General features: G+C 67.8%; 107 protein-coding genes and 1 rRNA gene (1 of these 108 running past the window's edge). 28 read left to right on the top strand and 80 right to left on the bottom strand.

Annotated features, from left to right (window positions below; all coding sequences use genetic code 11):
• From AC1DDO_RS11680 to AC1DDO_RS11695, 4 genes are all read right to left on the bottom strand, one after another.
• A 16S ribosomal RNA gene (locus AC1DDO_RS11680) occupies window positions 1–138 on the bottom strand; the annotation flags it as partial.
• A 499-nt stretch (window positions 139–637) separates the two neighbouring features.
• Window positions 638–1,951: a tyrosine--tRNA ligase gene (tyrS, locus tag AC1DDO_RS11685; RefSeq protein WP_476869279.1), complete on the bottom strand. Its 1,314-nt coding sequence runs from the start codon at window positions 1,949–1,951 to the stop codon at window positions 638–640.
• 75 nt (window positions 1,952–2,026) lie between these two features.
• The gene (locus tag AC1DDO_RS11690) at window positions 2,027–4,255 is read right to left on the bottom strand and encodes a HelD family protein (RefSeq protein WP_476971851.1); all 2,229 of its coding nucleotides are present in this window, start codon (window positions 4,253–4,255) and stop codon (window positions 2,027–2,029) included.
• 149 nt (window positions 4,256–4,404) lie between these two features.
• On the bottom strand, window positions 4,405–4,962 hold the full coding sequence (locus AC1DDO_RS11695; protein WP_476869281.1) for an adenine phosphoribosyltransferase: 558 nt from the start codon (window positions 4,960–4,962) through the stop codon (window positions 4,405–4,407).
• A 135-nt stretch (window positions 4,963–5,097) separates the two neighbouring features.
• Here AC1DDO_RS11695 and AC1DDO_RS11700 point away from each other — a divergent pair, with 135 nt between their 5' ends.
• A complete protein-coding gene (locus tag AC1DDO_RS11700) occupies window positions 5,098–5,715 on the top strand; it encodes a GNAT family N-acetyltransferase (protein WP_476869282.1) in 618 nt (205 codons plus the stop codon).
• Between the two features lie 6 nt (window positions 5,716–5,721).
• Here AC1DDO_RS11700 and AC1DDO_RS11705 read toward each other — a convergent pair whose 3' ends face one another.
• Both AC1DDO_RS11705 and AC1DDO_RS11710 read right to left on the bottom strand, forming a co-directional pair.
• Complete coding sequence (locus AC1DDO_RS11705) at window positions 5,722–6,318, bottom strand: hypothetical protein (protein WP_476869283.1); 597 nt, start codon at window positions 6,316–6,318, stop codon at window positions 5,722–5,724.
• Window positions 6,319–6,370: 52 nt separating this feature from the next.
• The gene (locus tag AC1DDO_RS11710) at window positions 6,371–7,072 is read right to left on the bottom strand and encodes a DNA-3-methyladenine glycosylase (protein WP_476869284.1); all 702 of its coding nucleotides are present in this window, start codon (window positions 7,070–7,072) and stop codon (window positions 6,371–6,373) included.
• 90 nt (window positions 7,073–7,162) lie between these two features.
• On the opposite strand from AC1DDO_RS11710, the gene AC1DDO_RS11715 reads away from it, so the two are divergent.
• Together AC1DDO_RS11715 and AC1DDO_RS11720 are read left to right on the top strand one after the other, a co-directional pair.
• A complete protein-coding gene (locus AC1DDO_RS11715) occupies window positions 7,163–8,737 on the top strand; it encodes an AlkA N-terminal domain-containing protein (protein ID WP_476869285.1) in 1,575 nt (524 codons plus the stop codon).
• Window positions 8,734–9,252 carry a methylated-DNA--[protein]-cysteine S-methyltransferase gene (locus AC1DDO_RS11720; RefSeq protein ID WP_476971852.1) on the top strand — a complete coding sequence of 173 codons (519 nt, stop codon included), beginning with the start codon at window positions 8,734–8,736 and terminating at the stop codon, window positions 9,250–9,252. Before AC1DDO_RS11715 ends, AC1DDO_RS11720 begins: the two co-directional genes overlap by 4 nt.
• Before the next feature lie 55 nt (window positions 9,253–9,307).
• Here AC1DDO_RS11720 and AC1DDO_RS11725 read toward each other — a convergent pair whose 3' ends face one another.
• From AC1DDO_RS11725 to argC, 10 genes are all read right to left on the bottom strand, one after another.
• The gene (locus AC1DDO_RS11725; RefSeq protein WP_476869287.1) at window positions 9,308–10,045 is read right to left on the bottom strand and encodes a maleylpyruvate isomerase family mycothiol-dependent enzyme; all 738 of its coding nucleotides are present in this window, start codon (window positions 10,043–10,045) and stop codon (window positions 9,308–9,310) included.
• Between the two features lie 37 nt (window positions 10,046–10,082).
• Window positions 10,083–10,628 (bottom strand): pyridoxine/pyridoxamine 5'-phosphate oxidase, encoded by a 546-nt coding sequence (locus tag AC1DDO_RS11730; protein WP_476869288.1) that lies wholly within the window; start codon window positions 10,626–10,628, stop codon window positions 10,083–10,085.
• A 103-nt stretch (window positions 10,629–10,731) separates the two neighbouring features.
• The gene (argH, locus tag AC1DDO_RS11735) at window positions 10,732–12,156 is read right to left on the bottom strand and encodes an argininosuccinate lyase (RefSeq protein ID WP_476971853.1); all 1,425 of its coding nucleotides are present in this window, start codon (window positions 12,154–12,156) and stop codon (window positions 10,732–10,734) included.
• 5 nt (window positions 12,157–12,161) lie between these two features.
• A complete protein-coding gene (locus AC1DDO_RS11740) occupies window positions 12,162–13,367 on the bottom strand; it encodes an argininosuccinate synthase (RefSeq protein ID WP_091557836.1) in 1,206 nt (401 codons plus the stop codon).
• 94 nt (window positions 13,368–13,461) lie between these two features.
• Window positions 13,462–13,992: an arginine repressor gene (locus tag AC1DDO_RS11745; RefSeq protein WP_079551248.1), complete on the bottom strand. Its 531-nt coding sequence runs from the start codon at window positions 13,990–13,992 to the stop codon at window positions 13,462–13,464.
• Window positions 13,992–15,047 carry an ornithine carbamoyltransferase gene (gene argF, locus AC1DDO_RS11750; protein WP_476971854.1) on the bottom strand — a complete coding sequence of 352 codons (1,056 nt, stop codon included), beginning with the start codon at window positions 15,045–15,047 and terminating at the stop codon, window positions 13,992–13,994. The genes AC1DDO_RS11745 and argF overlap by 1 nt, the downstream gene beginning before the upstream one ends.
• Window positions 15,044–16,333 carry an acetylornithine transaminase gene (locus AC1DDO_RS11755; protein WP_476869291.1) on the bottom strand — a complete coding sequence of 430 codons (1,290 nt, stop codon included), beginning with the start codon at window positions 16,331–16,333 and terminating at the stop codon, window positions 15,044–15,046. Before AC1DDO_RS11755 ends, argF begins: the two co-directional genes overlap by 4 nt.
• Window positions 16,330–17,259, bottom strand: coding sequence for an acetylglutamate kinase (argB, locus tag AC1DDO_RS11760; protein ID WP_476971855.1), 930 nt, complete (start codon window positions 17,257–17,259; stop codon window positions 16,330–16,332). Before argB ends, AC1DDO_RS11755 begins: the two co-directional genes overlap by 4 nt.
• 47 nt (window positions 17,260–17,306) lie before the next feature.
• A complete protein-coding gene (argJ, locus tag AC1DDO_RS11765; protein ID WP_476869293.1) occupies window positions 17,307–18,473 on the bottom strand; it encodes a bifunctional glutamate N-acetyltransferase/amino-acid acetyltransferase ArgJ in 1,167 nt (388 codons plus the stop codon).
• Entirely contained in the window at window positions 18,470–19,513 is a 1,044-nt protein-coding gene (argC, locus tag AC1DDO_RS11770; protein WP_476869294.1) for an N-acetyl-gamma-glutamyl-phosphate reductase, read from the bottom strand. Before argC ends, argJ begins: the two co-directional genes overlap by 4 nt.
• Window positions 19,514–19,757: 244 nt before the next feature.
• Here argC and AC1DDO_RS11775 point away from each other — a divergent pair, with 244 nt between their 5' ends.
• The 4 genes from AC1DDO_RS11775 to AC1DDO_RS11790 all read left to right on the top strand — a co-directional run bounded on the left by AC1DDO_RS11775 (window position 19,758) and on the right by AC1DDO_RS11790 (window position 27,512).
• The gene (locus tag AC1DDO_RS11775; protein WP_441409480.1) at window positions 19,758–20,861 is read left to right on the top strand and encodes a fatty acid desaturase family protein; all 1,104 of its coding nucleotides are present in this window, start codon (window positions 19,758–19,760) and stop codon (window positions 20,859–20,861) included.
• Window positions 20,862–21,027: 166 nt separating this feature from the next.
• Complete coding sequence (locus AC1DDO_RS11780) at window positions 21,028–21,993, top strand: quinone oxidoreductase family protein (protein ID WP_476869295.1); 966 nt, start codon at window positions 21,028–21,030, stop codon at window positions 21,991–21,993.
• A 116-nt stretch (window positions 21,994–22,109) separates the two neighbouring features.
• On the top strand, window positions 22,110–26,042 hold the full coding sequence (locus AC1DDO_RS11785) for a Pls/PosA family non-ribosomal peptide synthetase (RefSeq protein ID WP_476869330.1): 3,933 nt from the start codon (window positions 22,110–22,112) through the stop codon (window positions 26,040–26,042).
• Between the two features lie 48 nt (window positions 26,043–26,090).
• Window positions 26,091–27,512 carry a M1 family metallopeptidase gene (locus AC1DDO_RS11790; protein WP_476971856.1) on the top strand — a complete coding sequence of 474 codons (1,422 nt, stop codon included), beginning with the start codon at window positions 26,091–26,093 and terminating at the stop codon, window positions 27,510–27,512.
• 105 nt (window positions 27,513–27,617) lie between these two features.
• On the opposite strand, the gene AC1DDO_RS11795 is transcribed toward AC1DDO_RS11790, so the two are convergent.
• The 3 genes from AC1DDO_RS11795 to pheS are packed head-to-tail and all read right to left on the bottom strand — an operon-like array spanning window position 27,618 to window position 32,013.
• Entirely contained in the window at window positions 27,618–28,361 is a 744-nt protein-coding gene (locus AC1DDO_RS11795; protein WP_476971857.1) for a 4'-phosphopantetheinyl transferase family protein, read from the bottom strand.
• Between the two features lie 44 nt (window positions 28,362–28,405).
• Entirely contained in the window at window positions 28,406–30,949 is a 2,544-nt protein-coding gene (pheT, locus tag AC1DDO_RS11800) for a phenylalanine--tRNA ligase subunit beta (protein WP_476971858.1), read from the bottom strand.
• A 2-nt stretch (window positions 30,950–30,951) separates the two neighbouring features.
• The gene (pheS, locus tag AC1DDO_RS11805) at window positions 30,952–32,013 is read right to left on the bottom strand and encodes a phenylalanine--tRNA ligase subunit alpha (RefSeq protein ID WP_441409475.1); all 1,062 of its coding nucleotides are present in this window, start codon (window positions 32,011–32,013) and stop codon (window positions 30,952–30,954) included.
• 279 nt (window positions 32,014–32,292) lie between these two features.
• Here pheS and AC1DDO_RS11810 point away from each other — a divergent pair, with 279 nt between their 5' ends.
• On the top strand, window positions 32,293–32,763 hold the full coding sequence (locus AC1DDO_RS11810; RefSeq protein WP_476971859.1) for an eCIS core domain-containing protein: 471 nt from the start codon (window positions 32,293–32,295) through the stop codon (window positions 32,761–32,763).
• A gap of 1 nt (window position 32,764) precedes the next feature.
• Window positions 32,765–33,403 carry an SIMPL domain-containing protein gene (locus tag AC1DDO_RS11815; protein WP_476971860.1) on the top strand — a complete coding sequence of 213 codons (639 nt, stop codon included), beginning with the start codon at window positions 32,765–32,767 and terminating at the stop codon, window positions 33,401–33,403.
• Between the two features lie 70 nt (window positions 33,404–33,473).
• On the opposite strand, the gene pcp is transcribed toward AC1DDO_RS11815, so the two are convergent.
• Window positions 33,474–34,115: a pyroglutamyl-peptidase I gene (pcp, locus tag AC1DDO_RS11820; RefSeq protein WP_476971861.1), complete on the bottom strand. Its 642-nt coding sequence runs from the start codon at window positions 34,113–34,115 to the stop codon at window positions 33,474–33,476.
• Window positions 34,116–34,251: 136 nt separating this feature from the next.
• Between pcp and AC1DDO_RS11825 the strand changes: the two genes are divergently transcribed.
• Entirely contained in the window at window positions 34,252–35,418 is a 1,167-nt protein-coding gene (locus tag AC1DDO_RS11825) for an Rv2578c family radical SAM protein (RefSeq protein ID WP_476971862.1), read from the top strand.
• 70 nt (window positions 35,419–35,488) lie between these two features.
• Here AC1DDO_RS11825 and AC1DDO_RS11830 read toward each other — a convergent pair whose 3' ends face one another.
• From AC1DDO_RS11830 to AC1DDO_RS11845, 4 genes are all read right to left on the bottom strand, one after another.
• A complete protein-coding gene (locus tag AC1DDO_RS11830) occupies window positions 35,489–36,862 on the bottom strand; it encodes an NAD(P)(+) transhydrogenase (Re/Si-specific) subunit beta (RefSeq protein ID WP_476971863.1) in 1,374 nt (457 codons plus the stop codon).
• Window positions 36,859–37,335 (bottom strand): NAD(P) transhydrogenase subunit alpha part 2, encoded by a 477-nt coding sequence (locus AC1DDO_RS11835; protein WP_476971864.1) that lies wholly within the window; start codon window positions 37,333–37,335, stop codon window positions 36,859–36,861. The genes AC1DDO_RS11830 and AC1DDO_RS11835 overlap by 4 nt, the downstream gene beginning before the upstream one ends.
• Window positions 37,332–38,486, bottom strand: coding sequence for a Re/Si-specific NAD(P)(+) transhydrogenase subunit alpha (locus AC1DDO_RS11840; RefSeq protein ID WP_476971865.1), 1,155 nt, complete (start codon window positions 38,484–38,486; stop codon window positions 37,332–37,334). The genes AC1DDO_RS11835 and AC1DDO_RS11840 overlap by 4 nt, the downstream gene beginning before the upstream one ends.
• Window positions 38,487–38,575: 89 nt before the next feature.
• The gene (locus AC1DDO_RS11845) at window positions 38,576–39,040 is read right to left on the bottom strand and encodes a (deoxy)nucleoside triphosphate pyrophosphohydrolase (protein WP_476971866.1); all 465 of its coding nucleotides are present in this window, start codon (window positions 39,038–39,040) and stop codon (window positions 38,576–38,578) included.
• A gap of 263 nt (window positions 39,041–39,303) precedes the next feature.
• Here AC1DDO_RS11845 and AC1DDO_RS11850 point away from each other — a divergent pair, with 263 nt between their 5' ends.
• Window positions 39,304–40,512 carry an MFS transporter gene (locus AC1DDO_RS11850; RefSeq protein WP_476971867.1) on the top strand — a complete coding sequence of 403 codons (1,209 nt, stop codon included), beginning with the start codon at window positions 39,304–39,306 and terminating at the stop codon, window positions 40,510–40,512.
• A 96-nt stretch (window positions 40,513–40,608) separates the two neighbouring features.
• On the opposite strand, the gene AC1DDO_RS11855 is transcribed toward AC1DDO_RS11850, so the two are convergent.
• The gene (locus AC1DDO_RS11855; protein WP_441409465.1) at window positions 40,609–41,529 is read right to left on the bottom strand and encodes a cation diffusion facilitator family transporter; all 921 of its coding nucleotides are present in this window, start codon (window positions 41,527–41,529) and stop codon (window positions 40,609–40,611) included.
• Window positions 41,530–41,759: 230 nt separating this feature from the next.
• On the opposite strand from AC1DDO_RS11855, the gene AC1DDO_RS11860 reads away from it, so the two are divergent.
• Complete coding sequence (locus tag AC1DDO_RS11860; RefSeq protein WP_090956472.1) at window positions 41,760–42,026, top strand: GlsB/YeaQ/YmgE family stress response membrane protein; 267 nt, start codon at window positions 41,760–41,762, stop codon at window positions 42,024–42,026.
• A 168-nt stretch (window positions 42,027–42,194) separates the two neighbouring features.
• Here the strand turns inward: AC1DDO_RS11860 and AC1DDO_RS11865 are convergent, their stop codons facing one another.
• From AC1DDO_RS11865 to infC, 4 genes are all read right to left on the bottom strand, one after another.
• Window positions 42,195–43,091, bottom strand: coding sequence for a TrmH family RNA methyltransferase (locus AC1DDO_RS11865; protein ID WP_476971868.1), 897 nt, complete (start codon window positions 43,089–43,091; stop codon window positions 42,195–42,197).
• A gap of 65 nt (window positions 43,092–43,156) precedes the next feature.
• Window positions 43,157–43,624, bottom strand: coding sequence for a 50S ribosomal protein L20 (gene rplT, locus AC1DDO_RS11870; protein ID WP_476869310.1), 468 nt, complete (start codon window positions 43,622–43,624; stop codon window positions 43,157–43,159).
• Window positions 43,625–43,745: 121 nt separating this feature from the next.
• The gene (gene rpmI, locus AC1DDO_RS11875) at window positions 43,746–43,940 is read right to left on the bottom strand and encodes a 50S ribosomal protein L35 (protein WP_009358635.1); all 195 of its coding nucleotides are present in this window, start codon (window positions 43,938–43,940) and stop codon (window positions 43,746–43,748) included.
• A gap of 115 nt (window positions 43,941–44,055) precedes the next feature.
• Window positions 44,056–45,186 carry a translation initiation factor IF-3 gene (gene infC, locus AC1DDO_RS11880; RefSeq protein WP_476971869.1) on the bottom strand — a complete coding sequence of 377 codons (1,131 nt, stop codon included), beginning with the start codon at window positions 45,184–45,186 and terminating at the stop codon, window positions 44,056–44,058.
• A gap of 434 nt (window positions 45,187–45,620) precedes the next feature.
• Between infC and AC1DDO_RS11885 the strand changes: the two genes are divergently transcribed.
• Complete coding sequence (locus tag AC1DDO_RS11885) at window positions 45,621–46,007, top strand: DUF1844 domain-containing protein (RefSeq protein WP_441409461.1); 387 nt, start codon at window positions 45,621–45,623, stop codon at window positions 46,005–46,007.
• 105 nt (window positions 46,008–46,112) lie between these two features.
• Here AC1DDO_RS11885 and AC1DDO_RS11890 read toward each other — a convergent pair whose 3' ends face one another.
• The 8 genes from AC1DDO_RS11890 to AC1DDO_RS11925 form a co-directional block, all read right to left on the bottom strand.
• Window positions 46,113–47,426, bottom strand: a complete 1,314-nt coding sequence (locus tag AC1DDO_RS11890; RefSeq protein ID WP_476971870.1) for an MFS transporter — start codon at window positions 47,424–47,426, stop codon at window positions 46,113–46,115.
• 62 nt (window positions 47,427–47,488) lie between these two features.
• Window positions 47,489–48,442: an SseB family protein gene (locus AC1DDO_RS11895; RefSeq protein ID WP_476971871.1), complete on the bottom strand. Its 954-nt coding sequence runs from the start codon at window positions 48,440–48,442 to the stop codon at window positions 47,489–47,491.
• A gap of 13 nt (window positions 48,443–48,455) precedes the next feature.
• Window positions 48,456–49,202, bottom strand: coding sequence for a bifunctional 1-(5-phosphoribosyl)-5-((5-phosphoribosylamino)methylideneamino)imidazole-4-carboxamide isomerase/phosphoribosylanthranilate isomerase PriA (priA, locus tag AC1DDO_RS11900; RefSeq protein WP_441409458.1), 747 nt, complete (start codon window positions 49,200–49,202; stop codon window positions 48,456–48,458).
• A 49-nt stretch (window positions 49,203–49,251) separates the two neighbouring features.
• Window positions 49,252–49,410 carry a hypothetical protein gene (locus AC1DDO_RS11905; protein ID WP_476869314.1) on the bottom strand — a complete coding sequence of 53 codons (159 nt, stop codon included), beginning with the start codon at window positions 49,408–49,410 and terminating at the stop codon, window positions 49,252–49,254.
• Entirely contained in the window at window positions 49,411–50,160 is a 750-nt protein-coding gene (gene hisH, locus AC1DDO_RS11910) for an imidazole glycerol phosphate synthase subunit HisH (protein WP_476971872.1), read from the bottom strand.
• The gene (hisB, locus tag AC1DDO_RS11915; RefSeq protein WP_476869316.1) at window positions 50,157–50,783 is read right to left on the bottom strand and encodes an imidazoleglycerol-phosphate dehydratase HisB; all 627 of its coding nucleotides are present in this window, start codon (window positions 50,781–50,783) and stop codon (window positions 50,157–50,159) included. Before hisB ends, hisH begins: the two co-directional genes overlap by 4 nt.
• Window positions 50,784–50,854: 71 nt before the next feature.
• Window positions 50,855–51,973 carry a histidinol-phosphate transaminase gene (locus AC1DDO_RS11920; protein WP_476971873.1) on the bottom strand — a complete coding sequence of 373 codons (1,119 nt, stop codon included), beginning with the start codon at window positions 51,971–51,973 and terminating at the stop codon, window positions 50,855–50,857.
• A 78-nt stretch (window positions 51,974–52,051) separates the two neighbouring features.
• The gene (locus tag AC1DDO_RS11925) at window positions 52,052–52,585 is read right to left on the bottom strand and encodes a LysM peptidoglycan-binding domain-containing protein (RefSeq protein ID WP_476971874.1); all 534 of its coding nucleotides are present in this window, start codon (window positions 52,583–52,585) and stop codon (window positions 52,052–52,054) included.
• A 401-nt stretch (window positions 52,586–52,986) separates the two neighbouring features.
• Between AC1DDO_RS11925 and lexA the strand changes: the two genes are divergently transcribed.
• The gene (gene lexA, locus AC1DDO_RS11930) at window positions 52,987–53,736 is read left to right on the top strand and encodes a transcriptional repressor LexA (protein WP_441409453.1); all 750 of its coding nucleotides are present in this window, start codon (window positions 52,987–52,989) and stop codon (window positions 53,734–53,736) included.
• Window positions 53,737–53,860: 124 nt separating this feature from the next.
• On the opposite strand, the gene AC1DDO_RS11935 is transcribed toward lexA, so the two are convergent.
• Both AC1DDO_RS11935 and hflX read right to left on the bottom strand, forming a co-directional pair.
• Window positions 53,861–55,993, bottom strand: a complete 2,133-nt coding sequence (locus AC1DDO_RS11935) for an ATP-dependent DNA helicase (protein WP_476971875.1) — start codon at window positions 55,991–55,993, stop codon at window positions 53,861–53,863.
• Window positions 55,986–57,593 carry a GTPase HflX gene (gene hflX, locus AC1DDO_RS11940; protein WP_476869318.1) on the bottom strand — a complete coding sequence of 536 codons (1,608 nt, stop codon included), beginning with the start codon at window positions 57,591–57,593 and terminating at the stop codon, window positions 55,986–55,988. Before hflX ends, AC1DDO_RS11935 begins: the two co-directional genes overlap by 8 nt.
• A 549-nt stretch (window positions 57,594–58,142) precedes the next feature.
• On the opposite strand from hflX, the gene AC1DDO_RS11945 reads away from it, so the two are divergent.
• Complete coding sequence (locus AC1DDO_RS11945; protein WP_476971876.1) at window positions 58,143–58,757, top strand: class I SAM-dependent methyltransferase; 615 nt, start codon at window positions 58,143–58,145, stop codon at window positions 58,755–58,757.
• Here AC1DDO_RS11945 and dapF read toward each other — a convergent pair.
• The 6 genes from dapF to AC1DDO_RS11975 all read right to left on the bottom strand — a co-directional run bounded on the left by dapF (window position 58,738) and on the right by AC1DDO_RS11975 (window position 64,656).
• On the bottom strand, window positions 58,738–59,691 hold the full coding sequence (gene dapF, locus AC1DDO_RS11950; RefSeq protein WP_476971877.1) for a diaminopimelate epimerase: 954 nt from the start codon (window positions 59,689–59,691) through the stop codon (window positions 58,738–58,740). The genes AC1DDO_RS11945 and dapF overlap by 20 nt on opposite strands.
• Window positions 59,692–59,887: 196 nt before the next feature.
• Window positions 59,888–60,766, bottom strand: a complete 879-nt coding sequence (miaA, locus tag AC1DDO_RS11955; RefSeq protein WP_476972062.1) for a tRNA (adenosine(37)-N6)-dimethylallyltransferase MiaA — start codon at window positions 60,764–60,766, stop codon at window positions 59,888–59,890.
• A gap of 91 nt (window positions 60,767–60,857) precedes the next feature.
• On the bottom strand, window positions 60,858–62,444 hold the full coding sequence (gene miaB, locus AC1DDO_RS11960) for a tRNA (N6-isopentenyl adenosine(37)-C2)-methylthiotransferase MiaB (protein ID WP_476971878.1): 1,587 nt from the start codon (window positions 62,442–62,444) through the stop codon (window positions 60,858–60,860).
• A 64-nt stretch (window positions 62,445–62,508) separates the two neighbouring features.
• Complete coding sequence (locus AC1DDO_RS11965) at window positions 62,509–63,006, bottom strand: regulatory protein RecX (protein WP_476971879.1); 498 nt, start codon at window positions 63,004–63,006, stop codon at window positions 62,509–62,511.
• Between the two features lie 136 nt (window positions 63,007–63,142).
• On the bottom strand, window positions 63,143–64,195 hold the full coding sequence (gene recA, locus AC1DDO_RS11970) for a recombinase RecA (RefSeq protein ID WP_091249847.1): 1,053 nt from the start codon (window positions 64,193–64,195) through the stop codon (window positions 63,143–63,145).
• A 224-nt stretch (window positions 64,196–64,419) separates the two neighbouring features.
• Complete coding sequence (locus AC1DDO_RS11975) at window positions 64,420–64,656, bottom strand: DUF3046 domain-containing protein (protein ID WP_441409444.1); 237 nt, start codon at window positions 64,654–64,656, stop codon at window positions 64,420–64,422.
• Between the two features lie 41 nt (window positions 64,657–64,697).
• Here AC1DDO_RS11975 and AC1DDO_RS11980 point away from each other — a divergent pair, with 41 nt between their 5' ends.
• Window positions 64,698–65,207 (top strand): MarR family winged helix-turn-helix transcriptional regulator, encoded by a 510-nt coding sequence (locus AC1DDO_RS11980; protein ID WP_476971880.1) that lies wholly within the window; start codon window positions 64,698–64,700, stop codon window positions 65,205–65,207.
• Window positions 65,208–65,303: 96 nt separating this feature from the next.
• On the opposite strand, the gene AC1DDO_RS11985 is transcribed toward AC1DDO_RS11980, so the two are convergent.
• From AC1DDO_RS11985 to AC1DDO_RS12020, 8 genes are all read right to left on the bottom strand, one after another.
• The gene (locus AC1DDO_RS11985) at window positions 65,304–65,756 is read right to left on the bottom strand and encodes a helix-turn-helix domain-containing protein (protein ID WP_441409442.1); all 453 of its coding nucleotides are present in this window, start codon (window positions 65,754–65,756) and stop codon (window positions 65,304–65,306) included.
• Between the two features lie 139 nt (window positions 65,757–65,895).
• Window positions 65,896–66,426 (bottom strand): CinA family protein, encoded by a 531-nt coding sequence (locus AC1DDO_RS11990; RefSeq protein WP_476971881.1) that lies wholly within the window; start codon window positions 66,424–66,426, stop codon window positions 65,896–65,898.
• Window positions 66,423–67,061 (bottom strand): CDP-diacylglycerol--glycerol-3-phosphate 3-phosphatidyltransferase, encoded by a 639-nt coding sequence (gene pgsA / locus AC1DDO_RS11995; protein ID WP_476971882.1) that lies wholly within the window; start codon window positions 67,059–67,061, stop codon window positions 66,423–66,425. Before pgsA ends, AC1DDO_RS11990 begins: the two co-directional genes overlap by 4 nt.
• Before the next feature lie 25 nt (window positions 67,062–67,086).
• The gene (locus AC1DDO_RS12000; protein ID WP_476971883.1) at window positions 67,087–70,041 is read right to left on the bottom strand and encodes an FtsK/SpoIIIE family DNA translocase; all 2,955 of its coding nucleotides are present in this window, start codon (window positions 70,039–70,041) and stop codon (window positions 67,087–67,089) included.
• A 271-nt stretch (window positions 70,042–70,312) separates the two neighbouring features.
• The gene (locus AC1DDO_RS12005; RefSeq protein WP_441409438.1) at window positions 70,313–72,004 is read right to left on the bottom strand and encodes a ribonuclease J; all 1,692 of its coding nucleotides are present in this window, start codon (window positions 72,002–72,004) and stop codon (window positions 70,313–70,315) included.
• A gap of 60 nt (window positions 72,005–72,064) precedes the next feature.
• The gene (gene dapA / locus AC1DDO_RS12010) at window positions 72,065–72,973 is read right to left on the bottom strand and encodes a 4-hydroxy-tetrahydrodipicolinate synthase (protein ID WP_441409437.1); all 909 of its coding nucleotides are present in this window, start codon (window positions 72,971–72,973) and stop codon (window positions 72,065–72,067) included.
• Between the two features lie 104 nt (window positions 72,974–73,077).
• Window positions 73,078–73,842, bottom strand: coding sequence for a carbon-nitrogen hydrolase family protein (locus AC1DDO_RS12015; RefSeq protein ID WP_476971884.1), 765 nt, complete (start codon window positions 73,840–73,842; stop codon window positions 73,078–73,080).
• A 127-nt stretch (window positions 73,843–73,969) separates the two neighbouring features.
• Complete coding sequence (locus AC1DDO_RS12020) at window positions 73,970–74,263, bottom strand: hypothetical protein (protein ID WP_441409435.1); 294 nt, start codon at window positions 74,261–74,263, stop codon at window positions 73,970–73,972.
• A 384-nt stretch (window positions 74,264–74,647) separates the two neighbouring features.
• On the opposite strand from AC1DDO_RS12020, the gene AC1DDO_RS12025 reads away from it, so the two are divergent.
• Complete coding sequence (locus AC1DDO_RS12025) at window positions 74,648–75,901, top strand: heparan-alpha-glucosaminide N-acetyltransferase domain-containing protein (protein WP_476971885.1); 1,254 nt, start codon at window positions 74,648–74,650, stop codon at window positions 75,899–75,901.
• 136 nt (window positions 75,902–76,037) lie between these two features.
• On the opposite strand, the gene AC1DDO_RS12030 is transcribed toward AC1DDO_RS12025, so the two are convergent.
• Together AC1DDO_RS12030 and dapB are read right to left on the bottom strand one after the other, a co-directional pair.
• On the bottom strand, window positions 76,038–76,520 hold the full coding sequence (locus AC1DDO_RS12030; RefSeq protein WP_476971886.1) for a hypothetical protein: 483 nt from the start codon (window positions 76,518–76,520) through the stop codon (window positions 76,038–76,040).
• A gap of 5 nt (window positions 76,521–76,525) precedes the next feature.
• Window positions 76,526–77,284, bottom strand: coding sequence for a 4-hydroxy-tetrahydrodipicolinate reductase (gene dapB / locus AC1DDO_RS12035; RefSeq protein WP_476971887.1), 759 nt, complete (start codon window positions 77,282–77,284; stop codon window positions 76,526–76,528).
• 145 nt (window positions 77,285–77,429) lie between these two features.
• Here dapB and AC1DDO_RS12040 point away from each other — a divergent pair, with 145 nt between their 5' ends.
• Together AC1DDO_RS12040 and AC1DDO_RS12045 are read left to right on the top strand one after the other, a co-directional pair.
• The gene (locus AC1DDO_RS12040; RefSeq protein ID WP_441409431.1) at window positions 77,430–77,633 is read left to right on the top strand and encodes a helix-turn-helix domain-containing protein; all 204 of its coding nucleotides are present in this window, start codon (window positions 77,430–77,432) and stop codon (window positions 77,631–77,633) included.
• Between the two features lie 8 nt (window positions 77,634–77,641).
• Entirely contained in the window at window positions 77,642–78,100 is a 459-nt protein-coding gene (locus tag AC1DDO_RS12045) for a Clp protease N-terminal domain-containing protein (protein ID WP_476971888.1), read from the top strand.
• Window positions 78,101–78,156: 56 nt separating this feature from the next.
• Here the strand turns inward: AC1DDO_RS12045 and AC1DDO_RS12050 are convergent, their stop codons facing one another.
• Genes AC1DDO_RS12050 through AC1DDO_RS12080 form a run of 7 tightly spaced genes read right to left on the bottom strand, consistent with a single transcriptional unit; the run spans window position 78,157 to window position 84,907 of the window.
• Window positions 78,157–78,666: a molybdenum cofactor biosynthesis protein MoaE gene (locus AC1DDO_RS12050; protein WP_476971889.1), complete on the bottom strand. Its 510-nt coding sequence runs from the start codon at window positions 78,664–78,666 to the stop codon at window positions 78,157–78,159.
• On the bottom strand, window positions 78,656–79,168 hold the full coding sequence (locus tag AC1DDO_RS12055; RefSeq protein WP_476971890.1) for a MogA/MoaB family molybdenum cofactor biosynthesis protein: 513 nt from the start codon (window positions 79,166–79,168) through the stop codon (window positions 78,656–78,658). The genes AC1DDO_RS12050 and AC1DDO_RS12055 overlap by 11 nt, the downstream gene beginning before the upstream one ends.
• Window positions 79,165–79,686, bottom strand: a complete 522-nt coding sequence (gene moaC / locus AC1DDO_RS12060; RefSeq protein ID WP_476971891.1) for a cyclic pyranopterin monophosphate synthase MoaC — start codon at window positions 79,684–79,686, stop codon at window positions 79,165–79,167. The genes AC1DDO_RS12055 and moaC overlap by 4 nt, the downstream gene beginning before the upstream one ends.
• Window positions 79,674–80,897, bottom strand: coding sequence for a molybdopterin molybdotransferase MoeA (locus tag AC1DDO_RS12065; protein WP_476971892.1), 1,224 nt, complete (start codon window positions 80,895–80,897; stop codon window positions 79,674–79,676). The genes moaC and AC1DDO_RS12065 overlap by 13 nt, the downstream gene beginning before the upstream one ends.
• A 26-nt stretch (window positions 80,898–80,923) precedes the next feature.
• On the bottom strand, window positions 80,924–82,645 hold the full coding sequence (locus AC1DDO_RS12070; RefSeq protein ID WP_476971893.1) for a molybdopterin-dependent oxidoreductase: 1,722 nt from the start codon (window positions 82,643–82,645) through the stop codon (window positions 80,924–80,926).
• A 35-nt stretch (window positions 82,646–82,680) separates the two neighbouring features.
• A complete protein-coding gene (locus tag AC1DDO_RS12075) occupies window positions 82,681–84,159 on the bottom strand; it encodes a sensor histidine kinase (protein WP_476971894.1) in 1,479 nt (492 codons plus the stop codon).
• Window positions 84,146–84,907, bottom strand: a complete 762-nt coding sequence (locus AC1DDO_RS12080; RefSeq protein WP_476971895.1) for a response regulator transcription factor — start codon at window positions 84,905–84,907, stop codon at window positions 84,146–84,148. Before AC1DDO_RS12080 ends, AC1DDO_RS12075 begins: the two co-directional genes overlap by 14 nt.
• A gap of 132 nt (window positions 84,908–85,039) precedes the next feature.
• Here AC1DDO_RS12080 and moaA point away from each other — a divergent pair, with 132 nt between their 5' ends.
• From moaA to AC1DDO_RS12095, 3 genes are all read left to right on the top strand, one after another.
• Window positions 85,040–86,179 carry a GTP 3',8-cyclase MoaA gene (gene moaA / locus AC1DDO_RS12085; protein ID WP_476971896.1) on the top strand — a complete coding sequence of 380 codons (1,140 nt, stop codon included), beginning with the start codon at window positions 85,040–85,042 and terminating at the stop codon, window positions 86,177–86,179.
• Between the two features lie 7 nt (window positions 86,180–86,186).
• Window positions 86,187–86,453: a MoaD/ThiS family protein gene (locus AC1DDO_RS12090; RefSeq protein ID WP_476971897.1), complete on the top strand. Its 267-nt coding sequence runs from the start codon at window positions 86,187–86,189 to the stop codon at window positions 86,451–86,453.
• Between the two features lie 123 nt (window positions 86,454–86,576).
• Window positions 86,577–86,858 carry a hypothetical protein gene (locus AC1DDO_RS12095; RefSeq protein WP_441409422.1) on the top strand — a complete coding sequence of 94 codons (282 nt, stop codon included), beginning with the start codon at window positions 86,577–86,579 and terminating at the stop codon, window positions 86,856–86,858.
• A 45-nt stretch (window positions 86,859–86,903) separates the two neighbouring features.
• On the opposite strand, the gene AC1DDO_RS12100 is transcribed toward AC1DDO_RS12095, so the two are convergent.
• The 9 genes from AC1DDO_RS12100 to AC1DDO_RS12140 form a co-directional block, all read right to left on the bottom strand.
• Window positions 86,904–87,389: a DUF1579 domain-containing protein gene (locus tag AC1DDO_RS12100; RefSeq protein WP_441409421.1), complete on the bottom strand. Its 486-nt coding sequence runs from the start codon at window positions 87,387–87,389 to the stop codon at window positions 86,904–86,906.
• Window positions 87,390–87,571: 182 nt separating this feature from the next.
• Window positions 87,572–88,915: a M16 family metallopeptidase gene (locus tag AC1DDO_RS12105; RefSeq protein ID WP_441409420.1), complete on the bottom strand. Its 1,344-nt coding sequence runs from the start codon at window positions 88,913–88,915 to the stop codon at window positions 87,572–87,574.
• Between the two features lie 182 nt (window positions 88,916–89,097).
• Complete coding sequence (locus AC1DDO_RS12110; protein ID WP_476971898.1) at window positions 89,098–91,359, bottom strand: polyribonucleotide nucleotidyltransferase; 2,262 nt, start codon at window positions 91,357–91,359, stop codon at window positions 89,098–89,100.
• Between the two features lie 247 nt (window positions 91,360–91,606).
• A complete protein-coding gene (gene rpsO / locus AC1DDO_RS12115; RefSeq protein ID WP_120953920.1) occupies window positions 91,607–91,876 on the bottom strand; it encodes a 30S ribosomal protein S15 in 270 nt (89 codons plus the stop codon).
• A 192-nt stretch (window positions 91,877–92,068) separates the two neighbouring features.
• The gene (gene kynU / locus AC1DDO_RS12120; protein ID WP_476971899.1) at window positions 92,069–93,334 is read right to left on the bottom strand and encodes a kynureninase; all 1,266 of its coding nucleotides are present in this window, start codon (window positions 93,332–93,334) and stop codon (window positions 92,069–92,071) included.
• A complete protein-coding gene (gene kynA, locus AC1DDO_RS12125; protein WP_476971900.1) occupies window positions 93,331–94,185 on the bottom strand; it encodes a tryptophan 2,3-dioxygenase in 855 nt (284 codons plus the stop codon). The genes kynU and kynA overlap by 4 nt, the downstream gene beginning before the upstream one ends.
• 99 nt (window positions 94,186–94,284) lie before the next feature.
• Entirely contained in the window at window positions 94,285–95,268 is a 984-nt protein-coding gene (locus AC1DDO_RS12130) for a bifunctional riboflavin kinase/FAD synthetase (RefSeq protein ID WP_476971901.1), read from the bottom strand.
• A gap of 215 nt (window positions 95,269–95,483) precedes the next feature.
• On the bottom strand, window positions 95,484–95,867 hold the full coding sequence (locus AC1DDO_RS12135; protein WP_476869781.1) for a hypothetical protein: 384 nt from the start codon (window positions 95,865–95,867) through the stop codon (window positions 95,484–95,486).
• A 207-nt stretch (window positions 95,868–96,074) separates the two neighbouring features.
• Window positions 96,075–97,928, bottom strand: a complete 1,854-nt coding sequence (locus tag AC1DDO_RS12140; RefSeq protein WP_476971902.1) for an HNH endonuclease signature motif containing protein — start codon at window positions 97,926–97,928, stop codon at window positions 96,075–96,077.
• A gap of 280 nt (window positions 97,929–98,208) precedes the next feature.
• On the opposite strand from AC1DDO_RS12140, the gene AC1DDO_RS12145 reads away from it, so the two are divergent.
• The gene (locus tag AC1DDO_RS12145; protein ID WP_476971903.1) at window positions 98,209–98,763 is read left to right on the top strand and encodes an NUDIX domain-containing protein; all 555 of its coding nucleotides are present in this window, start codon (window positions 98,209–98,211) and stop codon (window positions 98,761–98,763) included.
• 58 nt (window positions 98,764–98,821) lie between these two features.
• On the opposite strand, the gene AC1DDO_RS12150 is transcribed toward AC1DDO_RS12145, so the two are convergent.
• From AC1DDO_RS12150 to truB, 3 genes are read right to left on the bottom strand one after another with little or no spacing between them, the layout of a single operon-like run.
• Window positions 98,822–99,352, bottom strand: a complete 531-nt coding sequence (locus AC1DDO_RS12150) for a hypothetical protein (RefSeq protein WP_476971904.1) — start codon at window positions 99,350–99,352, stop codon at window positions 98,822–98,824.
• A 1-nt stretch (window position 99,353) separates the two neighbouring features.
• Window positions 99,354–99,707, bottom strand: a complete 354-nt coding sequence (locus AC1DDO_RS12155; protein ID WP_476869862.1) for a hypothetical protein — start codon at window positions 99,705–99,707, stop codon at window positions 99,354–99,356.
• Window positions 99,707–100,672 (bottom strand): tRNA pseudouridine(55) synthase TruB, encoded by a 966-nt coding sequence (truB, locus tag AC1DDO_RS12160; RefSeq protein ID WP_476971905.1) that lies wholly within the window; start codon window positions 100,670–100,672, stop codon window positions 99,707–99,709. Before truB ends, AC1DDO_RS12155 begins: the two co-directional genes overlap by 1 nt.
• Before the next feature lie 97 nt (window positions 100,673–100,769).
• On the opposite strand from truB, the gene AC1DDO_RS12165 reads away from it, so the two are divergent.
• Entirely contained in the window at window positions 100,770–101,984 is a 1,215-nt protein-coding gene (locus AC1DDO_RS12165; RefSeq protein WP_476971906.1) for a pyridoxal phosphate-dependent aminotransferase, read from the top strand.
• Window positions 101,985–102,076: 92 nt separating this feature from the next.
• A complete protein-coding gene (locus AC1DDO_RS12170; protein WP_441409407.1) occupies window positions 102,077–102,280 on the top strand; it encodes a hypothetical protein in 204 nt (67 codons plus the stop codon).
• 100 nt (window positions 102,281–102,380) lie between these two features.
• Here AC1DDO_RS12170 and trxA read toward each other — a convergent pair whose 3' ends face one another.
• From trxA to AC1DDO_RS12200, 6 genes are all read right to left on the bottom strand, one after another.
• Window positions 102,381–102,818: a thioredoxin gene (trxA, locus tag AC1DDO_RS12175; protein WP_476971907.1), complete on the bottom strand. Its 438-nt coding sequence runs from the start codon at window positions 102,816–102,818 to the stop codon at window positions 102,381–102,383.
• A 159-nt stretch (window positions 102,819–102,977) separates the two neighbouring features.
• A complete protein-coding gene (rbfA, locus tag AC1DDO_RS12180) occupies window positions 102,978–103,487 on the bottom strand; it encodes a 30S ribosome-binding factor RbfA (protein ID WP_476971908.1) in 510 nt (169 codons plus the stop codon).
• A gap of 248 nt (window positions 103,488–103,735) precedes the next feature.
• A complete protein-coding gene (infB, locus tag AC1DDO_RS12185; RefSeq protein WP_441409404.1) occupies window positions 103,736–106,654 on the bottom strand; it encodes a translation initiation factor IF-2 in 2,919 nt (972 codons plus the stop codon).
• Between the two features lie 152 nt (window positions 106,655–106,806).
• A complete protein-coding gene (locus tag AC1DDO_RS12190) occupies window positions 106,807–107,235 on the bottom strand; it encodes a YlxR family protein (RefSeq protein ID WP_476971909.1) in 429 nt (142 codons plus the stop codon).
• 172 nt (window positions 107,236–107,407) lie between these two features.
• Complete coding sequence (nusA, locus tag AC1DDO_RS12195; RefSeq protein WP_390204455.1) at window positions 107,408–108,388, bottom strand: transcription termination factor NusA; 981 nt, start codon at window positions 108,386–108,388, stop codon at window positions 107,408–107,410.
• Window positions 108,388–109,002, bottom strand: coding sequence for a ribosome maturation factor RimP (locus AC1DDO_RS12200; protein ID WP_441409403.1), 615 nt, complete (start codon window positions 109,000–109,002; stop codon window positions 108,388–108,390). Before AC1DDO_RS12200 ends, nusA begins: the two co-directional genes overlap by 1 nt.
• A 106-nt stretch (window positions 109,003–109,108) precedes the next feature.
• Between AC1DDO_RS12200 and AC1DDO_RS12205 the strand changes: the two genes are divergently transcribed.
• The 3 genes from AC1DDO_RS12205 to AC1DDO_RS12215 all read left to right on the top strand — a co-directional run.
• Window positions 109,109–110,338 carry a ferritin-like domain-containing protein gene (locus AC1DDO_RS12205; protein ID WP_476971910.1) on the top strand — a complete coding sequence of 410 codons (1,230 nt, stop codon included), beginning with the start codon at window positions 109,109–109,111 and terminating at the stop codon, window positions 110,336–110,338.
• A gap of 130 nt (window positions 110,339–110,468) precedes the next feature.
• Entirely contained in the window at window positions 110,469–111,197 is a 729-nt protein-coding gene (locus tag AC1DDO_RS12210) for a VIT1/CCC1 transporter family protein (RefSeq protein ID WP_476971911.1), read from the top strand.
• 69 nt (window positions 111,198–111,266) lie between these two features.
• Window positions 111,267–111,920, top strand: partial view of an aminoglycoside phosphotransferase family protein gene (locus AC1DDO_RS12215; protein WP_476971912.1) — the 5' portion only. 456 nt of this gene lie beyond the right edge of the window; only the first 654 of its 1,110 coding nucleotides appear in the window; the start codon lies at window positions 111,267–111,269; its stop codon lies beyond the right edge, outside the window.

The raw sequence follows: 111,920 nt of genomic DNA on the forward strand, positions 1-111,920 counted from the left end.
AAGGAAGGGCAGGTTACTCACGTGTTACTCACCCGTTCGCCACTAATCCCCGGYGCAAGCACCGGATCATCGTTCGACTTGCATGTGTTAAGCACGCCGCCAGCGTTCATCCTGAGCCAGGATCAAACTCTCCGTTGAAGTAAAACAGACACAGCACGCACCCCCGGGAAAACGGGAGAAACACGCTGCACAAAATTTGAAACCAGCTGTAAAAACCAGACCACACCACGGGGTGGCATGATCCAGTCAATTCAACCAATCCATTACAATAAATTGGTATCAACAAACTTGGCACACTATTGAGTTCTCAAACAACAGACACATTCGAATATTTACCGAAACAATTCATTTTCATGAATTCTTATTTCGTTTTTCTTCGCTGCGATGTTTATAGCTTATTTCATTCATTTCCACTTTGCAAACTCGCGATTTTCATCGGAATTTCACTTTGTGGAGCGAATCCGCCCAGCAGAATTGAAGCAATTTCCATTATGTGCGCCTAGCGCATGGAGAATTGCTTCTCATTTGTGGGGGTTTGTCACCACTCAACGGCGGCGACTCAGAAAACAATACACGCTCCCCCTCGGCCGTGCAAATCGGCCGGGGAGGAGCGTGCAGGCTGCGTAATGAACGTTGATCAGGACGCGGCGACTTCCACCGTGGCCAGGTTCTTCTTGCCCCGCCGCAGGAGCAGGTAACGCCCGTGGAGCAACTCGCTGGCGGCAATAACGGCGTCGGGATCGGACACCTTCGCATTGTTGACGTAGGCCCCGCCCTCCCCCACTGTGCGGCGTGCGGCGGATTTGCTCTCCGAAAGACCGGAAGCGACCAGCAGCTCGATGATGCCCAGGGCGCCGGCGTCGACCGTGGCGGAGGGCAACTCGGAAGTTGCCGCTTTCAACGTCGCCTCGTCCAGTGCGGAGAGATCGCCGTTGCCGAACACTGCGGCCGAGGCTGCGATGACCTTTTCCGTGGCGTCCACACCGTGGACGAGCGAGGTTACCTCATAGGCCAGTTTCCGCTGGCCTTCGCGGGCGAACGGCCGCTCGGCGACCGCGAGCTCCAGCGCCTCGATCTCGGCGCGGCTCAGGAAGGTGAACACCTTGAGGCGGTCCGCTACATCCGCGTCCGCCGTATTGAGCCAGAACTGGTAGAAGGCGTACGGGCTGCACATGGCCGGATCCAGCCAGATGGCATTGCCCTCACTCTTGCCGAACTTGGTGCCGTCAGAGTTGGTGATGAGCGGCGTTCCCAGGGCGTGGACGTGCTTGCCCTCGACCTTGCGGATCAGCTCGGTACCGCTGGTGAGGTTGCCCCACTGATCCGAGCCGCCGGTCTGCAGCATGCAACCGTGGTCGCGGAACAGCTGCAGGTAGTCCATGCCCTGCAGGATCTGGTAGCTGAACTCCGTGTAGCTGATGCCTTCCTCGGAACCGAGGCGGGATGCCACGGCGTCCTTGCGGAGCATGGTGCCGACGCGGTAGTGCTTGCCGATCTCGCGGAGGAAGTCGATGGCGCTCAGGGGCGCCGTCCAATCCAGGTTGTTGACCATCCGGGCGGCGTTGTCGCCCTCGAAGCTGAGGAAGCGCCGGACCTGGGCCTGCAGGTAGCCCACCCATTCGGACACGGTGTCCTTGGTGTTCAGGGTGCGTTCCGCCGTCGGACGCGGATCACCGATAAGGCCTGTGGACCCGCCCACCAGCCCGAGGGGCTTGTGGCCGGCCAGCTGGAGCCGGCGCATGACCAACAGCTGGACAAGGTTACCCAGGTGCAGGCTCGGCGCGGTCGGGTCGAAGCCGCAGTAATACGTCACGGGATCGCCGGCGAGGAGCTTTTCGAGCTCTGCCTCATCCGTGGAGACGTGGACAAGGCCGCGCCATTTCAACTCCTGCCAGATATTGGCAAAGCTGGGGTCGTTCTGCTGGGCATCGAGAATATTTAGCTGGGACACGGAATCTAAGTTAGCAGGATCGACGGACCGGCATCGCAGGTGACTCCCGGCCCGGGACGGGCAAGCCGGACCGCGCTACTCCTCGATGCCGGCCGGGACGCCGGAGGCGGCGATGAGCCTCAGGCGCTGCGTGGGCCGGGTCATGGCCACGTACAGGTCCCCCACCCGGCCGTGCTCGTGGTTGAGCATGTCCGTCGGTTCCAGGACCACGACGCCGTCGAACTCCAGTCCCTTGGCCTCGCGGGGACTGATCACCACGATGTCCTGCGCGTAACTTCCCGCTCCGGTCCCGACACGGTGGCCGTACACGGCCCGCAGTGCCGCGCTGGCTTCGGGGAGGAGCTCGCCGTCGGCGATGACGGCCAGCAGGCCGCCCTCGATAGCGGCCAGTTCCTCCGGGAGCACCTCAACGAGCTTCTTGACGATCTGGCCGGCGCCGACACGGTCGATGACCGGGGACCAGTGTCCTTCCCTGACGGCCTTGGGCGCGGAAACCACCAGGCCGGCCGCGGTAGCCATGCGGGCCGCGGCCTCGGCGATCTGGGACGGGGTGCGGTAGTTGACGGTCAGTTCCTCGAGCTGCCAGCGGTCGCCAAACATAGGGCCCAGTGCGCTGTGCCAGGAGTTGGCGCCGGCGACGGAACTGGTCTGGGCGATGTCGCCCACGATCGTGAACGACTTCAGCGGGCAGCGCCGGACCAGGAGCCGCCACTGCATGGGCGACAACTCCTGGGCCTCGTCCACGACGATGTGCCCGAAGGCCCAGCTGCGGTCCGTGGTGGCACGCTCTGCAGCGGTCAGCCGCGTCTCGCGCTCCTGGTTCTGGTCCACAAGGTCTTCGGCCGTGACGAGGACGTCCACTCCGGCGGTTTCCATGTTGACCAGGGTCTGCTTGGCGTTGGCGAGGTCGCGGGCACGGTCCTGTTCCTGCTGCGCCAGTCCGCGTCCGGCGGCGGCATCGAGCTCGCCGAGCAATTCGGCGGCCTCGTCGAGCAGCGGAACGTCGGACTCGGTCCACGGCGAATCCGCGGGGCGGAGCAGCAACGCCCGCTCCTCCGGGCTGAGGTTCGGGGTGCATGCCTCGAGGATGGCCGGCTTGCTCAGCAGCTCCCCCACGAGCTTCTCCGGGGTCATCGGCATCCAGCACAGGTTCAGGGCGATCCGGACATCCCGGGCGGAGCGGACGTCCTCGGCCAGGTAGGAGCGGTCGGCGTTGTTGCCGATGTTGCCGGCCTCCACCAGCTCCGTCATCTGCTCGGTCAGCTCGCGGAGCAGGATCTTGACGAAGGAGACGCGGGCCTCGTTGTGCGGTTTACCCGTGGCGCGCGCCCGTTCCTTGGCGCGTCGGACCTGCCGCGGGGTGAGGACCAGCTTGCGGCCATCGACCTCGAGGATTCTGTTTCCGGCCGGAATGCGCTGCCGGTTGGCCACGGCGTTGGCGACCACCTCGGCCATGTCCAGCCGGCCCTTGATGGCCGCCACGGCGGAGTCCTGCTCGGCGACGGCGGTGATGCCCGGCATGAGCCGGCCCAGGCTCGCCATGACGACGCCGGTCTCGCCGAGCGAGGGCAGCACGCGCTCGATGTACTTCATGAAGGACGACGTCGGTCCCACCAGCAGGACGCCGGCGCTCTTGAGTCTGTCCCGGTGGGTGTAGAGCAGGTACGCGGCGCGGTGCAGCGCGACGGCGGTCTTGCCGGTGCCGGGACCGCCCTGGACCACGAGGGCACCGGAGATGGAGGAACGGATGATCCGGTCCTGCTCGGACTGGATGGTGCCGACGATGTCTGACATCCGGCCGGTCCGCTTGGAGTTCAGGGCAGCCAGCAGGGCGCCTTCGCCCTGGAGCGAATCGTTGTCGGCGAGCATGTCGGCGTCGAGGACGTCATCCTCGATCGCCTTGACCTCGCGGCCCTGCAGGATCAGGTGACGGCGACGGCGAACGCCTTGGCGGTCGAACGCCGTGGCCTGATAGAAGTGGCCGGCCTCGGGCGCCCGCCAGTCCACCATGAGCCGTTGCAGGTCCTCGGTGGTCAGGCCGATGCGGCCGATGTACTGGGCCTCGCCGGAATCCAGGTCCAGGCGGCCGAATACCAGCCGGTCGTCGACGGCATCCAGCTGGGCTAGGCGGTCCTCGTAGAGGGCCGCGAAGGCATCGCGTTCGGAAACGTTCTGCATGGTGCCCACGGCACCGGCACGGCGCACCTGGGCCAGCTGGGTGCGCTTCTCTGCCCGCAACTCATCGAGCCGGGCGTAAAGTCCGGCCACATAGTCGCGTTCATGGGCCAAATCAGCGTCGTGCATCGAACGTTCCCCTATCGAAAAAGACGGACCCACCATTCTACAGCCATTTCGACGGACATAGCGGTTGTATGTCCCCGAACAGTGCCGAGGCAGTCTTCGTCAGGGAATTCTACCGATACGCCACGGATGGTCCAGCCACCGCGCGCCCGTTAGATCCTCAGCAGGGAGCGGACGTTGTGGCCGGTCAGGGCCGAGCGCCCGGCCAGTTCGTCGAGTTCCATGACCACGCCGACGCCGGCCACGTGGATCCCGCACCGCTCGAACAGCCGCGCCGCGGCGCCGAGCGTACCGCCGGTGGCGAGCACGTCGTCGAGGATCAGCACCCGGCTCCCCGGCGCCAGATCCGTGGTGTGCAGCTCGAGGGTGGCGGTGCCGTACTCCAGGGCGTAGTCCTCGGAGAACACTTCGCGCGGCAGCTTGCCGGCCTTGCGGACGGTGATGACTCCGGTCCCGGTGGCGTAAGCTGCGGCCGCCGCGAGCAGGAAGCCGCGGGCTTCCACTCCGGCGACGGCGTCGAACTGGCCCTGGAAAGGGCCCACCAGGGCATCGACGACGGCTCCGAAGGCGTTGCCGTCGGCGAACACCGGGGTGAGGTCCTTGAAGCTGATTCCGGGTTTGGGATAGTCCGGGATGGTGGCGCACAGGCTCTCGATCAGCTCATCCACGGGCAGTGCTGTCTTGGTCTGGTTCAGCTGGCTTTGATTCACCCATCTACCTTACTGGCTGGTAGCAAACCAGCCCGGCGGCCCTCCTCCGCGGGCAACCTCGCGGCCACCCAATGTTCATTTCGGCGGCGCCTGATTCGACGGTCCCGTCCACCCGGCCGGTGATTGAATGCTCCAATGCGACACGACATCGTCCTTTCCGGCCATGGGGTCCGCCTGGTTCCGTTGGCCCCGCACCACGCGGCAGGCCTCTTTGATTTCGTGGATTCCGGCATGTGGGCAGGCATGGCGGCCCCGATGCCGGGGACGACCGGCGAACTGGCTGGCCTCTTCGAGTCACGGCTGGAGGATCCCGCCACGATTCCGTTTGCCGTGACGGACGGGCGCACCGGCGCCCTGCTGGGCACCACGTCCCTCCGCGACTACGTGCCGGCCCAGCAGCGCCTGGAAATCGGCGGAACCTTCTATGGAAGGCAGTTCTGGGGCAGCCACGTCAACCCGGCGAGCAAGCACATGCTCCTTGCCTACGCCTATGAAGTACTGGCAGTCCACCGGGTGGCGTTCCGCTGCGACGCCCGCAACACCCGGAGCGCGACGGCGATCGAACGGCTCGGCGCCCATTTTGAGGGGATCCTCCGCGGCCACCGCGCGGCACCCGGCGGGGGCAGGGCAGATACCGCTGTGTACTCGATCCTCGCCCAGGAGTGGCCCCAAGTGCGCGAGGACCTTCGGCGGCGTCTCTCCCCGTTCGCCGTCGGCGCCGACTACGGGCTCAGCAGCCTCGCCGCGTCCTAGGAATTCCTACGTTCCGGCGGCTGGCGGCACGGGTTCGTCCGGTTCGGGCGGGCGCAGGAGGTCATTCGCAAGCCCGTAGGCGACGACGTCCAGCGCTATTCGCAGGGCCCGCTCGGCGTCGAACCGCCCGGCTGCCACGCTGCTCAGCCGGGCGTAGTCTTCGGCCCACCCGGACCGGCGAAACCTGTCGGCGTCGCCATGGAGGAGCCGGCCATAGAGGACGTCCTCGAACAAGTCGTGGTCGTTCGCGGCGATTTCGGCCATCCGTGCCTCGCGGTCCCGGATCATCTCGTTCGTGAACAACCTGCCTGCTTCTGCCGTCCCCTCGGTAATGCGGGAGTCCGCAGAGTAGTTGCACATGCGCAGGGCCCGCACCACGAGCTTGAGCGAGACGTGCTCATCCGGGACGACGAACTTTCGCAGCAAGGCTGCACGGAAGAGCTCAAGCCAGTGTCGGCGCTCTGCCTCGGCCGAGTCGGCCGCGGCCGGCGCCAGATCGGGTGTGAACAGCTCAACCATGCCGAAGTACTCGGTGGCCAGCTGCGCGAAGATCTGGAGCCGTTCCAGCTCGCTGCCCGGTTTTCCGCGTTTGCCCTCGCCCATAGTGCTCCATCCTCCCTGAGCGCCGACGCTGCGCATCAAGGTACGTGCCCGGCTACCCGCCCCGGGCGTTTGGGGCCTTTACTGTTCTTGCCGGCTTTGCCGGCTTGTAGCGGGAGACGGTGGGGTCGCCGGTGAGCCAGAACCGCCAGGGGTAGTCATGGCTGCCGCCGGCGCCGGAGACGCCAACCCGGGGGCCGGAGCTGATGCCGGCGACCCCGTCCGGCCGATTCACGGGCGGTTCCAGCCTGAACGGCGGCGCCAGGGCATCCCGCCCGCTGTCCGCCGTCGTGACGCCCAGCGCTGTGGCTAGCCGGGCGGGCCCGCTGGCGAGGTCGTTGTCCGATTTCGACGTCGGACGCCTGGCCCTGGCCAGTTCATGTCCCGCAACCACTTCGCCGGCCCGCAGCAGCAGCGCCGACGCCACCCCTTCAGGCCCGCAGACGATATTGGCGCAATGGTGCATCCCGTAGGTGAAATACACGTAGAGGTGGCCCGCCGGGCCAAACATCGGCGCGTTGCGGGCCGTCTGGCCGCGGAAGGTGTGGGACCCGGGATCAGGGTGGCGCGAATCATGCGGTCCCAGGTACGCCTCCACCTCGGTGATCCGCACAGAGACGGAGCCTTCCCGCCCGTCGTGCGTCAATATGGCGCCGAGCAGGAGCGGCGCAACGTGCCGGGCGTCGGCCGAGAGCATCGCCCGGAGCGAAGCGTGCGTGCCGGGCTCTGTGCCGGGCCGCGTGCCGGGCTCTGTCATGTTCAGACTTTAACAAATGCCGCCGCAAGCCCCCACGGCCGTGTCCGAATTCCGCTAGCAGGCGATCCGGGAAGCTGGCAGGATGGGGTCATGGACTTTTGGCAACGCTACCGGGCAATCGACGCCCGGGACACCCGATTCGACGGGCAGTTCTACACAGCCGTCCGGACCACCGGGATCTACTGCCGGCCCTCGTGTCCTGCCCGGACACCCAAAGCGGACAACGTCACGTTCTATGAGACGTCAGCCGCCGCGCACGAGGCCGGCTACCGGGCGTGTAAGCGTTGCCTGCCGGAGGCTGTGCCCGGCACCCCGGCCTGGAACGTGCGCTCGGATATCGCCGGGCGCGCCATGCGGCTCATCAATGATGGCGTGATCAACCGCGACGGCGTCGAAGGGCTGGCGGCCCGGCTCGGCTATTCCTCGCGCCAGCTCAACCGGATCCTCAGCCACGAACTCGGCGCCGGACCCCTGTCCCTGGCGCGGGCAAGCCGGGCCCAGACCGCCCGCACCCTGCTGGTCTCCACCGCCATGAAAGTCTCGGACATCGCCTTCGCCGCGGGATTCAGCAGCGTGCGCCAGTTCAACGAGACCATCGGCGAGGTCTTCGCCATGACGCCCTCTGCGCTGCGGGCCACGGCCCGGCACCACCGCGCCCCCGCAGCCACCACGGCGCTCACGCTCAATCTTCCGTACCGGGAACCGTTCGATCCCGGTGTCTTCGACTTCCTCGCCGTCCGCGCTATCCCCGGGATCGAGGAAGGCACCTCCCACTCCTACGCCCGGACCCTGCGGCTGACCCACGGCGATGCCCGTTTCCGGGTGGATTACGACGCCGGCGCTCCCGGGCGCCCGCTCGTGCTGACCATCGGCGCCGTCGACCTCCGGGACCTTGCCGCCCTGTTGAGCAGGGTCCGCCGCCTGCTGGACCTCGACGCCGATCCCGTCGCCATAGATGCCGCCCTCGCCGCCGATCCCCGCCTAGCCGCCACGGTGGCGGTCACGCCGGGGATGCGGATGCCCGGCGCCGTTGATCCGCAGGAACTGCTGATCCGGGCCATGATCGGCCAGCAGATCACGGTGGCTGCTGCGCGGACCGCCCTGGTCCAGCTTTCGGCGGCCGGGAGCGAGAGCCTGGTGCCCGCCGACGGCCTGCACCGGCTGTTCCCGACGGCCGCCCAGATTGCCGAGTCCGGCTTCGAACTGCTCCGCGGCCCGCAGCGGCGGATCGACTCCGTTCGCGGCGCGGCGGCAGCCATGGCCTCCGGGGACCTTGATTTCGGCTACGGCGATGATGTGCACGGGCTCGAGGCCAAGCTCCTGCCGCTTTCCGGCGTCGGGCCGTGGACCGTCGGATACGTCGCGATGCGCGTCATCGGAGCACCGGATGTGTTCCTTGCCAACGACGCGGCCGTCCGGAACGGCATCCGGTCCCTCGCCCCGGCCCCCGGCGCCGCGCTGAGCCCTGATTTCCGCGAGGTCAGCCCGTGGCGCTCCTACGCCACCATGCACCTGTGGCGCGCGGCAGCGGCCGCCCAGGCCGCGGCACGCAAGCCGCCACGGGCGACACAACAAGCACCAACATCGGCGACACAGCAGACACCGCAGACACCGCAGACACCGACACAAACTTCCGCGCAGACTCCGAAGAAAGCGAAACCATGAAAGCCCAGCTGTTGACCATGTCCACCCCGGACGGCCCATTCACCATCATTGCCCGTGACGGCGTCGTCCTGTCATCGGGCTGGACCGCCATCCCCGGCGAACTGACCGGGCAGATCCACGCCGACCTGCTGCCCGGCGAATTCGAGACCGTCACCGGGATGGGCGCCATCTCCGAGGCCGTCGAGTCGTTCTACGCAGGGAATCCGGAGCCCGCCATGGCCGTGCCGGTGCTGCAGAAGTCCGGACCCTTCCGCAGCCACGCCTGGGACGTGCTGCGGACGGTCGCTCCGGGGCACCCCGTGACCTACTCGGAGTACGCGGAATTGTCCGGCAACCCCAAGGCCGTCCGCGCGGCAGCCAGTGCCTGCGCCTTCAACGCGGCGGCCTTGTTCGTTCCTTGCCACCGTGTGGTCCGCACCGACGGGACCCTGGGCGGCTTCCGCTGGGGACTCGCCGTCAAGGGCAGCCTGCTGGACCGGGAACGCGAACTCGCCCTCGCCACGGCACGGCCATAGGACGAAGGATAAGACCTGCGCGGTTTGGCCTGGCAGTCCGCCACGGCTGGGATCCTCAGTTGTTGATGGGCACGCCGGATGGCCAGGGCAGCAGCTCCGGAAGGTCGACGCCGTCGGCCGCGGCGGTGGCGCGCAGGCTGCCAAGGGTAGGCGTGCGGCCGGCGAGCCACGCGGCAATATCCGTCAGCATTCCGTTGATCACCGTCGAATGTCCACCGCTGCCAATGGCCACCGCCGGCAGGCCGAGCGGCTGCAGGACAAAGCGCTGCCCCTCGGGCACCCGGGCGGAGAGGAACTCGAAGAGGTGCCCGCAGAACGGCCGGCTCCAGGTTTCCGGGCCGTGGCCGGTGCCGAGATCCGCCGCGTGGATGACGAGTTCGCGCCAGAGGGCCAAGCCGCCGTCGAACACGACTCCCCCGCGGTAGGTGATGGACTCGCGCCAGCCGGCCGCGTCGAGGGCGTCGAAGGCGCCCAGGGCCCTGCCCAGCGCGGAGTCGAGGTCGGCGCGGTGCTCGGCGAGGCTGTGGCCGGCCGCCATGTCGATGGCGCGGTTCCGCCCCTCGAAGCCGCCGTCGTAGAGTTCCACGGCTTCACCGCGGGCCGCGTATTCGAGCTGGCGGGCCATTGCGTTGGCGATTCCGCAGATGTGGGCCAGCACGTGCCCGCGGCTCCAGCCGGGCAGTTCGGACGGCGCCTTGATGTCCTGTTCGGTCAGTTTCGCGGTGATTCCGGCCACGACGTCGGCGGCGCGGTGCAGTTCTGCCCGAAGGTTCTCTGGTGTGATGGAGGTCATGCCGCCCATCCTAACGGAGCCACCCAATTAACCCGGACTAACTGAACGGAACGTGGTCAGCGGGCGCGTAGCGGTGCCGGATGTGCCTGCGGTCGTGCCGTGCCTGCCAGAATTCGATCTCCCGGGGGCGGAGGGCGTAGAGCTGCCAGTCTGTGTTTTCATTGTCGCTGCCGTCCGCGCCGGGCCGTGCCTGCCAGTCCGCGGCCGAGGCCTCGGCGGAGAGCTCCACGACGTCCCCGGCCACCCGCACTTGGCGGCCCTGCTGCTGCCAGAAGAAGTTCAGGGCCGCGTGTGGGTTGGCCGCGAGTTCCTTGCCCTTGCGGGATTCCCGGGAGGTGGCGAAGTGCCAGCCGTCGGCGTCGATGTCCTTGAGGATCAGCATCCGCGACGACGGCCGGCCCTGCCCATCCGCCGTGGCCAGGCTGCACGCGTTCGGCTGCGGCACCCCGGCAGCCAGGGCTTCGCCGAGCCACAGCCGGAACAGCTCGGCAGGGTCCGCGGGCGCGCCCGCCGGATCGAAGTCCGGGAGCACCTCCGGGAAATCTGGCAGGGCCCGCAGCATTTTCCGGAAAGATTCGCTCATGCACCCACCTTAAACGCCGCGAGTTGGCATTTCACGGCAGTGTCATTAGACAACATTGCCGCGAAATGCCAACTCGCGTGGGGTGTAGGCGCCTCGGTGCGAACTAGCCCGCGTACTCCCGCACGCCGGCGAGTTCGCCCTCGAGGGCCAGCAGCTGGCGTTCGACGGCGGCCGGCGCGGTACCGCCCTGGGAGTTCCGGCTGTTGAGCGACCCCTCGGTGGACAGGACCGTGCGGACCTCCGGCGTCAGGTGCCCGGAGATGGCCGCGTATTCCTGGTCTGTGAGGTCCCAGAGCTCGACGCCGCGGCTTTCGGCCTGCTTCACCGCGGCACCGGAGAGCTCGTGCGCCTCGCGGAAGGGAACGCCTTGCCGGACCAGCCATTCGGCGATGTCCGTGGCCAGCGCGAAGCCCTGGGGTGCCAGGGATTCCATCCGTTCGGTGTTGAACGTCAGCGTCGCGATCATGCCGGAGACTGCCGGGAGCAGGACCTCCAGGGTGTCGGCGGCGTCGAAGACCGGTTCCTTGTCCTCCTGCAGGTCGCGGTTGTACGCGAGCGGCAGGCCCTTCAGGGTGGCCAGAAGCCCGGTCAAGTTGCCGATCAGCCGGCCGGCCTTGCCACGCGCGAGCTCGGCCACGTCCGGGTTCTTCTTCTGCGGCATGATCGATGAGCCGGTGGAGTAGGAATCGTGCAGGGTGACGAAGGAGAATTCCTTCGTGGCCCACAGGATCACTTCCTCCGAGACCCGGGACAGGTCCACGCCGATCATGGCCGTGATCCAGGCGAACTCGGCGAAGACGTCGCGGGAGGCGGTGCCGTCGATCGAGTTGTGCGTCGCCGAGAAGAAGCCCAGGTCCGCCGCGACGGCCTCCGGGTCCAGGCCCAGCGAGGAACCCGCCAGGGCACCCGAGCCGTAGGGCGAAACGCCGGCGCGCTTGTCCCAGTCCTGAAGCCGCTGCACGTCGCGCAGCAGGGCCCAGGCGTGGGCCAGCAGGTGGTGGCTGAGCAGGACCGGCTGGGCGTGCTGGAGGTGCGTGCGGCCCGGCATGGCCACGCCCTGGTGGGCCTTGGCCTGGTCCACCAGCGCGTCGATCGTGGCGAGCACGCCGCGGGCGATGATCCGGGCGTGGTCACGCAGGAACATCCGGCCCAGCGTGGCCACCTGGTCGTTGCGGGAACGGCCGGCGCGGAGCTTACCGCCCAGCTGGGTGCCGGCGCGCTCGATCAGGCCGCGCTCCAGGGAACCGTGCACATCCTCATCCGACTCCGCCGGCAGGTAGGCGCCGGAGGCGACGTCCTGATCCAGCCGGCTCAGGGCGTCCAGCATGCCCTCGAGTTCGGCGTCATCCAGCAGCCCGGCCTTGTGCAGCACGCGGGCGTGCGCCTTGGACCCGGCGATGTCATAGCGGGCCAGCCGCCAATCAAAGTGCGTGGACTTGCTCAGCGCCGCGAGGGCGTCCGCGGGGCCGCCGGCGAACCGGCCACCCCACAGCGCGCCTTCATTGGTGGCGGACCTCTGCTCAGCCACGGGGGCTACTTTCCTGCGACGCGGATGTCGCGGCCGGAGGCAACCTTGGCGGACATGCCCCACAGCTCGATGAAGCCGCGCGCCATGGACTGGTCGAAGGTGTCGCCCGTGTCGTACGTGGCGAGGTCGAAGTCGTACAGCGAGGTTTCGGAGCGGCGTCCGTTGACGATCGCCTGGCCGCCGTGCAGCACCATGCGGATGTCGCCGGTGACGTAGCGCTGGGTGTCCTCAATGAAGGCGTCGAGGGAGCGCTTGAGCGGGGAGAACCACTGGCCGTCGTAGACCAGCTCGGCCCAGCGCTGGCCGACGGTCGCTTTGAAGCGGGCCTGCTCGCGCTCGATGGTGATGTCCTCGAGGTGCTTGTGGGCCGTGATGAGCGCCATGGCGCCGGGGGCTTCGTAGATTTCGCGGGACTTGATGCCTACGAGGCGGTCCTCGACGACGTCGATGCGGCCGACGCCCTGGGCGCCGGCGCGGCGGTTGAGTTCCTTGATGGCCTGCAGCGGGGTGACCTTGACGCCGTCGATCGCGACCGGCACGCCGGCCTCGAAGGAGATGGTGACCTCATCCGGTGCCGGCGGGAATTCCGGGGTGGCGGTGTAGTCGTAGATGTCCTTGGTGGGGGCGTTCCAGATGTCCTCGAGGTAGCCGGTTTCGACGGCGCGGCCCCAGACGTTCTGGTCGATCGAGTACGGGTTCTTCTTGGTGGTCTCGATCGGCAGACCCTTTTCCTCGGCGAAGGCGATGGCCTTGTCGCGGGTCAGGGCAAGGTCGCGGACCGGTGCGATGCACTTCAGGTCCGGGCCGAGGGTCTGGATGCCGACTTCGAAGCGGACCTGGTCGTTGCCCTTGCCGGTGCAGCCGTGGGCGACGGTGGTGGCGCCGAACTCGCGGGCTGCCTTGACCAGGTGCTTGACGATCACCGGGCGGGAGATGGCCGAGACCAGCGGGTAGTGGCCCTGGTAGAGGGCGTTAGCCTTCAGCGTGGGCACGCAGTACTCGTTGGCGAACTCGTCGGACGCGTCGGCCACGTAGGCTTCGACGGCGCCGCAGCCCAGCGCGCGCTGGCGGATGGTCTCCAGCGATTCGCCGCCCTGTCCGACGTCGACCGCCACGGCGATGACCTCGGCGCCGGTGGCTTCACCGATCCAGCCGATGGCTACGGAAGTATCCAGGCCACCGGAGTAGGCCAGAACAATACGCTCAGTCACGGAAATGCTCCTTAGTTGTTTAGTTTATTGGTGTCTGTTGCAAGCCTGTCACAAGCCGGGTGTGCCCGGTCCTGTGAACGGCCCATGGTGTGGCTTATTGGCCGGCTTCCTCGGCGAACTGCAGGAAGCGTGCGGCGATGTCCGCGCCGCCCAGGGGGTCCCGGGTGACGAGCAGGACGGTGTCGTCCCCCGCGATGGTGCCCAGGATCGAGGGCATCACGGAGTGGTCGATGGCGAGGGCCAGGAAGTTCGCGGCGCCCGGCGGGGTCCGCAGCACCACGAGGTTGGCGGAGGCCTCGGCGGTGACAAGCAGTTCCCCGCACAACCGGGTCAGCCGGGCGTCGAGGATTTCCTGTGTCACGCCGCTTTTGGCCGCCCGTTCGCCGCCCTCCCCCGGAACGGCGTAGACCAGCACGCCGTCCTTGCCGCGGACCCGGACGGCGCCGAGTTCCACCAGGTCGCGCGAGAGCGTGGCCTGGGTGACCTGGACGCCGTCGTCCGCGAGCAGCGCCGCGAGCTCGGCCTGGGAACGGACCGATTCGCCGGTCAGGATCGCCGTGATCCGCGCCTGCCGGGCTGTTTTGGTGGCCGGGCTGGCCCCCGGCGAGGCGGGCTGGACGGACATCAGGCCAAGCCGTCCACCGGTGCGGGCACGTCGACCGGCGCGAGCCCATTGACCGGCGCGAGCCCGTCAACAACAGCCAGGCCGGAGCGGTGCATGAGCCAGGCCATGAGCGCTTTCTGGGCGTGGAGCCGGTTTTCGGCCTCGTCCCAGACGATGGACTGCGGGCCGTCAATGACGTCCGCGGCGATCTCGTAGCCCCGGTAGGCCGGCAGGCAGTGGAGCACGACGGCGTCCGGCGCCGCGAGTTCCATCGCCGCGGCATCCACGGAATACGCGCGGAACAGCTTCATCCGCGCTTCCTTCTCCGCCTCCTGGCCCATGGACACCCAGGTGTCAGTGGCGACGACGTCGGCGCCCAGGAGGGCCTCGGCGGCGTCGACCGTGACGAGCACCGATCCCCCGGTTTCCGCGGCGCGGTCCTCGGCGGCGGCAACGATCTCCGCGGACGGCAGGTAGCCTTCGGGTCCGGCGATGCGGACGTTCATGCCTGCCGTGACGCCGGCCAGCAGGTAGGAGTTGGCCATGTTGTTGGCGGAGTCGCCCAGGTACGCCATGGTCAGGCCCTTGAGGCCTCCCTTGTGTTCCTTGACGGTCAGGAGATCGGCGAGCAGCTGGCACGGGTGGTAGTCGTCGCACAGGGCGTTGATGACCGGGACGCGCGAGTTCGCGGCCATGGCGACGAGCCCGGCGTGCGCGCCGGTGCGCCACACGATGGTGGAGACCATGCGTTCGAGCACCTTGGCGGTGTCCTCGACCGATTCCTTGTGCCCGATCTGTGCCTCGCCGGGGTTGATGATGAGCGCGTTGCCGCCCATGTCCGCGATGCCCGTGGCGAAGGAGACGCGGGTCCTGGTGGAGGTCTTGTCGAAGATGACGGCCACGGTCTGTCGGCCGTTGCCTTCCGCGGCGAAGGGCTGCACGCTGTAGGGCGCGGCCTTCATCCGGACGGCGAGCTCGAGCACCTCGGCCTGCTCGGCCGGGCTGAGGTCGGTGTCCTTGAGGAAGTGGCGGACGGGTCTTGTCGAAGTTTCAGGTGCGGTCACGGCGGCGGTCACTGGGCGTCCTTTGCGGTCTGGAGGAGGGCCGGCAGGGCGGCGAGGAAGCGGTCGGCCTGCTCGGTGGTCAGGATCAGCGGGGGCGCGAGCCGGATGGTGCGCGGGCCGGGGCTGTTGACGATGAACCCGGCGTCGAGGCCGGCGGTGACGACGGCGGGGGCGACGTCGGCGTCGAGGTCGAAACCGATCAGCAGTCCTTCGCCGCGGACCTCGGTCACACCGTCGATCCCGGCGAGGCCGGCGCGCAGGTGCTCCCCCACGCTCCGGACGTGTGCCAGGACGTCCTGGTTTTCGAGGACGTGCAGGGTGGCGAGGGCGGCCGCGGTGGCCACGGGGTTGCCGCCGAAGGTGGTGCCGTGCTGGCCTGCGGTCAGGAGCGCGGACGTTTCCGGGCCGAACGTCACGAGGGCTCCCACCGGGAAGCCGCCGCCCAGGCCTTTGGCGAGGGTCACGGCGTCGGGCACGATCCCGGCGTCCTCGCTGGCCAGCCACTTGCCGGTGCGGCCGATGCCGGTCTGGACCTCGTCGAGGATCAGCAGGGCGCCGGCCTCCGTGGTGGCCTCGCGGGCGGCCTGCAAGTAGCCTGCGGGCAGCGGCCGGACGCCGGCCTCGCCTTGGATGGGTTCGAGGAAGACGGCGGCGGTGGTGTCGTCCACGGCGGCGCGGAGGGCCTCGATGTCACCGAAGGGAACATGCACGACGCCGCCGGGCAGCGGCGCGAACGGGGCCCGGTAGGCTTCCTTCGCGGTGAGCGCGAGGGCGCCCATGGTGCGCCCGTGGAAGGCGCCCTCGAGCGCGATGATCTTGGTGCGCGGCTTCCCTGTGTCCTCCGCATCCGCGGCACCTGTGTTCCGGCGGGCCAGCTTGAACGCGGCCTCGACGGCCTCGGTGCCGGAGTTGGCGAAGAACACTTTGGAGCCGGCCGGCGCCTTGGACAGTTCCAGCAGCTTCTCGGCGAGGGCGATCTGGGTGGGGCTCGTGAAGAAGTTGGAGACGTGGCCCAGGGTGGCCAGCTGGCTGGAGATCACCGAGGTGACGAACGGGTGGGCGTGGCCGAGGGCGTTCACCGCGATCCCGCCGAGCAGGTCCAGGTACTCCTTGCCGTCGGCGTCCCACACGAGGCAGCCGGCGCCGCGGACCAAAACCCGCTGCGGGGTGCCGAAGACGCCGAGCAGGGAGGATGAGTAGCGGGAGAGCCACTGTGCGCCGGTGGCGCGCGAGTGAACCAGTTCCCCTACCGGGGAGTGCTCAAGGTCCGTGGAAGGTGCTGTTTCGATCTGGTTCATTTGCTTTCCTCGTCCGGGACCACCTGGGTGCCGATGCCGGCGGTCGTGAAGGTTTCCAGGAGCATCGAGTGCGGCAGGCGGCCGTCCACGATGTGGGCGCGCTCGACGCCGTCGTCAATCGCTTTCAGGCAGGCAGCCATCTTCGGGATCATGCCGGACTCAAGGCGCGGCAGCATCTCACGCAGCTCCGAGGCCGTCAGCGACGAGATCAGCGATGACCTGTCCGGCCAGTTGGCGTAGAGGCCTTCGACGTCGGTCAGGATGACCAGCTTGGAGGCGCCCAGGGCCGACGCGACCGCCGCCGCGGCCGTGTCCGCGTTGACATTGAGTACCTGCCCGGTGGTGGATCCGTCGGCGGCGATCTCCGGGGCAACGGTGGAGACCACCGGGATCCGGCCGGCCGCGAGGATGTCCACGATGCCTTCCGGGTTGACGCCCACCACTTCACCGACCAGGCCCAGGTCCACCTCTTCGCCGTCCACCACGGTGCCGGTGCGGACGGCGCGGAGCAGTCCGCCGTCCTCACCGGACATGCCGACGGCGTAGGGGCCGTGGGAGTTGATCAGGCCGACGAGTTCGCGCCCCACCTGGCCGGTGAGGACCATCCGGACCACGTCCATGGCCTCGGGCGTGGTGACGCGCAGCCCGCCCTTGAACTCGGATTCGATCCCGAGCCGGCCGAGCATGGAGTTGATCTGAGGGCCGCCGCCGTGCACCACCACGGGGTGGATCCCGACATGGTGCAGGAACACGACGTCCTCGGCGAAGGCGCGGCGGAGCTCGTCGTTGACCATCGCGTTGCCGCCGTACTTGATCACCATGGTGCTGCCGGCAAAGCGCTGGATCCAGGGCAGTGCCTCGATCAGCGTGGCGGCCTTGTCCCGGGCGTCGGACTGCGAGGTGGTCTCGCGGGTCTGGGTGTTCATGGGGTTCGTCCTTACCTGTTCGTCCGTACTGTTCCTTCCCCGGGGGGTTAGCTGGAGTAGGCGCTGTTTTCGTGGACGTAGTCGTGGGTGAGGTCGTTGGTGAGGATGGTGGCCTCGGCCCCCCCGGCCTGCAGGTCGATTTCGACGAGGACCTCGCGCGGTTCGAGGTCCACGAGGTTCCGGTCATCGCCGATGCTGCCGTTGCGGCAGATCTGCACGCCGTTCATGGACACGTTCAGCTGGTCCGGATCGAAGGCCGCGTCGGTGGTGCCGACGGCGGACAGCACGCGGCCCCAGTTGGGGTCCTTGCCGAAGATCGCGGTCTTGAACAGGTTGGAGCGGGCGACGGCGCGGCTGACGATTTCGGCGTCCCGCTCGCTCGCGGCGTTGAACGTCCGGATCGCGATGTCGTGGCTGGCGCCCTCGGCGTCGCCGATCAGCTTGCGGGCCAGCTCGGCGCAGACCTGGGTCAGGCCGGCACCGAAGTCGGCGGCGGACGGCGCGGCGCCGGAGGCCCCGGAGGCCAGCAGCACGACGGTGTCGTTGGTGGACATGCAGCCGTCGGAGTCCGCCCGGTCGAAGGTGACGCGGGTGGCGATGCGGAGTTCGGCGTCGAGCGTGTCCGGCCGGACGTCGGCGTCCGTGGTGAGGACCACCAGCATGGTGGCCAGGCCCGGGGCCAGCATGCCGGCGCCCTTGGCCATGCCGCCGATGGTGAACTGCGTGCCGTTGGAGTCCGTGCCGGTGAAGACGGCCTGCTTGGACACCGAGTCCGTGGTCATGATCGCGGTGGCTGCCGCGGACCCGCCGTCGGCTGCCAGGTCCGCGGTGGCGGAACCGATGCCGGCCAGGATCTTGTCCATGGGCAGCTGCTCGCCGATCAGGCCGGTGGAGCAGACCACGACGTCGGTGGCGGAGACGCCGAGGGCCTCGGCGGTCTTCTCGGCCGTGGTGTGCGTGTTCTGGAAGCCCTGGGGTCCGGTGCAGGCGTTGGCGCCGCCGGAGTTGAGGATCACAGCGTCCACCCGGCCGTCCCTGAGGACCTCTCGGGACCAGTGCACGGGGGCCGCGGCGACGCGGTTGGACGTGAAGACCGCCGCCGCGGCCTTGGACGGGCCGTCGTTGACCACGAGGGCCACGTCCGGCTTGCCGGAGGCCTTGAGGCCGGCCGTCACGCCGGCGGCGCGGAATCCCTGCGGTGCGGTGATGCTCACGGTGCGACTCCCTGGAGGTTGAGGCCGGCGGATTCCGCCAGGCCGAGGGCAATGTTCATGGACTGCACGGCGCCGCCGGCGGTCCCCTTGGTGAGGTTGTCGATGGCGCAGCAGACGATCACGCGGCCGGTGTGCTCATCGAAGGCGAGCTGCATAACCGTGTGGTTCGATCCCTGGACCGACTTGGTGGAGGGCCACTGGCCCTCGGGGAGCAGGTGTACGAAGGGCTCGTCGTCGTAGGCCTCGGCCCAGGCGCGGCGGAGCTCCTCGGCAGTGACGCTGCGTCCTGGCTGCTGCCGAATCCTGGCTGTCGCCGTCGTCAGGATGCCGCGGCTCATGGGCGCCAGGGTGGGCGTGAAGGAGACCGTGACCGGTGACCCCAGCGCCTTGGAGAGTCCTTGTTCGATCTCCGGGGTGTGCCGGTGTCCCCCGCCCACGCCGTAGGGGCTCATGGAGCCCATGACCTCCGCGCCGATCAGGTTGACCTTGGCGGCCTTGCCGGCGCCCGAGGTGCCGGACGCGGAGACGATCACGACGTCCTCGCCCTCCAGCAAGTGGTTGCTGAAGCCGGGCGTGAGGGCCAGGAGGGCCGACGTCGGGTAGCAGCCGGGGACGGCGATCCGGGTGGCGCCGCGGAGGGCGTCGCGCTGGCCGGGCAGTTCCGGCAGGCCGTAGGGCCAGGTTCCGGCGTGCGCGGAACCGTAGAACTTCTCCCAGGCTTCCGGGTCCTCGAGCCGATGGTCCGCGCCGGCGTCGATCACCAGGGTCCCGGCCGGCAGCTGCGCCGCGATCTCCGCGGACGCCCCGTGCGGGAGCGCCAGGAACACGACGTCGTGGCCGGCCAGGTTATCCACCGTGGTGTCCTCGAGGATCCGGTCCGCCAGGCCATGGAGATGCGGCTGCAATTCCCCTAGTCTGGAACCGGCGTTGCTGTGGGCCGTGATGGCGCCGATGGTGACGTCGGGATGACCGGCAAGGAGCCTCAGGACCTCGCCGCCGGCATAACCGCTCGCCCCGGAAACGGCAACAGAAATAGTCATAAACACGACTATACAGCAAGAGTATGCATAGATGCCGATATTTATGCATCGATAGGTCTGTGTCCAATTGAGTGTCTGTGCCTAATTGAGCCCGCCCCGGCGGGTTCCGCCGGCAGAGGATTCGCCGCCGGATCGGCGGCCCGCAGAAACCCGGGGGCGTATGCTTGGTAAAGGGTGATCCAGACCGTGCAGCTGCGAATGTCAGCTGCAGCGTTGCCCGTAACCGTGACGAGGCCAGCGCTCCATGACCGCCACTTCCACACTTCCCACCCAAACGCCGGCGCGTCCGCAATCGCGCGTCCGGCAACCCAACGCCGTGGTCCTGAGCTATTCGGAACTCCTGAAAAGCGTCAAGGCGGCCGGTCTCCTCGAACGGCGCGTCGGTTTCTACATCACCCTTTTCGCCAGCCTCGTGCTGCTGATGGCCGCCACCTGGTTCGGCTTCGCGCTGATCGGTGACAGCTGGTTCCAGCTCCTCATCGCCGCCGCGCTGGGCATCCTGTGCACGCAGCTGAGTTTCCTGGCCCACGAGGCCGGGCACCGCCAGATCTTCGCCTCCCGCCGCGCCAACGACTGGGCCGCACGGCTTCTCGCCACCTCCGTGGCCGGTATCAGCTACTCCTGGTGGGAGCAGAAGCACGGCGCGCACCACAACCACCCGAACGTTATTTCCAAGGACCCGGACATCGCGCCCGGCCCCATCGCCTTCCACGCTGAAGCCGTGGCCGACCGGCAGGGGCGCTTCGCGTTCCTGACCCGCAAACAGGGCTGGTTCTTCTTCCCGCTGCTGTTCCTGGTGGGCCTGGGCCTGCAGATCGATTCGGTGAAATTCATCTTCCGCCGGGCCAAGGTCACGCACCGCTGGGTTGAAATCCCGATCCTCGCGGTCCGGCTCAGCCTGTTGCCGGTCCTCGCCTTCACCTTCCTGCCCCTGGGCATGGCGTTCGCCTTCATCGGCGTCCAGCTGGCCGTCTTCGGCTTCTACATGGGCGCGTCCTTCGCACCGAACCACAAGGGCATGCCGGTCCTCCCCGCGGACAGCCGTGTGGACTTCTTCAGCCGCCAGGTCCTGACCTCCCGGAACATCTCCGGCGGCCGTTTCATGGACATCCTCCTCGGCGGCCTCAACCGGCAGGCCGAGCACCACCTCTTCCCCGACATGGCACGGCCGCAGCTGGACAAGGCCGCCAAGATCGTCCGCGAGTACTGCGCCAAACACCAGGTTCCCTACACGGAAACCACGCTGCTGCAGTCGTACGCGATCATTGTCCGCTACCTCAACGACGTCGGACTCGCCGCGGGCCGTCACTTCGAGTGCCCGATGGCGACGGTCACGCGCCGCTACTAACGGACGCATCACCCCGCCGTCCTTGCCGGACCCGGCACGCCCAGGCGGCGTCACGAACAGCATCACGTGACGGCTGGTTACGAACGGCCCCTTCATGGTTACCGCCGGTGTCCCTAGGATGGACCCAAGGACCGGGACAGAGATTCCCTCCCGGAAAAGGAGCCATATGATGCACGCAATCGTCGCCCGCCAGGCCGGGGGGCCCGGGGTCCTGGAGCTCGACGAAACAGCCCGCCCCGTTCCCGGGCCCGGCCAGTTGCTGGTCAAGGTCGCCGCGGCGGGCGTGAACTTCATCGACACCTACAAGCGCGGCGGCGTCTACACGGTCAGCTATCCCTTCACGCCCGGGTCCGAGGCCTCGGGCACCGTGGAGGAAGTCGGGGACGCCGTCACCGGGTTCGCTCCCGGCGACAGGGTGGCCACGGCCGAGGGCATCAACTGCTACGCCGGCTACGCCCTCATCGATGAGGACAAAGCCCTGCCGGTTCCGGATGGCCTGGATGATTTCACCGCCGCGGCCCTGCCGCTGCAGGGCGTGACGGCCCACTACCTGATCAACTCCACCTTCAAGGTCGAGTCCGGCCACACGGTCTTGCTCCATGCCGGCGCCGGCGGTGTCGGGCTCCTCACGATCCAGCTGCTCAAGGCCAAGGGCGCCCACGTCATCACCACCGTTTCCACGGACGAGAAAGAGAAGCTGGCCCGCGAAGCCGGAGCCGACCACGTGCTGCGCTACGACGGCTTCGCGGAGCGGGTCCGGGACCTGACCAGCGGTATTGGCGCGGACGTTGTGTACGACGGCGTCGGAAAAGACACGTTCGACGCTTCCCTGGAATCGCTGCGCATCCGGGGCACGCTGGTGCTCTTCGGCGCAGCGTCCGGCCCGGTCCCGCCGTTCGACCCGCAGCGGCTCAACGCCGGCGGTTCGCTGTACCTCACCCGGCCCACCATGGCCCACTATCTTCGCGACGCCCGGGAACGCCGCTGGCGCTCCGACGAAGTCTTCGCCGCGGCCGCCAATGGCAGCCTCAAGGTCAGGATCGGCGCCCGCTACCCGCTCGCCGAGGCAGCCCGCGCCCACGAAGACCTCGAACAACGCCGCACCACCGGGAAAGTCATCCTGGTCCCCTAAAAGGCCGCACGGTCACTTAGGCCGCGCGGCAACACCATCCGTTCATCTCATGCAGGGATAATGCGCCAGTGACCGAGCAACGACTGACCCCGAGTGAAGCCCCCGACGCCGGCACGGTGCAGAGTCTTCCCGCGCCCCGTGACACCGTTTGCGAGCCCCAGCTGCCGGGCGCACTCGCCGCCCCGCCGGAGCGGACGCTCATAGATATCCTGCGCGATACCGCCGCCCGTTTCCCGGATGCTTCCGCGCTGGACGACGGTCACCGCTCGCTCAGTTACGCCCAGCTCATGGACGAAGTCCGGGCAACCGCCAGGAAGCTGCACCTGGCCGGGCTGGGTGCCGGCGACAAGGTCGGCGTGCGGATCCCCTCCGGCACCAACGAGCTGTACGTCTCGATCCTGGCGGTGCTGCTGGTCGGTGCGGCCTACGTCCCGGTGGACGCCGACGATCCGGATGAGCGGGCCAAACTGGTCTTCGGCGAGGCCCGGGTGGCCGCCATCCTTCGCGCCGGCGGCAAGATCGTCACGGACAGCAACCACCCCCGGCCGTTCCCCGACGCGAGGCCGCCAGGGCCCGACGACGACGCCTGGGTCATCTTCACTTCGGGCTCCACCGGCACACCCAAGGGTGTTGCGGTCCAGCACCGCTCGGCCGCCGCGTTCGTGGACGCCGAGGCCCGCATCTTCCTGAAGGATGATCCGGTGGGCCCGCAGGACCGGGTGCTGGCCGGCCTTTCCGTGGCATTCGATGCCTCCTGCGAGGAGATGTGGCTCGCGTGGCGTCACGGCGCCTGCCTGGTTCCGGCACCCCGGGCGCTGGTCCGGACCGGGATGGACCTGGGCCCGTGGCTGATCAGCCACGGCATCACGGTGGTCTCGACAGTCCCCACGCTCGCCGCGCTCTGGCCGGTGGAGTCGCTGGAAAGCGTCCGGCTGCTCATCTTCGGCGGAGAGGCGTGCCCGCCGGACCTTGCCGAGCGGCTCGCCGTCGAGGGACGGGAAGTGTGGAACACCTACGGGCCCACTGAGGCCACCGTGGTCGCGTGCGCGGCGCGGCTGGGCGGGGCCGGCCCCGTCCGGATCGGCCTGCCGCTTGACGGCTGGGACCTCGCCGTCGTCGACTCCGAATCGCTGCCCGTCGCCGAAGGGTCCGTGGGCGAACTGATCATCGGCGGCGTCGGGCTGGCCCGGTACCTCGACCCGGCCAAGGACGCGGAAAAGTACGCCCCCATGCCGTCCCTGGGCTGGCCGCGCGCCTACCGTTCCGGCGACCTCGTCAAATTCGAGGCGGAGGGCCTGATCTTCCAGGGCCGCGCCGATGAACAAGTCAAGCTCGGCGGCCGCCGGATCGAGCTCGGAGAGATCGACGCCGCACTGCAGTCGCTGCCGGATGTCGCCGGCGCCGCCGCCGCGGTCCAGACCACCGCGGCCGGCAACCAGATCCTGGTCGGCTACCTTGCCGCCGTGTCCGGCGTGGACATCGACCTCGCGGCGGCGCGCGAACTGCTCGGCGAGAGCCTGCCGGCGCCGCTCATCCCACTCTTGACGCTCGTCGACTCCCTGCCCACCAAGACCAGCGGCAAAGTGGACCGCCATGCCCTGCCCTGGCCGCTCAGCGGGACCGGAGCCGCCGAGGCCGAGGGTGCGCCCCTGAACCTGCCCGATGACGCGCAGTGGATCGTGGAGCAATGGAGTGCCGTGCTGGGAAGCCTAGTGACGAGCCTGGACGCCGATTTCTTCGCCTACGGCGGCGGCTCACTGGCCGCCGCGCAGCTCGTGTCCGCCCTGCGCGTGCGCTATCCGACCATCACGGTGGCCGATATCTACGCGACACCCCGGGTGGGCGCCTTGGTGGACGAGGCCCGCCAGTCGCTCCCGGAGGGCGGGGCAGTCGCCGCCCAGGAGCGTTCCGTCACGCCCACGTCGAGGAAGTCCCAGGCCTTCCAGACCCTCCTGGGCATTCCCCTGCAAGTCCTCGTCGGCATGCGCTGGCTGACCTACTTGATGGCCGCCAACAATCTCCTGGCCGCCTTCGCCGGTTTCAGCGCCGCGCCGACCCTCTCCTGGTGGTGGGTCGGTGCGTCGTGGCTGGTCTTCGTCAGCCCGGCGGGGCGGATGCTGATCTCCATCGCCGCGGCCCGCCTGCTGCTGCGCAACGTGGTGCCCGGGACGTATCCCCGGTCCGGGCGTGTGCACCTCCGGCTTTGGCTCGCCGAACAGATCCAGGATCTCGCCGGCGCCATCAGCCTGGCCAGCGCGCCCTGGGTGCCGTACTACGCGAAGGCGCTCGGCGCGAAGATCGGCGAGAACGTCCAACTGCATTCGCTGCCGCCGGTCACCGGGCTGCTGTCCCTTGGGACCGGGTCCAATATCGAGCCTGAGGTCGATCTGTCCGGCTGGTGGATCGACGGCGACCGTGTCCACATCGGCGCCATCCGGATTGGCCCAGGCGCCAGTGTCGGGGCCCGCAGCACTCTCATGCCCGGAGCCACTGTGGGCGCCGGAGCGCAGGTGGAACCGGGCTCCGCGGTGATCGGCAAGGTCAAGGCAGGCCAGCTGGTGGCAGGCTCACCGGCCGAGCGGCGCGGCAAGGCCAAGCACTCGTGGCCCGACTCCCCGCCCGAACACCGGCTGATCGGCCGGCTGTGGTTCGCCGGCTTCGCCGCGGCATCCGCCGGGCTGGCGCTCATCCCCTATATCTCCGCCGCCGCCGCGGCCTTCGTGGTCTTTGGGTTCATCCGGGGCAGCTCCTCGCTGTCCGCGGCACTGCCCGGCATTGCGCTCTCCATCCCCCTGGCCGCGCTGGCCTGGTTCGCGACCAACCTGCTGCTGATCCTGGCCACCACGAGGCTGCTGAGCGTCGGACTCGCCGAGGGCTACTACCGGGTCCGGAGCCGGATTGGCTGGCAGGTGTGGGCGACCGAGCGAGTGCTGGACCTCGCCCGGGATCTGCTGTTCCCCATCTACGCGAGCCTCTTTACCCCGGTCTGGCTGCGGCTTCTCGGCGCCAAGGTGGGCCGCAACGTGGAAGCCTCGACAGTGCTGCTGATCCCGAGTATGACCACCGTGGGCGAGGGCGCCTTCCTGGCCGATGACACCATGGTGGCCTCCTACGAACTCGATGGCGGCTGGATGCACATTGCGCCGGCCAAGATCGGAAAGCGGTCCTTCCTGGGCAACTCCGGCATGACGGCGGCCGGCCGCAACGTGCCCAAGAACTCCCTCGTCGCGGTCCTCTCGGCCACGCCGGCCAAGGCCAAATCCGGGACATCATGGCTCGGCAGCCCGCCCGTCCGGCTGCGGCGCACCGCCATCGCCTCCGACGACACGCGGACGTACCAGCCGCCCCGGAGGCTGAAGGTCGCGCGGACCCTGTGGGAGCTGTGCCGGTTCGTCCCTGTCATGCTGACGGTCGCGATCGCCGTCGGCGTGATGCTCGCGTTCGACGCCATGGCGGCCACGTTCAACTACGGCGTCGCCGCCGTCCTGGGCGGCGTGGTGGTCCTCATCGCAGGCGCCACTGCGGCAGGCAGCGCGGTTGTGGCCAAATGGCTGCTGGTGGGCCGGATCCGCAGCGGCGAGCATCCGCTGTGGAGCTCCTTCATTTGGCGCAACGAGGTAGTGGACACCTTCATTGAGATGGTCAGCGCCCCGTGGTTCGCGCGTGCCGCCACGGGGACACCGGCGCTGGTCTGGTGGCTGCGGGCACTGGGGGCGAAGATCGGCAGGGGAACCTGGTGCGAAAGCTACTGGCTGCCCGAGGCGGATCTGGTCACGCTCGGCCGGAACTCGACCGTCAACCGCGGGTGTGTCGTCCAGACCCATCTGTTCCATGACCGGGTCATGAGCATCGACACTGTTACGCTCGATGACGGAGCCACCATGGGGCCGCACGGGGTCATCCTGCCGCAGGCCAGGATCGGCAACGGCGGCACCGTGGGGCCGGCGTCCCTCGTCATGCGGGGCGAGACCGTCCCCGCCGGCACCTACTGGATGGGCAACCCGGTCAGCCCGTGGGACGGGCCGGAACCGCCCGCCGGTCCCCAGTAGGCCCGGCCCGCGAACGTCCACCAGCACCACAACCCGAAGGTCCGTCCATTGAGCACCAGTGCAGCAAGCAGCAGCGCCGCAGCCGGCGGGGAGATCAGCCGGGAAATCAGCAGGGAAATCAGCCAGGCCATCAGTCCGGCGGCGGGCGCCCCGGACCCCTACATGCCCGGCCACGGGACCAACGCCTACCGTGTCACCCGGTACGAACTGGACCTGGACTACCGGGTCAGCAGCAACCGTCTTAGCGGGCACGCCCTCCTGCACGCCGTCACCCAGCTCCCGACGTCGGCGATCGTCCTGGACCTGGCCGGGCTGCGGGCCACCAAGATCCAGCTCGACGGCCGCCGGGTGCGAAGGTTCACCCAGCGGGCCGAGCAGCTCCTCGTCTACCCCGACGTTCCGCTGCTCGCCAATGAGGCCTTCACCCTGGACATCCGCTACGAGGGCTACCCTGCGCCGCGCCGCGGCCTGTGGGGCGAGGTCGGCTGGGAAGAGCTCTCCGATGGCGTGCTGGTCGCCGGCCAGCCCAACGGCGCCGCCTCCTGGTTTCCGTGCAACGACCATCCGCGGGACAAGGCGAGCTACCGGATCACGGTGACCACCGACGCGAACTACCGTGCGGTGTGCAACGGGGTGCTCCTCTCGCGCACCAGCAGGGCCAGCCGCGAGACCTGGGTGTACGAGCAGGCCGAACCCATGGCCACCTACCTCGCCACGGTCCAGATCGGACGCTACGAGGTCCTGACGCTCAATGCCGAGCGGCCCTCCGGGCACGTGCCGCAGTACGTGGCCGTTCCGGCGTCGCTGGCGGCGGGCGCCCGGGCCGCCCTGGCCCGCCAACCCGACATGATGCGGACCTTCACCAACTGTTTTGGGCCCTACCCGTTTCCGGAGTACACCGTGGTGGTGACCGGGGACGTGCTGGAGATTCCACTGGAGGCGCAGACGCTGTCCATCCTGGGCCCGAATCATTTGCGGCAGGACTGGGAGTCGCAGAGGATGATCGCCCACGAACTCGCCCACCAGTGGTTCGGGAACTCGCTCACGACCGCGACGTGGAAGAACATCTGGCTGCATGAGGGATTCGCCTGCTACGCGGAATGGCTCTGGTCCGAAGAGGCCGGCATCATGTCGGTGGCGGGCCGGGCCCGGGCTGCGTGGCGCAAACTGGCCGCTTCCCCGCAGGACCTGATGGTGGGTGACCCCGGGCCGGAGCTGATGTTTGACGACCGGGTCTACAAGCGCGGAGCCCTGGCCCTGCACGCCCTGCGGGTGCGCTGCGGTGACCTCGCCTTCTTCGCCCTGCTGCACGACTGGACGGACCGGTTCCGCCACGGCACCGTGACCACGGCAGACTTCATCGTCGCCGCCGGCCACACGACGGGGCTCGACGCCGAGGCCCTGCTGCACCCCTGGCTGTTCGAGGACGCCCTCCCGCCGCTCCCGCACGCGGCCCCGCCGACGCTCTGACGGCCACGCAATTGCCGCAGGGCCCCTAAACAGAAAAACCCTGGCCGAAAAACCCTGGCCGGAAAGCCGGATCCGGCGGGCCTGGGCCGAGTCCGGAACCTTCCGCTACGGAAGGACCACGACGGCGACGGCGGCCACGAGCTCCCCGGGCAGGCCAGACTCTGCCTGCGGGAGGTCCCGCAGCCCGGCATGGCCGTCCACGCGTGGGCCCAAGACATCGAGGGTGTCCGGTGCCGTCTGCAGCCCCGTGCCCAGCATTTTGAGCCACGCCTCCTTGCGGGCCCACAGCCTGGCGCGGCCCCGCAGCAGCGAGGTGCCGTGCAGCCCGGCGAGGTGCCGTTGTTCCGCCCCGGTCAGCACCACGTCGTCGAACCCGTCGAAGTCCGCCCGGGCCGGATCTTCGGCGTCGATGCCCAGGCGCTGGCCCCGCTCCGGATCCACGACGCCCGCCAGCAGCGTCCAGCCCGATGCGCGGGACAGGCTCAGCAGCAGCGGCGCGGCGTGGCCCCGGCGCAGGTAGCCCGGCCGGCCGTGGGAGATCTGCTCGCCGGTGCCGCACCGCGGGCAGCTGTACCAGGCAGTGAGGTCCGACGCCGGCACGCCCAGCAGCTCGGCGGCGAACCGCCGCTGGGCGAGCCGCCCGGCCAGGAAGTCTTCCCGGGTCCGTGCGGACATGGCCCGCGCCCGGTCGAGCTCGGCGCCGTCCAGAAGGGACCGAGCGTCGCGTTCCAGCTCCGACGCGGCCGCCGCGGGCCTGGTCAGGCTGGTGACGTCCACGGCTCCCGGGTCGCCGGGGAGTCCGGGGATGCGAAAGGGCGGGCAGGCACGCACAACCAGGTGTGATGCCATGACCCGCCCCTTTCAGCTCGTCAGCGCCGTCATTCGCGCGGTTCTCAGCGCTGCACCGCTCCGAAGCGGTCGTGCGCCACCGCGACCGCGGATTCGCGGGCCGTGGATGCCTCGTCCGCCGTCAGGGTGCGGTCGTCGGCGCGGAACCGCAGGCTGAACGCCAGCGACTTCTTGCCTTCCTCGATGCCCTTGCCCGCGTAGACGTCGAACAGTGCCACGTCTTCGAGCAGTTCGCCGGCACCTTCACGCAGCGCCGTGAGCACTTCTTCCGCCGGAACCTCCTGCGGCACCACGAGGGCCACGTCCTGGGTGGCCAGCGGGTACGTCGAGATGTGCCGGGCCACGATCACGTCGGCGGCGGCCTCGAAGAGGGCGTCGGCGTTCAGTTCCAGCGCCACGGAGCGGGCCGGCATGTCGTGGGCCGCCAGCAGTTTCGGGTGCAGCTCGCCGGCGTAGCCCACCACGTCGCCGGTGCGTAGCGCAATCTGCGCGGCCCGGCCCGGGTGGAAGGCCTGGTGCCGGCCCTGGGTGACCTGGAGGTCGACGCCCAGCACGTCACCGACGATCCGGGCAATGTCCACCGCGTCCGCCCAGTCCCAGGCCCGCGGGGTGTGGCCCGGGGCAGCCGGAGAGTCGTGCCCCGTAAAGACGGCGGCGAGGTGCAGCGGCTGGTCCGGGACGCCGTCGTACAGGCCATCCAGGACCTCGTCGCCAGGCTTCACGCCGAGCGGCGGGATCGAGGCGGTGCCAAGCTGCTCGCCGGGCAGGAACACGAGCCCGGCCTCGAAGAGGGCGAGGTCGCGGAAGCCGCGGGAGTGATTGCGCTTGGCCACCTCGATCAGGCCCGGCAGGACCGAGGTCCGCAGGAAACCGTGTTCCTCGCTGATCGGGTTGGCCAGCTTCAGGGCCTTGCGCTCCGCGCCTTCGGCCGGGACGCCAAAGGTGTCATTGGCGGCCTTGGAAACGAACGGGTAGCTCAATACCTCGGTGAGTCCGGCGTCGGCGAGGGCCTGGATCAGGCGGCGGCGCTGCTGCTGGACACGGGTCAGGCCACGGCCCGGCGGAGCCACGGGAAGGGTCGCCGGGATCTGGTCGTAGCCGACCAGGCGCGCGATTTCCTCGGTGAGGTCGTCCTTGGTTTCGAGGTCGCTGCGCCAGCTCGGCGCGGTCACGGTGTGGCCGTTGCCGTTGTCCTCGACGACGGCGCCGAGGTCTTCCAGCGAGGTCACGATGTGTTCCTCGGTGAAGTCGATCCCGATCCGTGCTGCGGCGTAGCCCGCCGGCAGCTCGATCGTGACGGCGTCAGGCGCGGTCCCGACGTCGGTCCCCGCCTCATCCGCGGTGCCTCCGGCGAACTCGACCAGCAAATCAACCACACGCTGGGCGGCAACGTCGGCTACCTGCCAGTCCACTCCGCGTTCGAAGCGCTTGGACGCCTCGGAGGGCAGCTTGTGGCGGCGGCGCGAGCGTGCGATCGAGACTTCGTCGAAGTGGGCGGCCTCGACCAGGACGTTCGTGGTGGAGTCCGACACTTCGGTGTGGGCACCGCCCATGACGCCGGCGATCCCGATGGGCCCGGATGCGTCCGTGATCAGCAGATCCTCGGCGTCGAGCGTGCGCTCCTTGTCATCGAGGGTGGTGATCTTCTCCCCTGCCGTGGCGCGCCGGACCACAATGTCGCCGGCCAGCCTGTCCAGGTCGTAGCAGTGGTTCGGCTGCCCGAGCTCCAGCATGACGTAGTTGGAGATGTCCACCGGCAGGGAGATGGAGCGGATGCCGGCGAGCCGGAGTCGGGAGGTCATCCAGGGCGGGGTCGGCCGGGTGGCGTCCACGCCGCGAACGGTGCGGGCCACAAAACGGTCGCAGCCGGGCTTGCCATAGATGGGGGCGTCGTCGTTGAGCTTGACGCCGTAGCCGCCGGACAGCGCCGCCGGGGCCTGGACCTTGGACGCCGGGTCGGTGAACACGGTGCCGGTGGCGTGCGCGTATTCACGGGCCACGCCGCGGATGGAGAAGGCGTATCCGCGGTCCGGCGTCACATTGATCTCGGCCGCCTGGTCGTAGAGGCCCAGCAGCTCCATGGCGTCGGTGCCGATTTCCGGATCCAGCCCGATCCGGGACAGCACCAGGATGCCGTCGTGGTCCTCGCCGATGCCCAGTTCGCGTACCGAGGCGATCATGCCGGCGGACAGGTGGCCGTAGGTCTTCCGCGCGGAAATGTGGAAGTCGCCCGGCAGCACCGCGCCCGGAAGGGTCACCACCACCTTGTCGCCCTCGACGAAGTTGTGGGCACCGCAGATGATGCCCTGCACGCCGGAGGGGTCGATGCCGTCGCCAGTGAGGGTCTGCGGCTGGCCCTCGGGGACAACCCGGACCTGGCACCAGTTGATGGTCTTGCCGTTGGTCTGGGGCTCCTTGACGATGCTGAGGACCTGGCCCACCACGATCGGCCCCCGGAGGGTGTCCGTGGGGCGGTGGACTGCTTCTTCTTCAAAGCCGACCTTGACGAGCTCGGCCATGACGTCTTCGGCCGATGCTCCGGCCGGTACCTGCGCGAATTCACGCAGCCAGGAAAGTGGGATACGCACTGTTAGATCTCCATCCCGAAGTGCTCGCTGAAACGTACGTCGCCTTCAATCATGTCGCGCATGTCGCCGACCTCGTTGCGGAACATGAGGGTGCGTTCAATGCCCATGCCGAAGGCAAAACCTGAATAAACGTCCGGGTCGATGCCGGCGGCGCGCAGGACGTTGGGGTTGACCATGCCGCAGCCGCCCCACTCGATCCAGCTGGGGCCGCCCTTGGCGCCCGGGTGCCAGATGTCCAGCTCGGCGGACGGCTCGGTGAACGGGAAATAGTTCGGGCGCAGCCGGATCTGGGCTTCAGCGCCGAACATCTGCCGCGCGAAGTGCTCCAGGGTGCCGCGGAGGTCCGCCATGCTGAGCTTCTTGTCGATGGCCAGGCCCTCGAACTGGTGGAACACCGGCGTGTGCGTCGCGTCGAGCTCGTCGGTGCGGAAAACCTTGCCCGGGCACAGCACGTAGATGGGCAGTTCGCGTTCCAGCATGGAGCGGACCTGGACCGGTGAGGTGTGCGTGCGCATGAGCAGGTGGGCCTCTGGCGGCTCGACGAAGAACGTGTCCTGCATGTCGCGGGCAGGGTGGTCCGGCTTGAAGTTCAGGGCATCGAAGTTGAACCATTCGGACTCGACTTCGGGCCCTTCGGCGATTTCCCACCCCATGCCGACGAAGATGTCCGCCACGCGGTCCTGCAGCGTGGACAGCGGGTGGCGCGCACCGGCACGACGGCGGCGCGGCGCCGCCGTGACGTCAACGGTCTCTTCGACCAGGATCCGCGCGTCGTTCTCCGCTTCGAGCTCGGTAGTCCGATCTGCGAGCGCCTTGTTGACGCGTCCGCGCGAGGCGCCCATGAGCTTGCCGGCGGCGGCCTTCTGGTCCTTGGGAAGCGCGCCGATCTCACGGTTGGCGAGGCTCAACGCGGACTTTTCGCCCGTGTGCGCGAGGCGCACGGCCTTGAGTTCATCGAGGGTCGCCGCGGCAGCGATGGCGGCGACGGCCTGGTCTACGGCAGCGGTAATGGCGGCTTCATCCAGAGGATTCGGGACGGCGGCGCCCGGCAAAGTTTCAGTCATCTACTGTTCTTAGCTACGAGTCGGATCATGCCAACTGCCTACGGCACGGGCACAGGGCGCGGGCGCGGGTAGCCGGCAAGGCTTATGGTCACAGTTCATTCTCACAGGTCACTGCATCAAACACAGGTCACTGCATTGGGGCCGGCCGAAATCGCTCCGGCAGGCGCCCACTCCAGTCTAGTAGACCGCCGTCAGCCGCACGGCAACGGCCAGGCGTTCGTGAAGCTTCCCTCCGGCAGCCCCCTGACCGCTTGGCACACCCCCGGCTACCATGGCCTCATGACGTCCGGACAGCGGCTTCGGCAGGTCGCCAACATGCTGAACGGGTCCACGCTCCTGGGCCTGCTGCTGGCAGCCTGCGCCCGGACATCCATCAGGTCCGGGCCGCGCGGACTGCTGATCGCGAGCCGCTACCGCTGGCGGCTGCCGTTTGCCGCGGCGTTCACGGTGGGCAACGTCATCGTGTTCCGCGCCGGCCCCGAATCCGCCGTCGCCAATCCAGCGCTCCTGGGACACGAGGAGCGCCACAGCACCCAGTACGCCTGGTGCCTCGGGCTGCCCTTCCTTCCGCTGTATTTCATCGCCGCGGGCTGGTCGCTGGTGCGCACGGGCAACCCGGGCAGCGCCAACATCTTCGAGCGCCACGCCGGACTGGAAGCGGGCGGCTACCCGTTGCCCGGCAGGTCGGGGACCCATCATTGGACCCACCAGAGAACGGGCGCAACCGCCCCCGAACGATATGAGGCCTGACATGGCAGAGCACCGCAGAAGCATCTCGGTCACCGGAACCGGCAGCGCCGAGGCGGTGCCGGACCTCCTGACCTTGTCGATCGGGGTCGAATGCCGCCGCGATACCGTGGCAGAGGCCTACGGCGATGCGGGAACACGGTCGGCCGCCATCACGGCGGAGCTCCGGCAACACGGCGTGGACAGCGCCGACATGTCCACCTCGGGGCTCAACGTGCGGGCCGAGGTGAACTGGCAGGACGGCCGCGGCCAGACCGTCACCGGCTACCTGGCCTCCAGCACGCTCACCGTCCGGATCCGCGGATTGTCCGAGTCCTCACAGATCCTTGCCGCGGCCGTTGCTGCCGGCGGCGACGCCGTCCGGCTCAACGGGCTGAGCCTCGGCTTCACGGATTCCGCCGCCGTCGAGGCGCGGGCACGCGAGGCCGCCTGGCAGGATGCCCGCACCACGGCCGAGCACTACGCCGCCCTCTCCGGGACCGGACTGGGCAAGGTCCTTTCCCTCACCCAGCACACCGGCTTCCAGGCGCCGATCCCTGTCGCGAAGATGCAGCGGGCGGTGGCCACGGATTCGCTCGCCGTCGAGGCCGGCGAGTCGAGCGTCGCCGCCACGGTGGGTGTCGTCTGGGAACTGCTCGACTGACCGCCCACACTCGGCCTCGCTGCCCTTTGGGTTGCGGGAGCGGCCACCGGCCCGCCTTGTGGTCTGCCCGCTAGTGCGTTGCGCCCGCAGAGAGCCGGAGGTCCGCCGTCGTCCCAAGCGTGGTGCGGACGACGACGGCGAGCGCCGCCGCCATCTGTTGCGCCGGCAGCGACGGGGTGCTGCTCCCGGCCGGAACCTGGGTGTCGGCGTAGGGGATGTGGACAAAGCCTCCCCTGGTGCCCGGAAGGAGCCGCAGGGCGTGCATGAGCGCGTAGAAGACGTGGTTGCACACATACGTTCCCGCGCTCTGGGATACTTCCGCCGGGATCTGCTCTGCCGTCAACGCCGCGAGCGCCGCCTTGATGGGCAGTGACGTGAAATAGGCGGCCGGCCCGTCCTGGACCACGGGTTCGTCCACGGGCTGGTTGCCGGCGTTGTCCGGGATGCGGGCGTCGTCGCAGTTGATGGCCACCCGTTCCAGCGAGATGCGCGACCTCCCGCCTGCCTGGCCGGCGCACAGCACAAGCTCCGGGCGGAAGCGTTCCATGGCTTCCTCCAGCGCCTTGGCCGAGGCGCCGAAGACGCAGGGCAGTTCCACCGCCCGGACGTCGAGCCCTTCGGCCTGGAGCTGCCGTGCCGCCGAACTGGCCGCGGCCCACGACGGATTGGCCGTTTCGCCGCCGAACGGCTCGAACCCGGTGAGGAGAATCATCGCCCCAGCCTAGCAACGCGGCCAACGCTGCGGCCGGCCCAGCTGCCCCGAACTATTTGCCCCACACTTCGCGGCCGATCCCCCGGAGACCCGCGGCACCCTTGACTTTTATTCGAACATACATTCGAATATAGGCATGAGATGGGACGCACAAGCACTCGAACGCGACGCATCCCCGGGTGCCCCAGCCGCTTCGCCGGGCACTGCCGCCCTGCTGCCCCTGGCCGGACTCGTGCGGTCCGTGTCCACCCCGGAGTTTGCCGGGATCACCTTCCATGAGGTCACCGCCAAATCGGTGCTCAACAAGGTGGTCGCCGGTTCGCGGATGCCGTTCGACTGGACCATCAACCCCTACCGGGGGTGCAGCCACGCCTGCGTCTACTGCTTTGCCCGCAAGAGCCACACCTATCTGGACTTCGATGCCGGTCTGGACTTTGACAGCCAGGTGGTGGTCAAGATCAACGCCGCCGAGGTCCTGCGCCGGGAACTGGCCAAACCCACCTGGCGGCACGAACACGTGGCCCTGGGCACCAACACCGACCCGTACCAGCGGGCCGAGGGCCGGTATCAGCTCATGCCCGGCATCATCGGCGCCCTCGCCGATTCCGGCACTCCCCTGTCCATCCTGACCAAGGGCACGCTCCTGGCCCGGGACATCCCGCTTCTGAAGCATGCCGCGGCCCAGGTGCCGGTCGGCGTTGGCATCTCCCTGGCGATGACCAACGAGCAGCTTTCAGAAGCCGTGGAGCCGGGCACGCCGGGGCCACGGGCACGGCTGAAGCTCGTCTCCCGGCTGCGGGAGGCCGGCCTGCCCTGCGGCGTCATGGCCATGCCCATCCTGCCGTGGCTCTCCGACGGCGACGACGCCCTCGACTCCCTCTTCGGCGCCCTGGCAGCAGCCGGGGCCACGGGGGTCACGGCCGGTGCACTGTACCTGAAGCCGGGTACCCGTGAATGGTTCATGCAGTGGATCGCCCGCGAACATCCGCAACTGGCCGGCAAGTACCGGCGCCTCTACGGCAGCGGTTCCTATGCGTCGAAGGAATACCGGGCCTGGCTGGCCGGCCGCATCCGCTACTTCAAGGACCTGCACGGCTTTTCGGGCTCGCAGGGATTCAGCCACAGGGATCTTGACGCCGGCAGCGACCATGACGACGCACGGCAGGAGGAAGCCCAGTACCCGGCCGGAAGCATCCCGGACACCGCCGGGCACGCAACCGCCGGCTACGCAAACACCGTGCATGCAAATGCCAGCCACGCAAACGCCGCCAACTCAAATACAGCCCAGCCGACACTGTTTTGATGGCGGTGCTGCCAGCGAGCTGTTCCCGAGGAACGCGACCAGCGAGCCGGATCCCCGGCGGGTGCTGGCCTTACAGCGCCTTGACCGCGCCGAGCACCTTCGCCAGCGAATCCTTGGCATCCCCGAACAGGAGGGTGGTCTTGGGATCGTGGAGGAGCTCGTTCTCGATCCCGGCGAATCCCGGGCGCATGGAACGCTTCAGGAACACGACCTGCTGGGCCTGGACCACCTCCAGGATGGGCATCCCGTAGATCGGCGAACCGGGAGAGGACTTGGCCGCCGGGTTGACCACGTCATTGGCGCCGACCACCAGCGCAATGTCCGTGGTCGCGAACTCCGGGTTGACTTCCGCCAGCTCCCGCAGCGACTCATAGGGCACGTTGGCCTCGGCCAGCAGCACGTTCATGTGGCCCGGCATGCGTCCCGCCACGGGGTGGATGGCAAAGACCACCTCCACGCCGCGGGCGGACAGGGCCTCGGCGAGTTCCGCCACGGTGTGCTGGCCCTGCGCCACGGCCAGTCCGTAGCCGGGAACAATCACCACGCGCTGGGCATAGCCGAGCTGGACGGCCACGTCCTCCGGTGACGAGGAACGCACCGGCCGGTCACTCAATGCGGTGGAACCCGCCGTCGAGCCGCCCTTGAACGCCCCGAACAGGATGCCGGCGACTCCGCGGCCCATGGCCGAGGCCATGACCTTGGTCAGGATGGTGCCGCTGGCGCCAACAAGCGTTCCCGCGACGAGCAGCAGGACATTCCCCAGGACCACGCCGGACGCTGCCACCGCCAGGCCCGTGAAGGCGTTCAGCAGGGAGATCACGATCGGCACGTCTGCCCCGCCGACGGGCAACACCAGGAGCAGCCCGGCCGCCAGCCCCAGGCCCAGCAGCGCGAGAGACCAGCCGAGCGACCCCGTCAGGACCACCAGCCCGCCCGAGACGACCGCTCCCAGCAGGACGGCCCCCATGACCCAGGGCATGCCGGGAAACATCAGCGGGCGGGTGCTGATGAGTTCCTGCAGCTTGCCCACAGTCACCGCCGAGCCGGCGAAGGACACCGCGCCCACCAGCATGGTGAAGACCACGGCCAGGCGGACCCACGGGTCCTCGTTGTGGCCAAGTTCCAGGACGGCGACCAGCGCGGCCGCACCGCCTCCGACACCGTTGAAGAGCGCCACCAGCTGGGGCATCTGGGTCATCTGCACCCGCCGCGCCACCGGGACGGCAACGGCGGAGCCGACGGCGATGGCGCCAAGGATGGGCGGAATGTTGTCCAGCCGCGCCGAGAGGAACACGGTGACCACGGCCAGGAGCGCCCCGGCGGCACCGATGAGGTTGCCGCGGCGGGCGGTCCGCGGCGTGCTGAGGCCCTTGAGCGCCAGGATGAAGCAGACGGCTGCCGCAAGGTAGAGCAGGGCGGTCCATTCGGCGGTCAGGAGGCTCATCGGACCTCCCCCGCGGCGCCGCCGGTGTGTCCGCCGCCGGAGTTCGCGTTGCTGATATGCCCGTCGCTGGTGGGTCCGTTGCCGGTATGCCCGTCGCTGGTGGGTCCGTTGCCGGTATGCCCGTCGCTGGTATGCCCGCCTGCTGCGGCGCCGCCGGCCTTGGTGGGGACGGTGCGCGCCGGGGTGCCTGACCGTTTGTGGGCGCTGAACATCTCCAGCATCCGGTCTGTGACCACGAAGCCGCCCACCAGGTTGACCGTTGCCAGAACCACCGCCAGCAGGGCAATGCCGAGCACCCACGGGTCGCTGGCTTGTCCGGCCACGATGATGGCGCCCACCAGGATGATGCCGTGGATCGCGTTGGCGCCGGACATTAGCGGTGTGTGCAGCTTGCTGGTGACCTTGGAGACCACTTCGAAGCCGACGAACACGGCGAGCACCACTACTGTCAGCAACGCGACCGGGCCCATCATGCCTCCGTTTCCAGTGCTGCTTCCAATGCTGCCGCGGTGGCGGCATGCCGCACGGCGCCGCCGTGGGTCAGGCAGGTCCCGGCGACCACGTCGTCCTCAAAGTCCGGGGCCACCGAGCCGCAGTCGGTCATGAGGGCGAGGAAGTTGCTGACGTTCCGGGCGTAGAGCCGGGACGCATCCGACGGCATGGCTGACGCCGCGTCCTGCAGGCCCACGAGCGTGACCGATCCGCCGTCGACCGGCACCTGGATGTCCTGGCCTGCGATCACGCCTTCGACGTTGCCGCCGGACTCCGCGGCGAGGTCGACGACGACGGAACCGGCCCTCATGCCGGCCACCATGGCGGTGGTCACCAGCAAGGGAGCGGGCCGGCCAGGTATGGCCGCCGTCGTGATCAGGATGTCCGCTGCGGCGACGTGCGGGGCGAGCAGGCTCCGCTGGCGTTGCGCCCGGTCCTCGCCGAGCTCACGGGCGTAGCCGCCGGTGCCTTCTGCCGCCGTATCAACGTCCAGGTTGATGAAGGTGCCACCCATCGAGGCGACCTCGTCGGCGGAAGCGGCCCGGATATCGTTTGCCGACACGCGGGCGCCAAGCCGCTTCGCCGTGCCGATCGCCTGCAGCCCGGCGACGCCGGCCCCGAGGACCAGTACCCGCACCGGCGGGATGGTTCCGGCTGCTGTCATGTACAGCGGGAAGAATCGCGGATACCGCACGGCGGCTTCCAGCACGGCGCGGTAGCCGGTGACCAGGGACTGAGAGCTGAGCGCGTCCATGGATTGTGCCCGGGAGATCCGCGGGAGCAATTCCAGGGCGAACGAGGTGATCCCGGCCGCTGCCAGCGCCCGGACGGCGGGCAGCTCCGATGCCGGCGATCCCAGGCCGATGGTGACCGTGCCGGGCCGGAGTCGGGCCGCTGTCTCGACCGTTAGCGGGCGGACATGCAGCAGGACGTCCAGGGCCTCGTACGGGAGCTCGGAGATCACCGTCGCTCCGGCCTCTTTGAAGGCTGCGTCCGCGAACCCTGCCTCGGTTCCGGCGCCGCTCTCCAGCAGGACATGGAGCCCGAGGGCCGTCAGCTGCTGGACCGTCTCCGGGGTGGCCGCAACGCGGCGCTCTCCGGTTCGCTGCTCTCGTCCGACACCGACCTGCACGGGCCACTCCTCTCGATTGCGTTCAGAGTAGGCATACCCCTGACGGTTTGGCGAGAGGCGGGCCCCGGAAGCCCGTCGGAGCGTCGGAGTCAGCGGCCGGGTGCGGCTCCCACTCCGCGGGGCCCGGTGGCGCGGACGGCAGCCAGCAGGGCTTCGACGATCGGAAGATCCGCGGGGATCCATGGCAGGTCCAGAACCTCGGCCGGGTTGCGGAGGTCCAGCCAGCGCAGTTGGTCGTGGTCCTCCAGCGGGCGGGGCTCTCCGTCGGCGAGCTCGGCGAACCAGACCCGCATGACCGCTTTCTCGTTAAGCGGCCAGCCGGCGGCGGCCTCCGCGGGCAGTTCGGTCCCGAGCCGGACCAGCACGCCCAGTTCCTCCCGGAGCTCGCGATGCAAGGCGTCTTCGGCTGCTTCGCCTGGCTCCACCTTGCCGCCGGGGAACTCCCACATGCCGGCAAACTGCGGGGGCGCCGTACGCCGCGCCACAAGGAGCTTTCCCGGTTCGGCCAGGGAGTCCACTACTGCGCCGCCAACGACGTCAATGAGTCCAGTCACGCCACCAAGTCTATGGTGACCGCTCGGCCGGGGCTCCGGCTACGGCGCCAGGCGCCGGGCGTCACGGCGGGGCAGGACCGGGACGGGCGTCACGGCGGGGCAGGACCGGGAGGCGGAAACCCGTGGCGGCCAGGTAGGGGACAATAGTGGAGGGACCGGCCGGACCAGCTGCGGAATATCCGGCGCCCCCTCCATGTTCTTTAAAGCATATTTATCTGGCCGACTCCTCCGGACTTTCCCGGAAAATCTCCCCGAAAAGACGAATGACAACCACCACACATGCCCCGGTATCGTCCAAGTCCGGCACCCGTCACCTTGCCCTGGCCATCATCGCCCTGGCGATGGGCGGCTTTGGCATCGGCACCACCGAATTCACCATGATGGGCCTGCTCAAGGAAATCGAGCAGGGCCTGAACATCAGCACCCCGGAGGCCGGCCACCTCATTTCGGCCTATGCCCTCGGCGTCGTGGTCGGCGCGCCGGTGCTGGCCGCCGTCGGGGCCAAGCTCCCCCGGAAGTACCTGGCGCTGGGGCTCATGCTCTTCTTCAGCATCGCCAACCTCAGTTCTTTCCTCGCCCCGGACTACGGTTCCATGCTGGTGTCCCGGTTCGCCGCGGGCCTGCCCCACGGCGCCTTCTTCGGGGTCGCGGCCGTGATCGCTGCTTCCCTCGTGGCGCCGACCAAGCGCGGGTGGGCCATTTCGATGGTCATGGCCGGGCTGACGGTATCCAACGTCATCGGCGTCCCCTTCGCCACCTGGCTGGGCCAGAGCTACGGCTGGCGGCTCCTGTTCCTGCTGGTCGGCCTGATCGGCATCATCACGCTCGCCATGCTGTGGAAGTTCGTGCCGTTCCAGAAGCCGCACGCGGATGCCAGCTTCCGCCGTGAACTGGGCGCGCTCAAACGGCTCCAGGTCTGGCTCGCCATCCTGGTCGGCATTGTCGGCTTTGGCGGTTTCTTTGCGACGTACACGTACATTGCGCACACCATGACCTCCGTGGCCGGGCTGCCCGCGCTGTGGCTGCCGCTGGTCGTGGCACTGTACGGAGTGGGCATGGTGGTGGGCAACATCGTTGGCGGCAGGATCGCCGACAGGTCTGTCATGGGCACCATCTACTGGGTGCTGCCCGCCACGGCGGTGGCGCTCGTGGTCTATGCCGTTGCGGTGCATTGGGCATGGTCCGCGCTGGTCATGGTGTTCGTGGTTGGCGCGGCCGGGTCCATGCTGGTTCCGGCCCTGCAGACCAGGCTCCTGGATGCTTCCCCTGACGCGCCGTCCCTGGCGTCCTCGCTCAACCATGCGGCGCTCAACGTCGCCAACGCCCTGGGCGCCTTCCTGGGCGGTCTGGTGATCGCCTGGGGCTGGGGTTACATCGCACCGGCACTTGTGGGCGCAGTCCTTGCCGTCCTGGGGCTCGGAGTCGCGGCCATCAGCGGCGCCGTGGAACGCAGGCGGCCGCTGGCGTCCTAGCCGCCGTTCGCCATTCAAACGCAGTGATCAAAAGAACGGCGGCCCCGTCCAGTTGAACTGGACGGGGCCGCCGTTTCTATGGTCTTTTCCGGGCGGTCAGGGGGCGCTGACGCGCTGCACGTCCGGTTCCAGGTAGATGACCCGGGCGATCGGGACCGCCGCGCGGATCCGGACCTCGGCGTCGTCGATCGCCTTGGCAATGTCCTGGCCCGAATCCGTGCGGGCGATGCTGATCTTGGCCGCGACCAGCAGCTCCTCGGGGCCAAGGTGCATGGTCTTGAGATGAATGATGCTGGTGCCGCCGGCTTCGATCGCGGTGCGGATCTTGGCCACGTCATCGCGCGTGGCCGACTCGCCCAGCAGCAGGGACTTGGTTTCCATGGCCAGCACCACAGCGATCGCGACGAGCAGCAGGCCGATCATCGCAGTGCCCAGGGCGTCCCAGATGCCGTTCCCGGTCAGGAGGGTCAGGCCCACGCCGAACAGCGCGAACACCAGGCCCACGAGGGCGCCGAAATCCTCGAGCAGGATCACCGGGAGCTCCGGTTGCTTGGCATTGCGGATGAACTTTACCCAGCTCTGCTTTCCCCTGAGGGGGTTGGATTCGATGATCGCTGTACGGAACGAGAACGACTCGGCAATGATCGCGCCGATCAGGACCGCGAGCGGAACCCACCAGAAGTCCCCCTCGATGGCGTGCGGGTGCTGGATTTTCCCCCAGGCCTCGTACAGCGCGAACAGGCCGCCGACGCTGAACAGCACAATCGAGACAATGAAGGCATAGATGTATCGCTCGCGGCCGTAACCGAAGGGGTGTTCGGGGCTGGCCTGCCGCTGCGCCCGCTTTCCGCCCACCAGGAGCAGCAGCTGGTTGCCGGAGTCCGCGAGCGAGTGGATCGCCTCCGCCAGCATGGACGAGGACAGCGTCAGGAAGTAGGCGACGAACTTCAAAACGGCGATGGTCAGGTTTGCGGCCAGGGCCGCGAGAATCGCCTTGGTACCGCCATTTGCAGCCACGTGAACTTCTCCTTATGGGGTTCTTCCGGGGTGGACACGGACACCGGAAGAACCCAGCGCCCACAAGGAATACCGTACCCGTTTCCGGGTCGCCGCCGAACCGCGAAAAGGGCCAGTGCGGCCACGTAACGATTGGGCATTCCCCTGCTGACAAGTAATCCGGCCTATGTTAGCTTGAAGCCATGTTCGGGATTCACAATTTGGATGCCGACAATTATGTAGGAGGAGACATGGGCTTTCTTGGCTGGATCATTCTCGGACTCATAGTAGGTGCAATCGTCAAGGCAGTTATGCCCGGCAGGGTCGGCGGCGGTTGGGTTACCAGCCTCGTGCTCGGCGTCGTCGGAGCAATTGTCGGCGGCTGGATCGGCGACCTTCTGTTCGGCGGCGGCAAGATGGAATTCTGGAATCTCGGTTCCTGGCTCCTGGCCATTGTCGGCGGCCTCGCCGTTGCGGGCATCTACGGCGCCATCACCGGACGCAACAAGACCACATAATTTCCCACTGCGCCGACCGCACACAGCGGATGCAGCGCCAGTAACAGTACGACGGCGGGACCCACCTTTCGGTGGGTCCCGCCGTTTGTTTGACGTGCTTTTACGTGAGGCGATTCGGCAGGAACGCGTTAGCGGCAAGTCCCTGCAACAGGCCCTTTGCAAAGTTCCTTACGTGGCCTGCTGGGAGCGGGCGCTGGCGTAGAGGCAGACGGTGGCTGCGGTGCCTAGATTCAGGCTTTCCGCTTCCCCATAGACCGGAACGGCCACCCGGTGGTCTGCCAGCGCGACCTCGTCCTCGGACAGGCCCTGGGCTTCGTTGCCGAAGAGCCAGGCGGTGGGCTTTTCGAGCGCGTAGACCGATTCGGCGTCCGAAGATCCCAGGCGTCGGGCCGCGTTTTCGTCCTGGAGTCGGTCCAGGTTCAGCTGGCCGTATCCGTCGGCGGCGAGCACGCCAATCCCCCGCTCCTTGCAGCGGGCCGCCACCTCCTCCACGTCTGCGCCGAGGACGATCGGCAGGTGGAAGAGGGATCCCGCCGTCGCGCGCACGGCCTTGGGGTTGTAGATGTCAACGCTGGATGCGGTCAGGATGACGGCGTCCGCGCCGGCCGCGTCGGCCGCCCGGAGCACGGTGCCGGCGTTGCCAGGGTCCCGGACCTGGCACAGCACGGCAATCAGCTGCGGGCCGGCGTCGAGGACCTGTTCAAGGCTCACGTCAAGGAAACCGCAGACCGCGAGGATGCCCTGCGGGGTGACCGTGTCTGCCATGGCGGCCAGCACTTCGTCGGTGGCGAGGTACGCCGTGGTGCCCTCGGCGAGTGCCTCCAGGTCCGGGTGCCGGTCCAGGCAGGCCTCGCTCGCGTAGACCTCATAGACGACGCCGGGCTGGCCCGCGGCAATCCTTTTCTGGTGCAGCGCCAAGGCCTCGCGCACGGCCTGCGGCCCCTCCGCCAGGAACTCGCTGCGCTTTAAACGCGCCGGGCGCCCGGCAAGTTGTGCCACCTTCCTCACCCGATCAGCTCGAGGATTGGAAAGTGCATTATCTTGCGGGCGCCCGGTTTCGTTCATATAAGAACCTTAGTTGCTTTCGTAGCCGGTTCTGGAACGAAGCAGTCTTTCGACTACGGCAGGAACTACTTTGCGGCCTCGGCGTCAGCCTTCTTGGCAGCAGGCTTCTTTGCGGGAGCCTTCTTGGCAGCCTTGGGAGCCGCGGCCTCGGCCTGGACGGCCGGAGCGGACGTGTCGGCGGGCAGCGAGTCCTTGGCGACCTTGACCAGCGCGGCGAAGGCGTTGGCGTCGGAAACGGCAAGCTCGGCCAGCATGCGGCGGTCAACCTCAACCTCAGCGGCCTTCAGGCCCTGGATCAGTCGGTTGTAGGTCAGGCCGTTGGCGCGCGATGCAGCGTTGATGCGCTGGATCCAAAGACGGCGGAAGTCGCCCTTCTTCTTCTTGCGGTCGCCGTAGCTGTACACAAACGAGTGCAGCAGCTGCTCTTTTGCCTTGCGGTACAGGCGTGAACGCTGTCCGCGGTAGCCCTTTGCGCGTTCGAGGATAACCCGGCGCTTCTTGTGGGCGTTAACCGCCCTCTTCACACGTGCCACGTGCGTACTCCTTAGAAAATTCTGATCCCAAGCGTCTACTGCCGGAACGGTCCGGCTGGCCTGAGAAGCCTTTTTGGTAGTTGACTGCTGCCAGGTGGCGAACAGTCAGAGAACTTGGAACTTAGATGCCGAGCATCTTCCGGATGACCTTGGCGTCGCCCTTGAAGACGATCTTGTCGCCGGCGAGGCGACGGGTCAGCCGCGAGGACTTGTGCTCGAGGTAGTGGCGGCGGTTGGCCTGCTGGCGGCGCAGCTTGCCGCTGCCGGTCAGCTTGAAGCGCTTCTTAGCACCACTGTGGGTCTTCATCTTCGGCATGGGAACCGATCTCCTTACGTATCCGCAGAAAAGTCTGCAGCTCTTTCGTGCAGCCGCCCCTGCAGGCGGCGTGCTGGTTGCTTGCTGCCGGACATTGCTGTCCGGCAGCCGTGAACTAGTTGGTCTTCTTGCTGCCAGGCTTGGCGGCAGCCCGGGGGGCGGCCGGCCGTGCGGCGGGCTTCGGCGCTGAAGGCCTCGGCACCGGCTTCGGAGCAGCAACCGGCTTCGGTGCCGCTGCCGGAGCCGCCGGAGCGGCTGCCTTTTCCTCGGGAGCCTTGGCTGCTGCCGCCGGGGCCGGAGCGGCCTTGGGAGCCGCAGGAGCCTTGGCTGCTGCCGGCTTCTCGGCCGCCTTTGGAGCCGCAGGAGCCTTAGCTGCCGCCGGCTTCTCGGCCGCCTTTGGAGCCGCAGGAGCCTTAGCTGCCGCCGGCTTCTCGGCCGCCTTGGGAGCAGCTTCCTTCGGTGCTTCCTGGACGGGAGCCTCCTCGGCTTTGGTCTCCTCGACCGGGGCCTGCGGAGCTGCCGTCTCTTCAACCTTGGTCTCTTCGACCTTGGTCTCTTCAGCCTTGGCCTCTTCGACCTGGGCTTCTTCGGCTGCGGGGGCTTCCGTTTCGGGAGCCTCCGCCGAAACGACGAAGCCTTCCGGCAGGAGGTCGGACAGCGACTGGGTCAGCGGGGCATTGCCACCGGAGACGTCGACGCGGCCCGAAGCCTTGGCCTCGTTCTCCGCCTTGGCTTCTGCGCGCTGCGTTGCGCGGCGGGCCTCCGCCTTGGCCTCGGCTTTGTTCTTCAGCGGGCCAACCACCATGACCATGTTGCGGCCATCGATCCGCGGGCTGGACTCCACCACACCAACTTCGGCGACGTCGTCGGCGAAGCGCTGGAGCAGTCGGATGCCCATCTCGGGACGCTGCTGCTCACGGCCGCGGAACTGGATCATGGCCTTGACCTTGTCACCGGCGCCGAGGAAGCGGAGCGCGTGGCCGCGCTTCGTCTCGTAGTCGTGGGTGTCAATCTTCAGGCGGAAGCGGATTTCCTTCAGGACCGTGTTGGTCTGGTTCTTCCGGGCCTCGCGTGCCTTGACAGCGGCTTCGTACTTGTACTTGCCGAAGTCCATCAGCTTGCACACCGGAGGCTTCGCCTGCGGCGCAACTTCAACGAGATCAAGATCGGACTCGGCAGCCAAACGCAGGGCATCCTCAATACGGACAATTCCTACTTGTTCGCCTGCAGGGCCGACCAGCCGCACCTCGGGGACGCGGATACGCTCATTGATTCTTGGCTCGCTAATGTTAAAGCTCCTGTGTTCGTGAGGGGTACTCCACCGGCAAAAAGAGAAGGCCCCCAATTGCCGGAGCAATCGAAGGCCTCGAGATCGGAGCTGCCAACCTCAGCGAGGGGCATGCACTTCCTGTGGACCTGAGTCCCAGGTAGCGCCCGACCAGTACCCGGCAACCTTGACTCCCGAAGGGAGGGGCTTCCCGAAGGAAGTTTCGCGGCTGACGCGGGTGGGAGAGATCTCCGCTTGCAAACTAAAGTCAACTCTACAGAAAGATGCCCGCTCAACGCACATGTGCGTCGCCGGGTGTCCCAAAAAAACGTGGATTCCAACTGACTTGGATTCAACTTGGATTCAAACTGCAAAATAGCGACATTTAGTCGGTCTGTGACAAGCTTACCAGCATGAGCACATCAGAGCGTAATTCCCACGTCTTCGAGCCCGCAGCCGCCCCGGCCGACGTCTCGGCGCAGATCCGCGACATCTCGGAAGTCCCCGCGATCGAGGTCATCACCACCGCCGCCGTCCACCTGATGAGCGCCGCCGCGGTAAAACTCGGCCTCGCAGCCGAGGAAAATGCCCAGGAACTCAAGGACCTGGACGAGGCCCGCAAACTGATCACCGCCCTGGCCGGCCTGGTGACCGCAGCGGCCCCGGAGATCGGCTCGCAGCACGCGGGTCCGTTGCGCGATGGACTGCGTTCGCTCCAGCTCGCTTTCCGCGAGGAATCGATCATTCCGGATGCGCCGGGCAAGGGCCCGGGCGAGAAGTACACCGGCCCGGTCAACTAGGCACAAACGTCAGCACCAAACCGGCGGCGGGCGGACCACTGAGGTCCGCCCGCCGCCGTCGTCGTTAACGCCCCCGGGCGCGCGCTGCCCGCGGCCTCAGCCCGGTCAGACCTGGGCGAGGCGGCGGCGGCGCACCTGCTGCAGGGCGAGCCCCACCAGGCAGAGGGCCACTCCGGCCAGTCCCACGGAGAAGAAGCCGGCAGAGGGGCCGATGACGTCGATGAACAGGCCCGCGAGCGGCGCACCCAGGGCCACGCCGCCGGTGAGTGCCGAACCGTACCAGCCCATCGCCTCGCCGCGCCGGCTCTCGTCAACAAGTTCGGCCACCTTTTCCGAGGCTGCGGACAACACCGGTGCGCACAGCAGACCCGGCAGCAACGAGAGCAGGCTGAGGGTCCAGACGTCGGTCGCGAAGGCCATCGGGATGGTCAGCGCGGACATCCCCAGCAACAGGAGGATCGGAGAAACGGGCCGGTGCATGGCGCCGTAGAGGATGCCGCCCACCACCGAGGCCGCGCACCAGAAGAGGAACACCATACCGATTTCGGCCTGGTGGCCGCCGGTCTGGAGAGCCGCAACGATGCCGACGTCGGTGCCGCTGAGGACCATGCCGGCACCGGCCGCTACAGCGAATACGGCTCCCACGGCAGCGGTGAACCAGCTGAAGTTGTGGATGACTCGGTGGCGCAGGCCGGAGCCCCGCTGGCGCCGTTCCTCGGCGGCGGCCGCCAGGGGTGCCAGTTCGGCTGCGGCCTCCTGCAGGTGGGCCGGCGCCGCGGCGACGATGGCGGCTTCCGCGCATTCCAGCTCCTGCGCCTCGAGTTCAGCGTCGGGGGAAGCGCTCCGGGTGGGCGGGTTGAACCACATGAGGAAGAGTCCCGAGACGGATGTGGCCACGCCCACGATGGTCAGGCCCAGGACGGACTGGCCGCTGGTGGCCACGACGGCACCGACTGCCGGGCCGATCATGAAGACCAGTTCGGTGGCGATGGCGTCCAGGGTGAAGGCCGTGCGGCGCTGTTCCCCGGGGGCCAGCACGCCCAGTGACTGCCGCACCACGCTGAAGATTGGCAATGTCAGCAGGCCCCCGACGAACACCAGGGGCAGCAGGACCTCGTAGGAGACGTGCGGCACGATCGACCAGATCACGGTCTCGGCGACGACGGACGGAATGAGCGCCTTACGCAGCCCCACGGTGTCGACCCGGCGCCCGCGCCAGGGCGCCCCCACGGCGATTCCGATCGTCATCACGGCTGCGGCTGCACCGGCAGCGGCGTAGCCCTGACCGAGGGTCAGGACGATGTGCAGGGTCAGCAGGACGCCCGCCGCCGAGTGCGGTATACGGGCGATCATCCCGACCAGCAGGAGCCGCCTGATGGGCCGGACGGCCAGCAGCTGACGGTAAAGCGCGAAGTTCACGGACTACATCCTTCTGGTACTGCCCACGGCAGCACCGGGGATGTCCCCCGTTGGGCCGTCAGCTATGGTGCTGCGCGCTGCAGCTTGACCTCGATCGAATCAACCCGCTCGGCAAAGATTTCATTCCGGGCCCAGGCGTTGTTGAGGCCGGCGACGACGGACTGCACGCCGGCGGCGTCGAGCCCGTCTTCAAGGTAGAGGACCACACGGAGTTCCGGGCCGGCTCCCCCACCGGGGAGACGCCTGCCATCGGCCGTGGCCGAGGCAACTCCACCCCCAGGATGAATTTCAACACGGCGGACCGCCGGAAAGCCAACTGCGCCTTCCCCGAGGGCACCGGCGAGATCCGGATCGGCATAGGACGGCGTCCAGGTCTTCTGCTGGGCGAGGGCCCAGACGGCCGGCCGGCGCACCACGAATGTCGCGTCGGAGCCGGGATCCAGTACCAGGAGCTGGGCGCCTTCCGCAACCGCAGACAGCGCGGCCCGGGCCGCGTACACGGCCACCGGCCTGGCCTCCGGATGCCACGCCTCCAGTGCCGCCGCCGAGGTGAATACCGGCATGGCGGTCCGCCCGTCCGGTGCCTTGAGCGTCACGAGGGCCATATCGGCCTGCTTGTCGCCGTGAAGTTCGTCCCCGCGGGGTCCAACAGCGCCTTCGTCCTCTTCGGCGAGCTGGGCGAGGATCGGCACGAACACCCGGGCGGTGGCCAGCGCGGCCACCACGGCCGCCTCGTCTCCCGTGCCCGCGGCGAGATCCGCCAGGGCCGCCAGGTAGCCGGCGTCGGCGGCGCCGTCGTCGTCCTCGAAGTTGTGGATCTTTGCGTCATCGCCGGACAGGCTGCGGCCTGCCCAGGGCTGGCCGGCGGAGTCCGTGGGCCCGCCGGCGCCGGCGAGGGCGGCCGCGATGTGGCCGGGCAGGTGCCGGACGGGTCCCGCTTCGGTGCCCGCCGGCAGTCCCGGCCCGGTTGGTTCGTGCGGCCCGGATGGTTCTTGCGGCCCGTGGGGGTGCGTCATGAGAGCTGACCGCCTAGCGGCGACCGGCGACGTCGAGGGCCTGGGGCAGCGTGAAGTTGCCGTTGTAGAGGGCCTTGCCGACAATGGCGCCCTCCACGCCTAGCGGCACCAGCGACCGCAGGACTTTCAGGTCCTCAAGGCTGGAAATGCCGCCGGAGGCTACCACCGGCTTCCCCGTCTTTTCGACCATCTGGCGCAGGAGTTCGACGTTGGGGCCCTGGAGCGTGCCGTCTTTGGTCACATCGGTGACGACGTACCGGGCGCAGCCGGCTTCCTCGAGGCGGCCGAGCACCTCCCAGAGGTCCCCGCCTTCCTTGGTCCAGCCGCGGCCGGCAAGTGTGGTGCCGCGGACGTCCAGGCCGACGGCGATCTTGTCGCCGAAGCGTTCGATCACCCGGGCCGTCCACTCCGGGTTCTCCAAAGCCGCCGTGCCCAGGTTCACCCGGGCGACGCCGAGGTCGAGGGCTTTTTCGAGGGATTCGTCGTCGCGCAGGCCGCCGGAGAGCTCGACTTTGATATCGAGCCGCCCCACGACCTCCCGCAGCAGTTCGGCGTTGGAGCCGCGGCCGAACGCGGCGTCCAGGTCGACCAGATGCACCCATTCAGCCCCCTGCTGCTGCCAGTTGAGCGCGGCCTCCAGCGGGGTGCCGTAGCTCGTCTCGCTGCCGGCTTCGCCCTGGACGAGCCGGACGGCCTGGCCGTTGACGACGTCGACGGCGGGCAGGAGCTCAAGTACGGGCAGCGGGGTTTCGGTGGTCATCGTGGGGTCCTCAGCTTGGGGATGGATACGTGGGAGCGCGGCGGGGTTGTCAGGACGCCGGCAGGGTCAGGAGGTAGGCGGCCAGGAGCGACATGCCGGCGAGGATGTAGAAGACGATCTGCACCCAGAGCGGACTTTTCTGCTGCCGGAAGGAGATCGCTCCGCCAACCAGGAGGCCGGCGAGGCCCATCAGCACCAGGGACCACATCTAGGCGGTCCGTTCCGGGGCGGCCGACTGTGCCGGGGCTGCGGGGCCCAGGCCCTGGACCCAGTTGCGAAGCAGCCGGGCGCCGGCGTCGCCGGACTTCTCCGGGTGGAACTGGGTGGCGCACAGCGGGCCGTTTTCCACGGCCGCGATGAACGGGGCTCCGTGGTCGGACCAGGTCACCAGCGGCGCCGCCATCCGGGGCTGGATGACGTCGAAGTCCCAGTGCTGGACACCGTAGGAGTGCACAAAGTAGAAGCGCTCGCCCTCTACGCCGGCGAACAGCTTGGACCCTTCGGGGGCAGAGACGGTGTTCCAGCCCATGTGGGGCACGACGTCGGCGGGCAGCAGTTCCACCTTGCCCGGCCACTCCCCCATGCCTTCGGCTTCCGTGCCGTGCTCGACGCCGGCCTCGAAGAGCACCTGGAGTCCGACGCAGATGGCCAGCACCGGCCGGCCTCCGGCGACGCGGCGGCCAATCATGCGGATGGCGTCAACGGCCTTGAGTTCGCGCATGACGGTTTCGAAGGCGCCGACGCCGGGCACAACCAGGCCGTCGGCATTGAGGACATCTTCGGGCTTGGAGCTGAGGACGACGTCGGCGCCGGCCCGTTCCAGCGCACGGACGGCGGACCGGACATTCCCGGAGCCGTAGTCCAGCACGGTAACGGTGGGCTTGCCTTCCGGGGACACCAGTTTGGTCCCGGCGGCGGGGTCGATGATGGCCCCGTCGCGCAGTACCGGGCCGGTCACAAGGCGCCCTTGGTGGACGGGATGCCCTCGACGCGGGGATCCGGTTCCACGGCCGCGCGCAGGGCCCGGGCAAAGGCCTTGAACTGGGCCTCAACGATGTGGTGGGGGTCGCGCCCGGCAGTGACGTTCATGTGCAGGCAGATCCCGGCGTGCAGCGTGATTGCTTCAAAGACGTGCCGGGTCAGGGAACCCGTAAAGTGGCCGCCGATCAGGTGGTATTCCTGGCCTGCCGGCTCCCCGGCGTGGACCAGGTAGGGACGGCCGGAGACGTCGACGACGGCCTGCGCGAGGGCCTCGTCCAGCGGAACGGTCGCCTCGCCAAACCGGCGGATCCCGGCCTTGTTGCCCAGGGCGGTCTTCAGCACCTCGCCGAAGGTGATGGCCACGTCCTCGACGGTGTGGTGGACATCGATGTGGGTGTCACCGGTGGCCTTGACGGTCATGTCAATCAACGAGTGCTTACTGAGGGCCGTCAGCATGTGGTCATAAAACGGGACCGTCGTGCTGATGTCCGAGACGCCGGTGCCGTCCAGGTTGATCTCGACCAGCACCGAGGACTCACTGGTGGTCCGTTCCATGCGTGCGGTCCGGCCCTCGGCGGCGGTGGATCCTGGGTTGCTCATGTAAATGTGTCCTTTGGAAGAAGGCAGGGGTGTTGGGCGGTCTGGCGGGACGCTCGGGCTCCCCACCAAGTCTAGGCCTGCGGCTTTGCGGAGCCTGTCAGGATGCGTTCAAGGGCCTCGAGGAAGGCTGTGGTTTCCGTCTCAGTGCCGGCGGTCACCCGAAGGTGCCCCGGAATGCCGACGTCGCGGATGAGGACACCGGCCTCGAGCAGGCCTTTCCAGACCTCGTGCGGGTTCTCCAGCCCGCCGAAGAACACGTAGTTCGAATCCGAGGCGGCCGGCCGAAGGCCCAGCCGGATCAGCTCCGACACGATCCGGTCGCGTTGGCGCTTGATGTCCTCGACGTCCGCCATGAGTACCACCCGGTGGCGCAGGGCGGCCAGGGCGGTGGCCTGGGTGATGGCGGAGAGGTGGTACGGCAGGCGGACCAGGCGCAGCGCGTCCGCGACCTCCGGGGCCGCGGCCATGTAGCCAAGGCGTGCGCCGGCGAGGGCGAAGGCCTTGCTCATGGTGCGCGAAACGATGAGCCGTTCCCGGCCCGGCAAGAGTGTGAGGGCACTGGGCGTGCCGTCGTGGGCGAACTCGTGGTAGGCCTCGTCGACGATCACAATGGTCTGGCTGGCCTCACCGGCGTCGTAGACGGCCTCGACCACGTCAAGCCCAAGACCGGTACCGGTGGGGTTGTTCGGGGAGCACAGGAAAACGATGTTGGGCTGGAGCTCGCGGACCTGCCGGGCCGCCGACTCCGCGCTGAGCCCATAGTCTGCCGCGCGGGCGCCGACGATGTACTCCGTGTCCGTGCCCGATGCCAGCAGCGGGTACATCGAATATGTGGGAGGGAACCCGAGGGCCGTCCGGCCGGGGCCACCGAACGCCTGGAGGATCTGCTGAAGGACCTCGTTGGAGCCGTTCGCGGCCCAGATGTTCTCCGCGTCCAGGCCGTGGCCAAGATATTCGGCGAGGGCAATACGCAGTTCGGTGAACTCGCGGTCCGGATAGCGGTTCAGCCCGGCGGCGGCGGCGCTTACGGCCTCGGTAATGGCCTCGCGGACATCGGCAGGGACACCATGGGTGTTCTCATTGACATTGAGCAGGATGGGGACGTCCAGCTGGGGCGCGCCATAGGGACGCAGGCCGCGCAGATTGTTTCGGAGGGGCAGTCGGTTGAGGCGCTCAAGCTGGTCAGTCACGTGACCAGTTTAAGTGGTAGCGGGACGGGCCCTGAAACTGTGACGCCCGCGACGGCACAAGAGGCCAGGTGGATGGAGCTACTTTGACGGCACGAACAGCTGCTGGCCCGGCATCACACGCGCGGCGTCCAGGTTATTCAGCTGCACGATATCGGCAACGACATCGCGGGGGTCGCGCTCCGGGGCGACGGAGCCCGCAATGGCCCAGAGGGACTCCCCCGGCTGCACTGTCACCGAAACGGTGGGCGTCAGCGAGAGCTGGTCCGCGGAATCCGCCGCTTTCGCGGGGGCGTTGAGGAATCCGCTGAACGAGAGGATGAGCGCCGCCAGCAGGATCAGCGGGACGCCAAAGAAGACGAAACGTCCGCGACGTGTGAGCCGCAGCGGCGGCTGCTTCCGGCTGACCGAAGCAACGGCACTCAGACCCTGCACCGCGGCCGGTGCCGCGGAAGGCCGCCGGCCGGCGCCAATCGGGTACACGTTGCCGTGGCTGCCCTGGCCGATGTTGCCGTGGCCGATGCTGCCGTGACCAGTGACGTTGTGACTCGCACGGCGCTGCTGATTCGTGACGCCATGAACAAAAGTGCCGTGAAACGCGCTTGAAGCTGACATGAACTGAGCCCTCCTGGACCATACGGTGCCGCCCGGCGTACTCCGCGTACTCGCCGCCAACCGACCGAACCTTCGAACATAGAACCGAACATTGCCTTCGGAGCCGGAGCTCCGAACTCGAACACATATTCGAACCTTGCTTGTTCTGTTTTAGCACTTACTAACGAACGATGTCGAGACTCGCTAGAACAAATGTTTGAAAAAGCCTTGCAGCTGGCCTATTTTTGAGGGACAGGACAACCACTTGTGACTCGAACACTTGCGACTCGAACTTTTACGACTCGAACATCGCCGGTTGATTCGAACATTGGTAGTTGATCAGCAGGGTCTGACATTTTCAGGCCGGAAGTTCCCGGTGACCAGACATGGCGGCCGGGCGGAACGGAAAGGCATTGGCGAACATGGCAGCACAAGCCACCGGCGGCAGGGCCTCCTCGCGGAGCCCACAACCCGCACGGGCCCCCAAAAGCCTCACCGTCCGGCAGAAGAAAATTCTGGAAACCATTCAGCGCTCCGTCACGGACAACGGCTACCCGCCCTCCATGCGCGAGATCGGTGACACCGTCGGCCTGGCCAGCCTGTCCAGCGTGACCCATCAGCTCTCCCAGCTCGAAAAGCTTGGCTACCTGCGGCGCGACCCCAAGCGTCCCCGGGCCATGGAAGTGCTCATGCCGCTGACCCTGGATGAGGGGACCACGGCGATTTCGGGGGTCGAGAAGTCCAGCGGCCTGCGGGCCGTCGGCGGCCTCTCGGTCACCGAACTCGCCAGCGCCACCGACACGGCAATGGTGCCGTTCGTCGGACGCATCGCCGCCGGCGGGCCGATCCTCGCGGACCAGGTGGTGGAAGACGTCATGCCGCTGCCCCGGCAGCTCGTGGGCCATGGCGAACTCTTCATGCTCAAGGTCGCCGGCGACTCGATGATCGATGCCGCCATCTGCGACGGCGACTGGGTGGTTGTCCGGCGCCAGGGCGACGCCGTGAATGGCGACATCGTGGCCGCACTGCTGGACGACGAAGCCACGGTCAAGACCTTCCGCCAGCGGGACGGCCACACCTGGCTGCTGCCGCAGAACACCCAGTACGAACCCATCCTGGGCGACCACGCCGTCATCATGGGCAAAGTCGTCTCGGTTCTCCGCTCCCTCTGACGGCTGCGGCCGGGGTCATCCCGGACCACGTACATCCAAAGAACACCTGCACCCAGAAAAAGGTCCCCGCCGGTAATCCGGACGGGGACCTTTGCGTTTTCTGGTCCGCTGGCTGCGCGGCCGCCTACTTGGCGGCCTGTCCCGACTCTTTGGCGAGCCGCTCCAGGGCAGCCATGGCAATCGAGGAATCGGTGGTCGGCCAGAACGGGGGCAGCGCGGCACGCAGGAATCCGCCGTAGCGCTCGGTGGACAGCCGCGAATCCAGTACGGCCACCACGCCTTTGTCCGACGTCGAGCGGATCAGCCGGCCTGCGCCCTGCGCGAGGCGGATCGCGGCGTGTGTGGCGGAGACGGACATGAAGCCGTTGCCGCCGGCCTGGGCGACGGCCCGGGAGCGCGCCGTCATCAGCGGATCGTCCGGCCGCGGGAAGGGAATCCGGTCAATGACCACCAGCCGGCAGGACACGCCAGGGACGTCGACGCCCTGCCAGAGGGACATGGTTCCGAACAGGCACGTGTCCGGTTCGTCGGCGAACTGGCGCACGAGTGCGGTCATGGTCGACTCCCCTTGGCACAGGATGCTGATGCCCAGCCGGGGCCGCATGGCCTCGGCTGCGTCCTCGGCCGCGCGCCGTGAGGAAAACAGGCACAGGGCACCGCCGCCGGACGCGCGGATCAGCTTCTCTAGTTCGTCCAGCGCTTCAGGGGATGTCCCGCGCCCGGGTTTGGGCAGGTGCCGGGCGACATAGAGGATGCCCTGCTTCGGATAGTCGAAGGGCGATCCGACGTCGACGCCGGTCCAGCTGGGGGCGCCGTTGCCGACCAGGCCTAGGCCGCCGGCGGCAGGCTCGAAGGCTGCGCCGATGGCCAGGGTGGCCGAGGTCAGGATGACGGTGTGCTCGGCGAACAGGCCCTCACGCAAACGCCCCGCGACGCTCAACGGGGCAACATTGATCAACGCCGGCGCGCTCTCGTCGGGCTGCGAGAAGCCCTGTGCCGGGTCGAAGGTGCTGTTGCGGGAGAACCACACGACCTCGCGGTTTTCGCGCGCGGCCAGGAGGCGTTCGCAGAGTTCCAGGATCACCATCAGGCGCGAGCGGGCGAGCTGGCGCCCGCCGTCGGCCGTCGTGGAACTGTCCCCCTTCGAGTCGGACAGTGCGGCGCGGCAGGCGTCGCGCAGCTGGTCGATGCAGTCCAGCTGTTCGGAGTTCAGGCCGTTGGGCATCAAGCCGCTGGGGACGCCGTCTATGGCCAGTTCCAGGTGTGCGGCGGCATTGTTCAGCGCGTCCACGGTGATGCCCGTGTGCTTTCGGGCCCCGGATGCTGCGGCGTGCACCATCGCCACGGAGAGTTGGCCGGAGACCGCGCCCGTGACCCGGTCCTGAAGTTCGTGGGCCTCGTCCACCACCACCACGTCGTACTCGGGCAGCACCGCCAGGCCTTCGAAGGCGCTCACGGCGAGCATGGCGTGGTTGGTGACCACGACGTCGGCGTCGGCAGCGTTCTGCCGTGCCAGTTCGCTAAAGCATTCGGCCGCGAGCGGGCATTTCTGCGCGCCCAGGCACTCCATGGAGGTGACCGAGACCTGACGCCAGGCTCGGTCCGTGACGCCGGGCATGAGCTCGTCGCGGTCCCCCGTGGCCGTCTCCTCGGCCCACTCACGCAGGCGGACGACTTCTTTGCCCAGCTGGGAGGACGGCCCGCCAAGTGCCGCCGCGAAGTGCGGGACGCTGGTGTCCTCGCCGAGGGAAAACAGCTGGCCCTCGGACGGCTCTTCGGACGGGAAGCCGCCCTCGAGCTTGTGCCGGCACACATAGTTGGACCGGCCCTTCACCAGGGCGACCTTCACGGGCCGCTCCAGGGCGGGCGTAATGTTCTTGAGCAGCCTGGGCAGGTCCCGCCCGACAATCTGCGTCTGCAGCGCCAGGGTCGCCGTGGAGACCAGGGTGGGCTTGTTGCTGGTCAGCGAATGGGCGATCAGCGGAATCAGGTACGCCAGCGACTTTCCGGTGCCGGTTCCGGCTTGGACCAGCAGGTGGTCGCCGCTGTCAATTGCGCGCACCACCTGCCGGGCCATTTCGTGCTGCCCATCGCGGCTCTGGCCGCCCATGCCGGACACGGCACGGTCGAGCAGTTTGATGACAAACTCCTCGCCGGCCGCGCCCTCGGTCGCATCCGCGTCGGCGTCGTCCGCGCCATCGGTTGCGTCGGCGTCCGCAGCTTCAGCGTCAGCCCTGGTCACCGCAGCCTCAGTCATTGCTGATGAAGGGATCCAGTTCAGCGGCGAGTCCTTCGCGCACCATCACCACGGCCCGCGTACCCGTTTCCTCGTGGTCGAGGCTGAGGATCTCGGCGTCGGTCTCGTGGAGCTTGCTGAGCAGGTCCCCGCGGTTGTAAGGGATCAGCAGTTCAAGCTTCACGCTGGGCCGCGGAATGCCGTCGCTGATGGCCTTGAGCAGCTCCGGAATACCTTCACCGGTGCGGGCCGAGACCACCACGTGGCGCGGCTCGCGCTGCTTGAGCCGCTCGACCACGAACGGGTCCGCGGCGTCGGCCTTGTTCAGCACGATGATTTCCGGAACCTTGCGCGCGTCGACCTCGCTGAAGACGCTCCGGACGGCCGCGATCTGGCCCTCCGGATCCGGGTGCGACACGTCCACGACGTGCAGGATCAGGTCCGAGTCGGCCACCTCTTCCAGCGTGGAACGGAACGCCTCCACGAGCTGGGTGGGCAAGGACCGGACAAATCCCACGGTGTCCGCCAGGGTGTACCCCAGCCCGTCGGCCGTTTCGGCCTTGCGGACGGTGGGGTCCAGGGTGGCGAACAGGGCGTTTTCCACCAGCACTCCGGCGTCGGTCAGCCGGTTCAGCAGCGAGGACTTCCCGGCGTTCGTGTACCCGGCGATGGCTACCGAGGGGACGGCATTACGACGGCGGTTGGCCCGCTTCGTTTCCCGCGCCGGCTTCATGGCGGCGATTTCGCGGCGCAGCTTGGCCATCCGGGTGCGGATCCGGCGGCGGTCCAGTTCGATCTTGGTTTCACCGGGACCACGCGAGCCCATGCCGGCGCCGGCGCCGCCCACCTGGCCACCGGCCTGGCGGGACATCGACTCGCCCCAGCCACGCAGGCGCGGCAGCAGATATTCGAGCTGGGCCAGCTCCACCTGCGCCTTGCCTTCACGGCTCTTGGCATGCTGCGCGAAGATGTCCAGGATCAGTGCCGTGCGGTCGATGACCTTGACCTTGACGATGTCTTCCAGGCCGCGCCGCTGGGACGGGGCCAATTCGGCGTCGACCACGACGGTGTCGGCGCCGGTAGACATCACGATGGCTTTCAGTTCCTGCGCCTTGCCGGAGCCGAGGAAGGTTCCGGGATCTGGCTTGGCCCGCCGCTGGACGAGCCCGTCGAGGACCTCCGATCCGGCGGTCTCGGCGAGGGCAGCAAGTTCGCGCAGGGAGTTCTCGGCATCCGCGAGGGTGCCTTCGGTCCAGAGGCCGGCCAGGACGACGCGCTCAAGGCGCAACTGCCGGTATTCGACCTCGGTGACGTCTTCGAGTTCGGTGGACAGACCCGCCTTGCGCCGCAGCGCATGGCGTTCCTCGAGATCCTGCTGGTCGCCGTCGAAGTTCGTGTACACCTCGTCCAGGCGGGAGATGGCCTGCGCCTTGCCGAGTACCGACTTGAGGCCACTGACACCCGGACCGCCCGCTTCGCCGGCGGCTCCGGAGCCGGCGCCACGGCCTGCACCAGGGGCGGGGGTGTCCTTGGAAAGGATCCGGTCGATAACAGCCTGGATCTCCTCAGGACTCATGTCCTGGGCTGCTGAATCGGGTCCGGTGTTGGGGTGGCTGGTCATGGTCTCCTTTAAGGGTTCGGCACTTTCAGAATAGTGCCGATTGTTGCTCTGTGGGGCGGTATTCGCGCTGGGCTGACGGCGAGGGGTCATTCGGGCCTCCTGGAATGCCCGCGGCAACGGTACCGGAGGGCAGGGCTGGCTCCGTGCGGAGCGGTGGCTGGATGGGGAATGGGGCGTCTATGCGCCTGGCTGTGGGTAGGCACCGGGAACGGCCGTGGGGACACCGTCTCGTGAACACACCGGGGTAGCCACCATCCGCAGAGCGGCCCCGGAACGGGCCAAGGAGGTCAGCGGGCCAACGGCGCACAGTGTCAGCGAAACATGGTGGCTGGGAAGGCGGCTGGATTCCAAGTGGTTCGGGCACCCGCGGTGAGAAAGCTCACTCTTGCGTTGGCGCACTCAGCGGAAGGCATGTACCTGCGTCGCTCCGGAGACGGGCTAAGACCCGTGCCGGCTACTTGGAGATCAAGATCATGTTTCAGCCTAGCAGACGCCCTCGCGCACCTTCGGTTTCCCATTCAGGCGCGGCGCCAACTAATCTGGCCCATTATGGAGTCTGCACACTATTTCAGCGCCCAGCCGGCCGGGCCTTTTACCCGCAAGCCGCTCACCGTGGAGCTTGCCGGTGAAACGCGCCGGTTGCAGACCTCCTCAGGGATCTTCAGCCCGGACGGGATCGACAAGGGGACGGCCGTGCTGCTCGCCGACGTCCCTGCGCCGGCGCCGCAGGGAAACCTGCTGGATATCGGCTGTGGCTGGGGACCAATCGCGCTCACCATGGCCATGCGTGCACCGCATGCGCACGTCTACGCGGTGGACGTGAACGAACGCTGCGTGACCCTGACCAACGAAAACGCCGGGCTGCTTGGGTTGGGCAACGTCAGCGCCAGCACGCCGGACGCCGTCGATCCTGAGCTGCGCTTCGCCACCATCTGGTCCAACCCGCCTATCCGGATCGGCAAGGATGAGCTTCATGCCCTCCTGCGCCTGTGGATTCCCAAGCTGGCGCCGGGCGGGTCGGCCTGGCTGGTGGTCCAGAAGAACCTCGGCTCCGACTCGCTGCAGCGCTGGCTGGCGGCCGAGCTGGACTCCAGCTTCAGCGTGACACGGGAGAGCACGTCGAAGTCGTTCCGGATCCTGCGGGTCAGGAAAGCGTCCCACTAGCCACGATCACGGCCGGGCCGCTGAGTTCGACGTGTTCGTGCCCTTCCGGACCCACGAAGAATTTCACCCCGACGACGCCGCCGGGAACGTGGACGTTCCACACGTCCGGTGCGCCCTGGCCGGCCCAGTGCCGGATAGCGACGGCGGCGGCGCAGGCGCCGGTGCCGCAGGACTGGGTCTCCCCCACTCCGCGCTCGTGGACCCGCATGGTGATGGTGCCGGTGCCCTCATGGACCAGTGGTTCGGACGGCACGACGAATTCGACGTTGGTGCCGTGCGCCGGCGTTGGATCCACTCGGGGGGCGGTGAACAGCTGGGTGGCCTCGAGTTCGGCGGTTTCGGCCAGGGCCACCACGGTGTGCGGGTTGCCCATGCTGACCGAAAGGGCTGGCCGTGCGACTTCAAGCCCGTCGGCGCTGACCAGCGAGTCCATGGCCCGTGCGGTCGCCTCGCCGGGGAAAATAAACTCCCAGGGGCCCATGTCCACGGCGTAGCCCGCGGCTGTGCGGACGATCGTCTTGGCACCGCCCCGGGTTCCAATGACGAGGGACTCGCCGGCGGGAAGGTCCACGAGGCCCTCGGCGATGAGGAAATGCACGAAGACGCGGACGCCGTTGCCGCACATCTCAGAGAGCGAGCCGTCGCCGTTGCGGTAGTCCATGAACCACTCGGCGTCCGGGTGGGCGGTCAGCAATTCCTGTCCCTCAGCCAGGAACCGGGAAGGGACGGCACGGATCAGGCCGTCGCCGCCGATGCCGCGGTGCCTGTCGCAGAGCGCCGCGACGTGCTCGGGGCCAAGCGACAGTGCGCCGTTGGGGTCGGCGATCAGGACAAAATCGTTGCCCGTTCCGTGGCCTTTGGAAAACTTCAGACCGCTCAGGGCTGCGGTGTCACCGGCAGTACGGTCAGCGGCTACGGCTTGGGATTCGTCCATGGTCCAAGGTTACCGTTCCGCCCTCCCAGCTCCGGTACCGTGACCGGGACGCTACGCCGGAGGCGAAACAGGTGGCGTCCTGCCCGCTGAGTCCACCACAGCGTCGTTCAAACGCCGGGGGAAGAACCAGCACCCTTCAACACAGCACCATTCAACACAGCGCCGGTCACCACAGCGTCCTTCAACACAGCACCTATCAACACAGGGCAGCGGCCCGTGCCACCAGGTCGGCATCCTGCCAGCCCAGCCACGTCACCCGGGGATCGGCGCGGAACCAGGTCAACTGGCGGCGCGCGAACTGCCGGGTGGCGATGATGGTTTCGTCCGCGGCCTGCTCCACGGTGGAGGCACCGTCGAGCACCCGGAGGAACTGGGCATAGCCGAGGGCCCGGGGCGCGGTCCTGCCGTCGCGGAGACCCGCGGCGTCCAGGCGGCGCACTTCGTCCAGCAGCCCCCGGTCCACCATGGCGTGGACGCGGTGCGCGAGCCGTTCCCGGAGCAGTTCCCGGTCCACGTCAAGTCCGATCTGGACGGCGGGCTGGAAATACTCCCGGGCGGGCATGAAGGAGCTGAACGGGCGCCCGGTGAGCTCGAAGACCTCCAGGGCACGGATGACCCGCCTCGCGTCACCGAGCCGGCCCGCCGACACGGGATCCACCGCTTCCAGCCGCTCCCGCAGTGGTGCGGGTCCCGCGGTCGCCAGCTCCGTCTCGAGCCGGTGGCGGATGTCCGGATCCGTGCCGGGGAATTCCAGGACATCGAGGGCGGCCCGGACGTAGAGCCCCGATCCGCCGGCCAGGATGGCCCGTTTCCCGCGGTCGTGGATGTCCGCGATCAGGGAACGCGCCTGCTGCTGGAAGTCCGAGACGCTCGCTTCTTCAGTGACGTCCAGAATGTCCAGGAGGTGATGCGGCACGCCCCGGCGTTCGGCGTCGGTGATCTTGGCGGTACCGATGTCCATGCCGCGGTAGAACTGCATGGAATCGGCGTTGATGACTTCCCCGTCGAGCTCGAGTGCGAGCGAGACGGCCAGGTCTGACTTGCCGGACCCCGTAGGCCCGACGACGGCGATCACCGGCGGCGCGGCTGGGGCGGCGGCTGGGGCGGCGGCTGGGGCGGCGGCTTGGGCGGCAGTTTCGGCGGCGGTCTGCGGGCCCGGCACGGCGCTAACGGCCGCGGACCGGGAGGCTGGGCATGCCCAGCGATACGCCGGACCTGCCCGCGGCGCTGGCCGGGGCCGGGGCGCCGCAGGAATCGGCCTGGGAACGGTCCCAGGCATCACCGGCACGGGACCGGCGGAGGCTGTAGTCCTCTGCCGAGGCGGGGTCGGAAATGAGGTGGAACGCCGCCGCTTCAGTGATGGTGACGGTCACCAGGTCGCCGGGCCGGGGTGCTTCGGCGCCGGCGGGTACGGAGAAGTGCACCAGCCGCTGGTCCTGGGAACGGCCGGAGAGGCGGTGGGTTTCCTCGGCTTTGCGGCCAGACTGTGCTGTCACCATGACCTCCACCCGGCGGCCGAGCTGGCGGGCGTTTTCCTCTGCCGCAATCCGGTCCTGCAGGGCCGTGAGGCGCTCAAAGCGTTCCTGGACCACGGCCTTGGGCAGCTGGTCAGGCAGGTCCGCGGCAGGGGTTCCGGGTCGCTTGGAGTACTGGAAGGTGAAGGCGGTGCCGAACCGGGACTTCTCCACGACATCGAGCGTGGCCTGGAAGTCCTCTTCGGTCTCGCCGGGGAACCCGACGATGATGTCCGTGGAGATCGCGGCGTGCGGGATCTTCTCGCGCACCTTGTCCAGGATGCCGAGGAACTTGGTGGAGCGGTAGGACCGCTTCATGTCCTTGAGGACCTTGTCCGAGCCGGACTGCAGGGGCATGTGCAGCTGCGGCATGACGTTGTGGGTCTCGGCCATGGCGTCGATGACGTCATCGGTGAAGGCTGCGGGATGCGGGCTGGTGAAGCGGACGCGCTCCAGGCCTTGGATTTCCCCGCACGCGCGCAGGAGCTTGGAGAACGCCTGGCGGTGACCGAACTCGACGCCATAGGAATTCACGTTCTGGCCCAGCAGGGTCACCTCGATGGCGCCGTCATCCACGAGTGCCTGGATTTCGGCCAGGATCTCCCCCGGGCGGCGGTCCTTTTCCTTGCCCCGCAGGGCCGGGACGATGCAGAACGTGCAGGTGTTGTTGCAGCCTACGGAGATGGATACCCAGCCCGAATAGACGGAGTCCCGCTTGGTGGGGAGGGTCGACGGAAAGACATCCAGCGACTCGAGGATCTCCAGCTGGGCCTCGTGGTTGTGGCGGGCCCGGTCCAGCAGCGCCGGCAACGCACCGACGTTGTGGGTGCCGAACACGGCGTCCACCCATGGCGCCTTCTTGAGGATGGTCTCCCGGTCCTTCTGCGCGAGGCATCCGCCGACGGCGATCTGCATCCCGGGGTTGGCTGCCTTGACCGGGGCGAGGATGCCGAGGTTGCCGTACAGCTTGTTGTCTGCGTTCTCCCGGACGGCGCAGGTGTTGAAGACCACGACGTCGGCCAGCTCACCGGCGGACGGAACGTAGCCTGCGGCCTCCAGCATGCCGGCCATCCGCTCGGAATCGTGCACGTTCATTTGGCAGCCGAAGGTGCGCACCTGGTAGGTGCGGGGCTGGGCGGGCCCGGAATGGTCCTCGGTGGCAGCTGTGTCGGCGCTGGATGTTGCAAGCGCTGCTGGAGAGGGCGTGCCGGCTGCTGGGGAGGGAATGGTAAAACTCACCTGTTAAGGGTAACGGGTCGGCGCGGGCCTGCGCTGACTCCTGGATGACTTCTGATCGGCGGCCCTAGTCCCAGGCTTCAGTCCCAGGCTCGCCGCGGCCGGCGACGGAATCGAGAACCTCTCCGACTATCCGGAAGGCGAGCGAAGGCTGGTATCCCTTGCGGGCCAGCATGGAGGCGAGGCGGCGGGTGATCTTGTCGCGCTCCGCACGGTCCTCGGCGCCGGTGAAGCCCCGCAGCTTGCGCTCCACGAGTTCACGGGCCGCGGCCTCCTCGTCGGCGTCGCTGAGTTGATCCAGCGCGCCGGCAGCGGTCTCGGCGTCGATGCCCTTGTCCGCAAGTTCGCGCCGCAGGGCCCCCTTGGCGAGCTTGCGCGTTTGGGACCGGCCGCGGACCCACATATCAGCAAACTCTGCATCGTCAACCAGGCGCACTTCCTCGAAGCGGTCCAGCACGGCCTCGGCGACGTCCTCCGGAATGTTGCGCTCGGCCAGCTTGCGCGAGAGCTGCAGACGGCTCTTGGGCGAATTCGTCAGCTGCCGCAGAACGATGGACCGTGCCACCGCCGCGGGGTCGGCGTCCCGGTCCTGCTCGGCGGGCGGACCCGCGCCCGGGGACCCTTCTGCGGACTGGTCGCCGCCGCCAAAGCCAGGGGCAGGATTCCGTGGTGGGAATCCTGCCCCTTTGCGCCGCCGGCCGTTAGAAGCCGTCAACGGCCTTCAGCTTCGGTGATTCTTCGGTCTCGGCGGGGGCCTTCACGCCCACGCCGAGCTTTTCCTTGATCAGGCGCTCAAGTTCGGCCGCCAGCTCCGGGTTGTCGCGCAGGAAGCGGCGGGAGTTCTCCATGCCCTGGCCCAGCTGATCGCCGTCGTAGGTGAACCAGGAGCCCGACTTCTTGATCAGTCCGTGCTCGACACCCATGTCGATAATGCCACCCTCACGGGAAATGCCCTGACCATAGATGATGTCGAATTCGGCGATCTTGAAGGGCGGTGCCATCTTGTTCTTGACGATCTTGGCCTTGGTGCGGTTGCCGACAGAGTCCGCGCCCTCTTTCAGGGTCTGGATGCGGCGGACGTCGATGCGGATGGAGGCGTAGAACTTCAGCGCCTTACCACCGGTGGTGGTTTCCGGGGAGCCGAAGAAGACGCCAATCTTTTCGCGCAGCTGGTTGATGAAGATGGCCGTGGTCTTGGTCTGGCTCAGGCGGCCGGTGATCTTACGGAGGGCCTGGCTCATCAGGCGGGCCTGCAGGCCCACGTGGCTATCGCCCATGTCGCCTTCGATTTCCGCGCGCGGAACCAGGGCCGCGACGGAGTCGATGACGATCACGTCAAGGGAGCCCGAACCGATGAGCATGTCCATGATTTCCAGTGCCTGCTCGCCGGTGTCCGGCTGGGAGACCAGGAGCGCGTCGGTGTCGACGCCCAGTTTCGCGGCATATTCCGGATCGAGGGCGTGTTCGGCGTCGATGAAGGCCGCGATGCCGCCCAGGCGCTGGGCGTTGGCAACCGCGTGGAGCGCGACCGTGGTCTTACCGGATGATTCCGGACCATAGATTTCCACGACACGGCCGCGGGGCAGGCCGCCAATTCCCAGGGCGACGTCCAACGCGATGGAGCCGGTCGGAATGACCTCGATAGGCGCACGGACTTCGTCGCCAAGGCGCATGACCGAGCCTTTACCGAACTGCTTGTCAATCTGGGCAAGCGCTGCGTCGAGCGCCTTCTGGCGATCCGGGGCTGCGGCCATGATTCACACCTCTAATACTTTCTCGCTGTGGAGTGGCCTTGGAGGCCCTTCGTCTGTCATCACTGACGCTACTGGCCCCCTCCGACAAAGTTGCCGGGAGAACCGTGTATGTGGAAAACACGTGAGTGAAAACGCTCTGAAAAAAGCATATCCCCATCCGAACAGATATTCGAACAAGTGTGCGGCGTGTCAGGCGTTAGCCCATGCCGGCGGCGTCTCGGGGGTCAGCGGGGTCCTGCGTTGTCGCGGGGCTTGACGTCCCGGCCGAGGCGGCGTTCCTGCGGGACATCCTGGACATCGCACACGGCAAGCCAAACCTGGCGGGGCGGGATGCCGGCGCTGAGCGCCTGGTCCGCCGTGCGGCCGCCGACCCCGGCCAGGACCAGCGAGCTGCTCAGGACGCGGGAGTAGCCCGCGCCGAACTCGTCGTCCATTAGCCGCCAAAAGTCACTGATTCGCACCAGTAAAGTCTCTCACGGCGCGGGACTCTAGAATGGTTGCCATGAGCAACCCAACTGAGGCCGCGGGAGATTCGCATCCCGGAAATGCCGGCACAGACGCCGCCCTGGACGCCGTCGAGGACCAGCTGAGCCTGCTCTGGCGCCGGGGCCGGTCGATTTCCCATCAGCTCTCGCGCCAGGTCCACCCGGACATGGAGCCGGCCGCCTACGGGCTGCTCAGCGTGATCCGCAAGCAGGGCCCCATCAGGCTGACCGAGCTCGCCTCCTGCATCGGCGTCGGCAAGCCTTCGGTAAGCCGGCAGATCGCCTTCCTCGAGGGTCTCGGCCTGGTATCGAAGGAGGCAGACCCGCTGGACGGGCGGGCGCAGGCCATCCGCCTGACCCCCGAAGGCGAGGAGCGGATGCACCAGGTCCAGGACGCCAGGCGCGAGGTCTTCCGGGAACGCCTTGCAGAATGGCCCGCTGAGGAGCTGCAGGCTCTTGCCATGTACATGGCGAAGCTCAATGCCACCTACGAACGCGACGGCTTCCCCCGGGACGAGCCCGTCTGATCTATCCGCCCCGGAACGCGGCATCACGCCCGGGAGACGCCAAGGACCCCCGGCCTGGGCCGGGGGTCCTTTCTTAGGTCTTAGGTGGGTTGGCGGCTAGCGTGCTCCGGAAAGGAGGCCCTTCGCCAGCTCGTCGTTAAGGTCGGCGTTGAGCTCTCGGTCGAGGTCGCGGCCATAGCGCTGCGCGAACTCCTGCGGGACGGTGTCCGGAACGGCGACACCTTCGGCGACCGCAACGCGGTCGCTGACTTCGCGGAGCATGCTCGAAAGCGGAACATCGAGGGCCGAGCAGATCGAGGACAGCAACTCAGAGGATGCTTCCTTCTGGCCGCGTTCCACTTCACTCAGGTAGCCCAGGGAAACACGGGCACTGTGCGAGACTTCGCGGAGCGTACGGCCTTGGCGCTGGCGGACATCGCGCAGGACATCACCGATTTCGTGACGAAGTACAACCATCTTGCGCTCCTTCTGTTCGCTCTTTGCCTGATCGGCGAGGCCCACATCCTTCCAGCGGACAACGCCGTTTACGGATACGGGCTGCTTTACCATCTGTATCGCCTTGCTCCTCGTACTGTCGAGTCCGCCGGTGGGGGCGGACTCTGCTGATGATTTCATCCTAGGCGCCTCCCTTATTTGGAAGCGACACAATGTAACAACTATTCGGAATCAACTTTTGTTCCCGGCAACTTTACGCCGGGTAGCCTTCGGAAGATAGGGCTTCAAGCAGGCGTTCCAGAGCCGCACCGCACGCGAGGGCGCGGATCTCGGCGCGGGTCCCCTCGAATGAGTAGGGGTACGACGTCGAGCCTCCCGCCGTGGCGATCCCGATAAAGACCGTGCCGACGGCTTTGCCGTCGTGCGATTCGGGCCCGGCGACGCCCGTGGTGGACACGCCGATGTCGGCCCGGCAGATCCGGCGCGCACCGTCGGCCATGGCCGCGGCGACTTGGCCGTCCACGGAACCCACGGCGTCGAGCAGCTCGGCAGGGACGCCCAGGACATCGGACTTGACCGAGTTGGCGTAGGACACCACGCCGCCCTGCAGCATCCCGGAGGCGCCGGGGGTGTCGGCCAGCACGGCGGAGATCATCCCGGCGGTGAGGGATTCGGCGGTGGCGGCCGTCATTCCGCGGCCGATGGCGCCGGTCACGGCCTGCTCCGCCAGGCGGTGCAGATTGGGGTGGAGATTGGGGTGGAGATTGGGATTCGGATGGTTCATGGCTTGTTCTCCCCTATCCGTTCTTTCGCTGCCCTGATGCCGGCAGCCCGCAGCTTGAGGGCCTCGATGACGTATTCGCCGCCGGTCCACAGTGTGATGGCCACGGCAGCCATCATCACAATGAACGCCACAACGCCCAGCCACGGAGCAAGTGATGCCAGCGGGAGGACGTAGAGGAAGATGGCCACCGTCTGCACTACGGTCTTGAGCTTGCCGCCGCGCGAGGCCGGAATGACGCCGTAGCGAATCACGAAGAAGCGAAGGGCGGTGATGCCCCACTCGCGGACCAGGATCAGGATGGTGACCCACCACGGCAGTTCGCCGAGCAGGGAGAGCATGACCAGCGCGGAGCCGATCAGGAGCTTGTCAGCGATCGGGTCGGCAATCTTGCCGAAGTCGGTGACGAGGCCGCGGGACCGGGCGATGTCGCCGTCGAGCTTGTCTGTGTAGATGGCGACTGCGAATACGACGGCGGCCGCCCAGCGCCAGGGGCCGTTCTGGGCGTGCAGCCCCGGTGCGTCGAGGATGAGGAACCAGACGAAGAATGGCACCAGCACTATCCGCAGCATCGTCAGGATATTCGGCAGGTTCCAGATCTGCGAGGTGGACCCGGCGTTGGCTTTGGCGCTATTCACCTTCTTAGGCTACCCGCTTCCCTCGCTAGCGTCCGGTGAGCGACCAGGCGTCCTCTGAGCCGTCCTCGTCGGAGCCGCCGTCGGCGCCGTCGTGGTACTCGATGGCCTGGGTGCGGTTCTCTAGGTCGGCCGCCACGAGGTCCTCCGCGTAACCGCCCTGGGCGATGTTCGCATTGGCGTTATCGCTCAGGGCCGCCGTCTGGGAGTCGGCGGCGGCGGGCGCGTCGAGCCCCTTCATCGCGGCCAGCACGGCGGCGAGGTCGTCCGGTTTGACCAGCACGTCGCGCGCCTTGGAACCCTCGGAGGGGCCCACCACTCCCCTGGACTCGAGGAGGTCCATGAGGCGGCCGGCCTTGGCGAAGCCGACACGAAGCTTGCGCTGCAGCATCGAGGTCGAGCCGAACTGGGTGGTGACCACGAGCTCCGTGGCCTGCAGCAGCACCTCGAGGTCGTCCCCGATGTCGTCGTCGATCTGCTTCTTTTGCGCCTCCGGCGCGACGTCGTCTCGGTAGACGGCCTTGAGCTGGCCCTTGACGTGTTCGACAACCTTGTGGATCTCGGACTCGGTGACCCAGGCGCCCTGGACGCGCATCGCCTTGGATGCACCCATCGGCAGGAACAGGGCGTCGCCCTGGCCGATGAGTTTTTCGGCGCCCGGCTGGTCCAGGACCACGCGGGAGTCGGTGACGGAGGACGTGGCGAAGGCCATGCGGGAGGGCACGTTCGCTTTGATCAGGCCGGTCACGACGTCCACCGACGGGCGCTGGGTGGCGAGGACCAGGTGGATGCCGGCCGCGCGGGCCAACTGGGTGATGCGGACAATGGAGTCTTCGACGTCGCGCGGGGCGACCATCATGAGGTCGGCGAGTTCGTCCACGATCACCAGCAGGTACGGGTAGGGCTTGATGACGCGCTTGGAGTCGACCGGCGGGTGGACCTTCCCGGCCCGGACGGCCTTGTTGAAGTCATCGATGTGCTTGAAGCCGTAATTGGCGAGGTCGTCATAGCGGGCGTCCATTTCGCGGACCACCCATTGCAGGGCCTCGGCTGCCTTCTTCGGATTGGTGATGATCGGCGTGATGAGGTGCGGGACCCCTTCGTAAGCCGTGAGTTCCACGCGCTTCGGGTCCACCATGACCATGCGGACCTCGTCCGGTGTGGCCCGCATCAGGATCGAGGTGATCATCGAGTTCACGAACGAGGACTTGCCCGCGCCGGTGGCACCGGCCACCAGCAAGTGCGGCATCTTGGCGAGGTTGGCCACGACGTAGCCGCCCTCGACGTCCTTGCCGACCCCCATGACCATGGGGTGGTCGGTGCGGCGGGCGTTCTGGCTTCGCAGCACGTCGCCCAGGGATACCGTCTCGCGGTCCGTGTTGGGAATCTCTATGCCGATGGCGGACTTGCCCGGGATGGGGCTGAGGATGCGCACATCGGAACTGGCGACGGCGTAGGAGATGTTCTTGGACAGGGCGGTGACGCGTTCCACCTTGGTGCCCGGGGACAGCTCGATTTCATAACGGGTCACGGTGGGACCGCGGCTGAAGCCGGTGACCTGCGCTTCCACGTTGAACTGGTTGAGGGTCTCGGTCAGCGAGGCGACAATCGCGTCGTTGGCCTCGGTCCGTTCCTTCGGGATGGACCCGGGCGTCAGCACGTCCGACGCCGGCAGCGTGTAGGTGACGTCGCCGGCCAGAGACAGCTGTTCGGTGCGCTGCGGAATCGGGGTGGGCAGGGGTGCCGGCGCGACCGGGTTCGCCGGAACGGCCGCGGCCACGGCGGCGGCATTGAGTGATCCGGCGGCCACCATTCCGGGAGTAACCAGCGGAATGGCCTCGGTGGCGCCCTCGCCGCTGGACCCCGCGGCACCGGCCGCTGATGCTGCTGCGCCCAGGCCCTGGGCGGCCTTGATCTTCTCGACGGCGATCTCGGCCTGGGTGGGGCGGCGGACGCCGGGAGCGACATCGGCCGCGGCGCCCGACGGCGTTTTGGCCCCCTTCGCGCCCTTGGCGCGGGGCGCGTCGCCCGCTTCCTCATCCGCGATGAGGGCACGCTCGAACGCCTCATCGCCGACATAGCCTTCCAGGCCGGACTCGTCCTCCTGGTCCTTGCCGAAGAGGCGCTTGCGCCTCTTCTTGGGCGCGGCCGGGGCGTCGTTCTCGTACAGGTAACTGCGGTCGTGCCGGTCGTCGGCGTCGTCGTCCTGCAGGTCGATGCCCATCAGGTGCTCGTACGCGTCCCGCAGCCGGCCCGGGATGGCGCCGAAAGGAGTCGCGGTGACGATCAGCAGCGAGGTGAAGGCCAGCAGGCCGTATACCACCACGGGGACGGCGGGGTGCAGGGCCGCAAGCGGGGCTGCGGCGAGGTAGCCGAGCATGCCGCCGGCCCTGCGCAGGCCGTCGAAACCGTCCGCGACCGTCGGCTGTCCGCCGATGATGTGGGCCAGTCCGGTCCCGGCGAAGGTCATGATGAGGAAGCCGATGCCGATCCTGTTGTTCCCGCGGCCGTCGTCGGGCTGGCGGAACAGGCGGAACGCGCACACGAACAGCATCAGGGGCAGAAGCAGGGCCATCCAGCCGAACGTGCCGTTGACGATCGCGAAGATGAGATCGGGGAGCCAGCCCTGGAACCCCCACCACGCGAAAGTGGCGACAAATATGGCCAGGGCAAGGTTGAACAGGGCGGCGCCGTCCCGGCGGTCCTCCGGTGCGAGGTCGCTGACGTCGTGGCCGACCCGCCGGATGCCCGCGCCGATCACGTGGGCGACACCCAGCCAGGCGCCGGCCAGCACGCGTACGACCCAGGGCTGGCGTGCCTCCACCGCAGGCAACTGCCGCGTCCGCGCCGTGGCTGTTGTCCTACCTGCCGTGGTCCGCGGCCGGGCGGATTTGGATGCGGCGGGACTGGACCCCCGGCCGGGAGAACTGCCTGATTTGCCGCTTGAGTTTCCTCTAGGCGCGGAAGAAGTACGAGTCGCCATACCCGCCACGGTACCGGATGCCGGCCAGAAAACCCCGAATTTCCGGGGCGGCCGGGATCATGTTGCCGGCCGCCGCAACGGGAAACGGCCTCCCCCGCCTGCCTCAGCCCTTAGGCTGCGGCTGGCCGGGAAGGCCGTTCTCCAGGCATGTGCCCGGTACGCAGAAAGTACTTACGCCCGGCGAACCACCTGAGGCTTACACCCGGCGAACCACCTGAGGCTTACGCCCGGCGAACCACCTGAGGCTTACGCCCGGCGAACCACCTGAGGCTTACGCCTCAAGGACCACCGGGATGATCATGGGCTTGCGGCGCAGCTTGCGGTTGACCCACGTGCCCACGACGCGTCGGACAACCTGCTGGAGCTGGTGCGTCGTGTGGTCCGTGCGGTTCTGCACGGCTTCCTCGAGGGCCTCGTTGATCTTGGGGATGATTTCGTCAAAGACGGAATCGTCTTCCGCCACGCCGCGGGCGTGGATCTCCGGACCGGACACCACCTTGCCGGTGGCGCGGTGGATGACGGTGATGATCGAGATGAAGCCTTCATCGCCGAGGGTCTGGCGGTCCTTGAGGTCGGCTTCGGTGACTTCGCCCACGCTGGAGCCGTCAACGTAGACGAAACCGACCTCGACCTGGCCGACGATGTCTGCCTGGTGGTCGCGCAGGTCGATCACGGTGCCGTTGTCCGCGAGCAGGATGCTTTCCTCCGGTACGCCGGATTCGAGGGCGATCTTGCCGTTGGCAATGAGGTGGCGGGTCTCGCCGTGCACCGGCATGGCGTTGAGCGGCTCAAGGATGTTGTAGCAGTAGAGCAGTTCACCGGCGGCGGCGTGGCCGGAGACGTGCACCTTGGCGTTGCCCTTGTGGATGACGTCGGCACCGAGCTTCAGCAGGCCGTTGATGATGCGGAAGACGGCGTTTTCGTTGCCCGGGATAAGGCTCGAGGCGAGAATGACGGTGTCGCCCTCGCCGACGACGACGCGGTGGTCGCCGTTGGCCATGCGGGACAGGGCCGCCATGGGCTCGCCCTGGGAACCGGTGGACATCAGCACCACGCGGTTGTCCGGGAGGTTGTCGATGTTCTTGATGTCGACCAGGATCCCGGCCGGCACCTCCAGGTAGCCAAGCTTCGCGGCGATGGCCATGTTCCGGACCATCGAGCGGCCCACAAAGGCGACCTTGCGGTTGTGGTTGGCGGCAGCATCGAGGACCTGCTGGACGCGGTGCACGTGCGAGGAGAAGGAAGCGACAATGATGCGCTTGGAGGCCTGCCCAAACAAACGGTCCAGGGTGGGGCCGATTTCCTTCTCGGCGGTGGTGAAGCCCGGGACGTCGGCATTGGTCGAGTCCGACATGAACAGGTCCACGCCCTCTTCGCCCAGCTTGGCGAAGTGGCGGAGGTCGGTGATGCGGCCATCGAGCGGCAACTGGTCCATCTTGAAGTCACCGGTGTGCAGCACGGTGCCGCCCGAGGTGCGGAGGAACACGGCCAGGGCGTCCGGGATGGAGTGGTTGACGGCGACGAACTCGCATTCGAAGGGGCCGTACTTCTCGACCTGACCCTCGACGACAATCTTCGTGTTGGGCTTGATCCGGTGTTCCTGCAGCTTGGCCTCGATGAGGGCCAACGTGAGCTGCGAACCCACGATGGGGATGTCGGCGCGCAGGCGCAGGAGGTAGGGGACGGCGCCAATGTGGTCTTCGTGACCGTGGGTCAGGACGACGGCGACGATGTCCTGGAGGCGGTTCTCGATGTAGGAGAAATCGGGCAGGATCAGGTCGACACCTGGCTGGGTCTCCTCGGGGAAGAGCACCCCGCAGTCAACGATGAGGAGCTTGCCATCGATCTCGAAGACGGTCATGTTGCGACCGATTTCCCCGAGTCCGCCGAGCGGCACGATCCGCAGGGTGTTCTTCGGGAGACGCGGCGGCGTGACAAGGCCGGGAAGGGCGGTTTGGGTCATAGTGCACTACTTTCCAGGCAGATGCCGGGCTGGTTCTTAACGATCAGGAGTGGCTCCGGATCAGGAAAAGACCATCCCCGCTTCCGCCAAATCCTCGCGGATGATTGCGATCTCGGCCTCGCCCGGCTCCACGAGGGGCAAACGGACAACCGAGTTGGGCAGGACTCCCTGCCACTTAAGAACCTGCTTGGCAGCGACAGCACCCTGAATGTGGGTCATCACTGCGCGGACCACGGGGTCCAGTTCGAAATGTATGGTGCGGGCGGTAGCAAAATCGCCTGCAAGGGCGGCATCGATCAGCGCGCGGAACTGCCGCGACGCGACATGCGCGGAGACGCTGACCAGGCCGACGGCGCCGGCGGCCATCCACGGCAGCGTGAGGCCGTCATCGCCTGAGTAGACATCAAGATCGGTGTTCGCCAGAACCCGTGTGACGGCGGCGAAATCGGCCTTCGCATCCTTCAGGGCAACGATCTTCGGGTGGTCGGCGAGCCGGATCATGGTCTCCGGCTCGATGGCCACGCCGGCGCGGCCAGGAATGTCGTAGACCATGACGGGAAGGTCCGCTGCGTCAGTCACGGCCTCGACGTGCGCCTGGATGCCGGCCTGGCTCGGCTTGTTGTAATACGGCGTGACGATCAGCTGGCCGTGGGCTCCCGCCTTGGCGGCGCGCTTGGCCATCTCAATCGAGTGGGACGTGTGGTTGGTGCCGGTTCCGGCAATAACCTTGGCCCGGTCGCCGACGGCCTCGACAATAACGCGGAAGAGCTTCTCTTTTTCGTCGTCCTCGAGCGTCGAGGTCTCGCCCGTGGTGCCGGAGATAACGAGGGCATCATTGCCGTCGTCGACGAGCTTGCTCGCCAGCTCCGCTGACTGCTTGTAGTCGACCTCACCGTCCGAAGTGAAAGGAGTGACCATGGCAGTCACGAGGGTCCCGAACGTGTAAGAGCGAATATCAGAGTCAGCCATATGAAAAACGTTACCTTGTCCGCGGCATGTTAGGACAATGGCGGCGGTGTGACGAACGTCAAACTCGCCCGCCCCCGCGTCACGTTTCCGCCGATTGTCCCGGCTCAGGGCCGCCTAAACCGCGTCAGGACACTGTGTTGGAGGGTTGCCGTCAAGACCTCGGTGCCGGTGCCATGGGCCTGCCGGAACGAAAGCCCGTCCGGACCCCAGAACCCGCTCAGCCCGCAGGAGGCTCCGAGCGGCGTGAGCCCCGCGAGGTTGGCCAGGACGGAAAACATCCGGTTGTCCATGGCCCGGGCGCCAAGATGCAGTCCCAGCCGGTGGTCGTCGCCGGCCGTGTAGAGAGCCGAGACGGCGTAAATGTCCGCACCGGCAGCGGCGGCCCATTCGGCGTGGCCGGGGCGGGCGGCGTCGAAGCAGATTGCCAAGGCGACCTTCCAGCCGTCAATCTCCAGGACCGCGGGATGGCTGGCGGCAACGAAGAGATCCCGTTCCGCACCATGGAGGTGCGTCTTGAAGCTGGCGTCGATGACGCCCGAGGGATGGACGGCGAGGGAGGCCAGCCGCGGCCTGCCGTCCTCCTCCTTGAACGCGGCTCCGACCACGGCGGTAATTCCGGTGTGCCGGCAGATTTCCCGGATGCCGTCCAGCCGCGGGTCAGCCGCGTTCACCCACTCCTGCGGGCCCTCCAGTAGGTCCAGCCGGTACCCGGTCAGGGAGAGTTCGGGAAAGATGACCAGCCGGGCCCCGTGCGAGTCCGCGTCCTCGATCAGCCGGATGTGTTCGGGTACGTTCGCGGCAACGCCGCCATCCAGGGCCTCGTACTGGACGACGGAAAGCGTCAGATCAGTGATTGAGCTAGTGGTCACCCTGCCATCCTAGGCACCTCCTCTTTCGATAATCAGAAACTGCGCCCCAGGTCACACCGGCGACTAGCCGGCTGCACAGACCGGCTGTTCAGGCCGGCTGCTCAGGCCGGCTGCCGCTCACACCACCTCAGGTCGAAGCGGCAGCCCCGCCGGAGGGTGCCGCAGGAGCCGAGCAGTAGCGCTCGACGGCGGTTTCCCGCAGGACCTCCGCCCACGCTGCAAGGCGCTGGGCCGCCCGCACGTAATGGAACAACTCCGTTGGCGTGAGGGCATCCAGGTCTGTTTCGGCCAGCCGCCGCGCCAGTTCCGCTCCCGGCGGCTGCATGTCCAGGGCCGTTCCTTCGCTTCCCCACTGGACATCCTCTGCCGGCTCTCCGGCGACCAACCGGCGGAAGAGGAAGTCCACCACGCCCGGGCTCATGGCCTTGAGGACTCCTGATACGGCTTCGCCGCCGCGGGAAGGTCCCCCAGGTGGGGCGCTGTTCCGTTCCGGGCCGGCGAATTGCCGATCCGGACTTTCCCCACCCGTCAGTTCCCGGCCCGTCACGGCCTGACCTGGGGATGCTTTGCCTGTTGACTTTGACTCCCGGCCCGGCGATTCCCGCCCCGAAGAAGTTCCGCCTGAAACCTCTCGGCCTAAAGACTGCCGGTCTGAAGACTGTCGCCCTGAAGACTTTGGGGTCAGGAATGTGGGCTCGGAGGCGTTGTTCATGCGCTCACTGTATTCGAACATATATTCGAACACAAGGCTTTCCGGGGGGAGGAATTGAAGCTGCGGCCCGGCCGAACATGAGACCATCAGAAGATGGCCACGCGCGGAACACCGACTGCTTCCCGGACCGTCAGGGGCACTTCCTCCGGCGCCCGGCTGGTCGGCATTGACGCCGCCCGCGGGCTCGCGTTGCTGGCCATGATGGCCACCCACGTGTTGGCCACGTTTGAGTCGAACCCGCAGCTGACCCCCACCTGGATCGGGCTTGTGTTTTCCGGGCGGGCAGCCGCCCTGTTCGCGGTGCTGGCCGGTGTGGGTCTCGCCTTATCGACGGGGAAGCAGCAACCGCTGGAGGGCACCGAGCTGCGGGCGGCACGGCGCGGCATCGCCCTCAGGGCGCTCGTGATCGGCGCCGTCGGGCTCTCCCTGGGCGGGCTGGAAGTCAACATCGCCATTATTTTGGTTCACTACGCCGTCCTGTTCCTGTGCGTGCTGCCCTTTGTCGGGCTCGGCCTGAAACGCCTGCTCGCATTCGCCGCCGGCTGGATCCTGGCGGCCCCCGCCTTGGCCTACCTGCTGCGGCCCTGGCTGCTGTCCGCCGACCCCCCGCTGCGGCTGGGGCACAACCCCGGCTGGGAGGACCTGGCCACACCGGCACGACTGCTGGGCGACATCTTCCTCGCCGGCTACTACCCGGTCCTGCAGTGGATCGCCTATCTCCTGGTGGGGCTGGCGATCGGACGGCTGGCGCTGTCCAAAGCAGCCGTGCCGTTCCTGCTGGTGGCCGCCGGGACCGCAGTGGCCGTCAGCTCCAAGTGGCTGGGGACAGTCATGATGGAGGACTGGGGCGGCCGGCGCGCACTGGAGGCACAGATCGGCGATCCCGCCTACCCGCTGGAGAGCCTGCTGCAGGTCAACCTTGCCGGCGTCGAACAGTCAGGCTCCGCGTGGTGGCTGGCCACCAGCGCACCGCACGCGGGAACCACGCTGGATCTGTTGCACACCTCGGGGGTGGCCGCCGCCGTGATCGGCGCGTGCCTCCTGCTGGGCCGGCTGGGCGAATGGGTGGAGCTTGACCTGCTGCTCCCGATCCGTGGAATCGGGGCCATGACTCTTAGCCTGTACACGGCCCATCTGTGCATCATGGCGGCCCTCCACGATCAGCCGCTGGCGCCCGGATGGACCGTGGAGGGCGTGTACTGGGCGCAGGCGCTCGGAATGCTGCTGGTCGGCGGGGTCTTCGCGGCGCTGGCCTGGCGGGGGCCCCTGGAGTGGGTGACCCATGCGGCCAACCAGGTGGGCCGCTACCAGCCGGCCCCCATCCGCCAGACATCCCGCTTCCGCTAGGTCCAGGTGCCGGCAGGTCCAGGCGCCAATTACCGCGGCCGCGCCTCAGCTTCCCGCTTCAGCCAGGTCTAGCTGTTGCCAGGTCTAGCTATCGCCAGGTCTAGCCGCTGCCGGGTCCTGCTATCGCTGGGTCCCGCTACGGCTTCTGGGCCTCTGCTCGGAACATCCGGACGGCGTCGCGCATCGAGGCACGGGCCCGCTTGCGGTCTCCGGCGGCGTCGTAGGCACAGCTGAGCCGGAACCAGGAGCGCCAGTCATCGGGGGCGGCTTCCGCTTCGGCACGGTACTTCTCAAATTCGAGATCCGCTGCTTCGCGGATGATCCGGCCGGCGGGCGTGCGCGGCAGCGTGTCCTCGGGCAGGCCCCCCTCGGCTTCGAGGATCTTCGCCAACCGCTCGGTGCGGGCACCAAACAGCAGCTCCCGGATCAGCGCCCAGGCTCCGATGACCGGCAGCACCAGGTAGGCGACGCCGATTGCCTTGGCCACGAGGCTGGGGTCGGTCATCAGGAGCACGGAACGCTGAAGGGACACCACCAGGTAGAACACGAGCAGCAGGGTGACGGCACCCACCCAGATCTTGGTGCGGTTGGCTTTCAGGGCAGTCAGAGCAGCGGACACGGGACTCAGATCCCCAGGTCCAGGTAGCCGTCGAGCCCCATGGTGAGACCGGGGCGCGCGGTCACGTTTCGGATCCCCAGCAGCACGCCCGGCATGAACGAGGCCCGGTCGAAGGAGTCGTGGCGGAACGTCAGCTGCTCCCCCGGACCGCCCAGCAGGACTTCCTGGTGCGCGACCAGGCCGCGGAGCCGGACGCTGTGGACCCGGACGCCGTCGACGTCGCAGCCGCGGGCGCCCGCGAGCTCGGTGGTAGTGGCATCCGGGCTGGAGGGCACTCCGGCGGCGGTCCGCTCGGCCGCGATCAGCTGGGCCGTTCGCACGGCCGTCCCGGAGGGGGCATCCACCTTGTCCGGGTGGTGCAGCTCAATGATTTCAACGGAGTCGAAGTACTTGGACGCCTTGGCGGCGAAGGCGGAAGCCAGGACCGAACCGAGGGCGAAGTTCGGGGCGATGAGGACACCGACGCCGGGGCGGTCGGCAAGGAGTTCCTCCAGCCCCGCGAGCCGGCCGGCATCCCAGCCGGTGGTGCCCACCACGGCGTGCATGCCGTGCTCGACGGCGAACCGGACGTTCGCCTCGGTGCTTTCGGGGACGGTCAGGTCCACCACGATCTGCGCGCCGGAGCTGACCAGCGTGTCCAGGGAATCGTTGCGGCCAAGGGCTGCGACGAGCGTCAGGTCCGCGGCGGCGTCGATGGCTTTCACGGCTTCGGCGCCCATGCGCCCGCTGGCGCCCAGCACGGCGACGGAGAGTTGTTCGGTCATGCCATCAACCCTACCGCCGGGGCCGTCGCCTTCCTGAACCGGCGGCCCGGGTTACAGACCATCCCCGCCCGGGCTCCGGCCGCCCCCTTTCCTAGCCTGTCAGGCTGGATTGACGAAACTAGTCTGTCAGTCTAACCTGACAAGCATGGAACCTGACGACCTGTCCGCGCATATTCATTCGCTTGACCCCGCGGTCGGCCTGCGGGCGGTCGGCGCCCTTCATCGCCTGGCGGAACAGGTCGAGGCAGCGCAGGTAAGGGCAGCCCGAGAACAGGGCTGGACCTGGGAGCAGATCGGGGACGCCCTGGGCGTCTCGAGGCAGTCCGTCCACGCAAAATACCGAGAGTGAGATCAATCATGTTTGAGCGATTCGCCGACGACACCCGCAGGATCGTTGGCTTTGCAATGGAAGAGGCCCGCTACAGCGGCGACAAGCGGCTGGGCACGGATCATCTGCTCCTGGGGGCGCTTCACGATCCAGGTCCGGCCGGCACCCTTGGTATCACGCTGGATCAGGCCAGGGCGGCGGTAGCGTCGCTGGACCGCACGGCACTCGCGTCAATCGGAATAGACGCGACGGGATTTCAACGCGCCACCATGCCCAGCCGCGGCAAGAAGCCGCCGTTCAGCTCAGGGGCCCGGTCGGTAATCGAAGGCACGCTGCGGTACGCCATTGCCCAGAAATCGCGACATATTACCACCGCGAATCTTCTGCTGTCGCTGCTGGACCGCGACGAACATGATCCGGCGGCCTCGCTCCTGAAGGAACTGGGAGTCGACCGGGCCGCGGCCCGCCGCAGGGTCCTCGACTCCTGACTCTGCCTCCTGAAGGCGAGCCACGGCCGGGTCCAGTGGCGAACACTGTCCCGTGCCTACTCGCCGGCGCCGACCCATTCGACAGTGCCGTCGGCGAAGAACTGTTCCTTCCAGATCGGCACCTGGGCCTTGATCCGGTCCACGAGTTCGGCACAAACCGCGAACGCCTGGCCGCGATGGGCCGCGGAGACGGCACAGACCAGGGCAGGGTCGCCGATCTCCAGCATCCCGATCCTGTGGGCTGCCCAGATCCGCACCGGCTGCTGCTCCCCGGAGCCTTCGGCGCCGGCGTCGGCGGCATCGGACGCCCGGTCAGGGACCGCCGGGACCGAGTGCTCCGCCACGAGCCCGGCGACGACGTCGACCATCACCTGGTGCGCGGTCGGGTGGGCGCTGTAGCTGAGCCGGGAAACCTGCCTGCCGCCGTCGTGGTTGCGGACGACGCCGCTGAAGCTGACCACCGCGCCTGCGGTGTCCGACTCGACCGCCGCGATGGCCTGCTCCACGGAAATGGGCTCGGCGCTCAGCACGGCATGAACGATTTCAAATCCTGTGTCAGTGCCCATGGCTTCCTTCCAGCTGGTCGCAGAGGTGCCCAACAATGGGATCCAGCACGCCCAGGCCATCCATCACGCCCTTCGGGGATCCGGGCAGGTTCACGATGAAGGTCTGCCCTGCCGCGCCCGCGTGGCCCCGGCTGAGCATGGCCATCGGCGTCTTGGCCATGCCGGCGTTCCTGATGCCCTCCATGATGCCCGGGATTTCCCGGTCCAGCAGGGGCAGGGTCTGCTCAGGCGTGGCGTCGGTGGGGCTCAGGCCCGTTCCCCCGCTGGTGATGATGACGGCCGGCTGCTGGCTCAGCAGGGCACGGATTGCGGCTCCCACGGGCGCGCCGTCGGGGACCACCATGGCCGGATAGGGTTCGAAGCCGTGTTCGGTCAGCCAGTCGACGATGACCGGACCGGTGAGGTCCTCGTAGATGCCGGCGGCCGCCCGGGTGGAGGCGATCACGACGCCGGCCTTCCGCCCGGTGGCTTCGCCGTGGCGGTGCGGTTCGGGCATGTTCATAGGGTCCAGTCCCCGCTCTTGCCGCCGCTTTTGGCGAGCACCTTGATGTCGGTCAGGACCGCGTGTTTGTCCACGGCCTTGATCATGTCGTACACGCTCAGTGCCGCGACCGACGCGGCAGTCAGTGCCTCCATCTCGACCCCGGTGACACCGCGGGTCTTGACCGTGGCAAATATCGTCACGGAGTCGGCGTCGAGCTCAAAGTCGATGGTGACCTTGGCGATCGGGAGCGGGTGGCACAGCGGGATGAGGTCCGGCGTCTTCTTGGCCGCCATGATTCCGGCGATGCGGGCCACCGCCAGGGCGTCGCCCTTGGGAAGCTCGCCGCCGCCGAGGAGAGACAGGACCTCGGCCGTGCTGCGGACGGTCGCGGTGGCCGTGGCCTCCCGGGTGGACTGCGCCTTGTTGGACACATCCACCATCTGCGCCGTGCCGTCGTGGCGGAGGTGGGTCAGGTGGGGGTGGTCCGCTGAGGCGGCATCCGCTCCAGCGTTTTCTGCTTCATTCACAGGATCCATACTTCCACTTCATCGCCCGCAGAGAGCACTGCCGTTCCCTCGGGGACGTGGACCAAGGCGTTGGAACGAGCCAGGGCATGGACCAGGTGTGAGCCGGCGCCGCCCTCCAGCCGGACTGTGCCGTCGGGAGCCAGCGTGCCGCGCCGGACCTGGTGCTTGCCCGGCGGGGAGGTCAGCGGCGCGGCGAGGCGGGCGCGGACGGAGGGCCGGGGCGCCGGGGCGCCGATCAGCTCCGTGAGGACTGGGCGCAGGAACATTTCAAAGGACACGAGGCAGCTCACCGGGTTGCCGGGGAACCCCAGCACAGGGACACCGTCGAAGCTGCCGATTCCCTGCGGGCCGCCGGGCTGCATCGCCACGGCGCCGAACTCGACGTCGTGATCCGCCATGGCCTGCCGGACCACCTCGTAGGCACCCTTGCTGACGCCGCCGGTTGTGACGATCAGGTCCACGGCGGGCCCATGCCGGCGCAACAGCTCGGCGAGCTCGTCCGGCCGGTCCGCGGAGACGCCGGTCCGGGTGACCTGGAGCCCGGCCTGGCGCATGGCGGACTCGAGCAGCGTGCTGTTGGAGTCAAAGATCTTGCCCGGTCCCAGCGGGCTGCCTGGTTCCACGACTTCGTCGCCGGTAGTGACCAGGAGGACCCGAAGGGATGGACGGACCGGCACCTCCGTGTAGCCCATTGCCGCCAGCAGTCCGAGCTGGCCCGGCCCGAGGAAGGTCCCGGCGCCGAGGGCGAGCTCGCCGGAGCGGATGTCGCTGCCGGCGGCGCGCACGAATGTGCCCGCGGCCGCCGCCGGCACCCGGACCGTGGCGGGCTCCCCGGGCACGGGGAAGGAATCGGGCAGGGCTTGTTCGATGGGAACGACGGCGTCGGCCCCGGCCGGCATCATCGCCCCGGTCATGATCGGGGCCGCCGTGCCGGCGGCAAGTTCCACGGGTGAGGCACCGGCCGGGACGGGCGCGACGACGCGCAGTTCCGTGCCGCCGTCGGGCACGTCGGCGCTGCGGATCGCGAAGCCGTCCATTTGCGAATTGGCAAAGGGCGGAAGGTCCAGGGGCGCCACGATGTCGGCGGCCAGTCCCCGGCCCAAGGCGTCGAGCAGCGGGAGGCGCTCCATCCGCGCTTCGGTGAGGAGCGGCGCCAGCAGTGCACGCACCTTGTCCCGGTGTGCTTCCACGCTGACATGCCTTGTCTCGGTGCGGTGCATGCGTTTCCTGACCTTTGCTCGGCTCGCTAGGACTTCACGTCAACTCTAACCGTGTGGTAACCCGTGGCTCCGTTCGGCGCGACCGGCGTGGACTCCTCCACTTGCGGCACCCCGTCCAGTGCGGTGGCCCGGACCTGGACCTCGTACTGGCCCGGCGTCAGCGGAAGCGCCAGCTTCCATTGGTACCAGGTGTCCTTGGAGATGCCCGGGGCCAGCTCGGCCTGGTGCCAGTCGCCGCGGTTGATGCGCAACTCCACCTTGCCGATGCCCGTGTGCTGTGCCCACGCGACCCCGCCGAACACCACCGTCCCCGCCGTCGCGCTTTGCCCGTCGCGCGGCACGTCAATCCGGGATGATGTCTTGATGGGCCCTCGTTCGCTCCAGCCGCGGGGTGTCCAATAGGCGACGTCGTCCGCGTAGCGGGTCACTTTCAGCTCGGTGATCCACTTCGTGGCCGAGACGTAGCCATACAGCCCGGGCACGATCATGCGGACCGGGAACCCGTGCTCCAGCGGGAGCGGCTCGCCGTTCATTCCCACGACCAGCAGGGCGTCCCGGTTGTCGGTGAGGGCCTCGAGCGGGGTGCCCGCCGTCCAGCCGTCCGTGCTGCGTGACAGCACCATGTCCGCCCCGGCTTTGGGGCCGGCCATGGCGAGCAGTTCGCGGACCGGCCAGCCGAGCCAGCGGGCATTGCCGATCAGGTCCCCGCCCACCTCGTTGGAGACGCAGGCTATGGTCACGTGGCGTTCCGTCATCGGTTTGGCCAGGAGGGTGGCGAAGTCGAGTTCGATCTCCCGATCCACCAGGCCCGTGACCTTCAGGGACCATTCCTGTGGGTCCACCAGCGGGACCCGCAGGGCAGTGTCAATCCTGTAGAACTGCCTGTTTGGCGTCACCAGCGGGCTCAGGCCGGCCAGCCGGATCTCGGCTCCCGCGGGTACGGGCGGCTCGGGAGAGGCGGGCGCCGGAAGGACCAGCTTGCTGCGCACATCACTGACGACGGCGGCCGCTCCCCTGAGGGTGGAGGCGAGCACACCGACGACGGCGGCAACCGCGGCGGTCCCGCCGAGGGCCACGAGGAAACGGCGCCGGGCAGGCCCGGTTTCACCTGCTGTGTCTACCGTGGCTCCGGTCTCCAGGGGTTGCCACTCCAGCAGTTTCCGGATGAGCCACCGCAGCAGCGCGATTCCCACCAGCGCCACGAGCACCGGAACCGGGATACCGTTGGCGGTCAGGTCGGCCCGGCTGAGCACGGCCACGAGGCCCACAACGCCGAACACCGCAATCAGAACCACCCCGGCGAAACGGCGCCGCGCTTCAAGGACCCCGGACAGGGCCGCGAGCGCGGCGATGACCAGCGCCATCCCGCCGAGGAGTGCCACTTTGTCCGCAGTGCCGAACAGCGAGATGACCCACTCCTTGACGCCCGGCGGCACGGTATCGATCACTGCCCCGCCAACGGCCGTCACCGGGGAAACCGTGGGGCTCACCAGGCTGGCCGTGAGCTCACCGAGCACCACCGCGGTCCCCACAGCCACCAGCCCGGCCGCGGCAGCCCATAAATCGCGCCGTCGCCGGGCATGCCGTTGCTGGGCCCCTGGTCCTGGGGTCCGCAGTTCGGGGGTCCTCGATTCCGGGGTTGTCGATTCGGAGGTACTCGATTCGGGGGAACTCGGTTGCCCGGTTGGACCCTGCTGCGCCTGCGTTCCCGTCCGTTGCTGTTCCGTGCCGGCGACTGTCTCGCCCATTTCATGCCCCTGACCGTCAAAGCCCACGCCGCTGCTCACTGTGTCCGTCCTGTCCGTATGTTGTCGTCCGCCGAGCCTTGCGGAATCCTGCCCGGCACTCCCCCGGCGGCCGGCTCAACGGAAGCTTGTGCGTCCGCTGGGTGCCCTGCGGCTCTCTGTTCGGCGGAGCCCTGCCCGTCTGAGCCCTGCCTGTCTGAACCCTGCCTGTCTGAACCCTGCCCCTCTGAAGCCTGCCCCTCTGAAGCCTGCCCCTCTGAAGCCTGCCCGGGGAGCAACAGCGAGAACCTGCATCCGCCGTCGACGTTTTCAACGGTGACCGTGCCCTGATGGGCGCTGACGATTCCGGCGACAATGCTCAGGCCCAGCCCCGCCCCGCTGTAACGCTTGGCGCCCGCCGGCTCATCCGTCTCGGGCACCCCAGCGCTCCCCAGCCCAGTCCTATCCATCCCAGTTCCGTCCAGCCCAATTCCGTCCATCCCGGTCCTGACCATCCCGGGGCCTTCCGGGGCGGCCCAACGGCCGGCCCGCCTCCGGGCCGGGTCCTTCTGCCAGCCGGTCTCGAACACGTGCGGGAGGTCCGCTTCCGGGATTCCGCCGCAGCCGTCAGTAACCGCGACGACGGCCCGGTCCCCGTCCCTGCCAACTTCGACGGTGACATGGGACCCGGGCGCGCTGTGGACAATGGCGTTGAGCACAACATTCCGGATGGCGCGCCCCATCGAGGGACCGTCGGCGAGGGCCAGGCTTTCGCGGCGCCCGCCGCCGTCGAGCGTAATGCCGTGCTGCTCCGCCAGCGCGGCGAGGTCCGCAATGGCGTCGCTGGCGAGGTCGTACAGGTCCAGCGGCTCGGCCTTGAGCCGCATCGTTCCGGCGTGGATTTTCGAGAGCTCCAGGAGGTCATTGACCATGCCGGCCATCAGGTCGGTCTGCGCGATGATCTTGCGGTAATAGCCGGGAACGTCCGCCGCCATGCCGTCTTCCAGGGCCTCGGCCATGGCCCGCATGCTCGCCAACGGAGTCCGGAGGTCGTGCGAAATCCAGCTGACGAGCTCGCGGCGGGCGTTCTCGATGGCGGCCTCCCGCTGCCGGGATGCCTCCAGCATCCTGCTGCTGGATTCGAGTTCGGCCGCGAGGGCGGCAAGTTCGTGGCTCATGACCGCGGACTGGATGCCGGGGCTCTCGCCGCGGCCGATGCTCCGGGCGGCCTCGGCCAGTTCCTTGGCGTTGCGCGACACCCGCGATCCCAGCACCAGGGCGATGGCCACAGCAACCGCCGAGGCCACGGCCAGGACGTACCACATCACTTCGAGATCCCGTGCCGAAATGAACATGGCGTTGAAGGCGCTGACCATACCGGCCGTCAGGACCGCCACGGCGGCAAGCACCACCACGCAGATCTGGACCGCGAAGGATGCCCTGCGCAGCGGCTTGAGGATAAGCAGCGACGCGGCCCCGATCACGGCTCCCCAGGCCACGGCCCAGCCGACGATGGTGAGCAGTTCAGAGATCTGCACCGGCGGACTCTTCCTCTTCGCTGGAGTCGCTGGAGTCGCTGGGGTCCAGCCGGTAGCCCACTCCCCAGACCGTTTTCAGGACGGAAGGGCGGGTGGGGTCGTCCTCGATCTTCTCCCGCAGCCTCCGTACATGGACCGTGACCGTGGACAGGTCGCCGTAGTCCCAGCCCCAGACAGCTTTCATCAGTTCTTCGCGGCTGAAGACCTGCCGGGGACGGCGGAGCATGAAGGCCAGCAGGTCGAACTCCCGGGCGGTCAAGGCCAGCGGCTTGCCATGGCGGGACACCGTGCGCGCGGCCGGGCTGAGGTCAAAGCCGCCCACCTCGACCGGGGGCTCCGGGCTGAATTCAGGAATGCTCCGGCGCAGGACTGAGCGTACCCGCAGTACCAGCTCGCGGGGCGAGAACGGCTTGGTGACGTAGTCGTCCGCGCCGGCTTCCAACCCCAGGATCCGGTCATCCTCCGTTCCGAGCGCCGTGAGCATGATGACCGGGACGCTGTGCGTCGCCCGGAGCCGCCGGCAGACTTCCACGCCGTCCAGGCCCGGCAGCATCCGGTCCAGGAGCACCAGGTCCGGGCGGCGTTCGGCTGCGAGGCGCAGGGCCGTGAAGCCGTCGGCGGCGAGGTCCACCTGGAAGCCCGCCTGGACGAGGTAGTCACGGACCACTCCGGCGATGGTCGGCTCGTCCTCGACGAGCAGGATGCGCCGGTGATCCGTTGCGTCCGGGGCCGGCTGGGTCTTGTTCACGCTTCCAGCATAGGTTCGCGGTCCCGCCGCGGGCAGGGCTCCGGATCCCCGCAGGACATCCTTCCCGAACACGTAATATCCGTGCCGTCATGCGGCTGTGACGTGGGACGGCACGTGGCGTAGCCTGACACTATGACAGTTCAACTGGGTATGCCCCAGCCCCGCGTGGCAGGCAGTCCCGGAACGGGCGAAGCTGCTGCAGCCCCACTGCCCGGGCGCCCCGAGGGCCTGCCCGCCGGGCTCGTCGATCGTTACGGCCGCCGTGCCACGGACATGCGGCTGTCCTTGACGGACAAATGCAACCTGCGCTGCACGTACTGCATGCCGGCCGAGGGCCTGGAGTGGTTGTCCAAGCAGGCGGTGATGTCCGCGGAGGAAATCGTCCGGATCGTGCGGATCGGCGTGGACATGCTCGGCGTGCGTGAACTGCGGCTGACCGGCGGCGAGCCGCTAGTGCGCGCGGACTTGGTGGACATCATCGCCGCGCTCCGCCGGGCCCACCCGGGGCTGCCGATCTCGATGACCACCAACGGCGTCGGCCTGGACAAGAAGGCCGCCGGGCTCAAGGCCGCGGGACTGACCCGGATCAACGTCTCGCTGGACTCACTGCATGAGGAAACCTTCACGAAGCTGACCCGCCGCCCGTTCCTGGATAAGGTCCTCGCCGGCGTCGATGCCGCTTGGGCTGCTGGCCTGGGACCGGTCAAGCTCAACGCCGTGCTCATGCGCGGGATCAACGACGCCGAGTCGCCTGCCCTGCTGGCCTGGGCCTTGGACCGCGGCTATGAACTGCGTTTCATCGAGCAGATGCCGCTCGACGCGGACCACGGCTGGACCCGACGGAACATGATCACAGCCGCGGAGATCCGCGAGCTGCTCTCCGCCGACTACGTGCTCAGTTCCGACCCGCGGGACCGCGACGGCGCCCCGGCCGAACGGTTCGAAGTCCGGGCCCGTGTTCCCGGCACCGACCAGGCCACCGGCCCCGTCCTCGGCACCGTGGGCATCATCGCGTCGGTCACGGAGCCGTTCTGCTCCGACTGCCGACGGACCCGCATCACGGCCGAGGGCAAGATCATGAGTTGCCTGTTCTCGCGCGAGGAAGTGGACCTGCTGGGCCTGCTGCGTGAGGGCGCAAGCGACGAACAGCTCACCGAACGCTGGCAGGATGCCATGTGGATCAAGCCCAAGGCCCATGGCATGGACCACGTGGGCCTCGACGCCCCCGACTTCGTCCAGCCAGACCGCAGCATGAGCGCCATCGGAGGCTGACTTTTTCGTGAACGTACGCTACTTCGCTGCCGCGCGCGCTGCCGCCGGCGTGGATGAAGAACGCTTCGACCTCGACGACGGCGACACGCTCGCCTCGCTGTTGGAGGCGATCCTCGCCGTCGAGCGCCCCGAGCCGCCGGCCGGCACGCCGCCGCTGGCCCGCATCCTGTCCCGCTCCAGCTTCCTGCTCAACGAAGTTGCCGTGCACGACCACGCCGCGGCGCTCAAGCCGGCCGACATCGTGGATGTGCTGCCGCCGTTCGCCGGCGGGTAGGCGCCGCCGGGACGTGGATCCGGGAAGGCTTTCCCGGATTCCGGGGCTATCGCGTGGACCAGACCGGTCCTAGAGTGTGGAATATCCCCGTGGCAGGCGACAAACATCAATGAGGAGAGCGGCATGTTCACACTGCAGATCGAGCATGGGATCAAGGACTTCGGCATGTGGAAAGCGGCCTTCGACCGCGACCCGGTGAACCGCGCAGCGTCCGGGGTCACGGCGTACCGGATCAGCCGCCCGGTGGACGACCCGCTCTATGTGGTGGTCGAGTTGGATTTCGAACAGCGCGATCAGGCGGAAACAATGTTGGCCAACCTTCAGGCGAAGGTCTGGAACTCCGCCGACGTCGCCCCGGCCCTGCAAGGGGCTCCAAAGACCAGGATCCTCGAGGCCGCATCCTGAGAGCGCAGGCTTCGCCAGGGTGACCGGCTCAGGCCGGGGGCGGGCCTAGGCCGGGATGGAGGCGCCCTCGGCGACCCGCCGGCACACGCTGGTCATGAAAGGCGTGAAGTCGCTGGCTTTGCCCAGGCGGAGCCCGGCCGCGTGAGTCAGTTCGCCGTCGTCCACCCGGAAGGTGTGCCGTGCCGTGCCGCGGTCGCTGCGCCGTTCCACGGTCAGCGTGCCACCTTCCAGGCTGGCGCGCGCCGGAGCCTCGGGCGGCAGTCCCATGCTGTTGACGTGATACCACAAGGTGTCCGGGTGGTCCGGGTCCATGGTGAAAACACCATGGCCTTCGGAACGGGTCCCGTCCGCATCCGTGTTGCGGTAGCTGTGCGTGACGGCCAGCCCGGCGGCGGCCAGGGAAAAGATGATCTCGGTGTCCGCGCTGCGCGCAGGACCCCACGCCGTCGCCTCCCAGTGCGTGGTCCCCGTCCACCGGCCCAGAAAACCCTCAAGCGCCTCGACTGCACTGCCTGGCAGTGGCCGGTCCATGTCTTCCTTCCAGGGGTCCTCCCATACGGAGTTCCTCCCGAGTGACCCCGCCCTTATCATCACGCCGGGCGTGCCGCGGTGTAAAGATGTGCCAGCCTAATGATGTGCCAGTCTAAAGATGTGCCGGTGTAAAGATGCTGCCGTGTACAGAAGCACCTCCCGGGCACGGGCCCGGGAATTACCTACAGCCCAAATGTCTCGGTTTCCTCAAATGGGCCGACCACGGTGATGGTCCGCGGCGCGGCCGCCAGCTCACGGGCGAGCTGCTGGACCTCCGAGGCGGTGACGGCCTTGATCTGGCGCAGGGTTTCATCGATGTCCTGGTACTCGCCGGACACCAGCTCCGCGCGGCCCAGCCGGGACATCCGCGATCCGGTGTCCTCAAGCGCCAGGACGATTCCGCCACACAGCTGCCCCTCGGCCTTGCGGAGCTCCTCGTCCGAGATGCCGTCCGCGGCCAGCTTGTCCAGTTCGGCGCCGAGCAGCTCGATGACCTGCCGGACCTTCGACGGCGTGCATCCGGCGTACATGCCGAAATAGCCTGCGTCGGCATAGGAGGAGGCGAAGGAGTAGGTCGAGTAGACCAGGCCGCGCTTCTCCCGGACCTCCTGGAAGAGCCGCGAAGACATGCCGCCGCCGAGGACCGCGTTGAGCACGCTCATGACAAAGCGGCGGCCGTCGGTGGCCACCAGCGACGGGCAGCCCATGATGATGTTGGCCTGTTCCACCGGCCGCTTCACCACATGCAGGCCGGCGGTGCCGGTGATCGCGGCGCGCTCTGTGGACCGGCGCTGAACGGGCGCGGCAGCGGGCTCAAGGTTCCAGCCGGCGGTGTGCAGGGCATCCACCACGAGCCCGCAGACGACGTCGTGGTCCAGGCCTCCGGCCGCGGTGACCACGAGCTCGTCGGGACGGTAGTAGCGGCGGTAGTGGTCCCACACGGAGTCACGTGCCACGGCCCGGATGGCTGCCGGTGTGCCGCCGATCGGGCGGCCGAGGGGGTGTGACCCCAGGACGGCGGACACAAAGTGTTCATGCGCGACGTCGGTCGGGTCATCGCTGTCCATCGCGATCTCTTCGAGGATGACGTCGCGTTCCTGCTCCATCTCCTGCGGGTCCAGGACGGCGCCGGTGATCATGTCCGAGATAACGTCGATCGCCATGGGAAGGTCGCTGTCCAGCACGCGGGCGAAGTAGCAGGTGCTCTCCTTCGCCGTTGCGGCGTTCGATTCCCCACCCACCTCGTCGAAGGCCGAGGCGATTTCCAGGGCGGTGCGGCGCTTGGTGCCCTTGAACAGCAGGTGTTCCAGGAAGTGGGTGGAGCCGTGCTGCCCGGGGGCCTCGTCGCGCGAACCCACGCCGACCCAAAAACCGATCGTTGCCGACCGCTGGCCGGGCATGGCCTCGGTCAACACACGGACGCCACCGGGAAGGACCGAGCGGCGAACCTCGGAACCGCCGTCGGCTCCGTGGATCAGGGTGTCTGCGTGCTGATTCTGCTCAAGCGGCAGGGGGACGACTGTCATCAAGGCCTTTCCATAAAACCGTCAAAAAACGCATCAAATCTGCCTGCCATCGTACCAGCGGACCACTGTGCCGGCGGAGGCAGGCCCAGGCATCTCCCCTGGGCTAACCGGGTGTTAACCGTTGTTAACCAACGGCGGGGCCGGTGGATGATCCACCGGCCCCGCCATTTGGTCAGGAAAGACTACTCTGCGGCGTCCGCGGAGACCTCAGCGCTGTCAGCGTCTGCGGAGGCAGCCTCTTCAGCCACAACCGGCGACAGGGAAAGCTTGCCACGGTCGTCGATCTTGGTGATTTCCACCTGGATCTTCTGGCCCACGGAGACGACGTCCTCGACGTTGTCCACGCGCTTGCCGCCGGCGATCTTGCGCAGCTCGGAGATGTGCAGGAGGCCGTCCTTACCCGGGGTCAGGGAAACGAAGGCGCCAAAGGTGGTGGTCTTGACGACCGTGCCCAGGTAGCGCTCACCGATTTCCGGGATCTGCGGGTTGGCGATGGCGTTGATCGCGGACCGTGCTGCGTCGGCAGACGGGCCGTTGGTGGCGCCGATGTAGACAGTTCCGTCGTCCTCGATCGAGATGTCGGCTCCGGTGTCTTCCTGGATCTGGTTGATCATCTTGCCCTTCGGGCCGATGACCTCGCCGATCTTGTCTACCGGGATCTTGACCGCGATGACGCGCGGCGCGAACTCGGAGAGCTCGTCCGGGGTGTCGATCGCGGAGTTCAGGACGTCCAGGATGTGCAGGCGGGCTTCGCGGGCCTGCTTCAGTGCTGCGGCCAGGACCGAGGCGGGGATGCCGTCGAGCTTCGTGTCCAGCTGGATGGCCGTGACGAACTCGGAGGTACCGGCGACCTTGAAGTCCATGTCACCGAAGGCATCTTCGGCGCCGAGGATATCGGTCAGGGCGGCGTAGCGGGTCTGGCCGTCAACCTGGTCGGAGACCAGGCCCATGGCGATACCGGCAACGGCAGCCTTCAGCGGCACGCCTGCGTTGAGCAGGGACAGCGTGGAGGCGCAGACGGAACCCATCGACGTCGAACCGTTGGAGCTGAGAGCCTCAGACACCTGGCGGATGGCGTAGGGGAATTCCTCGCGGGACGGCAGCACCGGCATGATGGCGCGCTCTGCGAGGGCACCGTGGCCGATTTCGCGGCGCTTCGGGGAACCGACGCGGCCGGTCTCGCCGGTGGAGTACGGCGGGAAGTTGTAGTTGTGCATGTAGCGCTTGCGCGTCACGGGAGACAGCGAGTCGATCTGCTGTTCCATCTTGAGCATGTTCAGCGTGGTGACACCCATGATCTGGGTCTCGCCGCGCTCGAAGATGGCCGAGCCGTGGACGCGGGGCAGAACCTCAACCTCGGCGGTGAGCTGGCGGATATCCGTCAGGCCACGGCCGTCGATGCGGATCTGGTCCTTGAGGATGCGCTGGCGCACAACCTGCTTGGTGACGGAGCGGAACGCTGCGGACAGCTCCTTCTCGCGGCCTTCGAACTGGCCGGCCAGGGAGGAGGTGACCTCGTCCTTGAGCTCGTCGGAGGCGGTGTCGCGCTCCTGCTTGTCGGCGATCTGGAAGACAGCGGCCAGCTTCTCGGCGGCAGCGGACTCCACAGCGGCGTAGACGTCGTCCTGGTAGTCCAGGAAGACCGGGAACTCGACGGTCGGCTTGGCAGCGCGGGCTGCCAGGTCGGACTGTGCTTCGCAAAGGGCCTTGATGAACGGCTTGGCAGCCTCGAGGCCTTCGGAAACAACCTCTTCGGTCGGGGCGGTGGCGCCCTGTTCCTTGATGAGGTTCCAGGAGTTGTCGGTGGCTTCGGCTTCAACCATCATGATGGCAATGTCATCGCCTTCGGCGCCGCCGACGACACGGCCGGCAACGACCATGTTGAAGACGGCGTTCTCGAGCTGGGAGTGCTTCGGGAACGCAACCCACTGCGAGCCGTTCTCGTCGGCGACGAGGGCAACGCGGACGCCGCCGATCGGGCCGGAGAAGGGCAGGCCGGAGAGCTGGGTGGACATCGAGGACGCGTTGATCGCGACGACGTCGTAGAGCTCGTCCGGGTTGATGGACAGCACGGTGACGACGATCTGGACCTCGTTGCGCAGGCCCTTGACGAACGCGGGTCGCAGCGGGCGGTCCATGAGGCGGCAGGCCAGGATGGCTTCCGTGGAGGGACGGCCTTCGCGGCGGAAGAACGAGCCCGGGATGCGGCCGGCGGCGTACATGCGCTCTTCGACGTCGACAGTCAGCGGGAAGAAGTCGAAACCTTCACGCGGGTGCTTGCCTGCGGTGGTGGCGGACAGCAATGCGGTCTCTTCATCGATGTAGACCATCGCTGCGCCGGCTGCCTGCTTGGCAAGACGGCCGGTTTCAAAGCGGATTACACGCTTGCCGAAGCGGCCATTGTCAATGACTGCTTCTGAGAACTGGATTTCGGGACCCTCCATAGAGAGTCACCTCCGTTTCATGGTTCACGGAGCCCAGCCGCATCAACCCAGTCCAGCATCTGTCTACTGGCCTGCACTGCACCCGGTCATCGATCGAGACCCACGGGCCGGGCCTCATTCCTTGAGGCCGTTCCCGGGGATCACTACCGAGGACCGCGAATGCGTGATGCGGTTGATCCTCCTGTTTAGTTTTGTCCTGAAGAGGGCGGCCCGTTCCGGTCCGGAAGGGGCCGCCCCTTAAAGCTGACTAGCGACGCAGGCCGAGGCGCTCGATGAGCTGACGGTAGCGGGTGATGTCAGTGTTCTTGAGGTAGGTGAGCATGCGCTTGCGACGACCAACCATGGCCAGCAGACCGCGCTGGGTGTGGTAGTCGTGCTTGTGCTCCTTCATGTGCTCAGTGAGATCCTTGATCCGCTGAGTCAGGACTGCAACCTGGACCTCCGGCGAACCGGTGTCGCCCTCGGACGTTGCGAAATCCTTGATGATGGACTGCTTTACAGCGGCTTCAAGTGCCACAATAACTCCTAGAGATGTGCCGTGAGGCCCGAATCAGTAATTCACTGCCGGGGGTGCCGTCCCGGAATCCCCCGCCGAAGCCGGGCATTCCGTACACAACAGGAACCAGCCGCCACGGACTGCAGCCGGATCCAACGTCCAGTTTAGTGGCACGTCCGCGATCTTGTCGAAACCGCCGGCCGCGCCCACCGGCTAAACGGTTGCGGTGTCCTGGCCCGCGAGCAGCTCGCGCACCGCCGCGACGCCCCGGTAGACCTCCGCGAAGGAGGTACTCAGCGGCGACAGCCCGATCCTGATGCCCTGCGGGGCACGGAAATCGGGAATTACATCCTGGTCCCACAACGTAGCTGTCATCTCACGGAAGGCAGGGTGGTCGATCGTGACGTGGCTACCGCGCAGTGCCGGGTCCCGCGGGGTGGACAGCTGCACTCCGGCCGGTGCCAGCCACGCATCGTAGAGTTCGAGGGCGAAGGCGGTCAGCAGTTCTGACTTCGCCCGGAGCGCTGCCATCCCCGCTGCCTCGATCAGGTCCAGCGTGCCGCGCATGGCAAGCATCCCGAAAATGGCCGGGGTGCCGCTGAGGAAGCCCCGGATGCCGGCAGCGGCCTCATAGCCGGGACCCATTTCGAACGCATCCTTACGTCCCATCCAGCCCCAGATTGGCTGCTGCAGCGCGGCCAGGTGCCGGGCGTTGACGTAGGCGAACGCGGGCGAGCCCGGTCCCCCGTTCAGGTATTTGTAGGTGCAGCCCGCCGCGAAGTCGACGTCGGCGTCGTCCAAAGCGATCTCCACCGACCCGGCGGAGTGGCAAAGGTCCCACACCACCAGGGCGCCGGCGTCGTGGACTGCGGCCGTGATGGCCGGCAGGTCCGCGAGGAAGCCGGAGCGGTAGGCGATCTGGCTCAGGACCACGACGGCGGTGGCCGGGCCGGTGACGGCCCGCACCTGTTCGACGGTGACACCGGAGGCAGGATCGGCGTCGATCCAGCGCAGGGTCAGGCCTTCTTCGCGGGCGATGCCCTCCACCAAGTAGCGGTCGGTGGGGAAATTGTCCGTGTCCAGGACGATTTCCTTCCGGGCCGGATCCGTAACCGCGGCCAGGGCGGCGCGGATGAGCTTGTAGAGCACAACCGTTGTGGAATCGGCGATGATGGTCTGTCCGGGTGCCGCGCCGAGCACTGAGCGGCCCAGCTGGTCGCCGATGGCCTGCGGCAGTTCGAGCCATTCCTCGTCCCAGCCCCGGATCAGGCGGCCGCCCCAGCTGTCCTGGATGAAGCTGCTGATGTCGGTGACGGTCCGCTTGAGCGGCCGGCCCAGGGAGTTACCGTCAAGGTAGGACAGCTCGGTGTCCGTGCCGACGAAGTGGTCACGGTAACCGGCCAGCGGATCGGCGGTGTCGAGGTCCAGGGCGCGCTGCCACAGGTTGTCCGTTGCGTCGTTGGTGGCGGGGATGCTCACTGGCCGATCTCCGTCCGCACGGCGAAGAGCTCCGGGAAGAAGGTCAGCTCGAGGGCCTTCTGCAGGAACGCCGCACCGCTGGATCCGCCGGTGCCGGATTTCATGCCGATGGTGCGCTGGACCGTGCGGAGGTGGCGGAATCGCCAGAGCTGGAAATTGTCCTCGAGGTCCACCAGTTCCTCGCAGGCCTCATACGCGCCCCAGTTGTCCGCGGCGTTCTCATAGATGTACTTGAAGACCGGGACCAATTCGGGGCAGAACTCGTGGGCCTTGGTGACGTCCCGCTCCAGCACCGATGCCGGGACGTCAAAGCCCTGGCGCTTGAGATAGGCGAGGAAGTCGTCATAGATGCTGGGTGCTTCGAGCAGTTCGCGCAGCATCTCGTGGGCTTCGGGGTCCGATTCGAAGACCGGGAGCATCTTGGCGTTCTTGTTGCCGAGGAGGAACTCGACGGCCCGGTACTGGCTGGACTGGAATCCGGAGGAGTTGCCGAGGAAGCCGCGGAACTGCGAGTACTCGGTGGGCGTCAGTGTGGCCAGCACGGACCATTGCTCGGTGAGGGTCTTCTGGATGTGCTTGACGCGGGCGATCGCCTTCAGGGCGGACCCGAGGTCGTCCGAACGCAGCCAGGCGGCGGCGCTGCGCAGCTCATGCAGTACCAGCTTCAGCCACAGCTCCGTGGTCTGGTGCTGGATGATGAACAGCATCTCATCGTGGTGTTCCGGTGCGCTGACCGGCTTCTGGGCGCTGAGCAGGGTGGGCAACTGCAGGTAGGACGCGTAGCTCATCCGCTCGCTGAAGTCCCGGACAATGTCCTGGTCCAGTTCCCTTGTGTTCTTCTCGATGGTCACGTCTTTTGCCTTCCTTGCCGCACGGCTGCGAACCAGTGCGCGGCTCCAGTGAGTCAGAACGCCGTCAGCGCGGGGGTCGACGCCGATCCGGCCCCGTTTTTAGCGGGCGAACAGGATGTCATGAGCCTGGACGACGTCCAGGCGCATCTGCTCCACCAAAGCTTCAGGCCCACGGTACGCCACCATGCCGCGGAGCCTTGTGACAAATTCCACCACAACTGTCTGGTCGTACAGATCGAAGTCATCGACGGACTCCTCGGGGCGGTCGATCACGTGAGCCTCGACCTGGCGGCTCACACCGTAGAACGTGGGGTTCGAGCCCACGGAGATGGCGGCCGGCCACCGGGTGCCGTCCTGGTCCACCAGCCAGCCGGCGTAGATCCCGTCCGCGGGGATGTACCCGGTGGCCGTGGGGGCGAGGTTTGCCGTGGGGAATCCGAGGTCGCGGCCGCGTGCAGCACCGTGCACCACCTCGCCGCGCATCCGGTGTGGCCTCCCGAGTACGGCAGCGGCGGTGGCAACGTCGCCCTCACGGAGTGCCTCACGGACCCACGTGGACGAGCAGCGGCGGTCCGTCCCGGCGTCGTCGTGGATCGGGAAGCCTTCCGAGCCGAACTCGCTGATGACCAGCACCTCGAAGCCGAGCTTCCGGCCCAGCTCCTGCATGGTGGCGAGATCCCCGGAATTGCCGCGGCCGAACCGGGCGTCGTGGCCGATCACCACATGGCTCGCCTTCAGGCCGTCAACCAGGACCGTGGCGACAAATTCTTCGGGGGTCAGGCTGGCGAGCTCCAGCGAGTACTTCATCACCAGGACGGCGTCGAGGCGGAGCTCTCCCAGGGCCACGAGCTTGTCCTCCAGGCCCATGATCAGCTCGGGAGCCGACTCCGGACGGTGCACTTGCGCCGGGTGCGGATCGAAGGTGATGGCGACGGCGCGGGCGTGGTTCAACCGGGCGGTGCGGATGAGCTGCGAGAGCACCTGCTGGTGGCCGCGGTGCACGCCGTCGAAATTGCCGAACGTGACAACCGACGGACCAAAGTCCGCCGGGACCTCGGACAGATCGTTCCAGATGTGGACCATCAACCTCGCCTTTTGCTGCCTGCCATGAACTCCTCCGGAGCGACCGTGCCGGCTCCGGAACTCTCTAAGATTACCCGCAATCCGGGCCGCTCCCGGACGGTTCGCCGGGCTCCTGGTGCAGCGTCGCGCGCACGCGGCGGGGGCGCGCCCGGCGGGACCGCAACGTGAGCGGCAACGTAGCGGCGGCAGGTTGAGGGTGCTGGGGCCAGCGCTGGCTATCGCCCGAGCAACAGCCTCCGCTGGCTATCCCGGACTGAATGATGCCGCCAGTTCCGCCAGTGCAGCACGACGGCGGCGAGGATCAGCGGGACGTGGATTCCGGGCAGCATCCGTGCGAACCAACGCGGCAGGTAGATATCCGTCACCGAGCCGTCGCTATCGCCGAGGTCCTGGGCGACGGCGGTCAGCGGGCAGTGGAAGCCATTGGCCGCAAAGACCAGCGTTTCTCCTGCGACCACGACGGCGGCCACACCTGTTTTCCGGTCGGTTCGGCCCCTAAGTCCGGTGTACAGGACGTAGGCCATGCAGGCCTCGATCGTGAACCAGGCAATCGTGTGAATCGACTTCACGGCCCGCAGCAGCAGACGGCGGTGGTCCATGCCTCCACCCTAGTCTTTCCCCCAGAGCGCGCGGTATGCCACGGGCATCCTCTCCCCTTCGAAAGGTCCCTGTTCGAAACGTGCCCATTCGAATCGTCACTGTTCGAATCGTCCCCATTCGAAACGTCCCCATTCGAAACGTCCCCCGCAGCAGAACTAGCTCGGTCTGGGGATTACGCGGGCAGCGGGGTCAGACGAAACGCAGGGTCACTCGAGGCGGAAATAGCGGTTCCGGCGTGGCGTCCGGGCGGCGTCGATGTGCGGCGGTGGGATGAACCAGGCGGTGCCGCTGCGCATCCGGACGGTCCACTGTTCTTTGTGGATCAAGTGGTGGTGGTGCGAGCACAGCAGCGTTCCGTTCTCTGTGCCGGTGCTGCCGCCGCGGGACCAGTAGGTGATGTGGTGGGCCTCGCACCAGGGGGCGGGGATGGTGCATTGCGGGAAGGCGCAGCCCTGGTCCCGGGCCGTGAGGGCTTTGCGGACATGGGGCGGGAAGACCCGGGAAGCGCGGCCGATATCCAGGATCCGGCCGTCCCCGCCGAGCACCATCGGGATGATGTCCGCGTCGCAGGCGAGTTTGCGGATGGTCGAGGCGGTGATGGGGCCGGTGAACGTTAGCGATCCAGTGCCCTCGTGGTCGGGTCCCGCACCGCCGAGCCGCTTGAGGAGGTCGCGGTAGTCGATGGTGGCCATGATCTGGGGCCGGAGACCGCCTGTTGCGGGCAGCCCTCCGGTGGCGAGGGCCACCTTGCAGGCTCCGACGAGGCCGTCGAGCAGCCGTTGCGGCCGGGAGCGCTGGTCGAGCAGGTCAGCTGCTCCGGTTTCGGCGCCAAGGCCTACGCCTGTGGCGGCGCTCGCTACCATGGCGGCGCCCAGGCCTACGCCCGTGTCGGCGTCCGCGACCGTGGCGGCGTCCGCGACCGTGGCGGCGTCCGCGACCGTCACCGTGCCCTCTGCTATGTCGGGTCCCATTTCCGAGCCGGTGTCTAGGCCGGCGCGAGGGTTGGTGGCGGTGTTCATGACGGTGACGAGGTGTTCGTACTGTTCGGCGGTGGCGAAGATTTCCAGGTGGTGCAGGCCGTGCCGGGGTTTGCGGATGAAGGCGCCCTGGATCCGGCGCAGCAGTTCCTCGGAGGGTTCCGCGCCGTCCTGGTCCAGGGCGTCGGTCCATCGCCGAGCGATCCGGACCAGGAAGTCGGCGTCGTTCTCTAGCGCCGTCAAGGTCAGGGCACGTTCCATCGTGGCCGCGGCCTCGGGGCGGCAGATGTGCCGGACCCGGTCCAGGGCGAGCGTGATGACGGTCGCGGCGCGCGAGGCGACCATGCCGGAAGCGACGGCGGCGGCGAGCTCCACCCGCGCCGGCGGCTCGGTGTGGCCGCCGATACCGGTGTGGGGCAACAGCTCGGCGGCGAGCATGAGCCTGCGCCGGGCTTCGGCGGCGCTGATCCGCAACCGGACCCGCAGGAACTCTGTGGCGTTCCGGCAGCCGTCGTCCACCGCCGCGGACAGGGCGTCCGGCCCGGCCGAGCCGCTGAGGCCTGTCCCGGCGCCGTATCCGGCGTCAGAACCGCTGTCAGCCCCGGCGCCAGTCGCGCCGTTTTGTCGGGCGTTGGGTTCCTGTTTCCATCCGGTGAGCCAGCCCTCCGGCGCCGCAGACTCCGGCCCGTGGCAGGACAGGGCCGGCCGGGCCCCTGCTGACTGTTTGCGTGTCCGGTCCACCGCCGCGGCGGCTACGAGTTGCAGGTATTCCATGTTGCGGGAGAGTTCCTCTATCCGGCCGGCGAAGTCCGCGGCCTCCAGCAGGCCGAACCGGGCCGCCTCGGCGCACGCCGTCGGGGTCGAGGACCCGAGCAGGGCCAGCGCAGAGTTCAGCGCCGAGCCGACAGACGTTTCCCCGGCGTCTGTAGTTGCGCTGCAGCTGATACTGGTCGCCGTGGCGTTCCCGGCGCCGACGACTGCCTCAGTCCAGGGATCAAAGGCCGCGAACCGGGGCAGCAGGGAGGACACCACCGGCCCGGCCCACGGGGCCGGATCCGGGACGAAATCTCCAATGGCTTCCATAACTGAACTCTGCCAGAGAGGTACGACAAAAAACGGACCTGGTCCTGCTGAGGTTTCGCCCGTAGGAAATCGCCCCGTAGGAAGCGCCGCAGCACGATTCGCTCCAGCTCAATTGGGTCCCGGGCGGCCTTTGCTGAGGACCTTGGTCGCGGAATCGGTCAGCGCCCCGACGCCCACGCAGCAACGAACCCGAGGCCCCGACAGCAACACCCAGCCGTCACCCGTAACACTGCGTAGGTTGCCCGCCCCTCCGAGGACCGTCGCGTGGCAAGCTGTAGGGATGGACATCACAGCCACACCGCGGGCCGGGGAATCACCATTCGCGCTGCCTGCGCCGGGCGATCCTCGCCACCCGCTCGGTCCACGCGATCCGGGTGACGCCTGGGTCGAGGGCGACCGCGGACGGTTCTGGGGACGGTTCGGTTCCGCCGGGCTCCTACTCCACGACCCTGGAAAGGGAATCCTGCTCCAACACCGCGCGCTGTGGAGCCACCAGGGCGGCACGTGGGGGCTCCCCGGCGGCGCCCTGCACCACGGTGAAGAGGCAATCCACGGGGCATTGCGGGAAGCAAAGGAAGAAGCGGCCGTTCCTCCGGAGAACATCCGCGTCCTGTTCACGTCGGTGTTCGACGTCGGCTATTGGACATACACCACGGTGGTTGCCGAAGCGCTGCAACCGTTCGACGCCGCGATCAGCGACCAGGAAAGCCTCGAACTGCAATGGGTGGAGATTGAGGAGGTCGGCAGCAAGGAACTGCACCCCGGTTTCGCCGCGGCGTGGCCCGGGTTGCGCAGCAGGCTCGCGGATCACTGGCGCGTCGTCCGCCGAGGCTAGCCAGCAGCCGGTGGCCAGCCGGCCGGCGACGGGCCAGTCCCGGACGGTACAGCCGGGGCTAGCTGTGCAGGGGCGCGGGGCGCCGGCGATACAGCCAGATGAGTCCCAGAATGGGCAGCAGGAGCGGGATGAATCCGTAGCCGCGGCCGAACAGGGACCATACGGTCTCGTGCGGGAAGTTCACCGAGTCGAACACGCTCAGTGCCCCTACCACGAGGACGCCCACCAGTTCCACCAGGACTGCCACCACCGAAACCTTGAATGCGGTGCGGCCAGGCTTCGCGAGGGAAACCGTGGCCACGACGTAGACAACTGCGGCGAAGGCTGACAACAGGTACGCCAGGGGCGCCTCGGAAAACTTCGTCAGAATCTGGTAGCCGGCGCGGGCCGTTGCCGAAATCGCGAACACGGCATAGACCGCGATGAGCAACCGTCCCGGCCCGGTGTTGCGGGTATTGGCCGCCACCGGTGCAGTGTCCGCCGTCCCGGTCGAATCCGCCGCAGCGTCCGTGGACCCGGAGGCCGCCTCTGCCGGGTTGCCAGTGCCGTCCTGCGAGGGTTTTGCAGTCACGTTTTCTGCCTCTTCCATCTCAATACCAGATCTGGTTCATTCGGGCCGCCATCACCAGGGCGGTGACGCCGACGGCGGCCAGGACGAAGTTGCTCCAGCGGGTCCGCTCCAGGATGGCCCAGTACACGGCGCCGATCGGGAGCAGCAGCGCCGTCGCCAGGTAGCCCCAGAACTCCCACGGCTCCCCTGCCATCTGCTCCCCGCTGGCCACCCTGACAATCGAGCCCACCAGATAGACCAGCAAGGCAAGTTCGACGACGGCCACCGACAGTATCGTCGTGTCGTTGGGCGCCTTCTTCAGGATCCCTGCTGCGATGCAGATGATGCTGGAGAGCAGGCCAACGACCAGAATGATGTAAAAATACGCGTCCACTACTGGCCGGCCAACTTTTCATTGCCGTGCTTCTCATTATCTGGCGCGAATACCAGGACAGGCTTGGCGTAGCTTCCGGCGTCGGCCAGGAGGGCCACGAGCGTGCCGTCGGGCGCGAACGCCGCCGCGGGCTTGTCCGCGGTCGCAGCCTCCGGAGTGTCGGCCGTGGCGCCGGCAGCGATCCTTCGGCCGAAGGAAATCTCGGTGGTCTCCGCCTCGCTGAGTTCACGGTTGGGCATCAGCGCACGGGCCGCGTCCGAGATCTCGAGGACGTCCAGCTTCTCGGCCAACTGTTCGAGCGTGTGCGCCTGGTCAAGGGTGTAGGGACCCACTTGGGTCCGGCGGAGTGCCGTAAGGTGACCGCCGACGCCGAGGGCCTCACCGAGGTCGCGGGCCAGGGCACGGATGTAGGTCCCGGACGAGCACTCGACCGTGACATCCACATCCACGGCCTCGCTGCCTGCGCCACTGTCACCGTCACTTCCGTCATTTCCGCGGCGGATCTCGTGGACCTCAAAGCGGTGGATCGTCACGGGGCGCGCGGCGAGCTTGACCTCTTCACCGGACCGGACCCGGGCGTAGGCGCGTTCGCCGTTGACCTTGATGGCGCTGACGCTGCTGGGAACCTGTTCGATGTCCCCTGTCAGTGCGGCGACGCCGGCACGGATGGCATCATCGGTGACCCCGGCGGCACTGTGGGTGGCAGTGACCTCGCCTTCGGCGTCGTCCGTCACTGTGGATTCACCCAGTCTGATGGTGGCGGTGTAAGTCTTGGACGTGCCCACTATGTAAGTCAGCAGCCGCGTGGCTTTGTTGATGCCCACCACCAGAACCCCGGTGGCCATGGGATCCAGCGTCCCGGCGTGGCCGACCTTTCGGGTACCGGCGATCCGCCGCATCCGTCCAACCACATCGTGGCTGGTCCATCCTTGCGGCTTGTCAACTATCACCAGTCCAGAAAGCACGCCTCCCAGTATATGCGGGCCAGCAGCGCCCCACCGCCCACCTCCCCGCCGCCGACCGCCCTCACCCGGGTGGACGCCGGGCGTTAGGATGGCACACATGCCCGAGCTTGCCGCACATGTCCGCGACGTCCCGATCAACCAGATCCGCGAGATCACCGAAGCCGCCTGGGGAACGCCGGGTGCGATCGTGTTGAGCATCGGGGAGCCGGGCTTCGCCGTCCCGCGCCATGTCCTTGAGGCCGGGATGGCCTGCCTTGACCGCGACGAGACCAATTACACCCCGAACGCCGGCATTCCCGGGCTGCGGGAGGCCTTCGCGGCCCGTTTCCGGGAACACAATGCGACGCCGGTCGGCGCCGATCGGGTCTATGTGGTGGATGGTGCCCAGCAGGGCCTGCACTTCGCCATGAGCCTGCTGCTCTCCCCCGGGGACGAGATCCTCATTCCCAACCCCGGCTACCCCACCTTCGCGATGACGAGCAGCCTGCTGCACGCTGTGCCCGTCCGCTACCCGCTGTATCCGGAGCACGATTTCCAGCCGCGGATAGAGGACATCGAGGCGCTCATCACGCCGAGGACCAAGGTGCTGATCCTGAATTCGCCGTCCAACCCGCTCGGCGCTGTCCTGGGCGAGGACCTGACGCGCCGCCTTGTGGAACTGGCCAAGCGGCACGATCTGTGGGTCATCTCCGACGAATGCTACGAGGCGTTCACCTACGATGTCCCGCATGTCAGCCCGGCCCGCTTCGACAGCGATGTTCCGGGAGAAGCGCGCGTGTTCACTTCGCTCACGCTGTCCAAGACCTATGGGCTGACGGGTCTGCGCATTGGCGCGCTGATCTGCCCGCCGGGGCTGGAGCAAAAGATGAATAACGTCATGGAGTCGATCGTGTCCTGCGTGGCGTCGCCGTCGCAATACGCTGCGCTGGCGGCGCTGACCGGCCCGCAGGACTATGTCAGCCACGCCCACGCCCACTACCGGGCCAACCGCGACGCGGCCTCCGAAGTGCTCAGCTCCCACGGCATCCCCTATCTCGCGGCCCAAGGCGCGTTCTACCTGTGGGCGGACGTGTCGCATGCCAGCGGCGGGGATGTCCGGGCCTGGACTCGCCGCTTCCTGGCCGATTCCGGCGTGGCCTTCGCTCCCGGCACGGCGTTCGGGTCCATCGGCGAGGGCTGGATCCGCATTGCGCTCTGCGGCAACAGGGCCGATCTTGTGGAGGGCCTTGGCCGCATCCCTGCCCGCGAGCCGGCGGCAAACCACGCCGGGACCACCGGCCCTGTTGCCGGTGCCGCTGGAGTCATAGCCTAAACACACGGCGCTCCCAGCCGACCCGGTTATCCTGACTTTGGGCTGTCCCGGCTCGTCCGGGCACCCTGGAATTCCGGCCAAGGGGGTACATCGTGTGGTGGCAAGACCTGCTATGGGGTTTCTGGAATGGGCTGACGGCCTGGATCGTCCTGATCGCCCATGTTTTCGGAGCCTGGACTGAGTTCCCGTTCTACAACTCCGCCCGCGCGGGGAACTGGTACGACTTCGGTTTCCTCCTGGGCGCAGGATCGCCTGTGCTGGGCGGCTTGGGTGTGGGGCGCTCCCGGCGCCGTTAGGGCATCTCGAGATGGCACTTAGCGGCAATGTTTCTCCTGCGCACTGCCGTGATCTGCCGTCTCGGCGGCATCTGCGTGCCAAACCCGGCTCAACCGGCGGTTACCTCGGGCTTGCCGCCAGTGCCTCATCCAGCCAGCTGCGGAGGGCCGCGGCCAGTGGCGCCCCGGCCTGGCGGGCCGCCACTGCCCCGTGCTTGATGACAAGCAGCGTTGGGATGGCCTGGATATCGAACCTTCGGGACAACCCCGGGGAGGTGTCGACGTCGACCTTTACGAGCTTGACCTTCCCTGCCCGCTCCTTCGCCAGCTTGTCCAGCACCGGGCTGACCATCCGGCAGGGTCCGCACCACGCCGCCCAGAAGTCCACCAGTACCGGGACGGCAGACTCCTCGGCGACAACCGGGAAGTCGGCATCGCCCGCGGACACGATCCAGGGAAGGTCCTGCCCGCAATTGCCGCAGCGCGGGCGCCCGGGCGCGGCCGCAGGAATCCGGTTGGTCTTCCCGCAGCGCGGGCACTTCGTCAGGCTGGTTTCCACGGCACTCCGGCGCTTTCCCGCATCCCTGCAGTCATTTGCTCCATGAGACTCCCGGGCCCCTGAACGGGCCTAGAGTCGAAGGTCCCCAGGAGACAGCAGGGGCCGGACCCGTTACCGGATCCGGCCCCTGCTGGTGAAGGCACAGCCATAAAAGCATTCTTACTTGTTGCGGTCCTCGTCGATCGCTTCGTTGTCGATGAGGTCCAGGTCCTCTTCGTCGAAGTCGTCCTCGTCCAGCTCAACGTCCTGAGGCGTGTCGCTCTTGTAGGGATCGGCGTCGCCGGCGTGCGTGGCGCGTTCGGCCAGCGCGGCCACCTCGGCGTCGCGCTTCTTCGCCTCGCGGAGCAGGTCCTCAAGGTTCGAGGCGTTCACGGGGATCTGGTCGGCCACGAATTCGAGGGTGGGAGTCAGCCGCACGGTGATGTTCCGGCCGACTTCCTGCCGCAACACGCCCTTGGCCTTCTCCAGGCCCTTGGCGGCGTCGGCCTGGGCCACTTCGTCACCGAACACGGTGTAGTAAACGGTTGCGTGCTGCAGGTCGTTGGTGACCCGCGAGTCGGTCACGGTAACGCCCTCAAGCCGGGGATCCTTGACCCTCCGGCCCAGAGCCTCCGCAACAACAACCTTAATCCGCTGCGCCAACTTGGCAGCCCGTGCGGGATCAGCCATTTCCACTCCTAAAAAATTTGGATGTACGACGGCGCCGGAACGGTGGCCGCACAACTGTTGGGTTTTGATGCCACGCGCCTAAGGCGAGTCTACGACGGACTCCCGTTGGGTTTTTTCCGGCGGCCGGGGAGTGGCATCGGGCCTATCGGAGCCGGGCGGTTTGCGATCGAAGATCGAAAACCGTCCGGCGAAGGGGCGGGGCCGCCGGAAAAAATCCAACGGCCCCGCACCTGTAACGCTAGGACACCTTAGACGCGCGGCTTTTCGCGCATCTCGAAGGTCTCGATGATGTCACCTTCGTTGATGTCGTTGTACGAGCCAAGACCAATACCACACTCGAAGTCCGTGCGGACCTCGGTGGCGTCGTCCTTGAAGCGCTTGAGCGTCTCAACGGTGAGGTTGTCGCCGATGATCTTGCCGTCGCGGGTGATGCGGGCCTTGGCGTTGCGTCGGATAACACCCGAGCGGACGATCGAGCCTGCAATGTTGCCGAACTTGGAGGAACGGAACACTTCGCGGACCTCGGCGGTGCCAAGCTGGACCTCTTCGTACTCCGGCTTGAGCATGCCCTTGAGGGCTGCCTCAATGTCATCGATTGCTGCGTAGATGACGGAGTAGAAGCGCATGTCCACGCCTTCGCGGTCTGCCAGTTCGGCAACACGCTCGGCGGGCTTGACGTTGAAGCCGATGATGACGGCGCTGTCGACCGTTGCCAGGTTGACGTCGTTCTGCGTGATCGCACCGACACCGCGGTGGATAACGCGGAGCTGGACACCCTCGCCGACGTCGATCTTGAGCAGCGCGTCTTCGAGGGCTTCCACGGCACCGGACACGTCACCCTTGAGGATGAGGTTGAGGGTGTCGATCTTGCCATCGGCGACGGCCTGGTCGAAGTCTTCCAGGCTGATCCGCTTGCGGCGCTTGGCCAGTGCGGCGTTGCGGTCGGCGGCTTCACGCTTCTCGGCGATCTGGCGGGCGGTGCGCTCGTCAGCGGTCACGAAGAAGGTGTCACCGGCGCGCGGGACGTTGGACAGACCCAGCACCTGCACGGGGCGGGACGGGCCGGCCTCGGTCAGGGCGCTGCCGTCGTCGTCGAACATCGCACGGACACGGCCGTGGGCCGTGCCTGCCACGATGGTGTCGCCGACGTGCAGGGTACCGGACTGAACCAGGACGGTAGCCACGGAACCGCGGCCCTTGTCCAGGTTGGCTTCGATCGCGATACCGCGGGCGTCCTTGTTCGGGTTGGCGCGCATGTCCAGGGCAGCGTCTGCGGTGAGCAGGACGGCGCCGAGGAGCTCCTCGATGTTGAGGTTCTGGCGGGCAGAGACCTCAACGAACATGGTGTCGCCACCGTATTCTTCCGGAACCAGGCCGTACTCGGTCAGCTGGCCGCGGACCTTGTCCGGGTTGGCGCCTTCCTTGTCGATCTTGTTCACGGCCACGACGATCGGCACGTTGGCCGCCTGGGCGTGGTTGAGGGCTTCAACGGTCTGGGGCATGACGCCGTCGTCCGCTGCGACCACCAGGATGGCGATGTCGGTGACCTTCGCACCACGGGCACGCATGGCGGTGAACGCCTCGTGGCCCGGAGTATCGATGAAGGTGATCTTGCGGTCGACGCCTTCGTGGGCGTGGGTGACCTGGTAGGCACCGATGTGCTGCGTGATGCCGCCGTGCTCGCCCGCCATAACGTCGGACTTGCGGATGGCATCGAGCAGTCGGGTCTTACCGTGGTCAACGTGACCCATGACGGTGACAACCGGAGGACGTGCCTCAAGGTCTTCGTCGCCTTCGGCTTCCAGTTCGGCGTCGAAGTCGATGTCGAAGGTGGAGAGCAGCTCGCGCTCCTCGTCCTCCGGGGACACAACCTGGAGCTTGTAGCCAAGCTCCTCGCCGAGCAGCGCGAAGGTCTCTTCATCCAGCGACTGCGTGGCCGTGGCCATTTCGCCGAGGTGGAAGAGGACCGTCACCAGCGCTGCGGGGTTCGCCTCAATCTTGTCGGCAAAGTCCGTGATGGACGAGCCACGGCGAAGCCGGACTACGGTGTTGCCGTCGCCGCGGGGTACGCTCACGCCACCCAGCGACGGGGCACTCATCTGCTCGAGTTCCTGACGCTTGGCACGCTTCGACTTGCGCTGCTTGCCACGGCCTGCGCCGCCCTTACCGAAGGCACCCTGGGTGCCACCGCGACCGCGGCCACCCTTGCCGAAGCCGCCGCCGGCCGGAGCGCCGCCACCGGCACCGGGAGCACCGGTACCCGGAGCGCCACCCGGACGGCCCGGGCCACGGCCTCCGCCGCCGGGACGGCCGGCACCAGCGGGTGCGGGACGTTCGGTGCGGTTGGGCATCATGCCCGGAGTCGGGCGGTTGCCGCCGGCTCCTGCCGGACGACCGGCACCGGGGGCGCCAGCCGGACGCGGAGCGCCGGGGCGGGGGCCGCCTGCGCCTGCTGCCGGACGGGGACCACCCGGACGGGGGCCGCCTGCGCCTGCTGCGGGGCGCGGACCACCGGGGCGTTCGCCCTCGGTGCGGCTTCCGCCCGGACGGGGCATGCCCTGGGAAGGAGCGAACGGGTTGTTGCCCGGACGCGAGGGGCGTTCGTTGTCGCCGCCGCGGCCGCGGGGCATGCCCTGGGACGTGGCGAAGGGGTTGTTGCCGGGACGGGGACCGCCCGGACGGGGTGCAGAACCGCCCTGGCGTGCCGGAGCAGCCGGGGTTTCAGCCTTGGGGGCGGGACGCGCGCCGGGCTTGACGCCGGTCGAGGGAGCAGCCGGGGCCTGGGCAGCGGGGGCTGCCGGAGCCTGCGCGGCGGGGGCTGCCGGAGCGGCGGGCGCGGCGGCAGGTGCCGCAGCAGCCGGAGCCGCAGCGGCCGGAGCCGGAGCTTCAGCCTTGGGTTCGGCTGCCTTGGGCGCAGCGGGGCCAGGCGCAGGCGCCGGACGGGTCGCTGCCGGGCTGGCAGGTGCCTGGGGGGCGGACGCCGGAGCTTCGGACTTCGAAGCTGCGGGGGCGTCGGGGTAGGCGTTGCGCAGTTTCCGCACAACGGGGGCCTCAATGGTTGAAGAGGCGGAGCGAACGAATTCGCCCAGTTCCTGCAGTTTGGTTACTGCGTCTTTGGAAGTAATACCGAGCTCTTTAGCAAGCTCATGTACGCGGACCTTGGCCACATTTCTCCTGTCTCGGTCCGCACCGAGCCAGGCACGAACCGTCTACTTCTTACTGCGGGCCTCCGCCGCGAATGCAGCTGAAAGGCCCATTGCAGAGCGCAACAAAGTTGTCATCGTTGCGCACTCATCGCTGGGAACTCATCGGGTTTCCATCAGTTTTCTGACCCGCTTTCAGGTTGGACGGTTGTTGCTGCGGCCACCGGGGTGCCCACGGCTTCCATGCCGGCAGTGATCCGGCGTTCCACGTCGGCTGTACCGGTAGCGCCATTGAGGGCGCGACCGAACGCTCGACGTTTGACCGCCAGTGCCAGGCACTTTTCGCTGGGGTGCAGCCATGCTCCCCGGCCAGCCATCCGGCGTCGTTCATCCACCACGACGGCGGACGAACCGCCGGCGCCGGCGACGAGCCGGAGTAACTCCGACCGCGATCCCTTTTGTCGGCATCCGATACAAGTGCGCTGCGGCTGATCCCCGAGGTGTTGCACATGTGCCACGTTCGAGTATCTTCCTGCCAGTTCAACTGCTTGGTGTATCACCGCGTCCCCGGCAAGCTGGAAAACCCAGACGCGCCAAAGACACACGGATACCGGCCGTTAGGCGCGGTCATGTCTATTCTAGCCCCTCCGGCGCCCGGGTCCCGAACCCGGGCGTGCCGGGCAGCCGGGACATCACGGCTGACCGGTGAGATGAAGCACGCACAGCGGGCCGCCACGGCGGCCCGCTGTGCATCTGCCGGCGCTTGCGTGCTCCGGGCTATTTGCCGCTGTTGACCGCGGCGTCGGAGACGATATCGATCCGCCACCCTGTGAGCTTGGCGGCGAGGCGGGCGTTCTGGCCCTCCTTGCCGATGGCCAGGGAAAGCTGGTAATCGGGGACGACCACACGTGCGGAGCGGGTCGCTTCGTCGGTGATGGTGACCGAATTCACGCGCGACGGCGAGAGGGCGCTGGCGATGAAGGTCGCGGGATCGTCGCTGAAGTCAACGATGTCGATCTTTTCGTCGTTCAGTTCGGTCATGACCGCCCGGACGCGCGAACCCATTTCGCCGATGCAGGCACCCTTGGCATTCACGCCGGGTGTGTTTGCCTTGACGGCGATCTTGGTCCGGTGGCCGGCTTCGCGGGCCAGTGCCACGATTTCGACGGAACGGTCCGCGATCTCGGGAACTTCCAGTTCGAAGAGCTTCCGGACGAGCCCGGGGTGGGAGCGGGACAGCGTGATGGACGGGCCCTTGGTGCCGCGGTGGACGTCGATCACGAAGGCGCGGAGCCGGTTGCCGTGGATGTACTTCTCGCCGGGAACCTGCTCGGGCGGCGGCAGCAGCGCCTCCACCGTGCCCAGGTTCACCTGGATCATGTGCGGGTTGTTGCCCTGCTGGATGGTGCCGGCCACGAGCTCACCTTCGCGGCCCTTGAACTGGCCCAGCACGTTGTCATCCTCTGCGTCCCGGAGGCGCTGCAGGATGATCTGCCGCGCGGTGCTCGCAGCGATGCGTCCGAAGCCCGCGGGGGTGTCCTCGAATTCGCCGATCGGGGCGCCGTCGTCGTCGATCTCGGTGGCCCAGATGGTCACGTGGCCGCTCTTGCGGTCGAGCTCGGCGCGGGCCTTTTCGAAGGCGCCGGGGGTCTTGTGATAGGCCACCAGCAGTGCCTGCTCGATCGTGGGAATCAGGAGATCCAGCGGGATTTCACGCTCACGCTCCAGGAGTCTCAGCGCGCTCATGTCAATATCCATCAGGCCTCCTCAGAAGGTCCATTGTTTGCTTTTTCCAGACCGGCCTCTTCGAGGTGGCTGAACTCTATCTCGACTTTTCCGCTGCGGATCCTGTCGAAAGGAAGCTTGACGGGCTCGCCCTGCTTGGGCTTCATGCCCTTCTTGACGGCAATTTCCGGGACGAGGGTGACTCCCCCATCGTCCACGGACTGGACCCTGCCGGTGACGTTGTCGCCCTGGATCACGTTGACGTTGACCATCCGTCCGCGGGCGCGGTGCCAGTGCCGTTCCTCGGTCAGGGGGCGTCCGACGCCGGGGGACGAGACCTCGAGCTCATAGGGTCGGGCGTCCATGCTGGGATCGTTGTCCAGGGTGTCCGAAAGGGTCTTGGAGATCTCCGCGATGACGTCGAGTCCGACGCCGCCGGTTTCCTCCTGCGGCAGGTCCACCACTACGTGGACCACCCGGTTGGCGCCGGCGACATGGATGGATACGTCCTCCAGGTACAACCGGTTCGCCAGCACGGCGGGTTCCAGGAGTGCATACAGGCGCTCGGCCTCGACGTTAACGGATGCGGCTTCAGCCTTCCCCGTCCCGGTCCGGTCTGTTGAAGTCGTGGCTTCTGCGTTGGTCATGATGCCGGCCGCCTCCCGCTAGATGATGTTGTGTGTACTAGCCTAGCGATTTTCCGGGCGACGTGGTGCACTTCAGTCCCGGGCCGGCATGACAACATGGTCTGTTGTGAACGACGACACCAGGGAAAAGCGATGGCAGGATCACATTCCCCGGACGCTCCCCCGCTACGCGCTTTTGGCGTGCCTTGCCTTGGTGGTGGTGAGCCTGGGGGTGGCCCTGATGCCGGGCAGGCCCCCGGAACCCGCGCAACCGCCCTTTTCCGAACAGGCACGCGCCTCCGCGCTGGCTGAAACCCTGCAGTTGTTGGCCGCCGGCAGCCAGCTTGGCACTGCCACTGAAGGCAATTCTGCGGACAATTCGGCCGACCAGTCAGGGAAATCGGACCGCTCGGCCGGTGCCGGGAACCCTGCCGTCGAACGGACTGTGACCTTGCTGACAACCCAGGCGCACGCGCTGCTGGCACCGGGGGAAAGCCTGTCGGATCCATCCGGCGCGGCGGCCACGGACTCGGGCCGGGCAACGCCTTCGGCCTCCGAAACTCCCGCCGGCACGCCGGCACCGTCCACAGGCTCGTCGGCCGCACCGTCCGCCGCACCCCTGCCCTCGACCCCCGCCGGGCTGGCAACTGCCCTCGCACACAGTGGCACCCAGCGCCTCGCGGACGCTGCCGTGGCCGACGGCGGCATGGCCAGGCTGTTGGCCGCCGTCGGCACCGCTCAGCTGCTGCAGGCGTCCGCCCTCGCGGCCGGCACCGGAACCGTGGCGCCACCCGCCGACGCAGCCTTCCCGCAGTTGTCCGGCACGTGCCCGTCCGAATCCGCTGCCGGCCAGTCGGCCACAGACCAGTCCACGACAGACCAGTCCGCCAAAAACCAGTCATCAACCGGGCAGTCCGCAGCGGCATCGGGTGTTGGGGATGCCCTGGCGGCGGTGGCCCGCACCGAGGCCCAGACCATCTACGGCTACCAGGTGGCGCTGCCCCGGCTGGGCGGGGACGCCGCGAAATCCGCGGCCGAGCAACTGGCGCGCCACGACGAGCTCCTCAGCGATGCGGAAATGCTCAGCCGGCTGCACTGCGCCGCCGTTCCGCCGCGCGAGGCCGGCTATGCGCTTGGCAAGTCCTTCCTGGCCTCCCCCGCGGCGGGCCTCGGCAGCCTGGAGGCCGCCGCCCTTCCCGCCTACGGCGACCTCGTGGCCCTCAGCGACGGCGAGACCCGGCAGTGGGCCATCGCGGCCCTGCTCGGCTCGGGGAAGCGGGCCGTGCTGTGGGGCGCGGATCCCGGCGCCCTGCCGGGCCTGGACCGCGCGGCGTTGGAATCGCTGCCGGCCGGCTGACCCGGCCGGCTGAAGCAGCAGGGTGATGTAGCGGGCTGAAGCAGCGGGCCACACGCCGGGCAAGCCTCGGCTAATTTTGGTAAGCCTTGGAATACTGGCAGTGCTCCGGCCCGGGTGGTTTGCTGTAGGCATGGACACGATCGGCGACGCAGCACTGCATGAGAACGAGCCTCACAACAACGACGTCGCGCAGCGCCTCAATTGGCTCCGCGCCGGCGTCCTCGGTGCCAATGACGGCATCGTCTCCGTCGCCGCGATCGTCGTCGGCGTCGCCGGCGCCACATCCGATACCGGTCCCATCCTGCTCGCCGGCACCGCGGGGGTGGTGGGCGGCGCCATCTCAATGGCCTTGGGCGAATATGTCTCGGTCAGCAGCCAGAAGGACAGCCAGCACGCCCTGATCGAGAAGGAGCGCCGGGAACTGGCGGAACAGCCGGAGGAGGAGCTCGAGGAGCTCGCGGCGATCTACCAGGGCAAGGGCCTCAGCCCCGCGACGGCGCGCACGGTAGCCAAGGAACTCACCGCCCACGATGCCCTCGGCGCACACCTCTCCGCCGAACTGAACATTGACGAGGCCGACATCGTCAGTCCGTGGCACGCGGCGTTCGCTTCGGCCGTCGCATTCCTCTGCGGTGCGGTACTGCCCATGCTGGCCATCCTGCTGCCGCCGGAAAGCATCAGGATCCCGCTGACCTTCGTGGCTGTGCTCGTGGCTTTGGCGGCCACAGGTGCCGTTGGCGCGTGGATTGGCGGCGGCTCGAAGCTGAAAGCCGCCGTCCGCGTGGTGATTGGCGGCGCGTTGGCCCTGGTGGGCACCTTCGCGATCGGCAGCGCGCTCGGAGCGAGCGGCATCGTCTAGGCCCGCCGGGCCCGGTGCCGGGCAGCCAATCCGGCCGCAAGAAGTGCGCCAGCACCTACGATAGGTCCGGTGAGCCCCATTCAAGACGTTCCCATTCCACCCGATCTCTCCCGCCGCTACGGCCGGACACAGGACGGACGTGCCTGGCTGGCGTCGCTTCCGGGCCTGATCGGACAATTCCTCGATGAGTGGGCGCTGGTGCCGGATTTGGAGCCGGGGGCCCTGCCCTGGAACGGTCACGGCGGCGTCGTCATCCCCGTGCGGCGCCGGGACGCGGATGGATCCCCCGATCACGGCAGCGCCGACGGCTTCAGCAACGCCGCCGTACTGAAGGTGGCGTTTCCGCATGAGGAAGCCACCCGCGAGCACCACGCCCTGGCCCTGTGGGGAGGCCGTGGCGCCGTGCGGCTGCTGGCCGCCGACGCCGGATCCTGCGCGATGCTCCTGGAGCGCCTCGACGCCTGCCGTTCGCTTCTGGATGTCCCCTTGGAGACGGCGGTGACGGTGTGGGGTGGCCTGGTCCGCCAGCTCAGCGTGGTCCCGGACGACCGCCCGCAGTGGCAGGAAATAGACCACGTGGCGGCCCGGGCCGAACAGTGGAGCGATGACTTACCCGCAACGTGGGAACATCTGGGGCGGCCGTTCCCGCGGTGGTTGCTCGAGGCGGCGCTGGAGGTCTGCCAGACCCGCGGCGCCGTGGGCAGGCGGTCAGGGAAGGACGTC

This window comes from Arthrobacter sp. 10N43 (genome assembly GCF_056394525.1).

What these genes read in the sequence shown, in the direction of transcription:
- AC1DDO_RS11985 (WP_441409442.1), bottom strand. Translation starts at nt 65,756, where the DNA reads ATGGTAAAGCAGCCCGTATCCGTAAACGGCGTTGTCCGCTGGAAGGAT.
- rpmI (WP_009358635.1), bottom strand. Translation starts at nt 43,940, where the DNA reads ATGCCGAAGATGAAGACCCACAGTGGTGCTAAGAAGCGCTTCAAGCTG.
- AC1DDO_RS12000 (WP_476971883.1), bottom strand. Translation starts at nt 70,041, where the DNA reads ATGGCGACTCGTACTTCTTCCGCGCCTAGAGGAAACTCAAGCGGCAAA.
- AC1DDO_RS12105 (WP_441409420.1), bottom strand. Translation starts at nt 88,915, where the DNA reads ATGACAGTCGTCCCCCTGCCGCTTGAGCAGAATCAGCACGCAGACACC.
- AC1DDO_RS12200 (WP_441409403.1), bottom strand. Translation starts at nt 109,002, where the DNA reads ATGACCAACGCAGAAGCCACGACTTCAACAGACCGGACCGGGACGGGG.
- AC1DDO_RS12110 (WP_476971898.1), bottom strand. Translation starts at nt 91,359, where the DNA reads ATGGAGGGTCCCGAAATCCAGTTCTCAGAAGCAGTCATTGACAATGGC.
- AC1DDO_RS12135 (WP_476869781.1), bottom strand. Translation starts at nt 95,867, where the DNA reads ATGGACCACCGCCGTCTGCTGCTGCGGGCCGTGAAGTCGATTCACACG.
- priA (WP_441409458.1), bottom strand. Translation starts at nt 49,202, where the DNA reads ATGACCACCGAAACCCCGCTGCCCGTACTTGAGCTCCTGCCCGCCGTC.
- argC (WP_476869294.1), bottom strand. Translation starts at nt 19,513, where the DNA reads ATGACTATTTCTGTTGCCGTTTCCGGGGCGAGCGGTTATGCCGGCGGC.
- AC1DDO_RS11745 (WP_079551248.1), bottom strand. Translation starts at nt 13,992, where the DNA reads ATGTCCGTCCAGCCCGCCTCGCCGGGGGCCAGCCCGGCCACCAAAACA.
- recA (WP_091249847.1), bottom strand. Translation starts at nt 64,195, where the DNA reads ATGGCCGCAGCCCCGGATCGCCAGAAGGCGCTCGACGCAGCGCTTGCC.
- AC1DDO_RS11905 (WP_476869314.1), bottom strand. Translation starts at nt 49,410, where the DNA reads ATGTGGTCCCTGGTGCTGATGGGCCTCGCCGGCCTCCTGGTTGGCGGA.
- pcp (WP_476971861.1), bottom strand. Translation starts at nt 34,115, where the DNA reads ATGATTCTCCTCACCGGGTTCGAGCCGTTCGGCGGCGAAACGGCCAAT.
- argB (WP_476971855.1), bottom strand. Translation starts at nt 17,259, where the DNA reads ATGAACACCCAGACCCGCGAGACCACCTCGCAGTCCGACGCCCGGGAC.
- AC1DDO_RS12130 (WP_476971901.1), bottom strand. Translation starts at nt 95,268, where the DNA reads ATGGTCCACATCTGGAACGATCTGTCCGAGGTCCCGGCGGACTTTGGT.
- AC1DDO_RS11850 (WP_476971867.1), top strand. Translation starts at nt 39,304, where the DNA reads ATGACAACCACCACACATGCCCCGGTATCGTCCAAGTCCGGCACCCGT.
- AC1DDO_RS11810 (WP_476971859.1), top strand. Translation starts at nt 32,293, where the DNA reads ATGACGTCCGGACAGCGGCTTCGGCAGGTCGCCAACATGCTGAACGGG.
- AC1DDO_RS11830 (WP_476971863.1), bottom strand. Translation starts at nt 36,862, where the DNA reads ATGAGCCTCCTGACCGCCGAATGGACCGCCCTGCTCTACCTTGCGGCA.
- AC1DDO_RS12165 (WP_476971906.1), top strand. Translation starts at nt 100,770, where the DNA reads ATGCCCGAGCTTGCCGCACATGTCCGCGACGTCCCGATCAACCAGATC.
- AC1DDO_RS12005 (WP_441409438.1), bottom strand. Translation starts at nt 72,004, where the DNA reads ATGACCCAAACCGCCCTTCCCGGCCTTGTCACGCCGCCGCGTCTCCCG.
- AC1DDO_RS11980 (WP_476971880.1), top strand. Translation starts at nt 64,698, where the DNA reads ATGAGCAACCCAACTGAGGCCGCGGGAGATTCGCATCCCGGAAATGCC.
- AC1DDO_RS11885 (WP_441409461.1), top strand. Translation starts at nt 45,621, where the DNA reads ATGAGCACATCAGAGCGTAATTCCCACGTCTTCGAGCCCGCAGCCGCC.
- AC1DDO_RS11780 (WP_476869295.1), top strand. Translation starts at nt 21,028, where the DNA reads ATGATGCACGCAATCGTCGCCCGCCAGGCCGGGGGGCCCGGGGTCCTG.
- AC1DDO_RS11730 (WP_476869288.1), bottom strand. Translation starts at nt 10,628, where the DNA reads ATGAGCGAATCTTTCCGGAAAATGCTGCGGGCCCTGCCAGATTTCCCG.
- AC1DDO_RS11895 (WP_476971871.1), bottom strand. Translation starts at nt 48,442, where the DNA reads ATGACGCACCCCCACGGGCCGCAAGAACCATCCGGGCCGCACGAACCA.
- AC1DDO_RS11715 (WP_476869285.1), top strand. Translation starts at nt 7,163, where the DNA reads ATGGACTTTTGGCAACGCTACCGGGCAATCGACGCCCGGGACACCCGA.
- AC1DDO_RS11925 (WP_476971874.1), bottom strand. Translation starts at nt 52,585, where the DNA reads ATGTCAGCTTCAAGCGCGTTTCACGGCACTTTTGTTCATGGCGTCACG.
- nusA (WP_390204455.1), bottom strand. Translation starts at nt 108,388, where the DNA reads ATGGATATTGACATGAGCGCGCTGAGACTCCTGGAGCGTGAGCGTGAA.
- AC1DDO_RS11795 (WP_476971857.1), bottom strand. Translation starts at nt 28,361, where the DNA reads ATGGCATCACACCTGGTTGTGCGTGCCTGCCCGCCCTTTCGCATCCCC.
- AC1DDO_RS11725 (WP_476869287.1), bottom strand. Translation starts at nt 10,045, where the DNA reads ATGACCTCCATCACACCAGAGAACCTTCGGGCAGAACTGCACCGCGCC.
- AC1DDO_RS12095 (WP_441409422.1), top strand. Translation starts at nt 86,577, where the DNA reads ATGTTCACACTGCAGATCGAGCATGGGATCAAGGACTTCGGCATGTGG.
- hisB (WP_476869316.1), bottom strand. Translation starts at nt 50,783, where the DNA reads ATGAGCAACCCAGGATCCACCGCCGCCGAGGGCCGGACCGCACGCATG.
- AC1DDO_RS12070 (WP_476971893.1), bottom strand. Translation starts at nt 82,645, where the DNA reads ATGGGCGAGACAGTCGCCGGCACGGAACAGCAACGGACGGGAACGCAG.
- AC1DDO_RS11755 (WP_476869291.1), bottom strand. Translation starts at nt 16,333, where the DNA reads ATGAACCAGATCGAAACAGCACCTTCCACGGACCTTGAGCACTCCCCG.
- AC1DDO_RS11815 (WP_476971860.1), top strand. Translation starts at nt 32,765, where the DNA reads ATGGCAGAGCACCGCAGAAGCATCTCGGTCACCGGAACCGGCAGCGCC.
- AC1DDO_RS11720 (WP_476971852.1), top strand. Translation starts at nt 8,734, where the DNA reads ATGAAAGCCCAGCTGTTGACCATGTCCACCCCGGACGGCCCATTCACC.
- AC1DDO_RS11945 (WP_476971876.1), top strand. Translation starts at nt 58,143, where the DNA reads ATGGAGTCTGCACACTATTTCAGCGCCCAGCCGGCCGGGCCTTTTACC.
- AC1DDO_RS12140 (WP_476971902.1), bottom strand. Translation starts at nt 97,928, where the DNA reads ATGGAAGCCATTGGAGATTTCGTCCCGGATCCGGCCCCGTGGGCCGGG.
- AC1DDO_RS12025 (WP_476971885.1), top strand. Translation starts at nt 74,648, where the DNA reads ATGGCCACGCGCGGAACACCGACTGCTTCCCGGACCGTCAGGGGCACT.
- dapB (WP_476971887.1), bottom strand. Translation starts at nt 77,284, where the DNA reads ATGACCGAACAACTCTCCGTCGCCGTGCTGGGCGCCAGCGGGCGCATG.
- AC1DDO_RS12055 (WP_476971890.1), bottom strand. Translation starts at nt 79,168, where the DNA reads ATGAACATGCCCGAACCGCACCGCCACGGCGAAGCCACCGGGCGGAAG.
- AC1DDO_RS12210 (WP_476971911.1), top strand. Translation starts at nt 110,469, where the DNA reads ATGGACACGATCGGCGACGCAGCACTGCATGAGAACGAGCCTCACAAC.
- dapA (WP_441409437.1), bottom strand. Translation starts at nt 72,973, where the DNA reads ATGGCTGACTCTGATATTCGCTCTTACACGTTCGGGACCCTCGTGACT.
- moaA (WP_476971896.1), top strand. Translation starts at nt 85,040, where the DNA reads ATGACAGTTCAACTGGGTATGCCCCAGCCCCGCGTGGCAGGCAGTCCC.
- AC1DDO_RS12100 (WP_441409421.1), bottom strand. Translation starts at nt 87,389, where the DNA reads ATGGACCGGCCACTGCCAGGCAGTGCAGTCGAGGCGCTTGAGGGTTTT.
- AC1DDO_RS12045 (WP_476971888.1), top strand. Translation starts at nt 77,642, where the DNA reads ATGTTTGAGCGATTCGCCGACGACACCCGCAGGATCGTTGGCTTTGCA.
- moaC (WP_476971891.1), bottom strand. Translation starts at nt 79,686, where the DNA reads ATGGATCCTGTGAATGAAGCAGAAAACGCTGGAGCGGATGCCGCCTCA.
- AC1DDO_RS11700 (WP_476869282.1), top strand. Translation starts at nt 5,098, where the DNA reads ATGCGACACGACATCGTCCTTTCCGGCCATGGGGTCCGCCTGGTTCCG.
- pheS (WP_441409475.1), bottom strand. Translation starts at nt 32,013, where the DNA reads ATGACTGAAACTTTGCCGGGCGCCGCCGTCCCGAATCCTCTGGATGAA.
- AC1DDO_RS11705 (WP_476869283.1), bottom strand. Translation starts at nt 6,318, where the DNA reads ATGGGCGAGGGCAAACGCGGAAAACCGGGCAGCGAGCTGGAACGGCTC.
- AC1DDO_RS11860 (WP_090956472.1), top strand. Translation starts at nt 41,760, where the DNA reads ATGGGCTTTCTTGGCTGGATCATTCTCGGACTCATAGTAGGTGCAATC.
- rbfA (WP_476971908.1), bottom strand. Translation starts at nt 103,487, where the DNA reads ATGGCTGATCCCGCACGGGCTGCCAAGTTGGCGCAGCGGATTAAGGTT.
- AC1DDO_RS11775 (WP_441409480.1), top strand. Translation starts at nt 19,758, where the DNA reads ATGACCGCCACTTCCACACTTCCCACCCAAACGCCGGCGCGTCCGCAA.
- AC1DDO_RS12050 (WP_476971889.1), bottom strand. Translation starts at nt 78,666, where the DNA reads ATGGGCACTGACACAGGATTTGAAATCGTTCATGCCGTGCTGAGCGCC.
- AC1DDO_RS11990 (WP_476971881.1), bottom strand. Translation starts at nt 66,426, where the DNA reads ATGAACCATCCGAATCCCAATCTCCACCCCAATCTCCACCCCAATCTG.
- AC1DDO_RS12145 (WP_476971903.1), top strand. Translation starts at nt 98,209, where the DNA reads ATGGACATCACAGCCACACCGCGGGCCGGGGAATCACCATTCGCGCTG.
- AC1DDO_RS11835 (WP_476971864.1), bottom strand. Translation starts at nt 37,335, where the DNA reads ATGATGGGCCCGGTCGCGTTGCTGACAGTAGTGGTGCTCGCCGTGTTC.
- AC1DDO_RS12040 (WP_441409431.1), top strand. Translation starts at nt 77,430, where the DNA reads ATGGAACCTGACGACCTGTCCGCGCATATTCATTCGCTTGACCCCGCG.
- AC1DDO_RS12065 (WP_476971892.1), bottom strand. Translation starts at nt 80,897, where the DNA reads ATGCACCGCACCGAGACAAGGCATGTCAGCGTGGAAGCACACCGGGAC.
- AC1DDO_RS11935 (WP_476971875.1), bottom strand. Translation starts at nt 55,993, where the DNA reads ATGACTGAGGCTGCGGTGACCAGGGCTGACGCTGAAGCTGCGGACGCC.
- lexA (WP_441409453.1), top strand. Translation starts at nt 52,987, where the DNA reads ATGGCAGCACAAGCCACCGGCGGCAGGGCCTCCTCGCGGAGCCCACAA.
- hflX (WP_476869318.1), bottom strand. Translation starts at nt 57,593, where the DNA reads ATGACCAGCCACCCCAACACCGGACCCGATTCAGCAGCCCAGGACATG.
- dapF (WP_476971877.1), bottom strand. Translation starts at nt 59,691, where the DNA reads ATGGACGAATCCCAAGCCGTAGCCGCTGACCGTACTGCCGGTGACACC.
- AC1DDO_RS11825 (WP_476971862.1), top strand. Translation starts at nt 34,252, where the DNA reads ATGAGATGGGACGCACAAGCACTCGAACGCGACGCATCCCCGGGTGCC.
- AC1DDO_RS11865 (WP_476971868.1), bottom strand. Translation starts at nt 43,091, where the DNA reads ATGAACGAAACCGGGCGCCCGCAAGATAATGCACTTTCCAATCCTCGA.
- AC1DDO_RS12020 (WP_441409435.1), bottom strand. Translation starts at nt 74,263, where the DNA reads ATGAGCCCGGGCGTGGTGGACTTCCTCTTCCGCCGGTTGGTCGCCGGA.
- AC1DDO_RS12150 (WP_476971904.1), bottom strand. Translation starts at nt 99,352, where the DNA reads ATGGAAGAGGCAGAAAACGTGACTGCAAAACCCTCGCAGGACGGCACT.
- AC1DDO_RS11690 (WP_476971851.1), bottom strand. Translation starts at nt 4,255, where the DNA reads ATGCACGACGCTGATTTGGCCCATGAACGCGACTATGTGGCCGGACTT.
- AC1DDO_RS11710 (WP_476869284.1), bottom strand. Translation starts at nt 7,072, where the DNA reads ATGACAGAGCCCGGCACGCGGCCCGGCACAGAGCCCGGCACGCACGCT.